This is a genomic window from Telluria sp. B2 (assembly GCF_051789535.1).
Lineage (GTDB): Bacteria > Pseudomonadota > Gammaproteobacteria > Burkholderiales > Burkholderiaceae_D > Telluria.
Genome location: NZ_CP196525.1, coordinates 3,629,995 through 3,744,502 on the forward strand (window position 1 = coordinate 3,629,995; position 114,508 = coordinate 3,744,502).

A 114,508-nucleotide genomic window follows, 5' to 3' on the forward strand; every position below is an offset into this window, starting at 1 on the left:
CGCGGCGCCTGCGCGCCAACCCGGAGACGCGCGCGATGCGCCTGATCGCCCTGACCGGCTACGGCCTGGCGGACGACCAGCGCCGCGTGCTCGAAGCCGGCTTCGACATGCACCTGGTGAAACCGGTCGATATCGCCCAATTGCTGGGCGCGCTAGGGGAACCGGCGCCGCTGCCGGCGGCGGCAGGCTGAGCGTTTCACGTAGCACTTCCGTGTAGGGTGGACGGCTCCACCCGGCGGTATGCGTCCCGCCGCCAGGTGCGCCGTCCACGCGTTCAACAAGAGGGGGCACAGCCGAAGCGTGGTTTCAACCGTGATTTGAACGCGTGGGCGGCGCCATCGCCGCGTGATTGCATGTCACCGGGTGTAGCCGACCACCCTACATCGACGCCTCGATCTCTTCCTGGCGCGCCTTCATCTCCTGCCCCAGCGCCTGCATGTCCAGCTTCAGCTTGCGCGTTTTCGGGAACATTTCCTTCTCTTCTTCCTCGACGTGGTGCTCGATCATTTCCGACAGCACCTTGACCTTCGCATCGTACAGTTCGTCGTCCGGGTCCATCTCCTGGATCTGGGCGATCAGGTCCTTGGCCGACGCGTGCTCGACGACGGCTTCGTCGACCATGTCCCCGGTCTCCTCCTCGCCCTGGCTCGCCTCGCGCGTGGCCGGGTAGAAGATTTCTTCCTCGATCGTGGTGTGCATGATGAGCGCGTTGCAGATCTGGTCGGCGATCTTCTTCTTGCTCACTTTGGCGCGGTCGGTCAGTTTTTCGAACTGCTCGAACAGTTCTTCGACCTCGCGGTGTTGCTTCGTCAGCAGTTCGACGGCGTCGACGGTGGCAGTCGTGTTAGTAGGCATGTGCGCTCCTGGAATGGTTTATGAATTTAATAAGATTCCTGAGCCTCCAGCGTGATCCGAAACGCGCGCGCTTACTGTTCGGCAGCGCACGCTGGCTGCCAGTGCGCGCTTCCGGTGCGAAGCTGTTGTATGATTTGGGAAACATTTAACCGAGCCTACGATGACCGCACCGGACCCGCACCACCCCGACCCGGAACTGGATCGGCAGGTTGCCGAACGCACCGCCGAGCTGACCGAACTGGTCGGCCACCTGATGAGCTGCTGGGACGAGGAGCGCCGGCTGCTCGCGCGCAAGCTGCACGACAGCCTGGGCTCGTCGATGACGGCCCTGACCATGCACCTGGGCCTGCTGTCCAAGAACCTGACCGACGACAAGGCCATCGAGCGCGCCGGCCAGATGAAGACCCTGCTCAACAACATCATCGAGACCAACCGCAAGGTGCAGCTGTCGCTGTGGAACGACAAGCTCGAATTCCTGGGAATCAAGGCCGCGCTCACCGAACTGGTGGCCGAGTTCGGACGCGAGCACGGCATAGCCGCCCGCGCCAGCCTGCCCGACGACGACGACGCCTATGCGCGCGCCCAGGGCGTGGCCCTGCTGCGCTGCGCCGAGGAAGGCCTGCGCAACGTGGCCAGGCACGCCCGCGCCGGCAGCGTCGAGGTGATCCTGGACGACGACGGCGACCAGTTGATGCTGACCGTGCGCGACGACGGCGTCGGCCTGGTGGAGGGAACGGCGCCCTCGGAGTCGCGCAACTGCCACGGCCTGCGCCTGCTGCGCGAACGCGCGCGCGCGCTCGGCGGCACGCTGACGCTGGCGCCGGCGCTGGGCGGCGGCACGGCCTTGACGATGGTGTTGCCGCGGTAGGGTGGGCCCCGTGCCCACGCGTGACGCATGCATGGCGCTAGCGCACCAGAAGCACGCTGACAATGCGCATGGTTCACGCGTGGGCACGGCATTGAGGCCGCTGGCCTCAATGACCCCACCCTACTACGATTTGTTTCGTTAGTGCAGCTTGACCAGCGGCGTCGTGCGGCGGATCAGGAAGCGCGCCAGCGCCAGCAGGCCGGTGCGCATCGAGCCCAGCACCGCCTGGTGGTGCATCAGGTGCAGGCTGGTGTACATCAGGCGCGCCATCATGCCCTCGACGAACCAGCTGGTCCCACGTAGCGAACCCATCAGGTTGCCGACGCTGGTCGTCTTCCCGACCGAGACCAGGGAACCGTAGTCGCGGTAACGGTAAGGCTTCTCGTCGAAAGCCTTGCCGGCCGCCATGCGCACGAACTGCTTGAGCAGGTAGTCGGCCTGCTGGTGGGCGGCCTGGGCGCGCGGCGGCACCGGTTTGCCGTTGGCGTCGATGCAGGCGGCGCAATCGCCCAGGGCGAACACGCCGGGCACGCCCTTCACCCGCAGGTTGCCGTCGACCTCGATCTGCCCGCCCTTGTTGACCGGCAGGCCGAGCGTGCCGAGGAATTCGGGAGCGCGAATGCCGGCCGCCCACACCACCAGGCTGGCCGGATACACGTTGCCGTCGTTGTCGAGCACCTTGTCCGGCTCGATCTTCGTGACGCGGCAGTCGGTCACGACCGTGATGCCGCGCTCGCCCAGCAGTTTCAGGGCCGCCGCCGAGACCCGCTCCGGCAACGGCGCCAGGATGCGCGGCGCGCCTTCGAGCAGGGTGATGCGCACGTCGCGCTTGACCTGCAGGCGCGAGAAGCCATAGGTCGCGTACACGCCGGAGGCCTCGCGCAGCTCGGCCGCCAGCTCGACGCCTGTCGCGCCGCCGCCGATGATGACCACGTCCAGCGCGGCCACGGCGTCGGCGCGCTCCTCGCGCGCCTGCTCGACCACCGCCATCAGGCGCAGCAGGCGCAGGCGGAAGCGCTCGGCGTCCTCGGTCACGTTCAGGGAAATGGTGTGCTCGCGCGCACCCGGCACGCCAAAGTAGTTCGCGGTGCTGCCGACCGCCATCACCAGCGAGCCATAGCCGATGTGGCGTTCGTGCAGGACGTCTTCGCCATCGGAAGCGCGCACGGCGCCGACGGTGATGCGGCGCTGGGCGGCATCGAGCCCGGTCATCGGACCGTAGACGAAGGTGAACCCGTTATCGTGGGCCAGCATCTGGTAGGACAGGCCTTCCTGGTGGATGTCGAGGGTGCCCGCAGCCACCTCGTGCAGGGAGGGCTTCCAGATATGGTAGAGCCGGCAGTCGACCAGCATCACCTTCGAGGGCCCGAGTTTGCGCCCCAGTTTGCAGGCCAATTCCAGCCCGCCCGCCCCACCACCGACGATCACGATTTCACTTTGCAAAGCCACCTCCCATACGTTGTGCCACTTGGCACAGCGCAAGTCTACACCGGGAGGAGAATCCGCGTGGCGCGCGACCCCAAAAACGGTCGCGGCCGGTTTGGGAACCTATCTCAGTGACCGCGGCCGTGTCCGTGTCCGTGGCCGTGGCCGTGGCCGTGGCCGTGGCCATTGCCGTGACCGTTGCCATGTCCATGACCGTGGTCGTCGTGCCGGTCATGGCGCTCATGGCGTTCGACACGGTGGTGACGCTCGCGGTAGCGCGGCGCGTAGGTGTTGGTGTACCACTCGTCACGCACGAACATCACCGGACGGCCGCAGGCGTCGTAGCGCCCGCAGTAATTCTTCCACTTCTTGCGGTGGCCCGGCGGCACGCGCAGGTAGATCGGCTGGGCGCGCACGTGGCGCACTTCGCGCACGATCACCGGACGCTCGTAGATGACCGGCGGCGGGCCTAAATCGCCGATGTCGAGGCGGCCGTAGAAACCGGGCTGGCCGACGCTGATGCTGACATTGGTCTGGGCCATGGCCGGGAGCGCGCAGGCGGCCAGGGCGACGCCGGCGAAGAGCAGCTTGAAGGGGGATTTCATCTGGAGGTCCTCTCGTTATCTCGTGTGATTCGAACTTTATCAGGCGAAACGTTACTTTTCAGTACGTTGCAACACACATTTACAACTTGTCGCGCGGAATAGGCGCTGTGGCGTCGATCAGACGCTCGTATCGCTAGAATCGGCCCCAACGAAAGGCTACAAGGAGAATTCCAATGTTTTGCCATCCTTACCAGCGCGTTTCCCTCGCGCTTGCGGGCCTGCTGGCCGCCGGCGCGGTCCAGGCCCAGGTCCAGGTCGGCGCCGGTGCCGATCTCGGCACCACCGGCGCCGGCGCCCACCTCGTGTTCGGCCTCACCCCCAGCCTGAATGCCCGTCTTGGCCTGAATTACTTCAAGCACGACTTCAGCAGGAGCACCGACAACGTCGATTACGACCTCGACGGCAAGCTGCGGACCGTCAATGCCCTGCTCGACTGGTATCCGCGCGCGGGCAGCAATTTCCGCCTCAGCGGCGGCGTGTTCTACAACGACACCCGCTTCGACGCCGTCGGCCGGCCGAGCCAGGGCGGGAGCTTCCGCCTGAACGGGACCACCTACAACGCCGCCGACGTCGGCGTGCTGGTGGGCAAGGTCGACTTCCGCAAGGCCGCGCCCTACCTCGGCATCGGCTGGGGCAATGTTTTCACCGCCCAGCGCGGCTGGAGCTTCGGCGCCGACCTCGGCGTGTTCTACCAGGACGAGGCGCGCGTGCACCTGCGCAGCGTCAACTGTACCGTGCAGACCGTGCTGTGCGGCCGACTCGCGGACGACGTCGCTGCCGAGGAGCTGCGCCTGGCCGACGAAGCCTCGGACTACAAGGTCTATCCGGTGTTGCGGGCCAGCCTGTCTTACCGCTTCTGAGGCCGCTGCTGGAACGTGTGCGGAGCGCGGCCGGCGCGGGATTTTGGCTATCATCGGCGCCAAGGAGGTTCGCCATGAAACTGCACCTGCTGCGCCTGTCCGCCCTCGCCCTGGCCTGCGTCCTGGCCAGCGGCTGCAAGGACCGCCACGAGCCGGTCAAGCCGACCGCGCCGGCATCGTCCGAGCGCTTCCTCGACCTGTGAGCTGCGCGGGTCGCTTGCCATTTGCGCTTGCCGGCGCGCGGCAAGGTAAACTATTGGCTGTTCATTTTTGCCCAAGGTTTCCATGTCGTTTGCCTCCCTCGGCCTGATCGACCAGATCGTCCACACCCTAGAGACCCTCAATTACAAGGACCCGACCGCGGTCCAGGCGCAGGCGATTCCTGCTGTCCTCGCCGGCAAGGACGTCATGGCCGCGGCCCAGACCGGCACCGGCAAGACCGCCGGCTTCGCCCTGCCCCTGCTGCAGCGCCTGTTCAAGAAAACGGCGAAAGCCAGCCCGAATTCGGCGCGCGCGCTGGTGCTGGTGCCGACCCGCGAGCTGGCCGAGCAGGTGCACGAGAGCTTCCGCGTCTACGGCGCCGGCCTCGAACTGCGCACCATGGTGGCCTACGGCGGCGTCAGCATCAATCCGCAGATGATGAACCTGCGCAAGGGGGTCGATGTGCTGGTGGCCACGCCCGGCCGCCTGCTCGACCTGCACCGCCAGAACGCGGTCAAGTTCAACGAAGTGCAGACCCTGGTGCTGGACGAGGCCGACCGCATGCTCGACCTCGGCTTTTCCAAGGAACTCGACCAGGTGTTCGCGGCCCTGCCGAAGAAGCGCCAGACCCTGCTGTTCTCGGCCACCTTCTCCGACCAGATCCGCGCCATGGCCAACCGCCTGCTGCGCGAAGCGGTGCGCATCGAGGCGACGCCGCGCAACACCACGGCCAGCGCCATCAAGCAGTGGCTGGTCCCGGTCGACAAGAAGCGCAAGCCCGCCCTGTTCCTGCACCTGCTGAAGAAGCACGGCTGGGACCAGGTGCTGGCCTTCGTGAAGACGCGCAAGGGCGCCGACGAACTCGTCGAGCTGCTGGCGGCCAAACGCATCGCCGCCGACGCGATCCACGGCGACAAGCCGCAGCCGGCGCGCCTGCGCGCACTCGAGCGCTTCAAGGCCGGCGAGGTCAAGGTGCTGGTGGCGACCGACGTCGCCGCGCGCGGCCTGGACATCGACGACCTGCCGGTGGTGGTCAACGTCGACCTGCCGATCGTGGCCGAAGACTATGTGCACCGCAGCGGCCGCACCGGCCGCGCCGGCGCCTCGGGCGAGGCGGTGTCGCTGGTCTGCGCCGACGAAGTGCAGCAGCTGGCCGCGATCGAGCAATTGACGAAGCAGACCCTGAAACGGATCGAGGAAGACGGCTTCGAGCCCGACCACCGCGTGCCCGAGACCGATGCCAGCGGGCAGATCGTCAAGAAACCGAAGAAGCCCAAGAAGCCGAAGGGCGAGGCGAAGGTGGTGCAGGAAGACGTGCGCTTCCGGCGCTGAGCCGGAGCCAGAGGCCCGTGTGAACCTGAATTATTATTTCAAGATTGATCCGTATCTGAAAGAATATTTCACAACCAAGCTTACTGCAGCACCAGCCGCAGCTTGCGCACACCCTCCTCGCCCGCGGTGACCTCGAAGCCCAGTTTTTTGACCAGCCCGATCATGCGGCTGTTCTGCGGCAGCACTTCGCCGACGATCTCGCGCGTGCCGCGGCTGCGGCAGTAATCGATCAGTTTGCGCATCAGGATCCTGCCCAGGCCGTGACCCTTGAGGTCGGAGCGCACCGTCACCGCGAATTCGGCCGAGATGTTGTCCGGATCGGCCACCACCCGCCCCACCGCCAGCGTCTCGGCTTCCCCGTCCGGCCCGGGACGGGTGGCGATGAAGGCCATCTCGCGGTCGTAGTCGATCTGGGTGAAGCGCGCCAGCTGCGAGGGGTTCAGCTCGCGGATGCGCACGAACATGCGGTAGCGGATATCGTCGGGCGTGAGCGCGTCGAAGAACTTCAGGTGCGCCGGGCCGTCTTCCGGACGCACCGGCCGCAGCAGCAGCTTGCCGCCGTTCCATTCGATGGTTTCCTCCAGTTCGCGCGGATAGGGCCGGATCGCCAGCCGGTCGAGCGTCGAGCCCGAGCGGTCGGCCAGGGCCAGGCGCATGCGCGCGTCGAGCACCACGGCGCCGTCGGCGTCGGCCAGTAGCGGGTTGATGTCGAGCTCGACGATTTCCGGGATGTCGCAGACCAGGCGCGAGACCTGCACCAGGGTGGCGAGGATGGCGTCCATGTCGGCCGGCCGACGGTTGCGGTAGCCGGCCAGCAGGCGCGCCACGCGCGTGCGCTCGACCAGGTCGCGCGCCAGCACGGCGTTCAGCGGCGGCAACGCCACCGCGTGGTCGTCCGCCACCTGGACCGCCACGCCGCCCTGGCCGAACACGAGCACCGGGCCGAACACCGGATCGGTCGCCGCGCCCAGGATCAGTTCGCGCCCTTCGGGGCGGCGCGCCATCGCCTGCACCGAAAAGCCCTCGAAGCGGGCGTCGGGGCGCAGTTCGGCCAGGCGGCGCCGCACGCGCCCGGCCGCCGAGCGCACCGCCTGCTCGGAATCGAGGTCGAGCGCCACGCCGCCGACATCGGACTTGTGCATCACGTCCGGCGACAGGATCTTCACCGCCACCGGAAAGCCGATGCTCCTGGCGGCCGCCACCGCCTCCTCGACGTCGAGGGCGCGGCGCGTCTCGACCAGGGCCATGCCGTAGGCGCGCAGGATGGCCTTGGTCTCCGGGTCGGACAGCAGGTAGCGCCCGCTCTTCAGGGCCTCCTGCACCAGCGCGCGCGCCGTGGCCCGGCCGGACGCCAGCGTACTCGAAATCGAGGTCGGGACCTGCATCAGCAGGTTCTGGTTGCGGCGGTAGTGGACGATCTGCAGGAAGCCGGCCACCGCGTCCTCGGGCGTGTCGTAGGTCGGCATGCCGGCGGTCGAGGCGAGCTCGCGCGCCCTGGCCACCGAGTCGCCGCCCAGCCAGCATGAGAGCACGTTGCGCGAGGAGCCGCGCGCCAGCGGTGCGATGGCCTCGGCGATGTCCGCGCTGTCGACGGTGGCGGTGGGCGAATGGATCACCAGCACGGCGTCCGCCCCCTTGTCCTGCAACAGGATCTCGAGCGCCTGGCGGTAGCGCTCGGGTTCGGCGTCGCCGAGCAGGTTGACCGGGTTGGCGCGCGAGCCGCCGGGCGGCAGCAGGCCCCCCAGGCGTTCGCGCGTGTCGTCGGAGAGCACGGCCAGGCTGCCGGCGCCGCAGACCAGGGCGTCGGCAGCCAGCACGCCGGGACCGAAGCCGTTGGACAGGATCGCCAGGCGCTCGCCGTGCAGCGGCCGGGCGTGGGCCAGGGTCTCGGCCGCCGCGAACAGCTCCTCGGTGGTGAACACGCGCAGCATGCCGGCGCGCCGGATCGCCGCGTCGAACACGTCGTCCATGCCGGCCAGCGCCCCGCTCTCGCTGGCCGCCGCGCGCACGCCGCTGGCGACGCGGCCGGCTTTCAATATCAGCGTCGGCTTGCTGCGCGCCGCCGCGCGCGCGGCCGACATGAACTTGCGCGCATAGCGCAATTCGTCCACATAGAGCAGGATCGAGCCGGTGGCGCCGTCGCTGGCCAGGTAGTCGAGCACGTCGCCCAGGTCGACGTCGCTCGAGTCGCCCAATGCGATGAAGTGGGAAAAGCCGATGCCGCGCGAGCGCGCCCGGTCCAGCATGCCGGTCATCAGGGCGCCCGACTGCGACACGAAGGCGATCCGCCCCGGCAGCGCCCCGCTGTGCGCGACGCTCGCGTTCAGTCCCAGCGCAGGCGAGAGCAGCCCGGCGCTGTTCGGCCCGAGGATGCGCAGCAGGTAGGGATGGGCGGCGTCGAGCATGGCCTGCTTCAGCGAGCGCCCGCGTTCGTCGCGCGCCACGTGCAGCCCGGCGCTGAGCACGATCGCCGCGCGCGTGCCCTTCTCGCCGAGCTGGCGGATGAGCGAGGGGACGGTGGCGGGCGGCGTGCAGATGATGGCCAGGTCGGGCGTGGCCGGCAGGTCGGCGACGCCGGCGTAGACCGTTTGCCCGGCCAGTTCGGTGTACTTCGGGTTGACCGGATACACGGCGCCGCGAAAGCCGCCCGCGGCCAGGTTGGCCAGCAGCGTCGCGCCCAGGCTCCCGGGGCGCTCGGAAGCCCCGATCAGGGCCACCGAGCGCGGCGCGAACAGCGAGCGGAGATTGCGGGTGCTCATGCGCGGCGGGCCCCGGCTTTCCCGCCCTCACCCGTGCCTCGGCCCGGTAGCGATTTGGCTAGACTTGGCTTCACGACCCACCACTCCTTTCCTCATGAGCGACAACAAGAACACACCGCCCGCGGCCGACAGCCGCAAAGTCATCTACGCCGCCATCGTCGCCAACCTCGGCATCGCGGCGGCCAAGTTCGTCGTCGCCGCCCTGACCGGCAGCGCGGCCATGCTGGCCGAAGGCATCCACTCGGCGGTCGACACCGGCAACGAATTGCTGCTGCTGGTCGGCGAAAAGATCGCCGGCCGCAAGCCCGACGCCCGCCATCCCTTCGGCTACGGCAAGGCCGTCTACTTCTGGGCCCTGATCGTCGCGCTGTCGGTGTTCTGCCTGGGCGGCGGCCTGTCGATCTACCACGGCATCCACAGCCTGCGCGCACCCGAGCCCCTGAGCGACCCGTTCTGGAACTACGTCGTGCTGGGCGTGGCCTTCCTGTTCGAAGGATACAGCTGGAACGTTTCGCGGCGCGCACTGAACAGCAACCGGCGTCCCGGCGCCACGCTCTGGCAGACGGTCAAGGCCAGCAAGGACGCCTCGGTGTTTACCGTGTTCATCGAGGACAGCGCCGCCCTGCTCGGCATCCTGGTGGCCGCCGCCGGCATCTGGCTCGGCCACCTGCTGGACAACCCGTATATCGACCCGGCCGCCTCGATCCTCATCGGCCTGCTGCTGGTGGGCGCGGCCTTCACGCTGGCGCGCGAGACCGGCGGCCTGCTGGTCGGGGAAGGCGTGGGCGTGGAACGGACCGGCAGGCTCAGGCAGATCTTCGAAAACGACCCGGCGCTGGAAACGGTGGGACAGTTGATGACGATGCAGCTGGGACCGGACGACGTACTGCTGACGGCGGCGGTGCGCTTCCGGCGCGGCATGCGCATCGACGAGGTGGATACCGCGATCGCACGCCTGGAAGGCCTGGTGCGGGAGTTCGATCCGGCGATCCGGCGTGTCTATTTCGAGGCCGCGGCCCTGCGCTCGGCGATGCGGTAGCGGCGCTCGGGCAAGGCGCGCAGCAGCGCGGACTGCGCCAGCAGCGCGGCCATCAGCTCCTCGACCAGCAGGGCCAGGACCGCTTGCGGCAGCCCGGCCAGGAGCGGCAACTGCGCCGCGTTGGCGCCCAGGGCGCGGGCGCGGGGCAAGGCCGCCACCGGCACCGCCGCCAGGGCGCCGCCGCCGGGCTCGTTGCCGCTGAAAAAACGGACACGGTAGCGGCGGTCGACCAGCAAGGTGCCGTTCAGGAAGCGGTCGACGCCGACGTCGAACAGCACATGCCGGATCACCTCGGCGGCGCGCTCGGCAAGCTCGCTCCGGTTCTTGCGGCGGCGTGGAACGAAGAGCTGGACGATCCAGGCCATCGGTGGGTCCTTGGGTTAGCGAAAGGACAATATGTTACCAGCAGGCATTTATTCTTGCAATTGCTGCCAATGCCTGTTGCGCCGCGCCCCGCGCCGCCCGCAGCCGGCCTGCCCGCTACGCTGCCGAGCGCGCCGTCACCGGGTAGCCGGCCTCGTCGATCGCGGCGGCGATGCGTTCGAGGTCGGCGCCGCTGTCGATGCGCACCTTCTTGGTCGGCAGGTCGATCTCGACCTTCGCCGCGGCGTCGATGCCCTGCACCGACTTGGTCACGCGGCCAACGCAATGGCCGCAGCTCATGCCTTCGACGGTCAATTCATACATGGTGTTTTCTCCTTTCGATGGGGACGGGAGCGCCCCCGGGGTTGATGTCACGGTTGCCGCTGCCTGCCAGCGGCGCAGCAGCAGCGCATTGCTGACCACGCTCACCGAGCTGAGCGCCATCGCGGCGCCGGCCAGCATCGGATTGAGCAGCCCGAAGGCGGCCAGCGGAATGCCGACCACGTTGTAGACGAAGGCCCAGGCGAGGTTCTGGCGGATCTTCCGGTAAGTGCGGTGCGACACCTCGATGGCGTCGGCCACCAGGCCCGGCTCGCCGCGCATGAGGGTGATGCCGGCGGTATGCATGGCGACATCGGTGCCGCCCGCCATTGCGATGCCGACGCTGGCCGCGGCCAGGGCCGGGGCGTCGTTGATGCCGTCGCCGACCATCGCCACGGTGCGGCCGGCATCAAGTTCGCGCCGCACGTGTCCGGCCTTTTCGCCGGGCAGCACCTGGGCGGCGTAGCGCTCGATGCCGACCGCCGCGGCGACGGCGCGCGCGGCCCCGGGATTATCGCCGGTCAGCATGACCGGCGTCACACCCATGGCCCGCAGGCGCGCCACCGCGCTTGATGCGCCGGCACGCACGCGGTCGCCGAACGCCAGCAGGCCCAGCACCTCGACCCGGCCGGCGGCGCCGCGCGCCAGCCACGAGACCGTCCGGCCGTCGCGCTCGTGGCGGGCGGCGGCGTCCTGCAGCGCGCCGCCGGCGGCGCCGAGTTCCTCCATCAGGCGCGCATTGCCGAGGTAAACCGTGATTCCGCCGACCTCGGCCTGGACCCCGCGCCCCGGCAGCGCGCGTGCGGCGCCGGCCGCCTGCAGCGCGACCTTGCACTCGCGCGCATGGTCGAGCACTGCACGCGCCAGCGGATGTTCGCTGGCCTGCTGCACGGCCGCCGCCAGCGCCAGCACCAGGCCGGGGTCGGCGCCTTCGACCGCGACCACGGTGGGGCGGCCCTCGGTCAGGGTGCCGGTCTTGTCGAACATGACGGTATCGAGCGCATGCGCGGTCTCGAGCGCTTCGGCGTCGCGGATCAGGATGCCGTGGCGCGCCGCCACGCCGGTGCCGACCATGATCGCGGTGGGCGTGGCCAGCCCGAGCGCGCAGGGACAGGCGATCACCTGCACCGCCACCGCGTTGAGCAGCGCCGCCTGCCAGTCGCCGGTGGCCAGCACCCAGCCGACGAAGGTCAGCAGGGAGACCAGCAGCACCACCGGCACGAACACGGCGCTGACGCGGTCGACCAGGCGCTGGATCGGCGCCTTGACCGCCTGCGCGTCCTCGACCTGGCCGATGATCTGCGACAGCAGCGTGGCCGCGCCCACCGCCGTCACCCGCACCAGCAGCAGGCCGTCGGCGTTCACCGCGCCGCCGGTGACGCGGTCGCCCGGCTCCTTGGCCACCGGCAGGCTCTCGCCTGTCAGGAGCGATTCGTCCTGGTGGCTGCGGCCCTCCTCCACCTTGCCGTCGGCGGCGACGCGCTCGCCCGGACGCACCACCAGCAGGTCGCCGACCCGCAGCTCGTCGACGCCGACCGGCAGGTCGACGCCCGCGCGCCGCACCAGCGCTTCGGTGGGGCGCAACGACTCGAGCGCGCCGATGGCCTCGACGGTCTGGCGCTTGGCGCGCGCTTCCAGCCACTTGCCCAGCAGGACCAGGGTGATGACCACCGCCGAGGACTCGAAGTACAGGTGGGCGTTGCCGTGCGCGGGACCGAACAGCAGCAGCCAGACCGACAGGCCGTAGGCGGCGCTGGTGCCGATGGCGACCAGCAGGTCCATGTTGCCGGCCCCGGCGCGCAGCGCCTTCCAGCCGGCGCGGTAGAAACGCGCGCCCAGCCAGAACTGGACCGGCGTGGCCAGCAGCCACTGCAGCCAGCCGGGCAGCGTCCATTCGGCGCCGAACAGGCCGCCCAGCATCGGCAGCATCAGGGGTGCGCTCAGGAGCGCGGCCGCCGCGACCGGCCACCAGGCAGGCAGGCGCGGCGCTGGCGCGGCTGCCTGCCGCTTGTGTTCTTGCGTCACGGCGGCTTCGTAGCCGGCCTTGCGCACGGCTGCGAGGATGGCGTCGCTGGCTGCGCTGCCGCGCACGCTGGCGCGCTCGGTGGCCAGATTGACGCTGGCGTCCTGCACGCCGGGCACGGCGCGCAGCGCCTTTTCGACCCGGGCGACACAGGAGGCGCAGGTCATGCCGGCGATGTCGAAGCTGGTTTCGCCGGCCCTGGCGTGTTGTTCGCGTCTGTTATCCATGCTTGTTCTCCTTCCGATACCCACAGCATATGCCTTCCCATCGTGGGAAGGTCAAGTGTACTGGCTCCGGGACCCGTTTCAGGAAGAATGAGCCGTTCGGCAGCGCCGCCGCGCCAGAACTTTCGTCCGGCGCGGCCATCGAAGTTAGGACTCGTCAGTATCCAGCTCCCCGGAGGATGCATGAAGACCGCACGACGCAGTTTCCTGGCAGTACAGCTTTGCCTGCTGCTTGCGGCCTGCGGCAGTTCGGACGAGGAGCCCCGGAACCAGGCCGAGGCGGCGCGCGCCAGCGTGGCCGGCCAGGCGCCGGGCGCGACGCCTTTCGTGGCGCACCTCAGCCTGTCGCTCGAGGAATTCACGCACCTCGCGAGCGTCTCCTACACCATTGCGCCCAGGCCCGGGACCTACTCGCGGCCAATGACCGCGACCTACACCCGCGCCTGGCTCGAGCGCAGCGGGGCCTGGCGCGCGGCCGAGAAACGCCTGGCGGTCCCGGTCTTCGGTCTGTATGCCGGTTACGGCAACCAGTTGAGCGTCACCGTCGCCTTCGCGGACCAGTCGAGCACTGAAGACAAGGTCACCGTGGCCGCGCCTGCCTATACCGGCCCGGCCGCGGTCTACGAGACGCCCCAGGTCAGGACGCCGCGCAGCGCCGCTGCCGATCCGGGCTTCGACTACATGCTCATCAAGAACAACATCAGCGGACCGGTAGTGCTCGACACCGACGGCAAGCTGCGCTGGGTCGGCCCCGACATTTCCTACTCGAGCTCGACCTGGTTCAGCGGCGACGCCTTCTATTCCGGCAACCCGGCGGCGCCGGAACTGGTGCGCTTCGATCTCGCCGGGGCCTACACCACCACCCGGCTGGCCTCGGCCCGCTACACCAACTTCCACCACGACCTGGGCGCCGGCAAGCAGGGCCTGCTCGCCGAACTCGACGCACTGGACGCCGGCGTGCGCAAGATCGAATCGATCCTGACCGAGATCGGGCCGAACGGCGAAGTGCTCAAGGAATGGGACCTGGCCGGGATCTTCCGCGCCGCCATGCAGGCCGGGGGCGACGATCCGTCGAACTTCGTGCGCGACGGCAGCGACTGGTTCCACGTGAATTCCGCCATCTACGTGCCGGCAGACGATTCGCTGCTGGTCTCGAGCCGCGAGAACTTCGTCGTCAAGCTCGACTACGCTACCGGGCGCATCAGGTGGCTGCTCGGCGACACCAACAAGCACTGGTATGACTACCCTTCGCTGCGCGCGCTGGCGCTCAGGCTCACCAGGGGCAACACGCCGATCGGCCAGCACAGCCTGTCCATCGCCTCGAATGGCGACCTGCTGCTCTTCAATAACGGTCTCGGCAGCCTCGAAGCCCCGCCGCGCACCTCGCCCGGCCTGACGCGCAGCTTCAGCGCGCCGTCGCGCTATACCATCGACGAGGGAGCGCGCACCGCGACCGAAGTCTGGACCTACGTGACCGAGCCGCCGGTCTATTCCGACATCTGCTCCAGTACCTATGAGACGACGCCCGGGAATTACCTGGTCGCCTACTCCGCCGCGGCGGCGCGCAACCGCAGCCGCCTGCTGGGCGTGAACAGCGACGGACAGGTGGCCTTCGACTATGAGTACCCGAGCGTGAACTGCGCGCTGGTCTTCATTGCCCAGCCCATTGCGTTCAGCAACCTGGTCCTGAGGTAAGCGGAAGACCGGTCAGGGCCCGCCCGTGCGCCGCCGGGCGGCAGGCAGCGGCGCCATCGGCGTGATGAGGTAGCGCATGTCGGCACGGTCGGTGGCGACTGCAGCGGTGACAAGGAAGCTGTCGCGTCCCAGCCGCGCGCCTGCCGCGGGCGCGGCGGCGAGCTGGCTCGGCCCGACCTCGTCCGCACGCAGGATCAATTGCACCTCAAAATCCACGCCCGGCGCCGCAAACCAGGCCAAGGTGCGGCGCAGGGCCGCCGCCATGTCGCCGCTGGGCAGGAAGCGCTCGAACACGTCGCGGCGCAAGGGCCCGATGCGCAGGCGCGCGCGCAGGTCCGGCCGCCAGCTCCGTTCGCCGAGCAGGGTGTTTTCTCCGAGACAGGCGCCGGCGCCGAGCGCGCTCTGCTCGTGCGGCGCCATCCTGCTCCAATGCCCCACCGCCTGCTCGAGCGCGACGGGCAGGCCGAAATAACCCGCCAGCAGGCGCTCGAGCAGCGCCGCCGAACGGGGCCGCTGTTGCAGCATCCCGGCAAAATGGGCGATCACGTCGTCCGGCACGCCGGGACCGGGGCCGCCCCGGCTTTCCTCCCCGTCGGCGACCCCGGCCAGGGCCAGGAGCCGGGCCCGGAAGCAGTCGCCGCGGCCTGCGGCCGCGTGCTCGACCCGGTGCTTGCGCCAAGCCTCGTAGTACAGCGCCAGCATGCGGCCGGACAGCATGTCGAGGAAGGCGCGTGGCGCCTCGTCCCGGTTGGCATGCTGCCATTGCTGGATACGTTCGGTGTAATGGGCAGGCAGGGCGCCATGGGCTCCGAGCAGGCCCATGAAGGCGGGCGTCATCCGGAACTGCAGTCCCGCCAGATCCTGCTCGCCGCCGCCCTGCGACGGGCCCTGCGTTGCGGCATCCGCCCCGGTGGCGCCCGCGATCCGCAAGGCCTCGATCTGGCTGGGCGGGAACCCCAGGTGCAGGCTGTTCTCGAAGCGCAGGTGGTCGCGCAACGCGCGCTCCGGCGCCACCCCCTGTTCCTCGAGCCAGCGCAGCAGGATCGTGACGGCCTGGACGAATTCGAAGCCCTGCGGCGCCGCCAGCAGGCGCGCGATCACGCTCGTGCCTGTTCGGCGCTGCGAGGGGGGCATGCGTGGATCTCCTGTCCGGTACGGCTGGAGACGATCTCGAGCCGGGTGAAGCAGTTGAGCTGGCTGTTCAGGGCGAAGTAGCGGTCCATGACCTGGGCGAACACGAACAGGCTGGCGCCCGCGAACGCCTCCTCGTCGACCGTCATGCGGATGCCGACCCCGGGCATCAGGGTGGACACCGGACGGGTCCTGATCCAGGCGCGCATGCTGCCGTGCTCGAGGCCGACGATGCCGGCGATCTGGCGCCGCGCGCCGTTCGAGCGCGGCAGGTCGTACAGGGTCAGCATCTTCTGCAGGTCGGCCAGCCCGGCGTCGGTCAATCCGGCATGGTTGAGCGCCAGGTGGGAGATCAGGCGCCAGTGCGCACCCTTGCTGTCGAAGCGGTAGCTCGGCGTGGGTTTGCGCAGCAGGCGCCAGGGCGCACTGCTCGCCCCCATTTCGGCGATCAGGTCGCCCTCCGGGTTGCCGACCCTGAGCTGGGCCGGCAGGTCGCGGTTGGTGCAGGTCAGCTCGGTCGACACCGTCGCCTCCGCGATTTCGCTCGGCCGGAAGTCGGCGTCGACCAGGGCCAGCCGGATCTCGTGTCCGGGACTGACCTGGGCCAGCGTTTCGTCGCGCCGGGCGACCCAGAAATGGCGGCCGGGCGCCGCTTCCGCCTGCTCGTGGCGCACGGCGTACAGCGGGGCGAACTCGATCGCGCTGGTCGCGCCGCGTGCTTCGCGCAGCACGCGCACGCGGTCGATGCTGTGGATTTCGTAGGAAGCCGCGTGCGCCGAATCGGCCGCCAGCGGGTAGTCGGCGCGGGTGTGCGAGAGCTGGATCGGGTCGCCCGCCTTGCGGAACAGGTTGACCACCGGGGTGCAACCAAGCAGCAGGTTGCCGGCCGACAGCGGCGCCAGCAGGCGCGCTTCGAGCGAATCGGCGCCCGGCGCGCGCAGCGGCAGGTGCAGCGTGAAGCGCGCGCACCCCGGCGGCAGCAGGCGTACGGCCGGCGCCAGGTCGATCTCGACGAAGCCGAACTTCTCGGGATAGCTGAAGTACTCGGTGAGCAGGCGGAAGGCCGGATGCGAGCGCGGACTGTCGGGCAGCACCGCGTCGTCGCCGCCGAAGCCTGCCAGCCGCAGCGGCGAAGCGTCGAGCGCCTGCCAGGGCGCGCTGTCCGCCTGGACCCAGGCGCCGGCGCCGTGCATGAACAGCGCGTCGAGCAGCGCCGCACGCAGCGAGGCCTCACCGTCGACGAAGACGCGCACCCGGCTCATGCCGCGCGCCCACAACGCCGCAAAAGAACCGCGGGTCTCGAATTCGATGGCGACACCGGCGACCACCCCGCGCGGCAGGCGCGGCGTGCGGCTGGAAGCCAGCGGCGCCGAGAACGCGGCGCGCGCGATGCGCAGCGGTCCCGCGACCACCGGATAGACCGTGCGGAAATGGCAGATCGTGCCCTGCACGGCGGCGCTGCGCAGCGCCGTGCCGCGCGGCAGCAGCGCGAACTCGCCCGCGCCCGCGTCGAAGCGGTCCTGGGCCAGCTGGGCGATCGCATACGAAGGCAGGGGCCGCAGATAGTGCGGATACAGGCTTTCCAGCAGCGCTTCGGTGAAGGTCGGATAGTCGTCGTCGAGGCGCTTGTGGATGCGCGCGCTCATCAGGGCAATCGACTGGATCAGGCGGGCAACGCCCGGGTCCTCGATGCTGTCGCCGGCAATGTGCAGGGCCCCCGCCGGCTTCGGAAAGCGATTGCGGAACTCGCGCGCGAACTGTCCGAACAACCCCAGCTCTTCCTCGAAATACCGCAGAAGCTCATCCATACGTTCTCCGCAGATTTGCTGAAAACCAAGGGGTATGCTCCCATTGCATTCGCCGACAGATGTTGACAGCCGTTAAGGAGAGACGGGGGTATGTTCGAGCCTGCTGTCTGGAACGGTGTTACGTAATTCGCCTGCATGGCTGGAACCGCAGACTGTCGCCGAAAAGAAGAAGCTACCTTGCGGAAGCTTTACCAAAGATCGAGCAGGGATTCGCCCACGTTCCGCGGGCCGCGGTTGCGCGAGTACGCGCAACCCTTCTCATCCCACACGGAGAGCGTGCGTTGCAGGGCGCCCCACGCCCTGCAACCCCTCCTCGCCTCCGCCGAGTTACAAAAGAAAAAAGCCACCTTTCGGTGGCTTTCTCTTTTGTAACTTGGCGGAGGCGGTGGGATTCGAACCCACGATACAGGTTTAAGCCCGTATGCTTCCTTAGCAGGGAAGTGCCTTCGGCCACTCGGCCACGCCTCCAGTCAGCTCTTAACAGTGTTGCTCGTTGTCGCTGAGTGCACGCATATTAATGGCCACACCTCATTTGGTCAAGGAAGCGCGGCCAAATTTTTGAAAAAAGTTAAGCTTGCTCCAGATCAAAAGCTTTATGGAGGGCACGGACGGCCAGCTCCATGTATTTCTCGTCGATCAGGACGGAAATCTTGATCTCGGAAGTCGAGATCATCATGATGTTGATGCCCTCTTCCGCCAGAGTGCGGAACATCTGTGAGGCAACGCCGACGTGGCTGCGCATGCCCACGCCCACCGCCGACACCTTCGACACCTTGGCGTCGCCCAGGATGCGGGTGTAGCCCAGCTCTTCGCGCTGGCTTTCCAGCACGCTCAGCGCGCGCTGGTAGTCGTTGCGCGAGACCGTGAAGGTGAAGTCGGTCTTGCCGTCCACCGACTGGTTCTGGATGATCATGTCCACTTCGATGTTGGCGTCCGAGATCGGACCCAGGATGTGGAAAGCGACTCCGGGCTTGTCCTGGACACCCAGGACGGTGATCTTGGCTTCATCACGGTGGAAAGCGATACCGGAGATGACGGCTTGTTCCATGTTGGTTTCTTCCTCAAACGAAATCAGGGTGCCCGACTTGGCTTCCTCGGCCAGGGGCATCAGGGGATCGGTCAGCGACGACAGCACGCGCGTCGGGACCTGGTAGTTACCGGCGAACTCGACCGAGCGCGTCTGCAGCACCTTCGAGCCGAGGGAAGCCAGTTCCAGCATTTCTTCGAACGTGATCTTTTCCAGGCGGCGCGCCTCGTGCACCACGCGCGGGTCGGTGGTGTAGACGCCGTCGACGTCGGTGTAGATCAGGCACTCGTCGGCCTTCAGCGCGGCGGCGATCGCCACGGCCGAGGTGTCCGAGCCGCCGCGGCCCAGCGTCGAAATGTTGCCCTCTTCATCCACGCCCTGGAAGCCCGTGATGATCACGATCTTACCCGCGTCGAGGTCGGCGCGCACGCGCGAGTCGTCGATCGACTGGATGCGTGCCTTGGTGAAGGCGGAGTCGGTGCGGATGCCTACTTGCCAGCCGGTGTAGGACACGGCGTCCTTGCCGATTGCCAGCAGCGCCATGGCCAGCAGGCCAACCGATACCTGTTCGCCGGTCGAGGCGATCATGTCCAGTTCGCGCGGGTCCGGCTGCGGCATGATTTCCTTGGCAAGACCAATCAGGCGGTTTGTCTCGCCCGACATCGCCGACGGCACCACGACGATTTTGTGCCCGGCGTCGTGCCATTTGGCGACGCGGGCCGCAACGTTCTTGATACGGTCCGTCGAGCCCATCGACGTACCACCGTATTTGTGGACAATTAAAGCCATAACTGTAAGCTTTCCAGCTTGTAAAGGATCAAAGGGGAACACTTACTCTAGCATGTTGCAGCGCAAAATCACAAGAGAGTAAATCCGAAAAGCTATACGGAATGAAAATAAAGTAATACGGTTTTCGACTAGAAACTATTTGGCGCTGGACTCCCAGCGCAGTGCGACCAGACTGGCTGGTGGGTTGCCGAAATGCCGGCAATCCATGCCCAGGCCCGCAGCGTAGATGAGCTCGCCGTTGGCGCTGACGATGGGCAGGCGCGTGCGTTCCCAGGCCGGCACGTCGGCCGCCTGGTAATGCACCTTCAGGCTGCGCGTCGGGCGGTTCGGCGCCAGCTTCAGGCGCTCGCCTCCCTTGCGGAAATCGATGACCAGCGGCTGGGTGCGCAGCCAGGCGGCGTCGAAGCCCGTCTCGGCCGGCTCGAAGTGCAGCACCCCGCCATAGACCGGAAAAGCCAGCCGCCCTTCCCCGGCCCACAGGAAGCTTTCGCCGAACTTCTCGATCACGCCCTCGTCGTCGGGGTCGCGCATGCCGGCCAAGTCGGCCAGCTTCGGCGTGATGTGGAGGCGGTCGCGATGGCGCCGGATGTGGCAGGCCGGGTGCGTCACGAGCAGCTGGGCGTCGTGGCGCGCTTCCAGCAGTTGCGCCACCATCTCGACCAGCCAGGCGGTCGAGGGCATGGCCAGGCCGCGCACGCGGAACCAGTGGCGCAGCATGTTGTAGGCCCGGTCCAGGCTCATGGCGCGCAGGCGGGCCACATCCACGGCATCGTCGACCAGGCTGGCCGCCAGGTCCTGTTCGGCCAGCTCGTCCAGCAGGCGCTGGGCCGACTGGGCATGCGCGGCGCTGCGCGCGAAGCGCTGCTGGAAGCCGGGAAAGGCCTCGGCCAGGGCCGGCATCACCCGGTGGCGCAGGGCATTGCGCGCGTAACGCGGGTCCAGGTTCGATTCGTCCTCGACCCAGCTCAGCGCGTTGTCGCGGGCATGGGCTTCCAGCGCGGTGCGCGACAGCGGCAGCAGGGGCCGCGCCATCACGAGTTCCGGGTTGCCCAGCAGTTCGGGAGCGCTGTTTGCGGCATCCATGCCCGACAAACCGGCCGGCCCCGAGCCGCGCAGCAGTTGCAGCAGCACGGTTTCGGCCTGGTCGTCGAGGTGGTGGGCGGTCAGCAGCAGCGTGGCGCCGTGCTGGCCGCACATCTCGCCCAGGGCGCGGTAGCGCAGCTTGCGTGCCGCCGCTTCCGTACCCGAGCCACGCTTGTCGACGTTCACGCGGCGCGCCTCGAAACCAGCACCGAGCGCTCGCGCCGCGCTTTCCACGTGCCCAAGCCAGGCATCGGCATGCGGGCTGAGCCCGTGGTGGACGTGGAAGGCGGACAGTGTGACGCCGTGTTCGCGGCACCAGTTCGACGCCAGGTGCAGCAGGACCATCGAATCGAGGCCGCCGCTGCAGGCGATGGCAATGGAGGAAGGGGAAAACTGCGCGCGCAGCGCGTCGAGCGCGCGCGCGAAAGTGGCCGGGACGGACCCGGCGGATGAACTACTCACTCGGTACGGCTCACTCTTCGCTTGGCGTGGTTTCCTTGAACTTACCGTAGGCCATCAGCTTCTGGTGACGGGCTTCGAGCAGGTCCTTGGTCTTCATGCCCTGGAACTGGCGCAAGGTATCGGCCAGCGCGCGCTTGAGCATTTGCGCCATGCCTTTCGGGTCGCGGTGGGCGCCGCCCAGCGGCTCGTTGATGATCTTGTCGATCAGGCCCATCGCCTTCAGGCGGTGCGCGGTCAGTCCCAGTGCGTCGGCGGCGTCGGCCGCGCGCTCCGAGGTCTTCCACAGGATCGAGGCGCAGCCTTCCGGCGAGATCACCGAATAGGTCGCGTATTGCAGCATCAGGACCGCGTCGCCGACGGCGATCGCCAGCGCGCCGCCCGAACCGCCTTCGCCGATGATGGTGGCGATCAGCGGCACTTTCAGCTCGGCCATGACGTAGAGGTTGTGGCCGATCGCTTCGGACTGGCCGCGCTCTTCGGCGTCGATGCCGGGGAAGGCGCCCGGGGTGTCGACAAAAGTGAAGATCGGCAGGTTGAACTTTTCCGCCAGCTTCATCAGGCGCATGGCCTTGCGGTAGCCTTCGGGTTTCGGCATGCCGAAGTTGCGCATCGCGCGCTCCTTCGTGTCGCGGCCCTTCTGGTGGCCGATGACCATGCAGGCCTGGCCGTTGAAGCGCGCCAGGCCGCCGATGATCGACTGGTCGTCCGCGAAGGTACGGTCGCCGTGCAGCTCATGGAAATCGGTGAAGATCGCGTTCACGTAGTCCATGGTGTAGGGACGCTGCGGGTGACGCGCGATCTGGGAAACCTGCCATGGCGTGAGCTTGGCGTAGATATCCTTCGTCAGTTGCTGGCTCTTCTTGGCCAGGCGGTCGATCTCTTCCGAGATGTCGACGGCCGAATCGTCCTGGACGAAGCGGAGCTCTTCGATTTTCGAATCGAGCTCGGCGATCGGCTGCTCAAAACTGAGGAAAGTTGTTTTAGTCATTGTACCTCCGGGTTATTCTGTGGCCACGGCGCTGGGGCTGCCGGCGGCCTTGGGTGCTACTTTTCGGCGCTATTCTACCGTACCTTAAACCGTATCGGACGCGGCATCGGCCCCGCTGACGGGGTCGAGACTGCGCCACAGGTACCAGGTGGCAACCGTGCGCCACGGCTCCCAGTTCGCCGCGACTTCGCGCGCATCGCTGCGCGAAACCGGCTCGCCGGAGAAATAATTCTGGCTGATGCCCTGGATCAGGCCGGCGTCGTCCAGGGGCAGGACGTTCGGCCGGAGCAGATTAAATATCAAAAACATCTCGGCTGTCCAGCGGCTGATGCCGCGGATCCGCACCAGCTCGGCAATCACCGCCTCGTCGTCCATCTGCGACCACAGGTTGGTGTGGACACGCTTGGCCTTGAAGTGGTCGGCCAGGTCCAGGATGTATTCGGTTTTCCGCTTGGACAAGCCGCAGGCGCCGATCCCCTCGGCGCCCAGCTTGATGACCTGGCTCGGCGTCATCTTCGGACAGGCCTGGCTGAGCTTGGCCCAGGCCGCATCGGCGGCCTTGGGCGTGACCTGCTGGCCGACGATCGAGCGCGCCAGGGTGGTGAAAGGGTCGGGGTGACCCTTCAGGTGCATGTCGCCGAACTGCGGGATGAGGCGCTTCATGATGCGGTCGCGCCGCATCAGTTCCGCTTTTGCCTCTGCCCAATATGCCGGAACCTCGAGTTCCGGCGCGTCAAAGCCGCTCTTGTCCTGTTCCGCTGCCATTATGCGCGACGCCAGTTCGTCGTTCCGTCTGGCTTGTCTTCGAGAATGATCCCGGCAGCAGTCAGTTCGGTGCGAATACGGTCCGCCTCGGCAAAGTTGCGCGCCTTCTTGGCGGCGGCGCGCTCTTCGATCAGGCCGGCGATGCGGCCCTCGTCCAGACCGCCCTCGCCTGCGCCTGCCTGCAGGAAGTCCTGTGGCGCACGCTCGAGCAGGCCCAGCACGCCGGCCAGGGCCTTCAGCTGGCGCGCGGTCGCGCTCGATTTGGTCCGGTTCGCTTCGCTTGCCAGGTCGAACAGTTCGGCCACGGCCAGCGGCGTGTTGAAGTCGTCGTCCATCGCTTCGCGGAAGCGCACGGCGTGCTCCTCGTTCCAGTCGACTTCCACGGCTTCGCCGCCGAGATCGAAATCAGCCAGCGCCGTGTACAGGCGCGTCAGCGCGCCCTTGGCGTCGTCGATGTGCACGTCCGAGTAGTTCAGCGGGCTGCGGTAGTGGGCGCGCAGGATGAAGAAGCGCACCACTTCGGCGTCGTATTTCTTGAGCACGTCGCGGATGGTGAAGAAGTTGCCCAGCGATTTGGACATCTTCTCATTGTCGACACGCACGAAGCCGTTGTGGATCCAGTAGTTGACCATGGTGCCGCCGAAAGCGCCTTCGCTCTGGGCGATCTCGTTCTCGTGGTGGGGGAACTGCAGGTCCTGGCCGCCACCGTGGATGTCGAAGCGTTCGCCGAGCGTGGCGCAGGACATGGCCGAGCACTCGATGTGCCAGCCCGGGCGGCCGCGGCCCCATTTCGAGTCCCATTTGGCCTCGGCGGGTTCGGACTCCTTGGCGGCCTTCCACAGCACGAAGTCGAGCGGATCGCGCTTGCCGGTATTGACGTCGACGCGCTCGCCGGCGCGCAGGTCGTCGAGCGACTTGCCGGACAGCTTGCCGTAGCCTTCGAAGCCGCGCACCGCATAATTCACGTCTCCGTCCTCGCTCTTGTAGGCCAGGCCTTTTTCCTCGAGCTTCTCGATGATCGAGAGCATCTGCGGCACGTATTCGGTGGCGCGCGGGACGACGCCAGGGGGCAGGATGCCGAGCGCCTGCGTGTCCTCGTCCATGTATTTGGTGAAACGCGTGACCAGCGAGGACAGCGTTTCGCCGTTCTCGACCGCGCGCTTGATGATCTTGTCGTCGATGTCCGTGATGTTGCGTACGTACTTGACGTCGTAACCGGAAGCCATGAGCCAGCGATAGATGACGTCGAACGCCATCATCATGCGCGCGTGCCCGACGTGGCAGTAGTCGTAGACGGTCATGCCGCAGACATACATGCCGACCTTGCCGGCCTCCATCGGAACGAATACCTGTTTTTCGCGCGCCAGCGTGTTATAGATCTTTAATTGGCTCATTGGTGGTGATGATTCGAGAGGGGACGGGACGCCCGAGCAATGCAAATGCCGGGCACGGTTGCCAAGGAGGCGCGCGCCGGGAAGTGGTGCTTTGCGTCGAGACCGTCAAGACCCTCGTTGTTGTTCTTCTTGATAGAATGGGACGTTCTGCGCAGAGTATAGCATTGATAAAATCCCGACTGGCCGCCTACGGCTCAGGTTTATTTTTCTGTAAAAGACTTGACACGGCATTGCGCCACGTCCACCGAGGAGACGCCTCCATGACCCTATTCGCACGATTCCCTGCCCCATCGCTGGCGCGCCTGGCCGCCGTTGCCGTTACCACTGCCGCCCTGACGATTTCCGGCGCCGCGTTGGCTGCCGACAATCCGCAGGTCGCACTGAAGACCACGATGGGCGAGATCGTCCTCGAACTCGACCAGGAAAAGGCGCCGAAGAGCACGGCCAACTTCCTGCAATACGTAAAATCCGGCTTTTACAAGGGCACGGTATTCCACCGCGTGATCAGCGACTTCATGATCCAGGCCGGCGGCTACACCGAGAAGCTCGTCGACAAGCCGGGCGTGAGGAAGCCCATCCCGAGTGAATCAAGGAACGGCCTGTCGAACAAGCCCTACACGGTGGCGATGGCGCGCACCGACAACCCGAACTCGGCCACCTCGCAGTTCTTCATCAACACCAACGACAACGCCGGCCTCGACTATCCGGGCCAGGACGGCCACGGCTACACCGTGTTCGGGCGCGTCGTGAAGGGCTTCGAGACGGTCGACAAGATCAAGAACGTGGTCGTCGACGACATGCGCGGCATGCAGAACGTGCCCGTGGTCCCGGTCGTGATCCAGAACGCCACCATCCTCTCCGGCGATAAGCTTGTAAAATAGCGGTTGCACATTTCGCATCCCAACCGAATTCACAACAAGATAGGACATCACATGACCTCCGTACTCATGACCACCAACAAGGGCAACATCACCGTCGAGCTGGACGCTGAGAAGGCGCCGAAGACCGTTGCCAACTTCCTGGACTACGTGAACAAGGGTCACTTCACCAACACGATCTTCCACCGCGTGATCAAGGACTTCATGATCCAGGGCGGCGGCTTCGAACCGGGCATGAAACAGAAAGCCACCGACGCCACCGTCGAGAACGAAGCCAAGAACGGCCTGAAGAACGACAAGTACACCATCGCCATGGCCCGTACCTCGGCGCCGCACTCGGCATCGGCCCAGTTCTTCATCAACACCAAGAACAACGACTTCCTGAACTACCCGGGCCAGGACGGCTGGGGCTATGCCGTGTTCGGCAAGGTCACCTCGGGCACCGAGATCGTCGACGAAATCAACGGCGTGCGCACCTCGCGCTCGGGCATGCACTCGGACGTGCCTGTCGAGCCGGTGATCATCGAAAAAGTCGAAGTCATCCAGTAATCCGGTAGTTGAACAGAAAGGCGCGCGGGATCACAAAGCTCAGCACGACGATGGCCACTCCCGCGCGCACGCTCGCGCTTTTTATTTCCGACCTGCACCTGCAGGAATCCCACCCACGCACCGCCGAGGCTTTCTTCCGCTTCCTGGAAGCGCATGCCGCACGCACCCGCCAGCTCTACCTGCTCGGCGATATCTTCGAATACTGGGCCGGCGACGACGACCTCGACACCCCCTTCCACGTCCGCGTGGTGAACGCCCTGCGCGCGCTCAGCGATGACGGTGTCGAACTGTTCTGGATGGCCGGCAACCGCGACTTCCTGGTCGGCCAGGGGTTTGCCGAGGCCGCGGGGCTGACCCTGCTGGCCGAGCCGCATGTCGTCGACATCGGCGGGCGGCGCATCGCCCTCGTGCACGGCGACGCCGAATGCACGCTCGACACGAAGTACATGGAATTCCGGGCCATGGTGCGCTCCCAGGCCTGGCAACAGCAATTCCTCGCCATGCCCCTGGAGAAGCGCAAGGCGATCATCGCCGGCCTGCGCGAAGGCAGCCGCGAAGCCCACACCACCAAGTCCTACGAGACCATGGACGTCACGCCAGACGCCATCGAGGCGGTGTTCGACGCCACCGGCGCCGATATCCTGATCCACGGCCACACCCACCGCCCCGCCCTGCACCGGCACGGCGCGCGCCTGCGCTACGTACTGCCCGACTGGGAACTCGACCAGGAACCGCCGCGCGGCGGCTGGATCGCGCTCGCCGAGGACGGCGCCCTCCTGCGCTGCGATCTCGACGCCAACGCCGACGCCAGCGCCTGACTTCCTCTAAAAATATTGCACTGCGCAATATTTCGTTAGTTTTCCGCCAAGCAAAATCCTCTATCATGCGCCCTTGAACCGTGCGCGGCCTGACGCCGTGCAGGGTCCAGCCCGGCGCGCCGTTTTGACCGTCCAGGCCCGCTTTTTTGCAGCTCGTCGCATTCCCGTGGTTGCCAGGGATGCTGGTGTCATACTTCACTACAACACCAACGCATTCATTCAACAGGGGAGCCAGACATGCAGGATCATGTGCCAGGGCCGGAACGACAGGGAGGCCGAGCATGAATATCGGCTGGAACGACAATGCACCGATTTATCGCCAGCTCAAGGACCGCGTGATCGGCATGATGCTCGACGGCGTACTGAAGGCAGGGGATCCCCTGCCTTCGGTACGACAGGTAGCTTCCGAGTACCAACTGAACCCGATCACCGTTTCCAAGGCGTACCAGGAACTGGTCGACGAAAACCTAGTAGAAAAAAGAAGGGGAATTGGCATGTACGTCACTGAAGGAGCAAGCGAGAAGCTGCTTGCAAGCGAACGGGAACGCTTCCTGAGCGAGGAATGGCCGGCGATGGTGGAGCGCATCCGCCTGCTGGGCCTGGACGTCGAGCAACTGCTGCGCACCGCCGAGCCGGGAGGTGCAGCATGAGCGCCGTGATCTCGGCCCGCGGCCTGAGCAAGCGCTACGGCAAGCAGACGGCGATCGACGGCATCGACTTCGACATTCCGGCCGGACGCATCGTCGGCCTGATCGGCCCCAACGGTTCGGGCAAGACCACCACGCTGAAGGCGGCGCTCGGCCTGATCCCCTTCGAGGGCGAGCTCACCGTGATGGGCTTCGATCCGCGCACCCAGCGCGATGCCCTGATGCAGGACGTGTGCTTCATCGCCGACGTGGCGATCCTGCCGCGCTGGCTGCGGGTGCGCGACGCCGTCGACTTCGTGGCCGGCATCCACCCGCGCTTCGACCGCGCCCGCGCCGAGCGCTACATTGCCAATACCAAACTCAAGCCGGCGATGAAGGTCAAGGAGATGTCCAAGGGCATGATCGTGCAGCTGCACCTGGCCCTGGTCATGGCGATCGACGCCAAGCTGCTCGTGCTCGACGAGCCGACCCTGGGCCTGGACATCATCTACCGCAAGCAGTTCTACCAGAACCTGCTGGAAGACTATTTTGACGAGAACAAGACCATCGTCATCACCACCCACCAGGTCGAAGAAGTCGAGCACATCCTGACCGACCTGATGTTCATCCGCGACGGCCGCATCGTGCTGGCCGCCTCGATGGACGAAGTGGGCGAACGCTACATCGAAGTGATGGTGCCCGCCGAAAAGGTCAACGCCGCGAATGCGCTGCAGCCGATCGACCAGCGCACCGTGTTCGGCAAGTCCGTGATGCTGTTCGACGGCGTCTCGCGCGCCCAACTGTCCGCCCTCGGCGAAACGCGCAATCCGAGCGTGGCCGACCTGTTCGTGGCAACGATGAAAGGAACCTACGCATGAATACGATGAAATGGCTGCTGCGCCGCGAATTCTGGGAGCACAAGGGCGGCTTTGTCTGGGCGCCGCTGATCGCGGCCGTGATCATGGTGGTGCTGGTGGGGGGCATGATCGGCTACGGCATCTCGACCGGCAAGCTCGACGGCGACAGCGTCACCATCCGGGTCGGCGGCGAAGAGGTGCACCACGCCAGCAGCTCGAAGATCGCCACGCTGGCGGACCACCACACCCGCAGCGAGATCGCCAACGTGGCCGCCAATAACTACATCGCCACCGGCGCACCGATCTTCATCGTGCTGCCCATCGTCGCCTTCTTCTACTGCCTGGGCGCGCTCTACGATGACCGGCGCGACCGCAGCATCCTGTTCTGGAAGTCGCTGCCGATCTCCGACACCACGACCGTGCTGTCGAAACTGGTGACCGCCCTGGTGCTGGCGCCGGCGATCACGATCGGCATCGCCAGCGCCGCCGCCTTCCTGATCCTGATGCTGGGCGGCGTGGCCGCCAGCCACCAGGGACTCGACCTGTACGGGCCCCTGCTCAGCAACGTGAACCTGTACCTGTCGCCGGTCTACCTGTTGGCCATGATTCCGGTCTACATCCTGTGGGCGCTGCCGACCGCCGGCTGGCTGCTGCTGGTGTCGAGCTGGGCAAAATCGAAGGTCTTCCTGTGGGCCGTCGGCCTGCCGCTGATCGCCGCCGTGCTGCTGAAGTGGATGGACTACCTGCTGGCCCTGTACGGCGCCACCATCAACGCCGACTGGATCATCAACAACGTGCTCGAAACCCTGCTGCTCGGCCTGGTCCCCGGCGCCTGGTTCATGGACGGCGGCACCGCCCTGCCGCTGCGCGCCCAGCACGGCGTGGACATGCTGTCGGTGCTCGGCGCCTCCTGGGGCAGCCTGGCGCGGCCGGAACTGTGGGTCGGCGTCGCTGCCGGCGCCGCCATGATCGCCGTTGCGATCCGCCTGCGCCGCTGGCGCGACGAGGGCTGAACATGCGCCGCGCGCCGCTGTTCGCCCTCACCCTGGCCTGCGCCTTCGGCGCCCTGCTCGCCTGCGGCCCTGCCGCGGCGGTGCCGGGAGTCGACGAGCCGGACACCATCGAAGTGCACGGCATCCGCAAGCCGGAGGTGCACAAGTACAAGGCCATCCTCGCCGGTCTGGACAGCTTCGACAGGCACCATGCGCTGGCGCCGAACGTGCCCGAACTGCGCTTCCGGATCAGGGCGCTCGGTGGCGCCGGCCTGCCCCAGCAGCCGCGTGTGCGCATCGAGGGCGACGGCGACTTCGTCCTGCCGCTCGCCCTCGACGCCGCCAACCGCTTTACCGTGCCGCGCAGCGAGGCAGCGCTCGACGCCGATGGCGAGCTGGCGCTGAACCAGAAGCGCAAGCTCTACCGCATCGAGCCGGAGGTGCGCACCCCGGGACTGGCCGCCAACGTGCGGCGCCTTGGAGACTTGCGCCTGGAATGCCGGGTGATGGTGGGGATCGCGAAGGAAGAAATCTCGCTGGTCTGGGTATTGGCCATCAACGGCCTGCTGCGCACCCGCGACTGGTGCGGCTTCACGCTCGAGGAGCCGCCGAAGTGGGGTTTCGACGCCGAAGCGCCGCTCATCGCCGCAACCTTGCGCGAAGGCGAACGCAGCCAGAAGCTGGAGACGAAGAAGACCAGCTTCGAGGTCGTCCTGAGCGACGCTTCCTGGAGCGACGATGCGCTGGTGGAGCTGGAATTCGGCGCGCCGCCGGTCGCCGCGGCTGCCCCGACGCCCCCTGCCACCGCGCCCTGAGCCCGGCCACCCCGGGCTTGCAGGCCGACCTTGCAGGGCCGGCCACCACCCGCGTTTTTCACGCTATCGGAGCCATCATGAAACGCATCGTCCGCACGCTTCTTCCGGCGCTGGCCCTGGCCTGCTCCGCCGTCCAGGCGCAAAGTCCGGCGCCAGCCCCCGCTCCTGCCCCCATGGCGGCCGAACTGACCGCCATCGGCACCAAGCCCTGGCTGGTCGAGACGGCCAGCGCCGGCAGCGGGCGCTACACCATCATCTTCGAATCCGGCTTCGGCATGGGCCTGAGCGCCTGGCGCAAGGTGGCGCCCGAGCTGGCCGGAACGGCGCGCGTGGTCGCCTATTCGCGCGCCGGCCACGGCAGGTCCGAAGCGCGCCCGGAACCGCGCACCATCGCGCAAAACACGAACGAACTCGAGCAACTGGTCGCCGCGGGCAAGCTCGCCCCGCCCTTCATCCTGGTCGGCCACTCGTACGGCGCCCTGCTGGTGCGTTCCTTCGCCGCCCGGCACCCGGGCCAGGTCGCCGGCATGGTGCTGGTCGACCCGGGCGACGAGCGCTTCAATCCCGCGCTGCGCCAGCTCGACGCCGGGCGGGCGGCGGCGGACGAGCGCGCCTTCGCCGCCATCGTGCCGGCGAAATTCCAGCCCGAACTGGCACTGCTGCAGCCGGTGCTCGACAGCGGCAGGCTTCCATTCGCCGGCAAGCTGCCGGACGTGCCGACCGTCGTGCTGACCTCGATGCAAGGGGCGGAGAAACCGGAATTCTTCCTGGAGACGCCTGAAGCGGTCGCCATCAAACAGGGGCTGCATGCGGATTTCGTGCGCCAGTTCAGCGCCGGCTCGCAAGTGTTGACGGCAAGAGCGGCCACAACATCCAGCTCGAGGAACCCGAACTGGTGATTGCAGCCGTCAGGCAGGTGATTGCCGCGGCCGACAAGGCCGCGGCGCAGACGCGGCGCTGAGCCCAGCCAGGTTGAACCTGGTTGCGCTGCGCCTTACTGGAACTGCTGGCGGAAGGCCTCGAACTGCGCCCTGAGGTCGGCGACCTCGGCGCGCAGTGCGGCGACCTCGGCTTCCAGCTGGCCGATGCAGCTGCCCGGGGCGGCCGCCGGGCCTGCGGCGGCGCCGAAGGCGGAGTCCTCGCGCGACACGGAAATCTCACCGCCGAGCAGTTGGCCGTAGCGCGGCTCCTTGGTGCCGGGCGCGCGTTCGAGGCGGGCGACGATGGGCGGGTATTTGTCGATCAGGAACTGCAGCACCGCCTCGACCTCGGCCACGCTCTTGAACTCGTGCAGGCGGCCGGTGCGGGTGCGGATCTCGCCGGCGGTCTGCAGGCCGCGCAGCATCAGGACGGTGAGCACGGCCAGCTTGTCCTGCTCGAGCGTCCACTTGATGCGCATGCGGTGCTCGTACTTGGTGACGCGCGCGCCGGCCTGGGTGATGCCGTTGACCAGGCGCCGCTCGATCAGGCGCTGCAGGGTGTCGTGGACGGTGTCGTCGGACAGTTGCATCACCGGATCGCGGCTGGAGAGCTGGTTGCAGCCGGTGACGATCGCATTCAGCGACATCGGGTAGTTATCGGGCGTGAGCGCTTCTTTTTCGGCGAGCACCGCGAGGACGCGGAGCTCGAATGGGTCCAGTACGGGATCGGTCCCGTCCTTTGCTTCATCAGTCATGGTTTCCTCAGTCGACCAGCCGGTTCAGTTCGGCCTGGTCGAGTTTATCACCCTCGCGCACGTTCGGACAGGCAATGCCTGCCGCCTTGATGGTCGCGGTCAGGCATTCGATCTGCTCGTCCTGGCGCGCGACGTGGTCGATCAGGCCGCGCAGGGCTTTCGAGAGCGGGTCGTCGCCGTTCGGCGTGACGCCATAGGCGGCGAACATGCGCGCGCTGCGCGACTGGTCCTCCTTGCGCATGATGTGGGCCGGGTTGCCGACCGCGGTGGCGCCGGCGGGAACCGGCTTGACCACGACCGCGTTCGACCCGACCTTGGCGAACTCGCCGACCGTGAAGGCGCCCAGCACCTGGGCGCCGGCGCCGACGATCACGCCGCGCTCGAGTGTCGGGTGGCGCTTGGTGCCGGCCACGAGGGTCGTGCCGCCCAGGGTCACGCCCTGGTAGATGGTGCAGTCGTCGCCGATCACGGCGGTCTCGCCGATCACGACGCCGAAGCCGTGGTCGATGAAGACCCGGCGGCCGATGGTGGCGCCGGGGTGGATCTCGATGCCGGTGAGGATGCGCGCGATGTGGGAAATGAAGCGGCCGAGCCACTTCAGGTTCATGCGCCAGCAGGCATGCGCCCAGCGGTGGAGGACGATGGCATGCAGGCCGGGATAGCACGTGAGCACTTCCCAGCCGTTACGGGCGGCCGGGTCGCGTTCGATGATGCTCTTGATATCTTCGCGCAACGAGGAAAACATAATCAGTACAGAAGCGAAACAGCGGCAATGGTAGCTTATCCGGCGGCCGGCTGCTTGGGAGGGGGTCAATTTTGGAGGGTGTTGCGGAGCGTGCGCGCGGTGCGCAAGTGCACGTGGGGCTGTTGCCTGCGCTGCTACTGGTGCGTTGAATCCGCGTGGGCACGGGTGCCCACCCTACGGATGAGGCCTCGGACTAGCGGTAGGGAAGATCCGGTAATGCGCCGGGGTTCGGTGCTTGCGACCGGCAGTCCGTAACGCATCCTGTAGGGTGGGCACCCTGTGCCCACGCGGATCAAACACACCGTTAACCCGGCAGGCAACAGCCCCGGGAACGCTTGCAAGCGCTCCTGAAACTTCTTTAACCCTGCACCCCGCGCTGGCGGCGCGCTTCGTACAGGCAGACGCCCGAGGCAACCGAGACGTTCAGGCTCTCGACCGAGCCGAACATGGGGATGGACACCAGCAGGTCGCAGGTTTCACGGGTCAGGCGGCGCATGCCCTCGCCTTCGGAACCCATCACCAGCGCGACCGGGCCGGTGAAGTCGGCTTCGTACAGGCCCTTGTCGGCGTCGTCCGAGGTGCCGATCAGCCAGATGCCGCGTTCCTTCAGCTCGCGCATGGTGCGCGCCAGGTTGGTGACGGTGATGTAAGGCACGGTCTCGGCCGCGCCGCTGGCGACCTTGGCGGCGGTGGCGTTCAGGCCGACCGCCCGGTCCTTCGGCACGATGACCGCATGCGCGCCGACGCCGTCGGCCACGCGCAGGCAGGCGCCCAGGTTGTGCGGGTCGGTGATGCCGTCGAGGATGAGCAGCAGCGGCGCACCTTCGATGGCGTCGAGCAGTTCGTCCAGGTTGCGCGCCAGCGCCAGCTGGCTGGCGAAGGCGATCACGCCCTGGTGGCGGCGGGTGCCGACGATCTTGTCAAGACGGCTTGCTTCGACCGGCATGACGCGCACGCCAGCGTCCTTGGCGCTGGCGATCAGGGCCTTCATGCGGGCGTCGTTGCGCTCGGCGTCGACAAAGATCTCTTCCACCGATTGGGCCTCGTGGCGCAGCCGCGAGGTCACCGCGTGGAAACCGAAAATCATTTTGTTCTTCATTCTTTACTTCTTTTCCTGGAACTCGTTTTGGATGCGGTACTGCCGGCCTTGGCGGCCGGCTTCTCGGCGCCGCTCTGGGCGGCGGCGCTCTCTGGTTCCGCCACCGCGGCTTTCGCGGCGCGGGTGCGGCGTGGCTTGGCCGGCGCCTCGGCGGCCGCCGGTGCTTCGGCTGCTGCCGGTGCTTCGGCTGTTGCCGGCTCGGCCGCCTTGCTGCGGCGTGCGCGCTTGGCTGCGGGAGCCGCAGCCGGCGCCGCTTCGGCGGCGGTCTCGGTTTGCGCGGCCGGCGCTTGCGCTTGCACGGACTTGGCTGCACGCTTGCGCTTCGGCGTTTCGGCCACGGGCGCCTCGGCCGGCGTTTCCACCGGCTGCGGCGCTGCTGGCGCGGCAGCTTCGACCGCTTCGGCCGGCGCCTGGACGGCGGACTTGCGCTTGCGTGCCGGCTTGGCAGGGGCCGGCGCCTCGGCTTGCACCGGCGGCGCGGCCGGAGCGGCAATCTCGCGCTCGGCTTGGACCGGCTCGACCGGCGCCTGGGCAGCGGCCTTGCGCTTGCGCGCCGGCTTGCCTGGTGCAGGAGCCTCGGCTTGCACCGGTGCCGGCTGCTGCGCCTGGAGCACCTCGGCCTGGCCGGCCTGCGCTTCCTCGTCGGCCTGCTTGCGCGCAGCCTGGCGCGCCAGTTCGGCGGCCGCCTTCCTGCGGGCGTTGCGCGAGCGCTTCGGCTTGGCGCCGGCGCCCGGCGTCACGGCCTCGCTTTCCGGCTCGCCGGCCTGCTCCGCTTGCGGCGCCTCGGCACGCAGCAGCTTGGCCTGCTGGCGCGCCAGCTCGGCCGCTTCCTTGCGGGCGCGGCGCGAACGCTTGGATTTGCCGGACGGCTTGGCTTCCAGGATGTCGTCGAACTGCAGGCGCGAAGCCTGGCCGTTCGCCTGGCCCGGCACGGCGTCGCGCTTGCGTCCACCCTTGCCTTCTTCGCCGCCCTTGCCTTCGTTCTGCGCGGGCGTCTCGACCGCGTCCTGGCCCTCGGCCAGCACCAGGTCGATCTTGCGCGACTCGAGGTCGACCTTGGCCACCTGCACGACCACGCGGTCGGTCAGGCCGAAGGTCTTGCCGGTGCGTTCGCCGCGCAGCTGGTGGCGCGCTTCGTCGTACTGGAAGTAATCCTGGCCCAGTTCGGTGACGTGGACCAGGCCCTCGACATACAGCTCGTCGAGTTGCACAAAAATGCCGAAGGTGGTCACGCCGGCCACGGTGCCGGTGAAGGCCTCGCCCAGCTTGTCCTGCATGTAGTAGCACTTGAGCCAGGCTTCGACGTCGCGCGAGGCTTCGTCGGCGCGGCGCTCGTTGGCCGAGCAGTGGACACCCAGGGCGTCCCAGATCGTCAGGTCCTTTTCGTCCTTGGCCTTGCCTTCCGCCTTGTCCTTGGCGGCCTGCTTGCGCGCGGCGTTCGAGACCGTCGTGTTCAGCTTCGACACGTCGATGCCCTTCGGTTCGTAGCGCTTGCCCTGCAGGATGGCCTTGATGGCGCGATGGGTCAGCAGGTCGGGATAGCGGCGGATCGGGCTGGTGAAGTGGGCATACGCCTCGTAGGCCAGGCCGAAGTGGCCGACGTTGTCCGGGCTGTAGACGGCCTGCTGCATCGAGCGCAGCAGCATGGTCTGCAGCAGGGACGCGTCCGGGCGATCCTTGATCTCGCGCATCAGGGCTGCATAGTCGGCCGCGGTCGGCTTGTTGCCGCCGCCCAGGTTCAGGCCGGTCTGCTTGAGGAAGGTGCGCAGCTGGTTCAGCTTTTCCTCGGTCGGCACGGCGTGGATGCGGAAGGTGCCCGGGTGCTTGTGGCGGATCAGGAGGTCGGCGGCGCACACGTTCGCGGCCAGCATGCATTCCTCGATCAGGCGGTGCGCATCGTTGCGGGTGCGCGGGATGATCTTCTCGATCTTGCCCATCGCGTTGCAGACGATGTAGGTCTCGGTGGTCTCGAAGTCGATCGCACCGCGTTCCTGGCGCGCGCCCAGCAGCGCATGGAATACCGCGTTCAGGTTCAGCAGGTGCGGCACGACGGCCGGACGGCGCGCGGCTTCCTCGCCTTGCGGGTCGGCCAGCACTTCGGCTACCTGGTTATAGGTCAGGCGTGCGGCCGAATGCATCACGGCCGGGTAGAACTGGTAGGCGGTGACTTCGCCCTTGCTTGTTACGACCATGTCGCACACCAGGCAGAGGCGGTCCACGGCCGGGTTCAGCGAGCACAGGCCGTTCGAGAGCTTCTCGGGCAGCATGGGGATCACACGGCGCGGGAAATACACCGAGGTGCTGCGTTCGATGGCGTCGGCGTCGAGCGCATCGTTGGGTTTCACGTAATGGCTGACGTCGGCGATCGCCACCAGCAGGCGGAAGCCCCTGGTGCGGCCGATCTTTACCGGTTCGCAGTAAACCGCGTCGTCGAAGTCGCGCGCATCTTCGCCGTCGATCGTTACCAGCGGCACGTCGCGCAGGTCGACGCGGTTGGCCAGGTCGGCATCGACCACTTCGTTGGGAAGCCTGTTGGCCTGCTTCAGCGCCGCGGCGGAGAACACGTGCGGCACGCCGAACTTGCGTACCGCGATCTCGATTTCCATGCCCGGGTCGTCCAGTTCGCCGAGCACCTCGACGATGCGGCCGGTCGGCTGCTGGAAACGCGCGGGCTGCTCGATCAGTTCGACGCTGACGACCTGCCCCGCACGCGCCTTGCCTGGCGAGCCGGCCACCAGGATGTCCTGGCTGATGCGCTTGTCCTCGGGCGAGACGATCCAGACGCCGCCTTCATTCAGCAGGCGGCCGATGACGTGGGTATTGGCGCGCTCGACGACTTCGACGATCGTGCCTTCCGGACGACCGCGGCGATCGAGGCCGGTAACGCGGGCGCGTACGCGGTCGCCATGCAGCACCTTCTGCATTTCCTTATCGTTCAGGAACAGGTCCGGGCCTGGCTCCTCGGGAATCACGAAACCGTAGCCGTCGCGGTGGGCGCTGATACGGCCGGCCACGAAGCCGGATTCATCCGCCAGGGAATAGGCACCGTCGCGACCGGCGCGGATCTGGCCGTCGCGTTCCATTGCGTTCAGGCGGCGGCCCAGGACTTCCTGGGCGGCGGGCTTCACTTTGAGAGAGCGCGCCAGGGCGGCTGCGTCGAGCGGCGTGCCGGCGTCGCGGAAAACACCGAGAATTTCTTCGCGGCTGGGAATGGTATGAGTAGGTTGCTTCAAATCGTTTTCTTGAATTTCTTCTATATATGCGCCGGACCGGCCGGCACCGTGGTTGGATTGACACCTTGACAGGCGTAGTGTAACGGAGGACCGCAGGATTCGCCTAACGAAGCGTGCTCCATGAAACGCGGTCCGGCGGTCGGGTGGCGGGGGGCGAAAAAGCCCGGTTGCAGTCCCTGCAGGAGGTTTTTGACTTTTGCCATCCTTCCGCTATAATCTCGGCTCTTTCGCAACGACAGCATGTGAAGCGGAGGAAAAGCGGGTGCAGTACAGGCAGCTTCGCCGCGTGAACAACGAAAGTTGATCTAGCGAAAAACGACAAAGCCTGATATTGTATCAGCTTCAGCAGCAAACGCAGTAACAGTGCCCACGTGGCGGAATTGGTAGACGCGCATGGTTCAGGTCCATGTGCCGCGAGGTGTGGGGGTTCGAGTCCCTCCGTGGGCACCACTCTACCGGAAGTGATCCGCAAGAGTAAGCAGTACCATTGATCGTAGGGTGGGCGCCCCGTGCCCACGCTGGAAGCATGATTAATGTTTGCAGTAAAAGCAGCATCAGTGCCCACGTGGCGGAATTGGTAGACGCGCATGGTTCAGGTCCATGTGCCGCGAGGTGTGGGGGTTCGAGTCCCTCCGTGGGCACCACTCTACCGGCAGTGATCCGCAAGAGTAAGCAGTACCATTGATCGTAGGGTGGGCGCCCCGTGCCCACGCTGGAAGCATGATTAATGTTTGCAGTAAAAGCAGTAAAAGCAGCATCAGTGCCCACGTGGCGGAATTGGTAGACGCGCATGGTTCAGGTCCATGTGCCGCGAGGTGTGGGGGTTCGAGTCCCTCCGTGGGCACCACTCTACCGGAAGTGTTATCCGCAGTAGTACCGTAGCGTTTGCTCCCGAGCGAACGACTCATTGCCAGCAATTTGTTGGCAAGTGCAGTACCGTAGTATCAGCAGCACTAGCAGTGCCCACGTGGCGGAATTGGTAGACGCGCATGGTTCAGGTCCATGTGCCGCGAGGTGTGGGGGTTCGAGTCCCTCCGTGGGCACCAAAGGTTTTCTGGCGACAGCCGGCGCAAAACGCCGCAATCCTTGAAAAAGGTTTGCGGCGTTTTGCGTTGTCGCTCGCCCTTTCGCTTTTATTGCGCCGCCAGGTCGTCCAGGATCGGGCAATCCGAGCGGCTGTCGCCATGACAGGATGCGGCAAGCCGCTCCAGGGTGCGCCGCATCGCTTCCATCTCCGCGATCTTGCGGTTCAGGTCCTCGATATGGGAGCGCGCGAGCGCACGCACGTCGGCGCTGGCGCGGCCCTTGTCCTGCCACAGCGCCAGCAGTTCGCGGATCTGGTCGAGCGAAAACCCGAGCGCGCGGGCGCGGTGGATGAATTGCAGCACCTGCACGTCCTGGCGCGCATAGACGCGGTAGCCGGCTTCGGTACGGCGCGCCGCGCCAATCAGGCCGATGGATTCGTAATGGCGGATCATCTTGGCCGATACGCCCGAGGCGCTGGCGGCCTCGCCGATGTTCATTGCGGTGGTATCGCGTGCGTGGCAGTCCATGTCGTCCTTTCCTTTCCCAAGAACGCAGGATACACCTTCCCATCGTGGGAAGCACAAGCGGAAATGCTTGACTGTGCCACGGAAGCGGTTATGCTCGGGCTAGCATGAAAGTCTCCACCATCATTACCAGCTGCCTGCTTGCGGCAAGCTGCGCCGCCATCGCCAAGCCCGCTCCCTGGTACCAGTGGCGCAGCAAGGCCGACGGCGCGCTGGCCTGCTCGCAGACCCCACTTGGGCCAGGCTGGGAACGCGCCGCCGGGCCCTATCAGGACGCACGTTGCGAAAAGCGCATCGTTGCTAAATAATAGGCCCGGTAGTTCAGCAGGTCGTCCGTCGTTTTCTACAAATACCGAGGAGACATTGATGTTCACGAGTCCCGAGCAGTTCGCCAACGCCACCAAAACCCTGTTTGACCTGCAAATGCAGACCTTCGAGGCGCTCACCAACAAGACCGTCAAAGGCCTGGAACAAGTCGTCGCCCTGAACATGGCGACCGCACGCAGCACCATGGACCAGACGCTTGCCGCCAGCCGCGACCTGACCCAGGCGCGCGACGCCCGCGCCGCTTTCGACGCCCTGTCCGCGCGCATGGCGCCCAATGCGACCGACAGCGCCGAATACCGCGCCCAGCTGAAAACCATCATCGACGACATGCAGAGCGAATTCCAGCGTGCCGCCGACGTGCACGTCGCCGAGGCCAAGAGCACGCTGTCGGCCCTGATCTACGACGTCACCCAGAACGTCAAGCCGGGCTCGGAAAACGCGGTCGAGATCATCAAGGCCGCCATCGACAACGCCTTCAAGGGCTACGAGCAGGTGACGCAGGCCACCCGCCAGGCCGTGCAGACCGTCGAGGCGCAGATCGCGAAAGCCTCCTCGCTTGTCAATCCGGGCATGGACAAGGCCGCGTCCTCGGGTGAGAAACCGGCTGAGTAAGCGGCCGAATCAGCAAAAACAGGGCGGCCGCCTGGTCGCCCTGTAATATTCTTTCACGGCACCGCTTTCGGTGAAAGAATATTTCATCCCTGTTCTTTCCTTGCTTACCCTTCGCGCTGTATTCCCAGCAGTTCGTCGACGTGGGCCAGCGCACCCGCATCCTTGACCACCGTCTTGAGCCACACGTGCAGCGGCTGCTCGCCCCAGCTGGCCGCCTTGTCGGCCAGGTAGGCGACCGGACTGTGCGGTTCGGTTCGGCGGAAGAACTCGGCCACCGCGCGCAACTGCGCGAGGGCCTGGGCGCGCGTCTGCAGCGGGCCGGCGGCAAGCGCCGGCTGCGCACCGCCCGGCTGCGGCGCGGCCGCATGCCGTTCCGCTTGCTCCGACGGCTGCGCGGTGACGGACGCACCCGCGCCCGCCGCGGGCATCACGAAGTGCACCAGGTTCTGCAGCGCAGTCCTGGCGCCGCTGAAGCTCGGCCCGTCCGCGCCCAGGCGCGCGTCGACCGCCTTTTCCAGCGCGTCCAGCGCCGACACGCAGTATTCGCCGTCGGCCAGCAGCCCGGCATAAAAGGCCTTCGAGGTGCGGCTGCGCGCCGCCTCGACATCGGCGATCGCATCCGCGCCGTGGCTGCGCGCCACTTCGATGTCGCGCATCGAGAAGGCCGCGCCTTCCGTCACCGGACATTCGGCGGCCAGCTGCGGCACGCGCGCCGCGATCCAGCCCAGGTTGCCGATGCGCCGCTCGAAGCCGTCTTCGTCCGGCAGCGGATACAGGCCGTCCCAGTAGCGTTCGCACAATGCACCGATCAGTTCCAGGGCCTCGCCCAGGGCGCGCAGGCCGGCTGTCTTCGCGTTCGCCTCGGCCAGCCAGACCGCCAGTTGCAGGTCCTTGCTGCGCGATTCGATCAAGGTGGCGCAGCGCTTGGCGACGAACTTCCAGTCCGCTTCCTTTAATGTCGTGACCCAGGCGCCCTGCTCCAGCGAGGGGTCGTCGGCCTTCCTCGCCTGGGCGATGGCGTCGAGTTCGGGCGAGAACGCCATGTCCTCGCCGCAGGGCGCGGCTTCGCTGACCGGCTTCAGGAGTTGTTCGAGCGTGCTCATTGGCGCCTCCTCAGGCCGGCTCTATCGTGTACTTGAAGCGCCCGGCCCTGGTCGCGCCGACCTTGATGCGGGCGATCGCGCCGCCCTCGGCCATGCGTGCCAGCACGGTGTCGGCAATCTCGGGCAGCAGCGTGCCGTTCAGGATGGTGTCGACATTGCGCGCGCCGGAGTCGACCTCGGTGCAGCGCGCCAGCACCGCGTTCACCAGGGCGTCGTCGTACTCGAAGCTGGCCTGGTGGTTGTCCTGCACCCGCCTGGAGATGCGATTGAGCTTGAGGCGGATGATATTCGCCAGCACCTCGTCGTTGATCGGGTAGAAGGGCACGACCGCCAGGCGGCCGAGGAAGGCGGGCTTGAACTGCTTCATGAGCTGAGGGCGGATCAGTTCGGCCAGCTGCTCGGGTTTCGGCATCTCGGCCGCCGGCTTGTTCAAACACGCCTGCATCATCGTGCTCGAGGCGGTATTCGAGGTCAGGATGATGATCGTGTTGCGGAAGTCGATTTGGCGGCCTTCGGCGTCGTCCAGCACGCCCTTGTCGAAGACCTGGAAGAACAGCTCCAGTACGTCCGGGTGCGCCTTCTCGACTTCGTCGAGCAGCACCACGCTATAGGGATTGCGCCGCACGGCCTCGGTCAGCACCCCGCCTTCGCCATAGCCGACATAGCCCGGCGGGGAACCCTTCAGGCCCGAGACGCTGTGCGCCTCCTGGTACTCGCTCATGTTGATCGTCACCAGCTTGCGTTCGCCGCCGTACAGCAGGTCGGCCAGGGCCAGCGCGGTCTCGGTCTTGCCCACGCCCGAGGTGCCGACGAACAGGAACACGCCCTTCGGCTTGTTCGGGTCGTCGAGGTTCGCGCGCGCCGTGCGCACCCGCTGCGCCACCGCGGCGGTGGCATGCGACTGGCCGAGGATGCGTTCGTCGAGCAAGGACTGCAGCTGCAGCACGGTCTTGATCTCGTCCTTCACCATGCGCCCGAGCGGAATACCGGTCCAGCTGGCGACGATGGCGGCCACGGTGTGGCCATCGACCTGCACCGGCACCAGCGGCGCCTCGCCCTGCAGCATGCGCAGTTCCTCCATCAGCGCACGCATCGGCGCGCTGTCGCCGCGCCCTGCTTCCAGCTCTGCGCGCATCGCAGCGATCTCGCCGGTCAGCGCGTGTTCGCGCTGCCAGCGCGCCTGCAGGCGTTCCTGCTCGGCGATCTGCACGGCGCGCTCGTCGCGCAACTGCGCCAGCTTCGCGCCATGGTCCATCCCGGCGCTCTGCTCGCGCGTGAGGGCGGCGGCCCGGGCGTCGAGCTGCTCGATGGCGCGGGTGCAGGTTTCCAGCAGGGCCGGCGTGGCGCTCTGTCCCAGCGCCACCTTGGCGCAGGCGGTATCGAGCACGCTGATCGCCTTGTCCGGCAGCTGGCGGCCGCTGATGTAGCGGTGCGACAGGCGCACCGCCTCGGTAATGGCCTCGTCGTACACCCGCACCCCGAAGTGCTTTTCCATCAGCGGCGCCATCGCGCGCAGCATCGCGCAGGCGGTTTCCTCGTCGGGCTCCTCGACCTTGATGACCTGGAAGCGCCGCGCCAGCGCCGCGTCCTTCTCGAAGTACTTCTTGTACTCGCCCCAGGTGGTGGCAGCGATGGTGCGCAGTTCGCCGCGCGCCAGCGCCGGTTTCAGGAGGTTGGCGGCGTCATTCTGGCCGGCCGTGCCGCCGGCGCCGATCATCGTGTGCGCCTCGTCGATGAAGAGAATGATCGCGTGCGGGCTCTTCTTCACCTCGTCGATCACGTTCTTCAGGCGGTTCTCGAATTCGCCCTTCACGCTGGCGCCGGCCTGCAGCAGGCCCATGTCCAGCGTGTGGATCTCGACCCCGCGCAGCACCTCGGGCACGTCGCCCTTGGCGATGCGCAGCGCCAGGCCCTCGACCACGGCAGTCTTGCCGACGCCGGCCTCGCCGGTGAGGATGGGATTGTTCTGGCGCCGCCGCATCAGGATGTCGATGGCCTGGCGGATTTCCGGGTCGCGTCCGATCACCGGATCGACCTTGCCCTGGCGCGCGCGCTCCGTCAGGCAGGTGGTGAACTGGTCCAGCGCCGGCGTCTTGCCGGGCGCCTGGGCTTCGAGTTCACTGACCGGATCACCGACGCCCTGGGCCGGCACGGCAGCCGCCGGGGCAACGGCTTCTTTCGAACCGCGCGTGAGCCTGTCGAAGTCGTGCTTCAGGCGCTCGAGCGGAAACTGGGTGAACAGGCGCGAGCCGCGCTGGGCCAGCTGGGCCAGGCCGGGCTCGGTGAGCAGCGCCAGCAGCAGATGGCCGCTGCGGATCATGTTCGGCTGGCCGTTGCCGAGCGAGGCGATCAGCCAGGCGTGCTCGAACAGCAGCGGCAGGTGCTTCGAGAACACCGGGGTGCGCGCGCTGCCCGTGGCGAAACGGGCGACCTCGCGCCGCAGGTCGTTCTCCAACGCGCTCAGGCTGATGTCGCAGGCGCGTGCGGCGACCACGACATCGCAGTCGGGCTGCTCGAGCAGTGCCAGGAACACGTGCTCGATGTCGACTTCGTACTGGCCCAGCCCGACGCAGATGTTGGCGGCGCGCGTGGCCGCGGTGCGCGAAGCGTCGTTCAGTTTGCCGATCAGGGTCTTGAGGTTGATGTCCATTCGTGTCGCATCCTTTGTGTCGGTAGAGGAATGACGCTAGCGCTTGCCGTCAGGCCCGCGCGGGCGCGCCGGGCGCCGCACCGCGTAGTGCAGCGACGAGGGCTGGAGCACGGCGCTGAAATTGACCGCGTCGCCCGTATCAGCCAGGGCCAGGCGGGCGTTGATGACGAAGTCGAGCCGGTTGGCGCTGCCGGGTACCGGCACCAGGGCGGCGCTGACGTCCTTCAGGCGCGGCTCGTGGGTCTCGATGGCGGTCTTGATGCTGGCGCAGATCGCGGCGCGGTCTTCCGCGCTGGTCAGGCAGAAGGCGGCAAAGTCGGCCAGGCCGTAGTTGAGGATGGAAGCGCGCGCCTGGGGGAACTCGTCGAAGATGCCGGGTGCGAGCGCGACGCGGGTGTTGAGCAGCGCCTCGAGGTCGCGCGCCACCAGGTCCTTGATCTGTTCGATCGTCAGGCGCGGGCTGGCGGCGCCCGCTTCCCGGCGCTCGTCCATCAGGCGGTCGAGCACCCCGGGTGTGAAGCCGTTCATGCGTTTGTCCTGGAAGGAGAAAAAGCAAGGAAGCGTAAGGCGTACCGTGCGCGGCACGGTACGCCGGTTCGTCCATATGGCGGGACTCGAGCTGCTCCCCGGCGCAGCAGGCAGCGCGCCGGGGGCGGCCCTTATACGATCTTGTTGGCGGCCAAGTCCCAGCCGCCCGAGGTATTGCCGCCGGCGCCGCCGGTCACCTTCTGCTGGGTGTACTTCCATTTGATCTTCGAGAACTTCAGGCCGACCTTCTCCTGGATGATCGCGCCTTCCTCGACCTTGGGCTTGATGGCGCCGATCAGGACGTTCTCCAGCTCGATCTCGAAGTACTTGATGCGGTCGCCCTGCCCGTCGGCGCGCATGAATTCCAGCTTGGCCTTCGGGATAGTCTTGCCGGCCGAGCAGGTCTGCAGCAGGACCGGCGAGGACAGGTCGGCCAGCTTGTCGATCACGACTTCCTCGTGTTCGCAGCGCTCGGCGGTGTGGCCGCCGCCGGTCGAGGCGGTGGCCGAGCGCGGTTGCTTCACGCCCCAGGTCACGGAGGTGCACTCGATCCAGTCCTTGTGCTTGTCGTCCATCGATTCGCCCTTGATGCCGTCGATCTGCAGGTACACGTCAATTGCCATTTTTGTTTACTCCAGTTTTCAGGTTAATGGTGGATCAGCTTTTGGTCGACTGCGGCAACTCCGCGACCAGTCGGAGCGAAACGGACAATTCATCAAGCTGGAAGTGCGGGCGCAGGAAGGACACGGCGCGGTAGCAGCCCGGGCGGCCCGGCACTTCCGACACCTGCACGCTCGCTTCGCGCAGCGGGAACTGCGCCTTCTGTTCCTGGCTCGCGTTGTCGTCCAGGAGCACGTACTGTGTCAGCCAGCGGTTCAGGTAATCCTCGACGTTCGAGGCGGCGGCGAAGCTGCCGATCTTGTCGCGCATCATGGACTTCATGTAGTGGGCGATGCGCGAGACCGCGAAGATGTACTGCAGCTGCGAGGACAGCATGGCGTTGGCGTTGGCGGCCTCGTTGTTGTACTTCTTCGCCTTCTGCGCCGACTGCGCGCCGAAGAAGGCCGCGTACGACGTGTTCTTGCAGTGGACCAGGGAGATGAAGCCCAGGTCCGACAGCTCCTTTTCGCGGCGGTCGGTGATCGCGACCTCGGTCGGGCACTTCAGCGCGACCTCGCCCTCGTCGGTCTTGAAGGTGTGGGTCGGCAGGTTTTCGACCAGGCCGCCGCCCTCGACGCCGCGGATCGCCGCGCACCAGCCGTAGTCCTCGAAGGCGCGGGTCAGCTTGGATGCGAAGGCATAGGCCGCGTTGCACCACAGGTACTTGTTGTGGTCGGTGCCGTCCACGTCCTCGACATAATTGAAGCCTTCGGTGGTCTGGCCATCGACCGGGTTGAAAGGCAGGCGGCCGAGGAAGCGCGGCAGGGTCAGACCGACGTAGCGCGAATCCTCGGACTCGCGGAACGCCTTCCACTTGGCGTATTCGACGGTGTCGAAGACCTTCGCCAGGTCGCGCGGCTTGCCGAGGTCGCCGAAGCTGTCGATGCCGAACAGTTCCGGCGCGGCCGAGGTGATGAAGGGCGCATGGCTGGCGGCGGCCACGTGCGACATCTGTTCGAGGAAGTACATGTCCTCGGGCTGGCGGCTCATCTCGAAGTCGCCGATCAAAGCGCCGTAGGGCGCGCCGCCGAAGGTGCCGAATTCCTCTTCGTAGATTTTCTTGAAGAGCGAGCTCTGATCGAATTCGAGGGCGGCCTGGAAGTCCTTCACCAGTTCGCGCTTGCTGGCGTTGAGCATGCGGATCTGCAGGCCGGCGCTGGTCGAGGAGTTCTTCACCAGGTACTGCAGGCCGGTCCAGCTGCGCTCGAGCTTCTGGAACTCGGGCGCGTGCATGATCGCGGACAGCTGGGTCGAGATCATGCGGTCCAGCTCGGCCAGGCGCGCATCGATCATCGCCGACAGGTTGTTCGAGACCACCATGGTGCCCGACATCACCTGGGTCACGAGTTCCGAGATCAGGTCGCGTGCGCGGGCATGCTCGCTGTCGGAGCTGGCGACCCGGCTTTGCTCGACGATCTGGTCGAGCAGGGAATTGTCCAGTTCCAGCGCGGGCTTGGCCGCCTGTTCGAGGATCGCCGCCATTTATTTCTCCTCCGTCTTGCGCAGGCTTTCGAGCTTTTCGGTATTGCCCAGGACTTCGCTCAGGATGTCGTCGAGCTTGTCGTTCCCCGCCAGCTTGTTGCGCAGGTCGGCCAGCTTGGTGCGCGCATCGAGCAGGCCTTTCAGGGGGGCGACCTGCTGCACCACCGCCTCGGGCCGGAAGTCGGCCATTTCGCGGAACTGCAGCTGCACGGCGAACTGCCCGCCCTCTTCCGTCAGGTGATTCTCGACGCGAAACTGGGTGGCCGGTGCGATCCCGCCCAGCACCTCGTCGAAGTTGGAGGCGTCGACATTGACGAACTTGCGGTCCTTGATGCGCTTTTTCTCGGCCTCCGGGTCGGCGCCAAAGTCGCCGATCACGCCGACCACGAAGGGCAGCTCCTTGTTTTCGATGGCGTCGCCGATCTCGACGTCATAGGTCATCTGCACGCGCGGCGCACGCACTTTCTGCAGGCGTTTCTGCACGCTTTCACTTTTTGCCATGTCGACTCCAGGGTGGGGAAGACGGACCGGCCTGCGCCGGTCCACGGGGGTTTATTTAAGCGCGCCGAACGGGTCGCTCGACGAGGATGCGGTGGTCTTGGCCGGGGTCTGGGACGTGGACGTGCGCGTCGTCCGCTTCACCGGGTTCTTGGGCTTGACGGCGCCCGGCACCAGCACTTCCTCGCCCAGGCTGGCGCGCAGCAGCTTGGCCAGGTCCTGGGCTTCAGACTTCACGTCGCTGTTGATCTTGTTCATGCGGGTCAGGTCGGCCAGGGCCTCGCTCGATACCCGCAGGCCGCTGACGGCGGCGATGCTGTGGGCCAGGGTGTCGTCGGGGTCGCGTTCGAGCGCTTCCTGCGCATTGACGATCGCTTCCCCGTAGTCGTTGGCGTCGAAGCGCATTTGCGCCATGCGTAGCCAGGGTGTCTTGTCGGTCGGGAAGGCCTGGGCGGCGCCCTTGAGCACGGCAAAAGCCTTGTCGGCCTGGCCCGCGGCCACCGCCGCATCGGCCTCGGCCACTGCGGCGGCGACGGTCGTCGCCTTCGCAGCGCCGCCGGCCCCTTCACCGGTGCTGGCGCAGGCCGCGAGCAGTGCGGCGCAGGCGACGGCCGGTATCAGACGTTTCAACATCATGTCGGTCTCCAGTGCGTTGAACCAGACGCCATTATTCGGCAAGCGTTCCGACAAGAATTGCGCACAGTCAACATTTACACGCTTGGAGGATGCGCCGCATGAAACCTGCAGAGCTTGCGGAGCCTCAGTCGCAGAACACGCCAGTGCTGTTAAATGAGCATTGGCATAATTTACGAAAGGCAAGAATCCAATGAGAGCCCTTCCCTGCCTGAGCATCCTTGTCGTCGCCGCGGCGCTTGCCGGATGCGGCGGCAGCCTGCAGGCCATCGCCGGCAAGGCGCCCGAACTTCCCGAATCGCAAAAGCCGCCACGCGCCGTCCCGGTCCGCCTGCACGCCGCGGCCAGGCTCAACGTCGACGCCCAGGGCCGTCCGCTGGCCCTGGTGGCGCGCGTCTACAAGCTGCGCCAGAACGCCGCCTTCGAGCAGGCGCCGTATGCCGCCTTTCTTACCCCGGCCGCCGAGAAAGAGGCGTTCGGAGCCGACGTGGTCGAGGTCAAGGACGTCACCCTGGTGCCGGGCCAGCGCTACGAGTCGGTCGAGAAAGTCACGCGCGAGGCAGGCTACATCGGCGTCGTCGCCCTTTTTCATTCGCCGGCGCCGCAGCGCTGGCGCCTGGCCTTTGCCGCGCCCGAGGCCGAAAAGGCGGGGCTGACCGTCGGCCTGCACGCCTGTGCGCTGTCGGCCGGGGCGGGCGCCAAACCGACAGTTGTCGAAGTCAAGACGCCCGGCTCTGCGCGCTGTCAATGAGCCTGCGCGGCTTTCGATCAAGCTCAACATTTTCCGAGAACAATTTCTTTGTGAGGTGTTCGTGAACATGCCATCGAAATTGCTGTGGGGCGAAGGGTTGTTTTTACGCCCCCAACATTTCCAGCAGCAGGACCGCTACCACGAGGCGCGCCTGAACCAGACCGCACGCGCGCTGCATCCGTATTGCTGGGGCGTGCGGCGCCTGGAACTGGACCATGAGGCGCTCAAGTCCGACACGCTGCGCATCGACGCGCTGTCGCTGGTCTTCCCGGACGGCGAGCTGTACCGCGCGCCCGAACTCGATGCCCTGCCGCTGCAGGTGCGCCTGGGCGACCTGCCCCCGACAACCCAGACCATCACCTTCCACGCCGCCCTGCCCGCGCTGAAACCCTACGGCGACAACTGCGCCGAGCCGGACGAGGACCACAGCGACGCCCGCTTCGTCCAGCACGAGCGCGAGACCCAGGACCTGTTCACGCGCGCGGCCGACGCCCCCGTGGTCTACTTGAGGAAAACCGTGCGCCTGGTGTCGGACCTGGATGCGCTGGAGGCGTTCGACAGCTTCCCGCTGGTGCGGCTGCGCCGGGTCGCCACCGGCGGCTTTGAAGTCGACCCCGGCTTCACCCCGCCGAGCGTCTCGATCGAGGGCGCGCCCGGCCTGCACAATGCGGTGGCGCGGCTGATGGAAAAGCTGCTTGCCAAGGTCAACACCCTCTACGGCCACATGCGCGAACCGAGCAGGAACGTGGTCGAGATCCGCGGCGGGGACATGTCCTCGTTCTGGCTGCTGCACACCGCGAGCACCGGCTACGCGGCGCTGTCGCACTACCTGAACCATCCCGAGCTGCACCCGGAGCGCCTGTTCGGCGACCTCCTGATGCTGGCCGGCGGCCTGATGGCCTATTCGCGCAGCTACAAGCTGGAGGACCTGCCGGCCTATTCGCATCTCGATCCGGGTCCCGCATTCGCGCGCCTGATCGACATCCTGCGCGACCTGCTCGACACCGTCGTGTCCTCGAAATACTTCTCGATCCCGCTGTCGAACGACCGTCCGTCCTACCACCTGGGCGCGCTCGATTCCGGCAAGATCAACGCCCAGGCCACGCTCTACCTGGCGGTATCGGCCGACATGCCGGCGCTGCAGCTGGTCGAGATCGTGCCGCTGCGCTTCAAGCTCGGCGCGCCCCAGGACGTCGACAAGTTCGTGCTCTCGGCCATGCCCGGGGTGCGCCTGGTGCACGCACCGCAGGTGCCGGCGGCGCTGCCGGTACGGCCCGACACCTATTATTTCGTGCTCGAAAACAAGGGCACGCTGTACGAGAACATGCTCAAGGCCCAGGCGATCTCGATCTACGTGCCGAACGGGATCCGCGACCTGCAGCTCGACCTGATCGCGGTGGTCGCATGAGCGCCCACGTCGAACGGCGCGCAGCGCCCCAGTCCGGCCGCGGCGCGACCGGCACCAGCCCGCAGAACCTGGTCGACCTGATGTACGAAGGTTTCTACGCCCTGTTCCTGCTGAAGAACGGCTGCGGTCCGCACGACAAGACCGCCTTCGCCGACCACATGACCGCCTTCCTGGGCGACGTCGACCGCAACGCCAAGGCCCTCGGCGTCGCGGCCGAGGACGTCACCGCCGCCAAGTACGCCTTCTGCTCGGCGGTCGACGAGATCATCCTGCGCTCGAACTACGATGTGCGCGAAGCCTGGGAGACGCGCCCGCTGCAGCTGCGCGTGTTCGGCGACCAGCTCGCCGGCGAACACTTCTTCCACCGGCTCGAGGACCTGCGCGCGAAGGGCAGCGTGCACCTGCAGGCGCTCGAGGTCTTCCACATGTGCCTGCTGCTCGGCTTCCAGGGCCGCTACGCGCTCGACGGCCAGGACAAGCTGAACTACCTGGTGGCGCGCCTGGGCGACGAGATCGCCCGCATGCGCGGCAAGAACCGCGGCTTCGCGCCGCACGCCGAGCGGCCCGACCAGATCACCAACACGCTGCGCAGCGATTTGTCGCTGTGGGTGCTGTCGGCGGTCTTCGCGCTGGCCGGGCTGGCGGCCTATGTGGGCTTTCGCGCCAAGCTCTCGCACGACACCGAGACCACCCTGGCCAGCTACAACGACCTGGTGAAGCTGCCGCCGCGCGCGGCGAACGTGACGATCACCCTGCCCTAGCCTGCACCCCGCCCGGCTTGCACGGCAGGGCGAAGTCGACGTGGTAGTGTTCGTCGTGCCGGATCCACGGCCTGCCCTTCATGAAGGGCAGGCCGTGCAGCTTCTGCGCCTGGCTGGTCTTCATGAGTTCCGCCATGAGCGGCGGATCGAAGATCACCAGCGCGATCCCCACGTCGTTGCGCCGCGCGGCTTCCCGCAGCTCCACCAGGTGGGCGGCCAGCGCCTCGAAGTCGATGCGCAGCTCGCCCGCGCGTCCGCGCGCGTCGAACTCCAGTCCATAGCCGAACTTGTTCAGGGGCGAGGACGGCAGCGGCACCGATGTTCCTTTTCCGTCCACCACCGGCACCATGAAGTCGACCGACAGGCCGTTCTGGTGGGTCCTGTGCGGCCGTATGCGGCCCCCGTTTTCCAGCCCGGTCTCGCCATAGACGAAGCGCTTGCCTGGCACGCCGCGCGCCAGCGCCGCATAAGCGTCGAGCAGGACGTCGCGCACCCGCGCGTGCACATGGGTGCGCCCCAGTTGCACGCCGAGACGGCTGTAGGCTTCGAAGTTGGGCCCGGCGGCGGGCAGCGCGACCGCGCCGTCGATGCTGCCGGCGCCGACGCGGCCGTAACAAGTGCTGGCCTGCGCCGGCGCGAGGGCAAGAAGAAGTGGAAGCAGGAGGAAATGAACGTGTCGTCTGGCTGGGTATGCGGTCACTGGACAACCTTGAACTCGATGCGGCGATTGCGCGCGCGGCCCTCGATTGTACGATTATCCGCCACCGGCCGGTCGGGACCCTCGCCGGACACCGCGATCGAGTCCGGGTGGATGCCGCGCGCGGTCACATAGGTCTTTACGGCCTCGGCGCGCGCCTGGCTCAGCGACAGGTTGCCGGCGCGCGAGCCGGCGTTGTCGGTGTGGCCGATGACCTCGACCTTGATGCCGTTCAGCTTCTTCATCGCCTCGCTCATCTGGTCAAGGATCGCCATGCCCGAGGGCGTCAGCGCCGCCTTGCCCGACTCGAATTCGATGATGCGGTTGGCCAGCGCCGCGTCGAGCACGCCCTGTTCCGAGACCGCCACGCGCAGGCCGTTGTTGACGGTGTAGGTCGGATTCAGGCTGGCGGCGATGTCGCCGGCGATCTGCTGGCGCTGCGCTTCGCTGGCGACGTCGCCGCGCAGGCTGACGTTGCTGCCATCGACCTTCAGCTGGCCGCGGCTGATCAGCTTCAGGTTGGGGCCGATCAGGCGTCCCACGTAGTCGTTCCAGTTGGCCGGCGTGGCGACACGGCCGACCGAAAGCTGGTCGACCACGCGCTCGGCGCCGTAGACCTCGCGCAGGCGCGCCAGCAGGCTGGCCTTGCTGGCTTCGTCGGCGACCGTGCCGGCGACGACGATCGGCGCCCCCGGCGCCGGGGCGGCCTGCGCCGCGCCAGCCGGTGCCGGAGCGGGTGCCTGCGCATGGACGGCGCCGGCGAGCAGCAGGGCTGCGATTCCGGAAAGTGGTTTGTTCACGGTGCGCCTCCGATGAAGGTCTTGAGGAACAGCTCGCGCGCGAGCTTCAGGGGCAGCTGCGGCTGGTCGAGGTAGCTGGCCAGCGCGCGCACGTCCACATCGAGGCCGAGCTGCTCGTCGATCCACGCGGTGTCGTTGAAGCGCACCTGCTGCTCCAGGCCGACCAGCGGGTCGATAATGCCGCGCAGGGTCTGGACGGCGGCGCCGGAAAAGCCGATCACCAGCACCGGATTGCCGTCCTGGCGTGTAAAGAAGAGCGCCAGGTCGAAATCGATGCGCCGCACGAAAGGGGCCACCAGCTCCAGCCAGAACGCCGCCACCGGCGCGCGCAACGACTCGTCCTCGGGCAGCGGCAGCACCAGGCTCTTGTCGACCTGGGCCGGCTTGCTGTGCATCACCGGCTGCAGCAGCAGGCCGAGCGCGAGAATGAGGCGGCTCGCCTCGCTGTCGCCGAGCAGGCGCGAGAGCGAACTGACGGTGCCGGTGGCCAGGAAGCCCGCCAGCGCGCTGTCGCATTCGCCGAGCGGCACCACCGCTTCGCTGATGTGCTGCAGATGAGGACCAGGATCAGGCGCCGCCACCACCTGCGGCGCCGTCGCTTCCAGGAAGGACCAGAGGGGCGCGAAGGCCAGCGGGCAGCGCGAGACGAAGGCCGGCGGATCGGCCACGTCCAGGGTGCGCATCATCAGGAAGGGAAAGCGGCGCCCGGGCGCGTCGTGGCTGGCGACCAGGTGGCCGGCCACCGCGTGCTTGCGCGCCGGGCCGGCAAAGACGAAGCTCACCGGCGCCATGGCGTCGTAGTCGATCTTCCAGCGTGCGCTCGACGGCAGGCGCTGCATCACCGCCGCCAGCCAGTCGTCGAGCATGCCCATGGCCGGGGCATCGTGCGCGACCTTGACGAAGTCGCTGCGCGCCGGGATCTTGCCGAAGTAGCCGATCCGGTCCAGCAGGGCCGCACGGGTCATTGCGCACCTCCGGCCACGGCCATGGCGGGGGTTTCGGCCGGCCGGCCAACGATGGTCACCGGCAGGCGCAGGCCGCGGAAGCCCTGGCTGGCCGGAGCGCCGCTGGCCGCGCCGGCTTCGGCGCTGCTGGTGATCTTCAGGTCGACCGCCACCGTCACGCTGCCGGCGCTCCAGCGCAGTTCGTGGACGCCGCCGTCCTTTTTCTTCTTCGCCGCCGCTTCGATCATGCGCTTCAGGCCGAACTGCCCGGGCTCATTGAACAGCTCCACGCTTCGCCCGTCGAAGGTGACCGCGGTAATGCGTGCGCCCGAGGTACCCTGCGGCCCCGGATGGACCATGTTGGTCCAGACCGGCGGCGTGTTCCGGTAGCGCAGCTGCTGGCCATCGATCTCGATCGTGTATTCGGTCGTACCTGGCGCCGGGGCGGCCATCAACTGGAACACCGTCTGCGGTCCCGACGAGGCAGACGAGGCCACGCCATTGCTCGACAGGGGCGCGACCCAGCCTGGGAAGGCCTGCACCGCCTGCGGCGCCAGCGTGATGCCGATATCGGCCCAGGTACGCGGCGAGAGCACGTCGCCGCGCCGCACCACCAGCGGCCCCATGGAGGTATTGACGAACTTGGCGACCGCCCCTTCCGGACCGAAGACCTGGCCGATCTCGGCGCCGGTCGCCTCGATCTTGCTGCCGGGCGCGAACGGGTACTTGTCAGCCAGGGTCTTCTGGAAGGGCTCGACCACCTGGGCCTGCCAGGTCTTGTTGATCTCGGACTCGGACGGCTGCACGACCATCGCGAAGGTCTGGACCAGCGGACGCACCAGCAGGGGCCGCAACGCCGCCTTCTGCGGTTCGGTCATCCCGGTCAGCATCTGCTCGTCGACGTACTTGAGCGCGTCGGCCAGCTCCGAGCCGCTGCCCTCCAGCGTCTGCTGCATGAACTGCTTGGCGCCGGGGCCCGGGTCACCCTGGTTCTTCAGCTGGTTCAGGCGGGTGCGCAGGCGCGACAGCGCGTCCAGGTACCCGCTCATCAGCGAGGCCTCTTTCTCCTTCGCGCCGACCAGCCGCGCCACGCCCGCAAACTCGCGTCCGATCGGTCCCATCGCGCCCGCAGCGCCAGCTCCAGCTCCCAGCGGCCCGACCGCGTCGGCCAGCGTGCGCGCGTCCGAAGGCGCGCGGCGCAGCACCACTTCCTTGAACCAGGCCAGCAGGCCGCGTTCGGTCTTGCCCAGGTTCGCGCGCACCGCGCTGGGATTGTCCCAGGAAGTCTCGTCGTAGATGGTTTTCAGCAGGCGCGCCAGCGGGGAGTTCTGCGGGTCGCCCAGGCGGTTCATCGCCTGCACGCTGGCCTCGAATCCCTTCAGGTCTGCCACCGTCACGCCCTGCACGAACTTGCCCCACTCCTTCGCATACTCGGCCTTGTACATGTCGACCAGGGTCTTCTGGATCTGCTCCGGGCTGCCCTCCAGCGTCAGGTCGTCCTTGGCGGCGGTCTTCAGGACCCAGTCGGTGCTTTGGGTCTCGCGGTTCGACGCTTCGCGGATTGCGCCTTGCACGTACTTGTCCCAGGCGTCGCGGGTGAAGGCGCCGCTGACAGCATGGCTGCCGGCCAGCAGGCCCTGGTCGTGGTCGCCGACGATGCGCGCCACCGTCACCGCCGGGAAGCGGGTGGCGGCGCGGGTCTTGATGTCGGAATAGACGCGCTCGCGCGCCGGGGTGCCGCGCACCACGCGGCGCAGGTTCTCGCGCACGCCGTCGAGCAGGCCGAGCTTCAGGGTGACCTGGGGCCAGGCCTGGTCGCCGATCTGCCCGAGGTGGAAACTCAGGAGGCGTTCGGCGCTGCGGATCATCTGCTCGCGCGGCATCGCGCCACGGTTGGCTTCCAGCCAGGTGCGCCAGTAACGGGTCAGCTGGTCGTTCAGGTGACCGGGCTCGGCGTGGCTTTTATCGCCCAGCATCAGGTAGGTCTTCAAGGCGTTGTAGGCGTCGGCGACGTTGGTCGGCGAGACATCCTGGTAGGGCTGGCCCGGCCGCGCGGTCGGTGCCGCAGGAGCGTTCGGATCGAGTGCGGCGGCGTTGGCGTTCACCTCGGCCAGCATGGTTTCCAGCGCGGCGGCGACCGGCTCGACCATCACCGCACGTACGCCGGCGAAGTATTCGTCGCGCAGCTTGCGCTCCAGTTTTTCGCCCTGGTAGAGGCCGAAGGACAGCGCCAGGGGCTGGTCCTGCTTGTATTTGTCGAGCTGCTCGATCCGGTCCTGCAGGATATCGAGCGCTTCCAGGCGCGACTGCAGGTCGATGCGTTTGTCCTGCATGCGCATCACCTTGTCGAGGTCGGCCTGGACATTGGCGACCAGCTGCTGGTTGCCCATGTAGGACCAGCTCCAGCCGCCCAGCGCGGCGCCCAGCGCGATCGTGGCGGCGAAGAAGGCCGCGTACTTCAGGCGTGCGCTGGCCGGGTTGGTGTAGCGCTTGACCAGCTCGCGGTCGGCGAAGATGACCTTCCTGAACAGGTCGAGCAGGAAGTAGCCGCCGCCCTCCCCGGCCTGGTCGTTTTCGCCAACGCGCTGTTCGTGCAGCTCGAGGTCGAAGCGGCTGGCCACGCGCTTCGAGGCCAGGTCCTGTACCGCCCCTTCCTGCAGGGCGCTGGTGAAGTAGAAGCCGCGGAACACCGGCTTGAACTGGTAGGTGTTTTCCTCGAACAGGGTCGAGAGGAAGGCGCGCAGCGGGGTCTTGATCGACGCGAATTCGAGCGGGAAGGTGAAGACGCCGGGGCGCATCTGGGCGCTGCGGTTGCCGGCCATGTTGGCCAGGCTCAGCTCCTTCAGGCCATCGTGCAGCTCATCGAAGTGCGTATCGAAGAAGGCCAGCACATCCTGCGGCGTGCTGCGCCGGTTGTAGCGCAGTGTCGCGCCCCAGATGCGATCGCGCTCGGTGCGCTCGCTGTCGTGGAAGAAGTCGGTGAAGCCGGCGATCAGATCGGCCTTGGTGAAGATCACGTACACCGGCGCATACACGCCCAGGCGCTCGGTCAGCTCCTGGACCCGGGCGCGCAGGCTCTTGGCCAGCTCCATCGTGCTGCTGGCCGGGCCGGCGGTCAGCTCGGCCACGCTGACGGCAATGATGATGCCGTTGATCGGCGCGCGCCGGCGGTGCTTTTTCAGGAGGTCGAGGAAGCTGAACCACTCGGCGCGGTCGCCATCGAGGACCGAGTAGCGGCCGGCGGTATCGAGCAGGATGCCGTCGGTAGTGAAGAACCAGTCGCAGTTGCGGGTGCCGCCCACGCCCTGCACGGCCTTGCTGCCCGGGATCGGGAAGGTCAGGCCGGAGTGGGCGATGGCGCTGCTCTTGCCCGCGGCCGGATTACCGATGATCATGTACCAAGGCAACTCGTACAAGGCCTCGGCGCCGCGGGTCAGGCCAAGCTTCGAGGTCTTGATCGTGTTGATCGCCTCGAGCATGTTCTTGCGCAGCACCGCGACCTCGCTCTTCGGTCCGTCCCCCTGTCCGCTCTTCTCGCTGCCGGCCGCGAGGCTGGCCGTCAGGCGTTGGGCGACGCGCCTGCGCCACAGGCGCCGCAGGCCCCAGTACATGCCCCACAGAGCCAGCAGCGCCAGCGCCGCGATCAGCGACCAGATCAGGCCAAGTTCGATGGTCTCGGCGCCAAGCAGGAGGAAACCAAGCAGTGCGGTAATGCCGATCACGACGAGCACGCGGCTGTCGATGAGGAACTTCCAGAGACGGGCCATGGCGGGAGCGTGTTTAGGTTGGGAAATAAGTTCAGACAGGCAATGCTCGCACCATTCCCCGGGCCAAAAGTTGACCCGCCTCAAACTCAAGGAGCCGCTGTGCTAGCGGCGCATCACTCCGCGCAGGCGCAGTTCCGTGTGCCCCAGGTCCATCATCTTCCAGCGGCCGCCCCAGGTCAGGCCGAGCTGTTCCGCCACTTCGCCGTAGAGCTGGTAGCCGCGCATGGCCCAGGGATCCTTCTCCGATATCACCAGCTTGCCGTCGCGCCAGAAGGCGCAATCGGCCGCCAGGCCATACTGGTGCCAGCTCTGGAAGGCGCGCGCATTGGTGACGGCGCCGCCCATCTGCGCCAGCTGGTCCTGGCGCGCCGGGCTGCGGTAACCCTCGAGCAGGGCCATCTCGTAGCCGTGCTTTTCCTTCATGATCTTGAATGCCAACAGCAGCCTCTGGCTGAAGTCCGGATGCATCAGGCCCCAGTTGCGGCTGGCGTTAACCAGCATCGGCCGCACCAGCACCACTTCCTGGGTCGTGAAGGCCAGCGGCGGCGGCGCCACCGGCGGCACCAGCTGCTCGCCCTGCAGCAGGGCGGCGATCTGGGCGTCCGGCAGCGCCTCGACCGGCTGGTAATCGGGCAGCATGTCGGGGGAACGCATCACCAGCGCCAGCAACGAGGGAATCGCCACCACCGGCACGCCGATCGCCAGCACGATCCAGTTGCGCCGCGCCAGCTTGAGGGCCTTGTTGCCGAAAGTGGCAAGATCGCGCCGCAGCGCGGCCGGCCGGGGCAGGCGCTCGCCGCTCCAGCCTGGAGGGCGGCGCGCCAGGCGCAGGCGGCTGCGCAGGTTGAACACGAGCTGGCCCACCATCGCACGTCCGGCCGGGAACAGGGCCAGCCAGATCACGGTGCAGGTGACACAAAAGTACAGAAGTGCGAGAAAGATCAGCATGGCTTTCCCCCAGATTGTTTCTAATCGGATTGAAAACGCAATCTTAGGAGTAATGCCGTGCGCCCTACAGACGAAAATCAAGCAGCCTCGACACGACCGAACCTGATGTCGTCGCGCCGTACCGCCGGCGAGGAAAACATCCTTGCCATGCTCGAGCGCGACTCGGCCCGGCGCGTGGGCGGACGCATCTCGAGCCCACGCCTGGCCTGGTATTGCACCGCGGCCGCGTTCGCCGGCATCCTGGTCGGTGTCGTCGCCTGGCTGGCCTACGACAACCACACCACCGCCACGGCCATGCAGGTCGAAGCCGAGCGCGTCGTCGAAAATCCGGCGCCGCCGTCCCCGCCCGCACTGTCTCCCGAGGCGGCCCCGCCCGAGCCTGTACCTGTGCAGCTTGCCGAAGCGCCGGCCGCCGCCCTCATCGTCGACCAGCCGCAGGACCGGCCTGCCGGCCCACCGCCGCTGGTCATGCTGCCGCCGGAAGAGACCAGCGCCGCGAAACCCGCGGTCCAGGTCAAGCAGGCGCCGCCCGTGCCGAAGGCCGAAGCGGCAAGCTTGCCGAAGCCGGCGCCGGCACCGAAAACCGCCAGCGTGGAGAGCGCGAAGAAGACGGAGAAACCGGCGAAGGTCGAGAAGGCCGACAGGACGCCGAAGCCTGCCAGGGCCGTCAAGGCGGAGAAAGCCGGGAGAACCGACAAAGCCGAGAAAGCCGGGAGAACCGACAAAGCCGAGAAAGCCCAGCGCCCCGCGGCGCGCGCCGCCAAGCCGCCGGCCCGCACCGCCGTTGCCGACAAGACATCGGCGCGCAACCGCAAGAACGCGCAGGCAAGCAGCGCCGACACCGCGGTCGACAACGACGTTGCCCTGATCTCGGCCATCATCCAGCACTCGGAGCGCCATCGTGGCGAGCGTGCGCCGGCGGCAGCGTGCACAGGCGCGAAATGCCCGGCGCCACCGCCCAAGCCCTGATGTGGCAAAAAACCACGGCCCAAGGGTTTCGTCGCTGAAACTGCTGGGCCGATGACACGGCGTGGCGCTATACTGGATAGAAGCACAGTGTCGCGTCTCGCAATGAACAGGGTTCTGGAAAACGAGTTTTATTACCTGGACAATTTCCAGGGCGTCCTGGACTGGATCGGACAGCGCTACGACGACCTGCTGACCGACGAGGAACGGGCTTTTATCGCAGCATTTACCGCGCTGCCGCAGCCGGCGCGCGCCCTGTTCGTGCGCATGGTCATGCGCAAGGGCACGCTGTTTCGCGCCAGTAAGCTGCGCTACGCCGAGATCGGCTGCCCGGTCGAGGCGGCCCAGCACCTGCTCGCCACCGGCTGGGTCGAACGCGATCCCGTCATCTCCCTCGACGAATTGTTCGACCTGCTGGCGAAACCCGAGATCGCCGCCGCCTTCGGCCCCCATCTGCATCAGAAGACCGCAAGAAAGGCCGAGCAGCTCGAAGCGCTGCGCGCCGCATTCGCCGACGACCGCGCCTTCTCCGCCTGGCACCCGGACTGCGACGACCTGGCCCTGCGCATCCACGTCAAGCCGCTATGCGACCGCCTGCGCCTGGTCTTCTTCGGCAACCTCCACCAGGACTGGACCGAGTTCGTGCTGTCCGACCTGGGCCTGTTCCGCTACGAACAGGTCGAGTTTTCGACAGCCTCGCGCGGCTTTCGCGACCGCCGCGACATCGACCACTACCTCCAGATGCACGCCTGCAAGGAGCGCTTCGCCGAGGGCCTGGAGCCACTGGACGACATCGCGCGCGACCTGCCCAGCCACGCCTTCCACAACGACTGGCTGGAAAGCCGGCGCGAAAAGCTGCTGTTCCAGATCGGCCAGCACTACGAAAAGCAGAAGGACTGGGAGAATGCCCACGCGCTGTTTGCGCGCTGCCGCTTTCCCGGCGCCCGGGGACGGGCGATCCGGGTACTGGAAAAGGCCGAACGCTACAACGAAGCCTGGGAACTCCTGAGCGCGGCCCAGAGCGCGCCGGAGAGCGACGCCGAGCGCCAGCACCTGCTGCGCATCGGGCCGCGCCTGGCGCGCCGCCTCGGCCACCCGAAGACCATCGCGCGGCGCATCGAGCCCGTCCGCCTCGACGTCTGCCTGCCGATGCCGGCGGGCGACTGGTGGGTCGAGGGCGTGGTGCGCGAGCACCTGGCCTGCGAGGAGGCGCCGGTGTTCTACGTCGAGAACGTGCTGGCCAATGCGCTGTTCGGGCTCCTGTGCTGGCGCGCCATCTTCGCGGCCATCCCGGGCGCTTTTTTCCACCCCTTCCACCGCGGGCCGGCCGATTTGTACAGCCCCGACTTCGCCCAGCGCCGCGCCGCCGAATTCGCCGATTGCCTGGCCCAGCTGGACGACGGCCGCTACCGGACGACGATCATGGCGTACTTTGTCGAGAAGGCCGGCATCGCCTCGCCTTTCGTCGCTTGGGACTATCTCGACGGCGCGCTGCTCGAACTGGCGCTGGACTGCATTCCGGCCTCGCACCTGAAGAAGTGGTGCGAACGCATCCTCGCCGACGTCAAGGAAAACCGTACCGGCTTTCCCGACCTGATCCAGTTCTGGCCGCACGAAAAACGCTACAACATGATCGAGGTGAAGGGCCCGGGCGACCGCCTGCAGGACAACCAGCTGCGCTGGATCGAGTACTGCGCCGCCCACGCCATGCCGGTCTCGGTGTGCTACCTGCAGTGGGAGCAGGCGGCTTGAGCGAGGCCGCGAGCAACGACGCGAACTGCAGCACGCGCTACACCGTCGCCGTGCGTGCGCTCTGCGAATTCACCGCCAAGCAGGGCGACCTCGACCTGCGCTTCACGCCCTCGCCCACCGCCCAGGAAGGCATCGCCGGCCATGCGGTCGTGACGGCCCGCCGCGGCGCAGGCTACCGCACCGAGGTCTCGCTGTCCGGCGACTACGGCCCGCTGCATGTGCGCGGCCGTGCCGACGGCTACGATCCGGACGAAAACCTGCTCGAGGAGATCAAGACCTACCGCGGCCAGCTGTCGTCGATGCCGGAGAATCACCGCCACCTGCACTGGGCCCAGTTGCGCGTCTACGGCCACCTGCTGTGCGTGGAACTCGGGATGGACCAGGTCAACCTGGCCCTGGTCTACTACGAGATCGGCAGCGGCCTGGAGACCGCGCTGCGCGAAACCCGCAGCGCCGCCGAGCTGCGGGCGATGTTCGAAAAGCAGTGCCGCCGTTTTGTCGCCTGGGCCGAGCAGGAGCTGCGCCACCGCGAGGCGCGCGACGCCGCCCTGGCCGCATTGCGTTTTCCCCATCCCGCTTTCCGCCCGGGCCAGCGCCAGCTCGCCGAGACCGTCTTCAAGGCCAACAGCGCGGGCCGCTGCCTGCTGGCCCAGGCGCCGACCGGCATCGGCAAGACGGTCGGCAGCCTGTTCCCGGTGCTCAAGGCCGCACCTGGCCAGCGCATCGACAAGGTCTTCTTCCTCGCTGCGAAGACTCCGGGCCGCCAGCTCGCGCTCGACGCAGCGGCCACCATCCGCGCCGCCAGTCCTGCCCTGCCGCTGCGGGTGCTGGAACTGGCCGCGCGCGACAAGGCCTGTGAGCATCCGGACAAGGCCTGCCAGGGCGAGTCCTGCCCGCTGGCCAAAGGCTTCTACGACCGCCTGCCGGCGGCACGCGCCGCGGCGCTGGACGTGCCGGTGCTGGACCGCGCGGCGCTGCGCGAAGTCGGCCTGGCGCACGATGTCTGCCCCTACTACCTCGGCAGCGAGATGGCGCGCTGGAGCGACGTCGTCGTCGGCGACTACAACTATTATTTCGACGGCAGCGCCATGCTGTACGCCCTGGCCCAGGCCAATGGCTGGCGCGCCAGCGTGCTGGCCGACGAGGCGCACAACATGGTCTCGCGCGCCCGCGCGATGTACTCGAGCCAGCTCGACCGCGCAGCCCTGCGTCTGGCCCGTGCCGCCGCGCCCGCCCCCGTCAAGAAGACCCTGACCAAGGTCGCGCGCGCCTGGGGCGAGATGGATGTGGACGCGCCCGCCGCCTACCAGGTCCTGGCCGCCCTGCCGGAAAAGCTTCTCTCCGCCCTGCAGGGCGCCACCAGCGCCATCAACGACCACCTCGCCGAGCAGGCCGTGCCGCTCGACCCGGCGCTGCAGGACTTCCATTTCGACGCCCTGGCGTTCCAGCGCCTGGCCGAATCCTTTGGCGAGCATTCGCTGTGCGACGTGTCCCGCGCGGGCAAGGACACATCGATCAGCATCCGCAACGTGGTGCCGGCGCCCTTCCTCAAGCCGCGTTTCGAGGCCGCGCATTCGGTGACGCTGTTCTCGGCCACGCTCAGCCCCTGGCATTATTTTGCGGACCTGCTCGGGCTGCCCGAGAACACCGGCTGGATCGACGTCGAATCGCCCTTCTCGGCCGGCCAGCTGAAGGTAGGAATCGCGGCGCACATCTCGACCCGCTACCAGCACCGCACCGCGTCGCTGGCGCCGATCGCGCAGCTGATGGCGCGCCAGTACGCGCAACAGCCCGGCAACTACCTGGCCTTCTTCAGCAGCTTCGACTACCTCGAGCAGGCCGCCGAGCAGTTCGCCCGGGAGTACCCGGAGGTGCCGATCTGGCGCCAGGAGCGCCGCATGAGCGAGCCTGAGCGCGCAGCCTTTCTCGAGCGCTTCGAGCCGGATGGCCGCGGCATCGGTTTCGCGGTGCTGGGCGGCTCCTTCGGCGAGGGCATCGATCTGCCGGGCGCCCGCCTGATCGGCGCCTTCGTCGCTACCCTCGGCCTGCCGCAACTGAATCCGGTCAACGAGCAGCTGCGCGCACGCATGCAGGCCATGTTCGGGGCCGGCTACGACTACACCTACCTGTATCCCGGCCTGCAGAAGGTCGTGCAGGCGGCGGGACGGGTCATTCGCACCGAGCAGGACCGGGGCGTGGTCTACCTGATCGACGACCGTTTCGACCAGCCCGCGGTGCGCGCCCTGCTGCCGCGCTGGTGGCAGGTCGAGCGCCTCGCTACATCAGGTTCCTGAGTTTCTGGTAGCCGCTGCGGGACACCGGAATCCGCTTGCCGTCCTTGAGCACCGCGCACCAGCTGTCCTTGGTTGGTGCCTCGATACGCGCGATTGCGCTCACGTTCACGATATAGGAACGGTGCACGCGCAGGAACAGCCCGGGATCGAGACCCTGTTCGAGTTCGGCCATGCGCCCGTTCTTCAGGTGCGCCTTGCCGGCGGCATGGATCTCGACATAGTCGTCCTGGGCCTCGATCCACTCTATGTTCTCGGCAGGCACCACGTGTACGCGCGCGCCGTCGCGCACCAGGACCCGCGCCAGGGGCCCGTTGCGGCGCGCCGCTTCGGCCGCCACCGCCTCGACCGCTTCCCGGGGCGTGGCGCGGCCGCGCGCACTGTCCAGGGCCTGGGCCAGGCGCTCGCGGCTGAAGGGCTTGAGGAGGTAGTCGATCGCCCGCACCTCGAAGGCCTTCAGCGCGAACTGGTCGTAGGCGGTGACGAACACGTAGCGGGTGCGCGCGCCGGCCAGCTCCACCACCTCGAAGCCGTCGAGTTTCGGCATCTGGATGTCGAGGAAGACCAGGTCCGGATCCAGCTCGCCGATCGCCTTCACCGCTTCGAAGCCGTTCGCGCATTCGGCGACGATCTCGATATCCGGGTGCGGCGCCAGGTACTCGCGCAACAGCGCGCGCGCCAGGTGTTCGTCGTCCACGATGATGACACGCATGTTCCCTTCTCCGTTAGGTGGTGGCTGCCGTTGCCGGCTCGTCGATCGCCGGCAGCGTGAGGTCGACGCGAAAGTGCTGCGCTTCGCGCGTCCAATGGATGCTGGCCTCGTGGGCGTAGGTCGCCGCCAGGCGCTCGCGCACGTTGGCCAGGCCAATGCCGCAGCCGGCCGCGGGGCTCGCGGTCTCGCCCCTGTCGGTATCGTCCTCGTCGGCGTCGTTCTCGACACGGATGCGCAGCATCGAGCCGGCCCGTTCGGCCGCGATACGCACCGCACCGCCGTCGAGACGCCTGCCGATGCCGTGCTTCACCGCATTTTCGACTAGCGGCTGCAGGATCATCGGCGGCACCAGGCAGCCGCACGCATCCGCCCCCACCTCGTCCTCGAAACGCAGGCGCGGGCCGAAGCGCACCTGCTCGACCGCGAGGAAGGCGCGCACCAGCGCGATCTCCTGGGCCAGCGGCACCTTGCGCTGGGCATCCATGCCCAGGCTGCGGCGGAAGAAGTCGGACAGCTGCAGAGTCATGCCGCGCGCCGCCGCCGGGTCGATCGTGGTCAGCGCGCTGATCGAATTGAGGCTGTTGAACAGGAAGTGTGGATCGATCTGGGTGCGCAGCATGCGCAGCTGGGCTTCCTGGGCCGCCAGCTTCATCTCCAGCTCGCGCCGCTCGAGGTGGCGGGCGCGCTCGAACTCCAGCGCCAGGTACTGGCCAACCGCCGTCAGCCCGTACAGGATCACGCCCAGGCCGAACATCAGGGCGGCAAACGGACGCGTCACCGCCAGCGGACCTGGCGCCGACTCGCGCAGCAGGTCGCTCCAGCCGCTGCCTGCCGCGGTCCACAGCGCGCTGGCGCACACCGCCGTGCAGGCGAACACCGGCAGCACCGCGTACCAGGGCTTGCCCGCCAGCGGATAGGCGCGGCACAGGTAGTAGGAAGAAAAGCCGCTGGCGCAGCCATAGACCAGTGCCAGCGGCAAGGCGAACAGCAGGCCCTCGCCCCAACGGCTGCCCGTGGCGGCCACGATCAGGCCCGCCAGCATCAGGCCAAGCAGCAGCCAGGCCGCCAGGTAGAGCGCGATGCTGCGGCGCGCGAACATCAGTTACGCACCTCGACCCCGCCCATGATCGCGTAGCCGCGGATCACCAGGCGCTTGCTGTTATCGGGCGGCGCCGTGGTCTTTTCGTCGAAGCCGCCCATGATCGGAGTGCCCTGCAGGACCACGGTCCAGTCGGGCGGGCACTTGATCGTTACGCCGCCCCAGAACGCGAAGACGTTGATCACCGCTTCGCCGGATGCGATCGAGGCGCCGCGCATGTCGAGCGTGCAGCCGCCCATCACCGCGGTCACTTCGCCGCCGCGGAAGTCCTGGCTGTGCACGCGGCGCTCGAAGCCGCCGAGGATGGCCGTCACATCCAGCATCTGCGTGTCGTTGACCGGCGTGCCCGTGCCCAGCTTGTCGTCGACCACGCCGTGGGTTGCCACGCGCTGCCCGCTCATCGCCCGGTACACCACCATGGCGCCGGCCACGATCAGGACCAGCGGCCAGGCCATGCGCCAGCTGACGTCGATGATGCCGAGCCGGTTCAGGATCATCGCGGTACCGATGCCGATGCCGGCAAGGCCGACCAGGTAGCCGTTCGGCGTCGAGGTATCGAGCAGCTTGGCGAAGCCGGCAAAGATGAAGACCAGCGGCCAGAAGGAGAGCGCGTGGTGGATCTCGATGATGTCGAGGTTATCGAGCAGGAACAGCAGGCCGACGGCGATCACGAGCAGGCCCATCAGCACCTGGCTGGTCATGCCGCGTTGCGCGCGGCGCGCGCGCCGGGCGGAACGCCGGGACTCTTTTCCACCGCTTTCTTCGATACTGTCCTTAAACATGGTCCTTCTCCTTCGCGGACGGGAAGCGGCGCGCGATCACGGGCCCGAGCACCAGCTGCAGTCCCCACATCAGGATGAAGAGTGGCCAGCTGTTACGAAAGCTCAGGCCCAGGAAACCCTCGGACACCGCGAACAGCCACAGGCCGATGAAGACCAGCCACAAGCCGTTGGTGAATTCCCTGGCGCTCGGGTAGCCGATGGTCTGGTTGATGCCGGCCACTACCAGCAGCAACGGCCAATAATGCCATAGCTCGTCGGCATCGGCGATGTCCATGCGGTCGAGCAAGAAAACCAGGCCGACCACGATCAGGACCAGCCCCCACATCATTTGCTTGCGTTGCCTGTAGCTGCTTTCGGTACCCATTGCTTCCTCCGTGTTGTGATGTAAACACGATAACGGGACCGGCGGCAGGAGGAAAGCCTCTTTCGGCGAACGACGGTATGGAAGCGGTGAATGGCGAAGACTTCGGCGAACGGCGGAGGCAATCGTTCGGCAACGCCCCGGGACGAGAGCCCCGGGGACCGGCGATGCAGGCGAGCATGGCCTCTGTGGGCCGCAAAGCCGGTGGATCGGGAAGGCAAAAAAAGCCCGCCTCGAAGGGCGGGCGGGATGCGTTCGCTGGCGCTGCTCAGAAGGCGGCGGACAGGTTCATCGGTGGCTGGTTCTTGACCTGGTTGCGGTATTTGGCGCGGGCCGCAGCCTGCTTGACGGCTTCGCGCGCGATGTTGGTGCGGCGAATTTCGAGGCGTTCCTGCTTGCCGCGGTGCTGGGCTTCGTGTTTGTTCCCGATTTTCTTGGTCATGACCTTCTCCTCTGTTGAAACGATTGCTCGCGCATTCAGGAGCGGTTGGTCGCCATCTTGATATCCGCCGGCATCAGCATTCCCCACCCGAGCTGGCGCCGGATTTCTTCCGGCGTGGGTGGCGGCTTCGGATCGCGCGAACGCCGTTCGAGGTATTCGCGTACCAGGTGCTTCGGTGGATTCTTCGTCATGACAGACATGGCGCCTCCGTTTGCGCTCACCGCCGCCCCATGGCGACGACGTGGAATCTGGTGCCGATCCTCGAGGCGACCGGCTAACCTGTTGAGATATTTGACGTCCGCCGGATGAATCGCAGGCGTCTCACTCACACGGTTTCATGATAGCGGCGCCTGTGCGCCGCTACCGTTAAGTGCCGCACACTGTGCGCCACAACCCAGCCGTTTCCGGTGCCGTAAACGAAAAAAGGGGAGCCGAAGCTCCCCTCCTCATGCTGCGCGAGGCGTCATCAGAACTTGTACTTCAGGTTCAGGTAGAACTGGCGGCCGCTCACGTCCAGCTTCTGCTGCTCTTCTTCGCTATAGCGATAGTAGGCGCGCTTGACGTTGGTCAGGTTGGTCGCGTCGAAGGACAGCACCAGCTGCGGGGTGATGTTGTAGCTGGCGTTGAATGCCAGCGTGGTCACCGGTGCGGCCATGGTCGGCGCGGTCGGCATCAGGACACCGTTGATGGTCGACATGCCCTGGCTGTTGGCGGTCGGCGACGGCGCGGTAGTGCTGTTCACGTACTCGCCGCGGTAGTTCGCCACCAGGCGCGCCGACAGCTTGTCGTTCTCGAAGTACAGGCCCAGGTTGCCGGCCCACTCGGACGCGCCCACCATCGGACGGCCGTCGTCGACCTTGGTCTTGGCGCGGCTGACGTTCGAGGTGAAGCCCCATGGCGAGCTGCCGAACGGCTGCTCGTAGGCCAGCTCGATGCCGGTGATCTTCGCGCCCTGCTGCGACGAAGTGTTGATGAAGAAGGTCTTCACCACCTGGTCGCGCGGGTCGGTCAGTTCGATCGTCGAGGTGCCGACGGTGCCGGTCTTCACGTAGCCGTCGATCTTCGAGTGGAACACACTGGCCGTCACGGCCGAACGGAGCGCGAAGAACCAGGACCAGGACAGGTCGACGTTATCGGAGGTCAGCGGACGCAGGTCCGGATTCGGACCCGTGACCTTGCAGCCGCTGGCGTCGCAGCCCGGGGTGCCGAAGCCGCTGCCCAGCACGTTGTAGTTCTGGCGGCCGATGGTGCGGCTCGCGCCGAAGCGGGCGATCATGTCCGGCGTGATCTCGTAGCGCAGGTTCAGGCTCGGCAGGAAGTTCTTGAACACCTTGTGGGTCGGCGTCTTGTAGTACATCGTGCCGGCCAGCGGGTTGAACGGCACGCCGTCGTAGTAGGCAGTGGCGTCGCCGGCGGTGGTGATGGCGCCCGGATAGGCCGCGCAGACGGTGGCCGGCTGGCCCGGCTCGGTACGCAGGCAGGTGCGCGGGTTCGGGATCGGGGTGGCGATCTGGGCGTCGACTACGGTACGCACGTAGCGCACGCCGACGTTACCCGACCACGGTCCGTTTTCCAGGTTCGCCATCAGGTAGCCCGAGCTCTGGCGCTCGCGCATGTCGATTTCCGAGCTGACGCGACGCTCCCATTCCGGGCTGGTTTCCTTCGTGTTGGCCGCGATGTAGGCCTTCAGCGCTTCCGGCGTGTAAGTGAAGCCGGTATTGTCCCACCAGCCGCCACCCAGGCCATTGCCGAAGTTGCCCGGATAAGGCTGCCAGCCTTCGGTCGGGGTCGCGGTCGGCTGGATGATCTTGCCGTTGGCGTCGAAGGTATAGGTCAGCGGCGTGCGGAAGGCCGGGCCCCAGCGGCCGCTCTTGCGCTTGTGGTCGGCGTGGCGCAGGCCCATCTCCAGGGACTGGACCCAGGCATTGTTCAGCTTGTACTCGGCATCGACCTGGCCGCTCATTTCCTTGTCGGTGGTGCGGATGCCCGAGGCGGTGCGGCCGACGATCATGTAACCGCTGCCGTCCGGGTTGATGCCGGGCTGGTTCAGGCCGGCGCCATGGTACTTGACGTAAGGCGCCTCGTGCAGGCCGCCCATGGCATATGAGACGCCGGTGCCGTAGCGAGCGAAGGTGGTGCCCTGGTCGAGGTCGGTCTTGCCGACGCCGCGGGTGGTCGAGAACAGGCCCTTCAGGGTCAGGTCCGGGGTCACGCGGTACTTCGCGTCCAGGTCCAGGAAGGAGCTGGTCGCCTGTGCGCCGTCGCGGTAGAAACCTTCCGAGTTGCCGACGTATTGGGGCGTGGTGCCGTCCGGGAACACGATGTCGGCCGCCTTCAGTACCTTCAGCTCGTGGCCGTACATGGTGCGCTCCGTGACGATCACCGGGTTGCGGATCTGGGCATAGACGCGCTGGCCATTCGAATAGGTGTTCGGCGACGAGGCCGCGGTGCCACCCAGCGGCTCGTTCTTCCCGAGCAGCATCGAGTACATGGCGCCCGAGGTCAGGCGGCCATTGTTGTTGGCGTTCATCGACGAGTGGAAGCCGGTCATGGTCACGTCGAAGTCGGCGTTCGGCTTGAACTGCATCGAGATCATGCCGCCCTTGCGGTCGCGCACGGACTCGACGAATTCCGAACTCATCGAACCCGGCAGGCGCACGCCGTTCAGGTCGGCCGCCGTGTAGCCGGTGCCGGCCAGCGAGGCGTCGGTGATGCCGAGCATGGTCGCGGTGTTGATCACGTCCCAGCCGCTGCTGGTGCCGTAGGCGAAACGCGAGACCGAATCGCGGCGCACGTAGCGCTTCTCGGCGAAGCCCTGGGCGATGATGCCAAAGGTGCCGGCCTCGTTCTTCCAGTTGACCGAGGCGTTCAGGTCCGGCGCCGCCTTGTCGGGCAGTTGCGCATAGCTGGCGCCCAGGCTGACCACGCCCGACAGGCGCTCCTTCTGCGACAGCGGCTTGCGGGTGGTGACGTTGATGGTACCGGCCAGGCCGCCGTCGACGATGTTGGCCTGCGAAGTCTTGTATACCAGCGCCTGGTTCAGCACCGATGACGGCATCAGCGACAGGCTGGTCGAGCGCGAGCTCGAACCCTGGTCGCCGACGTACCAGTCGCCGCCGGAGACGGTATGGCCGTTGAACAGGATCAGTGACATGTCCGGGTTGGTGCCGCGCATCGACACCTTCTCGGCTTCATCGTAGTCGGTACGCACTGCCACGCCGGCCAGACGCTGCAGCGAATCAGCCAGGTTCTTGTCGGGCATCTTGCCCACGTCTTCCGCCGTGATCACCTCGACGTTGGCGGTAGCGTTCTTCTTGACGCTGAGCGATTTGGCCATCGAGGCACGGATACCCGTGACCTCGACGGTCTGCATCGGGGCTTGGGCCTCGGCGGTCTGCGCCATGGCCGGCAAGGCGGTCAGGCTGAACATCGCCATCGAAACGGCGGCCGCCAGCGGCTTCTGCTTGAACATGATCTCTCTCCTGGTATAGATATTGGTGTGATGCACGGCAGTCGGTTCGCTGCCATATTATAAGTATTATCTATAAGCAAATATTTTGGACAATCACTTGTCGTCTCACAACTATAACTTGAAGGAATGTACACAGCGAGCAACAGACGGTTATAGCCGCATCACGAATTTTCATTATCAAAATGGCTCGGACCGCGTTAGCGTCCTGATTTTCGCCACCCAAGGACCCCACCCATGCGTTTCGCCTGCCTGCTCCTCGCCGGCGCCGCCCTCGCCGGCTGCGCCACCCCGCCTTCCCCGACCGTGCAGCCGGCGCCAGCGCCGCTCGCGACCATCCTGCAAAAGCAGATCTACCAGATGAGCCCGAGCGAGGCCGGCCGTTACGTGGCCTGGCAGCACGAGGCCGAGCCGGACTTGCGCAAGCGCATCGCCGCCATCGGCCGCAAGAACATCGGTCAGCCCTACATCCTGAATCTGCTGGGCGAGTTCCCGTTTGAGGTACACGACAACCTGCCGCTGTTCAGCCTGGATCACAGCGACTGCGTCGTGTTTGCGGAACACACTTACGCAATGGCGCTCTCGCGTTCATGGGAAGAGTTCTTCTGGATGCTGCAGCGCATCCGCTACAAGGACGGGGTGATCGGCGTGGCCACGCGCAACCACTACACGGAACTGGACTGGAACGTGTCGAACCGCTGGCTCGTCACCGACATCAGCGCCGAACTGGCCGGCGCCAATGGACCTGTCTACGACATGCGGGTGGACCGTGCGCGCTTCCTCAGGACGCGCCACAACACGGTGCGCGACATTCCGGTCGAGACCAGCCGCCAGGCCTTCGTGCCGAAGGAGCAGGTCGCCGGCATCGCCAGCCAGCTACAGGAAGGCGACTTCGTGAACGTGATCTCGACCAGAAACGGCGAGCACTGGGCCTCGCACGTGGGCCTGGTGGTGCTGGGGCCGAACGGGGAACGCCACTTCCTGCACTCGGCGGAACCGAAGGTGCGTGAAGAAACCTTCGAATCCTTCATGGCGCGCGCGGCCGAGCGCGAAGCGAAGAACGCGCGCGAAGGCCGGCAGGGCCAACGCCTGGCCGGCTTCAAGTTCCTGCGCCTGAACGACAACATCGTGGTGCCGCCAATGGCGCCGCAACCGCGTCCGGGGACCTGACGCATTTTCAGGGGGCGCTGCCGCGCGCTCCGCCATATCGCCAGCGCATCTCCACCCATCGCCGCTGCACAGTCCGCCCGCCCTACGGGCGGATCCTTCCTCCTGCCGTATCCGCCGCGACATCTGCCGCCCCTTCTTCCCGACTCCGTCGCGGATGCGCCACGCCCCTGCCGGATGCCCTTCTTTAGCAGCAATCCAAGGCGCAGGCTCATGCGCATTTAATTTCCTTTAATAAATTAATTGCTTGTCGAACGGAAATCTATTGCCGAGTAAAAGCCGATTTATTTCCTAATTACATTTCTTTAATTAAATGAATCTTGAATTCCGTTTTAATTCGGAATTCCCGGTTGAGCGGGGTCAAACTCATCATTCCGAGGGACCGCGATAATAAACTTACTCAGCAACGGTTAGTCTAATCGTCGCCCAGATTCCACTTATAGCCTGACTATTTCCAACGAAATTCAATTTCAGTCCTTGCCCATTTAGTTTGTTTGCGCATCGTCTTTATCGCTCCTTCTGCAACCCATCTGACGAGTTACGCGATCCCATGCCCACTTTATCCGCCCGAGTATTAAGCCAGTTTTGCGCAGGAATGGTATCGCTGCATCGCACTGCCAAAATAGCGCTGATGATTGCCATCGATCTGGTGGCATTGCCTTTGTGTTTTCTCGTCGCCATGTTATTGCGAGGTGGCGATATGAAACTTGCCTCGAATTACGCCCCCGCCTCCTATATTATTGTGGCGCTGGTGACGATTGCCGCCTTTTCGATGTCCGACCTGTATCGCGCCGTCATTCGCTTTATCGACGGACGCCTGTTAAGCACCACCGGATTTGCGCTCGGCATTGCAGTGTTATGCGCTTATGTCGTGTCGTTCGCCATGAATGACACGATGTTCCCGCGCAGTGCGCTCGCGATCTACTGGTTCATCGCTTTCTCGTATGTTGTCGCTTCCCGTATCGGCATGCGCAATTTCCTGCGCAGCCACAGCACGCGCCGCCCCGCCTCCGACGCCGTCGCGATTTACGGAGCCGGCGAAGCTGGCGCACAGTTGGCGCAAACGATGCGCAACAGCGACGAATACCGCCCGGTCTGCTTCTTCGACGACAAGCGCGCCCTGATCGACCGCACCATTGCCGGCCTTCGCGTCTTCCATACCGACCGCCTGGCCGACCTGGTCACGGCCCACGGCATCCGCACCGTCGTCATCGCCGTGCCGGCCATGCCCGCCGAACGTCTGCGCGACATCATGCAGCGCCTGGCCGGCGCCGGCGTTACCACCAAGATCCTGAGCCGGCTGGTCGACCTGGCCGACGACCGGACACGCCCGCGCGACTCGATCCGCGAGCTGAAGTTCGAGGACCTGCTCGGCCGGCCGCCGGTACCGCCCCGCCTCGACCTGTTTGCCCGCTGCGTACGGGGCAAGACCGTGCTCGTGACCGGCGCCGGCGGCTCCATTGGTAGCGAACTGTGCCGCCAGATCGTCACGCTCGGTCCGACCCGGCTGCACCTGCTCGACCACTCCGAGTACGCGCTCTACACGATCCGCCAGGAGCTCGTCACCCGCTTTCCCGACCTGCGCATCGACGCCCATCTCGGCTCGGTCTGCAATGCCGAGCTGCTCGAGCGCATCCTGTCCGACGGCCACGTCGATACCGTCTACCACGCCGCCGCCTACAAGCACGTGCCGTTGGTCGAGTCGAACATCGTCGAAGGCCTGCGTAACAACGTGCTCGGCGCCCAGGTCGTGGCGACGGCCTGCGCCGCCCACCAGGTCGAGACCTGCGTGCTCATCTCCAGCGACAAGGCCGTGCGTCCGACCAACATCATGGGCGCCAGCAAACGCATCGCCGAGCTCATCTTCCAGGCTGCGGCGGCCCGGCAAGGCACCAAGACCACCTTCTGCATGGTCCGCTTCGGCAACGTGCTGGGGTCGTCCGGCTCGGTCATTCCATTGTTCCAGCGCCAGATCGCCCGCGGCGGCCCGCTGACGATCACACATCCGGAAGTGTCGCGTTATTTCATGCTCATTCCGGAGGCCGCGCAGCTTGTGATCCAGGCCGGCGCCATGGCCAAGGGCGGCGACGTCTTCGTGCTCGACATGGGAGAGCCGGTACGGATCGTCGAGCTGGCGCGCACGCTGCTGGCCATGTCGGGCCTGACCGAGAAGACACCGCAGAACCCCGATGGCGACATCGAAGTGAAGTTCGTCGGCCTGTTCCCGGGCGAAAAGCTGCACGAGGAATTGCTGACCGACGGCACGGTCTTCCCCAGCGAGCATCCGCGCATCATGCGCATGAAGGAGAACGCACTGCGCCCGAGCGTGCTGGAAACCTGCATTACCTGCCTAATGATGGCCTGCGAAACCCATGAGCGCGGCATGATCGAGTCGATGGTCAAGGCCATCGTCAGCGAATACACGCCCCAGCTTCCCAACATCGCACCGGCCCAGGTGCCCGAGCCCGAGCCCGAACCTGCGCGGCTCAGCCTGATCAACAAATTCGTGCCGTTCCGGATCTAGACGGCCCCCGTAGCACCCACCCCACCTTACCCCACTGTTGGCGAGGATATACATGCGCGACGAACACCAATCGGCCCACCTGCAGCAGCTCATGGCCAAACTGCGCGACCGCACTGCGGTCATCGGCATCATCGGACTCGGCTATGTCGGTCTGCCCCTTACCCTGCGCTACGCGGCCGTCGGTTTCCGCGTGCTCGGGATCGACATCGATGCGACCAAGGTCGACAAACTCAACCGCGGCCAGAGCTATATCGAGCACATCCCGGCTGCCGAAATCGCGTCGGCGCGTGCGGCCGGCTTCGAGGCGACCACCGATTTCACCCGCGCCGGCGAGCCCGATGCGCTGATCATCTGCGTGCCCACCCCGCTGAACGCCTATCGCGAGCCCGACCTGTCCTTCGTGCTCGACACGACCGATGCCCTGCTGCCCTTCGTGCGCCCCGGCCAGCTCGTCTCGCTCGAAAGCACCACCTATCCCGGCACCACCGAAGAAGAACTGCGTCCGCGCCTCGAGTCGCGCGGGCTGGTCGTCGGGCGCGACATCTTCCTCGTGTTCTCGCCGGAACGCGAAGACCCGGGCAATCCGCATTTCGAAACGCGCACCATCCCAAAGGTCTGCGGCGGCAGCACCGCCGCCTGCCTGGAGGCCGGCGTCGCCCTGTACGGAACCGCGATCGACCGCATCGTGCCGGTCAGCTCGACGCGCGCGGCGGAACTCACCAAGCTGCTCGAGAATATCCACCGGGCGGTCAACATCGGCCTGGTCAACGAAATGAAGATCATCGCCGACAAGATGGAAATCGATATCCACGAGGTGATCCGCGCCGCCGCCACCAAGCCCTTTGGCTTCACGCCCTACTATCCGGGCCCGGGCCTGGGCGGGCACTGCATCCCGATCGACCCCTTCTATCTCACCTGGAAGGCGCGCCAGTATGGCCTACACACCCGCTTCATCGAACTGGCCGGCGAGATCAACAGCGACATGCCGCACTGGGTGATCGGCAAGGTGACCGATGCGCTCAACCAGCGTGGCCGTTCGGTGATGGGCAGCCGCGTGCTGGTGCTGGGCATCGCCTACAAGAAGGACGTCGAGGACATGCGCGAGTCGCCTTCGGTCGAGCTGATGGAAATCCTGCGCGACAAGGGCGCCCATGTCGACTACTCGGATCCGCACGTGCCGGTCTTCCCCCGCATGCGCGAGCACCGCTTCGACCTGTCCAGCGTGGCGCTGACCCCGGATTCGCTGGCTTCCTACGACCTGGTGCTGCTGGCCACCAGCCACAGCGCTTTCGACTACGACATGATCCGCCGCTACGCCAACCTGATCGTCGATACCCGCGGCGTCTACCTCGAACGCCTGCCCCACGTCGTCAAGGCCTGAGCCGCTACCGGAGAAGATCATGCGCAACTATCCCCCTGCCATCCTCGACCGCAAGATCCGCTTTGCCCTGGTGGGCTGCGGCCGCATTGCCAACAACCACTTCGGCGCCATTCGTGAGCACCGCGACCGCTGCGAACTGGTCGGCGTGTGCGACATCGACCCGCGCGCCCTTGCCCAGGCCGCCGACAAGACCGGCGCCGAGGCCTACACCAGCCTCGACGCCATGCTCGACCGCTGCGACGCCGACGCCTTCATCGTCACTACCCCGTCCGGCCTGCATCCCGAACAGGCGGTCCGGATCGCGAACGCCGGACGCCACGTGATCACCGAGAAACCGATGGCCACCCGCTGGGAGGACGGCAAACGCATGGTCACCGCGGCCGACGCCGCCGGCGTGCGCCTGTTCGTGGTCAAGCAGAACCGGCGCAACGCCACCCTCCAGCTGCTCAAGAACGCCGTCGAGAAAAAGCGCTTCGGCCGCATCTACATGGTGAACCTGAACGTGTTCTGGACCCGGCCCGACGAGTACTACAACAGCGCCAAATGGCGCGGCACCTGGGAATTCGACGGCGGCGCCTTCATGAACCAGGCCAGCCACTATGTCGACCTGATCGACTGGATCGTCGGTCCTGTCGAAAGCCTGCAGGCCTATACTGCCACGCTGGCGCGTAACATCGAGGTCGAGGACACCGGCGTCATCAGCCTGCGCTGGCGCAATGGTGCGCTCGGCTCCATGAATGTCACCATGCTTACCTATCCGCGCAACCTGGAAGGCTCGATCACCATCCTCGGCGAGCACGGCACGGTGCGCATCGGCGGGGTGGCCGTGAACGAAGTGCAGCAATGGGAATTCGCCCACCCCGACCCGGACGACGACAAGGTGCACGAAGCCAGCTACCAGACCACCTCGGTCTACGGCTTCGGCCACCCGCTCTACTACGACAACGTCATCAAGGTGCTGCGCGGCGAGGCCGAGCCCGAAACCGACGGGCGCGAAGGGCTCAAGTCGCTCGAGGTGCTGGTGGCCGCCTATATGTCGGCGCGCGACGGCAAGCGTGTCGCGCTGCCGCTGGAGTACTGATCATGGACCGGCACAGCCTCGAAGGGCAGATCCACGCCAGCGCCATCGTCGACGCCGGCGCCACCCTGGGACCCGGCACCCGCGTCTGGCATTTCGCCCACGTCTGCGGCGGCGCGCGCATCGGCGCCGCCTGCTCGCTCGGCCAGAATGTCTTCATCGGCAACGACGTACAGATCGGCAACCGGGTCAAGATCCAGAACAACGTCTCCGTCTACGACGCGGTTACGCTGGAGGACGACGTGTTCTGCGGCCCCAGCATGGTGTTTACCAACGTCCACAATCCGCGCGCGGCGGTGGAGCGCAAGAGCGAGTACCGCCGCACCCTGGTCAGGCGTGGGGCGACGATCGGCGCCAACGCCACCATCGTCTGCGGCGTGACGGTCGGCGAATATGCCTTCGTCGGCGCCGGCGCGGTCGTCACCCGCGACGTGCCGGCCTTTGCCCTCATGGCCGGCGTGCCGGCGCGCCAAATCGGCTGGATGAGCCGCCACGGCGAGCGCCTGCCCCTGAGGATCGGCGGCAACGGTGAGGCGCGCTGCCCGCACACGGGCGACCTCTACCTGTTGCAGGACGGCGTCTGCATGCTGGTGCCGCGCACGGAAAACGGCGCACCCCAACCCTGAACTCACGGATTCGACATGGAATTTATCGACCTCAAAGCACAATACGAAGCCTCACGCGAACTGATCAACGAGCGGATCCAGACCGTGCTCGACCACGGTCAGTACATCATGGGACCCGAGGTGGCCGAACTCGAGACGCGCCTGGCCCAGTACACCGGAGCGCGCCATTGCATTACCGTCGCGTCGGGCACCGAAGCCCTCGTGATCTCGTTGATGGCGCTCGGCGTCAAGCCGGGCGACGAAGTCATCACCACCCCGTTCTCCTTCATCGCCACCGCCGAAGCCATCGTCCTGCTCGGCGCCACCCCGGTCTTCGTCGACATCGACCGGGCGAGCTGCAACCTGTCGCCCAGCCTGATCGAAGCAAAAATAACGCCGCGCACGCGTGCGATCATGCCGGTGTCGCTGTTCGGTCAACCGGCCGACATGGAGGAGATCAATGCGATCGCCGCACGCCATGGGCTCGCCGTCGTCGAGGACGCGGCCCAAAGCTTTGGCGCGACCTATCGCGGCAAGAAAAGCTGCAACCTGTCGACCGTCGGCTGCACCAGCTTCTTCCCCAGCAAGCCGCTCGGCTGCTATGGCGACGGCGGCGCGATCTTCACCAGCGACGATGGCCTCGCCAGCGCGATGCGCGAAATCCGTGTCCACGGCCAGTCGCGCCGCTACGTCCATACCCGTATCGGCGTCGGCGGCCGCATGGATACGCTGCAATGCGCGATCGTGCTGGCCAAGCTGGAACGTTTCGAATGGGAGCTGGAACAACGCGCCAGGGTGGCCGCCCGCTACGACGCCCTGCTGTCGGGCCGGATCGGCCTGGTCGGCCGCATGCCCGAGCGTACCAGCGTGTACGCCCAATATACGGCGGTGGTCGAGGAACGCGACCGTATCCAGGCAGCCCTTCATGCGGTCGGCATCCCCACCGCGGTGCACTACCCGGTTCCAATCCACATGCAGCCGGCGTATGCCCACCTGTCTTCGCCCGATGCCTGTCCGGTCGCACGCGAGATGGCGGCCAAGGTGATCAGCCTGCCCATGGGTCCCTACCTGGCAGCCGAGTCGGCCCACATGGTCGCAGCCACGCTGCTGAGCGCGGCCGGGGTGGCGCTGCCTGGCGGAGACCGCGCTGACGAGGAAGCGGAGGCGCCGAGCGTGGCCGCCGCAGCCCCCCTGCTGCCCTGACCCTGGCGCTGTCGATCAATCGGGCTCGCCCGTTGCCGGTGGCAGCGGGCCGGATACGTTTATTGATTTTTTTATCAGGAAGCACACCATGTGCAGGATCGTTCATCTCACTTCTGCCCATCCGCGCAACGATCCGAGGATCTTCATCAAGCAATGCCGCACGCTGGCGGCAAACGGGTACGACGTGACGTTGGTGGTGGCCGACGGCAAAGGCGACGCCCGCCTGGATGGGGTCACCATCGCGGACGTGGGCCGCCTGCCCGGCCGGCTGCAGCGGATCTTCAAGACCACCGGGAGGGTGTTCGACAAGGCCGTCGCCCTGGATGCGGATATTTATCACTTCCACGATCCCGAATTGATTCCCGCCGGGCTCAAGCTCAAACGCCGGGGCAAGACGGTCATCTTCGACTCGCACGAGGATGTTCCTCGCCAACTGCAGGGCAAGCCTTATCTGGGCCCCGTGTCGCGGCGCGTGCTGCCGGCGCTGTTCTCCGCCTATGAACGCTTTGCCTGCCCCCGCTTCGACGGGATCATCACGGCCACGCCTTTCATCCGCGACTCGTTCCTGAAGATCAATCCTGCCACGGTGGATATCAACAATTTCCCCATCATTGACGAGTTGGCTGACAGCCTGTCCTGGACCAGGAAGCGCAACGAGGTGTGCTATGTCGGTGCAATCAGCGGCATCCGCGGCATTCGCCAGCTTGTAGAGGCAGGCACGATGCTGCGGTCGGGAGCGCGGCTGAACCTGGCCGGACGCTTTTGCGACCCGGCAGCGGAAGCGGAAGTCAGGGCACATCCGGGCTGGCAGCATGTCAGCGACCTGGGATTCCTTGACCGCGCCGGCGTACGCGAGGTCATGTCGCGCTCGGTGGCGGGGATGGTCACCCTTCTTCCCCTGCCGAACCATATTGATTCCCTGCCAACCAAGATGTTCGAGTACATGTCATCCGGCATTCCGGTGATCGCCTCGAACTTTCCGCTGTGGCGCGACATCATCGAAGGCAACCAGTGCGGCATCTGCGTCGACCCGCTTGATCCTCGAGCAATCGCTAACGCAATCGACCATCTCGTCACCAACCCCGACATTGCGAAGTCGATGGGCGAACGCGGCCGCAAGGCCGTACTGGAGAAATACAACTGGAGCATAGAGGCAGCAAGATTGACCGATTTCTACGGAGCACGCACACATGTTAACCAAGCTATCGCAACTGTTTGACCAGGTCACCACGATTGCCCGGCTGCCGGTCGTGCGGCTGCAATTCCATATGGATCTGAATCCGGAAAACGTCGAAAGAAACTACAGGTATTACACAAAACCGCATCCGAAGTACAAGATTTTCCCGAACAAGTCGGTCGGAGCCGCCCTGGTCGATTTGACGAAATTCCGTACGCGCGAAGAGTATATGCAGCACATCAAGGGCCGCAATTCGGCGGACCGCCACGCCAGGAAAGCCAAAGGCAAGGGCTACACTGTGGTCGAAATAGACAGGAATGATTTTATTGACGATATCTACGAAATCAACAATTCGGTCGAGATCCGCCAAGGGCGGCCGATGGATGAGGCTTACCTGGAAAAAAAGACCAGCTACCAGTCCGAAATCAATTTCAAGTATTACGGCGTGCTGAATTCTGCAGGCAAATTGATGGCATATGGAGAACTCGGCTTCTACGGTAATTTCGCCTCGTTCACGCGGGTCATCGGCGTACGCAACAACGACGGCATCATGCATTTGATGGTGACGGAAATCATTTGTCAGCTGATCGAAGCAGGTAGCTATCAATACCTCATGTATGACACCTACTTCGGTGCCAGTCCGGGCCTCAGGACGTTCAAGAAAATGCTCGGTTTCCAACCTTATCGCGCGAAATATTCCCTGCAATGACTACGATGCTCAGCCGTTTGTATTGCGATTACCTGATGCCCTCCCAGCTGCCAGGCTACGAAGAGGTAGTGCGTTCGGCGCAGGAGGCCGGATACATGCAGACCTCGGTGCGCGGCTACTTCGACCTGGTGCGCGAAGGCCGGTGTCTTCCGGAAAAAGTTCTCGTCCATCGCCACGACATCGACACCGACCTGCGCACCACGCGCAAGCTGTTCGACATCGAGAAAAAGTACGGCATTCAGTCCAGTTTCTATTTCAGGTTATCGACCCTGGACTTCAGCCTGATGCGCGAAATAGAAGAATACGGAAGCGAAGCCAGCTACCATTATGAAGAGCTGGCGACTTACGCCAAAAAGAACAAGATCAGGTGCCCGATCGCCCTACGCAGCAGGATGTCGGAGATCCGTTCCAATTTCATCGCCAACTTTTCGCGCGTTGAACAACAGCTCGGCAGGAAAATGCGGACCGTGGCCAGTCATGGCGATTTTGCAAACCGGCGCTTAAAGGTGAACAACACCGAGATTCTCGCCGACGCGCAGCTGCGCCAGGACTGCGGTATCGAATGTGAAGCGTACGACCGCGCCCTGCTCGATCATATCGACATCTACATCGCCGATCGCCCGGCCCCGCAATACTTCTACCCAACTTCGCCGGCGGATGCCTTGCGCGCATATCGCAGAATCTGTCTGGTGACCCATCCACGGCAGGTCGAAACAAACTGGAAAGAAAACACCAAGGACAATTTATTCCGGTTTTATGAAGGCCTGGTCTGGTAAGGCGACGCCCACGCCCGCTGACAACCACGGAGCAGTCACGAATTTTCCCATGAACCTTAAGAAGATTCTTAACGTAATACGAGGCCGCCCTGCGCACATCAAAGCCAGCGTGGCCTCCGCCATTCACGCTGCAGCCGGCGCGCGCCACACCTTCGCTGCCCGCACTGGCAGGCAGGCCGGCATGGCCGGCCGCCGGGTTGCCGGGCTTCGATCCCCCGCCCCTGGCGTGTTATGCGCCAGCCTGTGTATCCTGCTCGCCTCGTGCAACAGCACCAAGCATCTCTACGTCGCGACTACGGGCTCCGACGCCAACCCGGGAACGCGGGACGAGCCCCTGAAGACCATTGCCCGTGCAGACGCGCTAGCCCGCCCCGGCTGTACGATCCACGTGGGTCCCGGCACCTACGAAGTCAACGCTCCCTCGGCGCGCAGTGCCGGGATCCGCACCACGAAGAGCGGCACGGCCTCCGCTCGCATCAAATTCGTCTCCGACGTGAAATGGGGGGCGAAAATTGTCTTTTCGGGTACCGGGATCGCCTGGAACTCGAAAGGCGCTTATGTGGACATCGATGGCTTTGATATCTCCGGCACCGGCCGTATCGGTATCCTGGCCGAGGGCGGCAGGGAGAACATCACCAACAATTTCATCCATGACCTTACGGTCAGTGGCGGCTGCAACGGCAGTGGCGGCGCCGCCATCAATATCTGGGGCGCAGTTGGTGGCGCCGTCATCGATTCCAATGTCATCAGGAATATCGGCGGCCAATGGCTCGCGTCACGCAACTGCAATACCGTGCAGGGCATTTATGTCGCCAACCACAACAACCGCATCTCGAACAACATCATTTCGGGCGTTGCATCGGTCGGCATCAACAGCTGGCACGGCGCGACGGATTCGACAATCGTCAACAACACCATTTTCAATTCCAAGATGGGCATCGTCATCGGGCAGGGCGACAGTGGCGCGACGGCAGTCGGCACCCAGAATAATTACGTTGCCAACAATATCGTTTATCGCAATGCCTACGGCATCAGCGAAATGGGCAAGGTAGGTGGCAACAACCGCTATGTCGATAACCTGGTGCATTCCAACGGAAATAACTGGCGCGTCAAGGGTACGGTTAGTGGAACCATTTCTGCCGATCCCTTATTTATGAACTATCAGCCAAACGGCTCCGGAGACTATCGCTTGCAAAGCAAGTCTCCCGCAGTCGGCCGTGGCGCCAGCAGCCATCTGCTTCCGCCACCTTCCACGAAAAAAGCGACGGAGCCGGTGCTCGAAATAAGTGAGGTCGACCATTAGGCAAGCGTGCGTGAAAGCGTGAGACCGTCTACCGGCACCTTTGAGCGCCTGGCAAATCTCCATTGCTGGATTGCATCGTTTCTCCGTACAGACCTGCTGTCTTCGCCGCTGCACCTTGCCCCGAAGGCCTTATTAGACGCTCTCATGCCCAGGGCATAAGGGCGCGACGCTCGGCGAAACCAGGAGGAACGTGCAGCGAGACGATATAACACTGCCATGCAGCTTTACCAGGCGCGCCAAACATGATCGATCCGGAACGACTGCGAGGCCCCCACTACGTCATAAGGGGAAATAATCCCTGCGCATCTCGTCAACATCAAAAGGCCGACCCCATGTTTATGCGACTATTTATTATGCGCGTTGGCCCGTGGAGCAGATATAAAAAGCCCTCGAGGTAAGGTGTATTGAAAACAGGCTGGCATGGCCGACATGCAAGACAAGTATATTTTATGCGCCTGCCTTTCTGCAGACCATTTCCCTTTTTTCGCAACGCTTGCCGTCCACCCTTTCCTGCCTTGTGGAGGGTGCTGAGCATGCAGGCGGATCAAAAGAGTATGAAGGGGCGTCTTATGCTTAAGGTCGTTACCTCTGTATTTTATGAAAGCAAATGCAGGCGCTGCCTGTTCACACTGGCCAGCCGAAGGTTCCTGGTTCAGATAACACCGCCCACCATGGCGCATATCCAGGCAGCTTTATATTCACTTCATCGATCGAGCGTGCTCGCGTTTCCCATCACGATGGTTGCGGGCCTGTCATTGGCAATGGCAAGACGGTATGAAGCGACGATCACCCTTTTCCCTGAAGGCGAGGATGCGGCCAGCGATTTGTTTTGGCATAGCCTGTGCGCATTCGCGCCAGGTGTGAGTCTTTTTCCCAAGTATCTGGAGCGAGTCGAATGAATATCCTGTTGATCAATCATTACGCCGGCTCGCCACGCCACGGCATGGCATACCGCCCTTACTATCTGGCTCGCGAATGGGTGCGCGCCGGACACCGTGTTCGCATCCTTGCTGCGGACCGCTCGCACATTCGGGCCCGGCAGCCCGACCTGGCAGGCAAGGCGCGCCTCGACGAAACCATCGACGGCGTGGAATACAGCTGGTATCGCACGCCGCCGTATAACGGGAATGGCATCGGGCGGGTCAGGAATATGAGCGCCTTCGTAACCGCCCTGTACCTCGAGAGCAAAGATATAGCGCGGGCGTACAAACCGGACGTGGTAATCGCGTCGAGCACCTATCCGATGGATATCTGGCCGGCCCACCGCATTGCACGGCTGGCCAAAGCAAAACTACTGTTCGAGGTGCACGACCTGTGGCCACTCTCCCCGATGGAACTCGGAGGGATGTCAAAATGGCATCCTTTTATCATGTTGGTCCAGCAAGCCGAGGACTATGCATACCGCCATGCCGACCGGGTAGTGTCGATGCTCCCCAAGGTACGCGAATACATGATGTCGCGCGGCCTGGCGCCTGAGAAATTGCATTTCGTACCCAACGGAATCGATCCGGGCGAATGGCTGACAGACCGTCCCGACTTACCGGACGAAGTTGGCGCCACGCTCGGCCGCCTGCGCGCGCAGGGCAGCGCCATCGTCGGCTATGCGGGCACCCACGGGGTGTCGAATGCACTCGACAATATGCTTGACGCGGCCAGGCTGATGCAGGGCGAGAAGGTCGCCTTTGTGCTGGTCGGCGGTGGCCCGAGCAAGGCGAGCCTGCAGGAGCGCGCATCCCGCGAAAATCTGGACAACATCTATTTTCTCGATCCCGTCGAGAAAAGCCGTGTCCCTTCCTTGCTGACTCACTTCGACATTGCCTACATCGGCTGGCACCGGCATCCGCTGTATCGCTTTGGAATCGCTCCAAACAAACTGATGGACTACATGATGGCGGCATGTCCCGTCTTGCATGCGGTAGAGGCAGGGAATGATCCGGTGCGCGAAGCCGGTTGCGGCTTGACCATCGAGCCTGACAACCCCAGGGCGGTGGTCGAGGGAATCCGGACCCTGCTGGCGCTCCCTGCCGACGAGCGTCGCGCGATGGGAGAACGGGGCAAGGCCTTCGTGCTCGAGAACCTCACCTATCCGGTGCTGGGTCGACGCTTCCTTGCTGCCTGTTCCTGATAACAGGCCGAGCCAGTCATGGAGTCGGCACCTATGCCTGTACCAAAGTCCCGGACGATGACATTCGACTGCCGGCGTACAGCCTGTGCACAACAAATGGTTGTCCTTTGAAACTCAGATCGAAAGGATGAAGAATGGTAAAGCGCTTCTTCGACTTGTTTCTCGGGTTGCTTGCTTCGATTATTTTTATTGTCCCGTTGATCATCGTCGCCCTGTTGGTAAAGCTGACCTCGGAAGGACCGGCACTGTATTGGTCGAACCGGGTCGGCCGGCATAACGTCATTTTTTCGATGCCAAAGCTGCGCACGATGCGGGTGGGTACCCAGGTGGTCGCGACCCACCTCCTCCAGAATCCCGACCAATGCCTGACACCGATCGGCGGCTTCCTGCGCAAGTCCAGCCTGGATGAATTACCGCAGTTGTGGTGCATCCTGCGTGGCGAAATGAGTGTCGTCGGTCCGCGGCCGGCCTTGTTCAACCAGGACAACCTGATTCAGATGCGCACCGAGAAAGGCGTCCATGTGATCCGCCCGGGCCTGACCGGCTGGGCACAGATCAACGGCAGGGACGAATTGCCGATACCGGAAAAAGTGGAACTGGACGTGTATTACCTGCGCCGCCAATCCCTGGCCTTCGACTTAAAAATCATCCTTCTGACCATCCTGAAGGTGGTGCGCCGCGACGGCATTACCCATTGAGCCGGGCCGCCCGGCAAAGGGCTTATCACGGCAGTTCGTTCTCATCCATGCGCGACGGTCCGGTCCTGGTGCCGTCGATGCCCGGGTCTGAAATCACGCACTGACATTTCCCGCCAACGCAGGTCTTCGACAGCGCCCATCGGTCAGCCGAATCCCTCGATCGCGCGCGTGGCGCGCCGCTCATCATCTCCCTGAGCGCGCGGGAATGCGTCAAACGAAAGGTTTGGAACACCGGCAGCTGCATGGTTTCTCCTGCTACCGATACGCGGCACGGAATCAGGAACAGATCGTTGCGCCGATGCTGTCAATGACTTCCGCTGCACTGCAGATCCGCTCCATTATCGGAAACGACGTGCTGCCGTGGGCGCGCTTGAACCTCGTCGTTCGTACCATGAAGCCGGCCTCACTTTACTGTGCCTCTTCGATGTGCTTGTCGCCCCTCCACCTGTCCACAGGGTTGGCCGGGTTATGGACCTTGCATACCAATTTCTCGGACCATTTATAAGGATGGTCCCGACCCGAAAAGTAAAGCGCAACGTCATCCAGTTTGTGATTGACCGCGGATGGCTTGATGCCAAACATCAGGGCAAAGGCAAGTAAGCTCATCGGAACCGTCCACCGATGAAGGTTTGGTGCGGGCAAAGTTCTTGCAATGCGTATATATCCCAGGCTGATAGAGAAGCCCAACAGAGAGCTTGCCAACACCTCCGACGCCGTATGAAACCCGAAATGGACCAGAAGCACGCAGAGGGCAACGCTGACACAGATGCTGAAAACCACTCCGCCGGTACGCCAGGGCCGTGACGCTTCTTGCAGGGTGACGAAGAATAAAACAGGGAGGACGGCCGTTGCACACAAGGCATGGCCACTCAATGCCTTGAAGTCGAGTGAGCGGATGCCTGTATCCCAGCCGAGGAAGGCTATTTTTGACGATGCGACCAGACTCAAGCCCGCAGCGAACATCAGACACCAGCAAAGCGCCAGCTTCCATGCCCGTCCGGTGATCAACCATACCGCGATCGCGGCGGCCAGAGGAAGCGCGATTGCAGTGTGGCCTATATCGATCATCAGTTTCCAAGGCATCATGTAGAGCACCAACCTTTCTAGTGGACCATCTGCTGCGAACGATGCACCGCCAAGTCAACATGCATGGCTTCAAAGCACCTGGAAAACCCCACGGGGACCGTGCATCGTGACGGCCTCCGGCGTACTGCCTTCGCTAATGCGCCGCACCGCCGCACCCGTGGCTTCGGGCTTCTACCAAGTGTTCTTGAATGCGTTTCGCGTCTTCGTCAGGCAAGCCTGTAAACCGCGGGGACCTGCGTCTGGCCCTCCCCTGTTCGTATCGATACCTGGCAAATGCGCCGAGCGCGGCGCCAACACTCATATCGGGAACGCTCTTCGCCGTCAGCGCCCACAGGATCGTGATGCAGGCGAGCGCAAAGGCCAGCATGAATTCACTCGATTTCGACCTCGAGAAATACCCATCGGCAAGCATGTGCAATGCGGGCCAGAGCAATAGAGCCGATAGAAAGAGCAGGCCCAGCAACCCGAAGTCGACCCATGCACACAGGATGTTGTGCGCATAGTGACCGTCGGCGTAACTCCCAAAATCGCCGAAAAACGGGTTCTGAGTAATCGTATGCCATGCTTCTCTTGACAGCTGCTCTCGAGCCACACCCGAACTGGAATGCGACAAATCGAATAACTGTAGTATCCGGTTATCCGGCAAGCTGCCGACGATAGCCTCGGCGTTCAAGCCAATCCATGCCAGGAGAAAAAAAACAAGGACGACGGAATAGAATTTATTTTTCGCGTAATACAGTTCGATGATCGGAACCACGAACAGCACGGCAGAGAATTCGCTACGGGCGCCATTAAGAAACAAGGTAGCAATTGCCAGTCCGTAGAGCAGGATTCGCACACCAATGAATTTAACGACCGCAATCACGATCAAAAATGTATAGATGTAGGAGCGCGCAAACCCCTGATAGGTGGCAAGGCTTTCCGGGTTGGTCGCCTCGTCCAGTGAGCGCAAATAGAAGAAGCCGTCGATTGAAAAATAAAACGTAATTGCCGACATCAGGATCAACGATACCGCAGCAAAGACGATGAAAATCTTGTCTTTAAAATCGATCATCCTGAAGATGATATAGGTATCTACACAAAAAATCAGGGCCGCCACGTATCTTACCAGGATCCCCTTGTTGGCCCCGCTTGCAAAATTCGCGGCAAGCACGAGAGAGCAATAGGCCAAATACAGGATGAAATAAAAGTCCAGATCGAGGAAATACTTGTTATCTCTTTTTACCGCAATAAGATAAATCCACACAAAAGGCAATGTAAACAAGAAAGCGACCGGGGAGAAGTAGCCACCCAGAACGGCACCAATTATCCCAAGCCCAAGCAAAGTATGGTAGAAAAAAAATCCTGGGAACAACAACAGGAACGCCAGATGAATGATGAACTTCACCTTCGGTGACGCCATCGCTCGGTTCGGATGAAGATCTATGGCATGCATGATTTATTGGCCACGGCGTACCGGTGCGTTACCTGATGAACTGTGGTCACTCAGTAGTGGAGTGCTGCACCTGATCACGTACTCCCTCGCGATTCTGCGCGAACCGATGGGACATATACAGATAGACCACGTAGAGCAGCGAATAACTGATCGTATAGTTCCAGAGAACTTGCGTCAGCGAAAGCGGAGCGAGGAAGACGGAGATCGTGGTAATGAACAAGGCAATTTGCCAGACAAATTCTATTTTTTGCTTGCCTGCAACGAAGAACACATAACTCAGAGGACTGGCAACAAAATTAAAGTAATACAGCGGCGCAAGGATTCGCGCGAACTCCCCCGCGCCGCGCCACGGTTCGCCAAATACCCATGCGCAAAGGTCTGGTGCAAACAGGAAGATAAACAAGGCAGGGCCGAAACCAAGGAGGACGAGCGCCTTGAAGGTGCTTCGGTATGCTTTCTTGCAATTTCCAAGCGTCTGGAATTCATGCACTGCCTGGCGCTTGAAGACTTCCAGCACAGAGGCCGCAAGCAGCGAGATGGGGGCCGTCAATATTCGTTCGGTCAAGGCAAACCAGCCTGCCGCCACAAATCCGTATTTCGCACCAATCAAAAACAATGGAAATTTTCCGGCTGCCATGTTGAGCAAACCAGCTGGCAGCGAGAAACGCCAGAAGGACTGATGCTTTGCGAGGTACTTGCGTTGTGCATTGCTGAGCTTGATGCCAATACTGGCGCGCGGCGGTGCAAGCAGGATAATTGCTGCGGCCATACCGGCTACGAGCCCGATCAATTGTCCAGCCAATAGAGCCGTTCCGCCTACACCGATCAACAGCAGGATCAGTTGACCCAGAGCGATCGCTCCCGCACCGAATACCTTGACGAGGGCTGCCTTTCCAAAGGCACGGTAGGAGGTTGCATACGCGCTCGCCATATGGCTGTAGGCAGTCAGCCAGGTGCCGATCCCAATGGTCAGCAAGCCAAACCACGACATGTTTTGCGCCTGCGGAATGCCCCCTATGCGTGCCAGAACCGCACAGAGCGTAATCACAATCGCAAGCAGAGTCGAGAAATAGGCCACAACACTGAAACAGGTCTGCTGGGCGCTTGGGTCATGGTCGAGGATCATCGCGGCTTCCAGCCGCAGGCTTGCAACGGTGGAGGCGATGGCAATGACGCCCAACCAGATACTGAACGCCCCCATATCTGCCGGCGTCGCCAGTCGTGTAATGAGTGGTGCAATCAACAGGGGCAAGGCTTGCGCTACGACGGTGCCGGTGAGAACAGTAGCAGCATGTTTCCAAAACACAGGTACAGTCGCAAGCATATTCACTCTCTGTAGAAATTTATGCCAAGGAAACTTTCGCAAGCAGTTCTTTGAAATATGCTCCGCTGCATTCTTGAGAAATTGAACGCCTGCCAACCGCCGTTAGATTGTCTTGTTTTTAAGGATCCTTGGATTGATGAGCATCAATGCTCACTCTGCTGCCTCTTTAGCGAGCTTTCCATATTGCATTTAGCGCGCCTGAAATAAGCGCCTGGGCAGGCGCTGTGTTGCGGACGGCGCAACGCTGCAGCAGAACGAAGTATTGCCGCCCTGAAAGCGGCCTCTGCGACTAGGAAGCCGAACGAATTTGCGCTGGCTAACGCTGGACGGCCACAAATAGATCGTGGCACCCATATCGCTTCATTTGGCTGATGCAATAGAAGCGATTATAAATTTCCCAGCCTCACTATTTTCCAACATAAATATTCACCATTTGAAGAGCGTGGAGTGCCCTTGGCTACCAAGCGATCCGAACCATTATCAAAAATCGTTTGCGTAATTTCAATGTATAGCCTCGGCTAATTGATATCGTCGAGTGAACACGGGGATATTTCCAACATGGCTATCCGTAGCATGGATATTCCCGATTAGTCTTTCCTGGCTCGCTGCAGCAAATCGAATTCCCTCGGTGCTCATTACGCTCCGACTGCGCCAACTCAACCAATATGTCCGCCGCTGCAGTATTGCTCTGCCTAGGAAACTCCAAAATACAATGCATGAGACCTGATTAGCTCTAGATCGTTTCCGCTTGCTTGGACTGAGTTCCCTGTTGACAGCAAGTACATGATTTCTCTTCTGTAATCAATCGCGGCTCCGGGAAGTGTCAGCGGCTGAACGCGACTAACCTTTGCGAGGACGTAACATGCGCAGTATCAAAATGCCCAAAGTGACGTTTCAGGTTCATGGCCAGCTCGGCGATGATTACTGGCATTCCATCGTGATTTCACTAATGCGCGGTCTTGCCGCATTCGTGGTCGCCGCCGCGCACCTGCGCGCCGAAATGTATCCGGGACTGCGTACGCTTGCGGATCCTTCTCTCTGGTTCCAGGGTTTTGCTTTCGCCACCGGCTTCGCGCACCAGGCGGTGCTCGTGTTTTTCATTATCAGCGGGTGGCTGGTGGGCGGCAGTCTTCTCAACAAGATGGGGCAGCCCGGGGCCATGACGAACTATGCAATTGACCGCGCAACGCGCCTGTGGACAGTGTTGATCCCGACTTTCGGGCTGACCCTGCTGTTTGGCGTGGGCACCGGTGTCCTCCTCCCGAACACCATCGACTTCTCATCCACCAACGAGTTTTCGGCGCTATCGTTCATCGGCAATCTGCTCGGCCTGCAGCGCGTGATCCTGTCCGATTTCGGCGGCAACTATGCACTGTGGAGCCTGGCCAACGAGACTTGGTATTACGTGCTGTTCCCTTTGCTGGTCCTGCTGTTCACCACGCGTCGCACCGGCACGCGTCTTGCCAGCGGTGCCGCGCTCGTTCTGGCGGCGGTCGTGCTGCCGGTCGAAATCATCTTGTACTTCGCGATCTGGCTGCTCGGCGTCGCATTTTCGCGCGTGCGGATCGAGTGCGGTACCGGCATGCGTTACCTCTGGCTGCTACCGCTTGCCGTGGCATCCGCGTACTTCCGGCTGACCGGAGACAATGACAAATTCGATCAAACCACCCTGGGAATGGACCTCTTCCTCAGCGTGATGTTTCTGATGCTGTTATGCAGTCTGCAGTTCAAGGCCGCACCGACATCGAAACTGGCGCGGCCGTTGGCCCGGGTCGGCAAGTTTTTTGCTGAATTCTCGTTCAGCCTGTATGTCCTGCACCTGCCGCTGATCTTCCTGCTCAAGCATGTGGCGTCGACCCAGTTCGGGTTGCGCCAGTTGTCGCCCAGCGAGCCGCTGCACTTTGCCGTGTACCTGGGCATGCTGGCGACCTTGCTGCTCGGTGCTTATTTGTCCTATCTGCTGTTTGAAATGCATACCTACCGTATCCGCCGCTTCGTGAAGGAGCTGGTTGCACGGCCTGTCGTGGTGCCGGGTGCTCCGCGCGCTGCCGCGTCTGCCAAACGCTAGCATAAGCGCGCGTGGCGCATTGCGCCGGTGGGCAGCAGAGCAAGGCGATATCGAACCACAGGAGAGTTCATGACGACAATCGCAGTCATCGGAGCGACAGGGGAAGTTGGATTCAGGCTGATACCTGCGCTGTATTCCTCATATCGGATAGTCGCCATCGTCCGCAACCAGGGTAAGCGAAATTTCGGGCCCTATTCCGACGTGGACGTGCGCCAGGTGGACGACATATCGAATGTCGACAGAGTGGCGCAATCGCTCGAAGGCTGCGAAGCCATTGTGAATACAGGCTATATCTGGTTTGCGGAACACATACACCAGGCCGTCCTGCGAAGCCAGGCCTCGATTCGCCACATTGTCTTTACTGGGTCGACTGGAATCTTTACGCGCCTGCCCTCAGAAAGCGCCGAACGCAAGCGCCTGGCTGAGACGTATATCCAAGAACACTACCGCTGCCCCTGGACCATCATCCGTCCAACCATGATCTACGGTCACAAGGATGACCGTAACATCTCGCGGCTCGTCCGGGCCGTGGCGCGTTATCCGGTCATGCCCTTGATCGGAAAGGGGGAAAGCCTGATTCAACCGGTACTGATCCACGACCTCGTCAAAGCCTACGAAACGGCATTGCTTAACCCCAAGTATTACAACAAGTCGTACAACATCGGCGGCAGCAAGGCCTATTCGAATCGCGAGCTCATAGTGTGTGCAGCGTCCAGCCTGGGCCGGCAGGCAAGATTGGTCCCCCTTCCCGCAGGACTCGTTCACCGCGGAGTAGCGCTGCTGTCGAAAATGGGGATCAGCCCAATCTCTACTGAGCAGGTGCAGCGTTTTCAGGAAAACAAGAATATCGATCTGAGTGCGTTCATTACGGACTTCGACTACGTTCCGCGTGATTTTGAACAGGGAGTCCAGCTACTGATCCACGATTTGAAAGAGCACGGCTTGTTGCGCTGAGATCCAGGAAAAGCCGTTGTGACAGGTAACAAAGGTGACGTGACGTCCTTAGCCACGGCGTCCGTTCCTTATTTTCATACCAGCCGCTGTTTTCTCCGAACAGACCTTCAGTGCCCTCCCAGTCTATAGATGCCGAGCTCACCGGCTTTTCGTGATCCTGTCGACTACGTTTTCGCACGAGGCCGCCGAGGTATCCGCTAGCGACATTCCCAGGTAATGCTCCGGAGCCCGGCGATCGGCTTTGACGCTGTGCCCTGCCCGAGCGTCTTATCAGGCGCTTCAAATCCTCCCCCTTTTCACCCTGCCCGTTACGCGGCCATGCTTGTACGCCCGAGGCCGGATCAGCGCCACACCATGTGGTCAATCACCGTATTCCGTTGCCAACTCAGAGCAACTTCTTTTACCTCAAAGAAATTAACCTAGCGCATTTGATAAAGCGCGGAAATTTTTCTTCAAAAACATTGAACTTAGGAAGTTTCCTGCCCTCAAAGCTTACTCTTTCACGATGTTTAGGTAGGGTAAGTTCAATGAAGAAATTCGTTTCCGCTGTAGCTAATGTCCGTCTCAACCAACTGCTGTGCGCCAGCGCCACTGTCCTTTTGGCCGGAAGCGCCGCTGCCGCGACGCTCCCGGCCGGCGCTGAAGTAGGCGCCACTGTTGAACCAGCTTACGACTCGCCCGCTCCGACGGCGGTCCTGTCGAACGTCACAACCGGCACGGGCACGGCCAAATCGGATCGCACCATGATGACTCCGAGCGCGACCAATGTTACCGGTCACCTGTACGTCTCGCCGACCGGTTCGGACTCGAACCCGGGCACGCAAGCCAAGCCGGTGAAAACCATCGCCCGCGCCGACGCCCTGGCCCGCGCCGGCTACGTCATCCACGTCGCTCCCGGCACCTATAAGGTGGCGGCCCCCTCGGCTTCCAGTGCCGGCATCCGCACTACCCGCAGCGGCACCGCGACCGCCCGCATCCGCTTCCAGTCGGACGTGAAATGGGGCGCGAAGATCGTCTTCTCGGGCACCGGCCTGGCCTGGAACTCGAAGGGCGCTTACGTCGACATCGTCGGCTTCGACATCAGCGGCACCGGCCGTATCGGCATCCTGGCTGAAGGCGGCCACGAGATCATCTCGAACAACTTCGTGCATGACCTGAAGGTCACTGGCGGCTGCAACGGCAGCGGCGGCGCGGCGATCGACGCCTGGGGTCCGGGCGGCGGCGCGGTCATCGATTCGAACGTGGTGCGCAACGTCGGCGCCCAGTGGGTCGCTGCCCAGAGCTGTAACACCGTGCAGGGTATTTACGTAACCAACCAGAACAACACCGTCTCGAACAACATCATCTCGGGCGTGGCGTCGGTCGGTATCAACAGCTGGCACGGCGCGACGTCGAACACCTTCGTCAACAACACCATCTTCGGCAACAAGATGGGCATCGTGATCGGTCATGGCGACAGCGGCGCCACCGCTGCCGGCACCAGCAACAACTACGTGGCCAACAACATCGTCTACCGTAACGGCTACGGCATCACCGAGATGGGCAAGGTCGGCACCAACAACCGCTACGCCAACAACCTGGTGTTCAACACCGGCCGCGCATTCCTGGCCAAGGGCACTGTTACCGGCACCGTCTCGGCCGAACCGCAGTTCGTCAACTACCAGGTGAACGGTACCGGCGACTACCGCCTGAAGAGCACCTCGCCTGCCATCAACAAGGGCACCGCGACCCGTGCACCGAAGGTCGACTTCGCCGGCGTGGCCCGTCCGCGCGGCGGCGCACACGACATCGGCGCTTACGAGTACTAAGACGCCCCTTTCCTGGCGCCGCCCGACGCCAGGATTGGAATGAAGGACAAAGCCCCGGCACGCTGGAAGATCCCAGCTTGCAGGGGCTTTTTCGTGTCGATCGCCATTTCCTTGAACTGGACTTCGCTACAGCGCTGTAAGCCGCTGCCGCCGGGATGGCATTCCTACAAGTCCATAGGAACTCCACTAATCTGCATTTCAACAATGGTAACGCCACTGGCGACTCATCAGCGCATTAGCTGATGAGAAACTGTATGCACGTCTTCATAACGCGCGGAAATTTTTTCCTCAAAACATTGAACTTAGGAAGTTTCCCTCCCTCAAAGCTTACTCTTTCACGCTATTTAGCTAGGGTAAGTTCTGATGAAATTCGCTCCTCTCGTTGCAAACGTCCGTATCAACCAACTCCTGTGCGCCAGCGCCATGGTCCTGCTGGCCGGTACCGCCTCCGCCCAGACCGCCAAGGAAATGCTCGTCGAGCCGGCCTACGATTCGGCTGCTCCGAGCGCCGCCGCCGCCGAACCGGTCGTCGCCACCGCTCCCGTGCTCTCGAGCGCGACCACCGTCACCGGCCACCTGTACGTCTCGCCGACCGGTTCGGACTCGAACCCGGGCACGCAAGCCAAGCCGGTGAAAACCATCGCCCGCGCCGACGCCCTGGCCCGCGCCGGCTACGTCATCCACGTCGCTCCCGGCACCTACACCGTCGCCGCGCCTTCGCTGTCGAGCGCCGGCATCCGCACCACCAAGAGCGGCACGGCCTCGGCCCGCATCCGCTTCCAGTCGGACGTGAAATGGGGCGCCAAGATCGTCTTCTCGGGCACTGGCCTCGGCTGGAACTCGAAAGGCGCCTACGTCGACATCGTCGGCTTCGACATCACCGGCACCGGCCGTATCGGCATCCTGGCCGAAGGCGGCCACGAGATCATCTCGAACAACTTCGTGCACGACCTGAAGGTCACCGGCGGCTGCAACGGCAGCGGCGGCGCGGCGATCGACGCCTGGGGCGCCGGCGGCGGCGCGGTCATCGACTCGAACGTGGTGCGCAACGTCGGCGCCCAGTGGGTCGCTGCCCAGAGCTGCAACACCGTGCAGGGCATCTACCTGACCAACCAGAACAACACCGTCTCGAACAACATCATCTCGGGCGTGGCGTCGGTCGGTATCAACAGCTGGCACGGCGCGACGTCGAACACCTTCGTCAACAACACCATCTTCGGCAACAAGATGGGCATCGTGATCGGTCATGGCGACAGCGGCGCCACCGCTGCCGGCACCAGCAACAACTACGTGGCCAACAACATCGTCTACCGTAACGGCTACGGCATCACCGAGATGGGCAAGGTCGGCACCAACAACCGCTACGCCAACAACCTGGTGTTCAACACCGGCCGCGCCTTCCTCGCCAAGGGCACTGTTACCGGCACCGTCTCGGCCGAACCGCAGTTCGTCAACTACCAGGTGAACGGCACCGGCGACTACCGCCTGAAGAGCACTTCGCCTGCCATCAACAAGGGCACCGCGACCCGCGCCCCGAAGCTCGACTTCGCTGGCGTGGCCCGTCCGCGCGGTGGCGCACACGACATCGGCGCTTACGAGTACTAATCTGTTCCTGCACTGGCGCCGCCCGGCGCCAGGACTGGAATGAAGGACAAGCCCCGACAAGCTGGAATCGTCCAGCTTGTCGGGGCTTTTTCATGCACGAATGCAGGTGTCGGGAAGCGCTGTCGCGTCATCGGCTTTTCGATGCCCGAGCGTCAACAAGACCTGACGTTCTGCTGATTGCAGCGGTGGCGCCACCGCGAGACTGTCAGGTGACATACCCGATCTGCGCGGTGGTCGTCCCGTAATGTGTCGAGCTTGCGCCGAGCCGCAGCGCCATATCGTTGAACAGCACGCCCTGCGGCGAGATGCCCGCATGATGGAGGCGTTTCACCGACTCGTTGATTTGCGCTTCAGTGGTCACCCCGGCACGCGCCACGATGAAAACAGCGCCGGCGTGGGCGCCGATGATAAGCGAATCGGCCACGGACAGGATAGGCGGCGGGTCGATCAGAACCAGGTCGTAGCGGCTGCTGACCGACTCGAGGAGTGCGCCGAAATTCAGGTGCAGCAGGAAGTCCGAGCGGTTCGGCGGCAATTCACCCGTCGGGATGAAGTCGAGGTTGTCCATGACGTCATGGTGGATGATGTCTTCGATCGGCATCGAACCAATGATCGAGCGCGACAGTCCGCGCTCGCGCCCGATCCCGAAATAACGGTGCAGGTGACCATTGCGCAGGTCGGCGTCGATCAGCAGCACGCGCTTGCCGCTCGAGGCCATGACGGCGGCAAAGTTGGCCGAAATGAAGGACTTGCCGATCGAGCGCGTCGGACCAGCGAACATGACGATGTTGTTCTTGAAGTGGGGCATGGAGAACTGCAGCGCGGCGCGGAAACTGCGCAGGCTTTCGACCGCCGCATCCTCGGGCATGATCTGAGCCAGCAAGGGCAAGGGCGCCGTCTCGCCGCGCGACTTGCGCAGCAGCTTGTCCTGGTTGGTGCTGTGAGGGATCGACGCATACACGACGCGGGCGTTCAACAGACGTTCGATCTTTTGCGGGTCGTCGATGCCGCCTCTCAGGGCCTTGCGCGCTAGCGCGAGCAGCGTACCGATGAGCAGGCCGGTGATCACCGCCAGCGCCACGATCAGTGGCCGGTTGGGCTTGAGTGGCTTTTCGGGCGGGATCGGTGCGTCGACAAGCCGAACGTTGCTGACGCGGCCGACCGAGATCAAGCGCAGTTGCTGGGCCGTGTTCGACAGGGCCGTATAGAGGTCGGTGTTGACCTTGATGTCCCGCGTCAGCCGGGCTTCGTCCTGTTCGAGGACGGGAAGGGTTTTGATGCGCGCCGATATTTCCTCGATCTCGGCATCGACTTCCTTGCGCTGGCGGTTGATCGCGGCGACGATCGGGTGATCCTCGGTAAAGCGGGCCAGCAATTCGGTCTTTTTCTGCAGCAATTCGATGCGGCGCGCCCGCGCGGCAGTGGCCTGCGCCAGGCTGACGCGCGCTTCTTCGCGCAGGTCGACCGTGCCATGCAGGTTGCGGAACTGGTTATAGCGGTCCTCGGACTGCTCCAGCTGGCGCTTCAGAATCGGCAGCTGCTTGTTCAGGAAGGCCAGGGACTTCTCGGCTTCCTCGGTCTTGCGGGCGAGGTTCTGGCGCATGTATTCGCGTCCGATCTCGCTCAGCAAGGCATTGATGCGCTTAGCGTTTTCACCCTGCAGTTTGACCTGGATGACGCCGGACTGCTTGCCCTGTTCGGTGATCACCATCGCGGTCTGGATGGCCTGGATGGTGCCCAGGCGCGATTTGCGTTTCAGGCGAAAGCGCGCGCCCGGATTCGCATACAGGCCGTCGACCTTGATCTCGACCGTGCCATCCGGGGTCTGCACGCGGTAGCGCTGGCCGACCGTCCCCTCGAAGGCCAGGCGCTGGCCGCCACCGGAGAAGTGGTAGCGGTTGAAGCCGCGGGCGGTCAGCGTGAACTCTCGGTTGAGCCATGATTCTGGCACGTCGAACACCGTCACCTCGGCCTTTTCACCGCCCCATACATAGCCTCCATAGCCGAACAGGCCCGGCGTGGACAGCTCGCCATTGTTCTGGTTCGCGAACCAGAAGCCCACGACCGGGAAATACTTCGGCTGCACCTCGATGTAGAGCTGCAGGTTGTCGACCGCCTGCGACACGACCATGCGCGAGCGCAGCAGCTCCATCTCGGCGATGGCAGCCTTCTTGGTCTCGAACAGCGACGACGCTTCGCTCAGGATGTTCTTCGAGGCGTTCGGGCTTTCCTCCTCGACGTGGATCATGAGGTTGGCCTCGTACACGGGCTTGGCCACCAGCGCGTACAGCACGGCGATCAGGGTGATGAGGGCCGTGATGCCACCGATCAGCCAGCGGTTGTCGTACAGCGTATTGAAGTGCCCCTTCAGGTCGACTGCCGGCTCGTCCGTCGTGTTGAGCGGCGGACGCGGGTCGAACGGCACGCTCAGGATCGGCGGGCTGTGCGTGACGTGCGCCAGGGAATGGTTGTCGGCGGGCTTGGTCATGATCGTTTCTGTTCGTGACGGACGGTGTGGTCGGGACGCAAGGTCAAGGACGGGTGGTGACGCCGACCGCAGAGGTCAGCGCGCCGGGGAACAGCAGGCTCAGGTGGCGGTTCCAGTTGGCCAGGGGCGAGGCCGCGACGTACACCACGTCTTTCGGACGCAGCTCGAACGATTCGGCCATGGCCAGCGAGCCGGTGAGCCGGGCGTCGAGCTGGAACACGCGGGTGCGCTCGGGGGTCTTGCGCACCACGTAGATCTGGCGCGCATCACCGCTCAGGGGACTGATGCCGCCAGTCTCGCCCAAGGCCTCGTTCAAGGTCAGGCGCCCGTTGTGCATGGTCAGCGCGCGCGGCGTGACGACTTCGCCCGAGACGAAGACCTTGCTCTCGTCGCGCGAGTGGACGCGCACGACGTCACCCGGCGCCAGCATCACGTTGCCGGGGTTGATCCCTTTCTGGACCAGTTCGCGCAGGTTGATGCTGTAGCGGGCGTCGCCGCGCTCGAGCGCGATGCGGCTCTGGTCGGCCGAGGGCAGCAGGCCGCCGGCGCGGTTGAGCGCTTCGACCAGGGTCATCGGGATGTCGTTGATCGCCTGCAGGCCGGGTGACTTGACCTCGCCGTCGATGTACACGCGCTTGCTGCGGTAGGCCTGCACACGCAGCGTGATGTTCGGGTTGGCGATGTACTTGGCCAGCTTTTGCGTCAGCAGCGCGCGCGCCTGCTCCTCGGTCAGGCCCTCGACCGGCAGCAGGCCGGCGAAGGGAAACTGGATACGACCCTGGTGGTCGACTGCGAAGCCCGGCTGGGCAATGTTGGCAGTGGCGCCCGCCACGGCGACGACGGCATCGCTCGACGCGGCAGCGGCGGTCATGCCGCCGGCGGCCAGTTCCGGGTGGTCCCAGACCACGATGGAGAGGATGTCGCCGCGGCCGATCGTGTAGGGCGGTGGATGCGGCACCAGCAGTTGCGACAGGTCCTGGTCGCCGCGTTCGGCATTGGCCTGCTTCTCGGCGGCGATCAACTGCTCGGTGATCATTTCGGTCGGGGGTGGCGGGTCGGCCGCGGCGGCGCCATCACTGGAGCGGAACTGCGGGCCAGTGGCGCAGCCGGCAAGCGCGAGCGCACTTGCTACGACCACCAGGCGCAAATACGAAATTTCTTTTGGAAAATCCATGGGCTTGCCTATGATAAATGGGTGCCTTGTCAGGCTGACCAAGTCAGCGTAAGGCGTCCATCACCGGCAGCTTTGCTGCACATCAAACGGCAGGCTCAGGTAAGCCCGTGGACCCTGGGCAAGTACGCCATCCATTGCGCATGACGAAAAAGTGGACTCAGCGCACCTCTTCGAGCAGCTTCAGGGTCTCGGCGAAGGTCCAGATGCGGCGGATTTCGATCACGTCGAAACGCGCCGCCACGTTCGGCGGAAACGCGGCGTAGCGCGCGTTCAGGTGCACTATGCGCCGCACCGCGTCGTCGGTGTCGGCACGCCCGCTCGAGCGCAGGATCGTGACCTCGTCGATGCTGCCGTCGCTGCGCACGGCCACGCTGACGATCGGGTCCACGCGTGCGGGAATGGCCGACAGGCGCATCTGGATCTGGGCCGCGTTGCGTTCGATCTTCTGGCGGAAGCTGTCGACGTACATGCGCAAGGGGACATCGCGCTCGTTCGAGGCGACCATGGCGCGCCGTGGCCTGGCGGCCTGCTGGGCCGGCCGCAGGGCCGCCGGCGGGTCGGCCGGGATGTCGATCCCACGCATCAGTTCGCGGGCGCGCAGCGCCAGGTCGCTGCCGAGCATGCCGCGTGGAATGGCGCTGCCGCCTGCGCCCTTCCCCGGCCCCGGAGCCAGGCCGGCGTCGCCCGTGCGGTCCGCCCCGGCCAGGGCCGCCTGGCGGGCACGCTCGGCCTGCGCCGCCTGTTCGGCCTGCCGGCGCGCGACATCCGCCTCGCGCTGGCGCTCCTCGAGTGCCTGCTCGAGCTTGCGGCGCGCGATCTGCTCGGCACGGCGCGCCTCTTCCTCCAGTTCGCGCTGGCGCGCCGCCTGCTCGGCCAGCGCATGTGCGGCCGCTTCCTGTTCCCGCTGCAGCGCAAGCTGACGCTCACGCGCCAGCGCTTCTTCCCGCTGCCGGGCCAGTTCGCGCTGCGCGTCCACCTGACGCTGCGCGGCGGCGATCCGCTCACGCTCCCCGGCCTCGCGCAGTTCCGCCAGGCGCGCCTCCTCCGCGCGCCGGCGCCGCGCTTCCAGGGCGCGAGCACGCAGGCCTTCCTCATCGACTCGCTGCTGCTCGGCGGCCAGCCGAAGCCGCTCATCCTCACGTTGCCGCTCGCGCACAAGCCGCTCTTCCTCGGCGCGCACCGCGGCCAGCCTTTCCTGTTCCTCTTCCGCGCGCACGCGGCGCCGCTCTTCCTCGGCGGCCAGGCGCGCGCGTTCCCGCTCGTCTTCCTGCTCTCGCGCCAGCGCCTCGGCCTCGTCCTGCGCGGCGGTCTCCGGGGGCGTCGGTTCGACCGCCGGTTGGTCGGCTGCGGCAAGCTGAGGCTCGCTCTGAGGCTCCTCTTGGGACTCGACCGCCAGCCCGGGGAGCGGCAGCCTGAAAGCGGCATCGGGATTGTCCTGCTGTGCGATCACCGGCGTTTCCAGGGCCTCTCGAAGCGGCGGTGGCGCTGGGCGGCGCAGCAGGCGGCGGCGCTTGGCCAACTGGCGCGCCGGCGGCTTGGCCGGCGCTGGCGCCGGCGCCAACGGCACCGGATCGCGCAACTGGAAACCGGACGATGGCGCAGGTGGGAGCGGCGGCGCGGCGGCCATGCGCGGCGCCGGTGACGCCGACGCATCGGGAAGCGGCGGCGCTGCCGGCGATGGCGGAACCGGCCCGGAGGCTTGCGGCGGCAACGGCGCCAGGGTAACGGCGATCGGTCCCGTGGCTCCCGCCAGCATTCCCGGCACCCCGAACTGGATCGACAGGATCACGGCATGCACGAGGAGCGACAGCAGCAGGCCGGCCAGCATGCGGCGGTTGGCGACGTCGTTTGCGTGCGGCGAAGCGGAGGCGGCGTAGCTCATGCGCTGCGGGCTGTATGGTTGAGCACCTAGCTTAACGTTTACTTAAGGACGCTTGCGCACGCTAGCAATCGCCACATCCGTGGACAATACTGGAGGCAATGCCGACCAGGGGAGGCGCCGATGCATCCAGGTTTTATTTTCGCAACGGGTATCGAGAACAGCAATCCGACCATCGATGGTGGCCGCACCCGCATGGACGAGCTCGAGAAATGCGGTCATTACGCGCACTGGTCGCTCGACTTCGACCTGGTCCAGGAACTGGGCCTGCGTGTGCTGCGCTATGGCCCCCCCCTGCACCGGACCCACCTCGGACCCGAGCACTACGATTGGGAATTTGCCGACCTCGCTTTTACCGACCTGCGCCGCCGGAATATCGCACCGATCGTCGACCTCTGCCACTTCGGCGTACCCGACTGGATCGGCAATTTCCAGAATCCCGACTTCCCCGAACTCTTCGCCAGCTACGCCGGCGCCTTTGCGCGACGCTATCCCTGGGTGCAGATGTACACGCCGATCAACGAGATGTGGATCTGCGCCGTGTTCTCGACGCTCTACGGATGGTGGAACGAACAGTTGCGCACCGACGCCGCCTTCGTCACGGCGATCAAGCACCTGGTGAAAGCCAACATCCTGGCGATGCACGAGATACTCAAGGTCCGTCCCGACGCGCTGTTCGTGCAGAGCGAATCGACCGAGTATTTCCATGCCGAGTCGCCCGACGCCATTGGTCCGGCCGAGATCAAGAATGCGTTGCGCTTCCTCGCGCTCGACCTGAACTATGGACGGCGCGTCGATTCGGAGATGTACGAATACCTGCTGGACAACGGGATGCGGCGCGAGGAATACCACTTCTTCCTCCAGCATAACCTGAAGCACCACTGCATCATGGGGAACGACTATTACCAGACCAACGAGCACTATGTATCGGCCGACGGGATGACGCGTGCGGCCGGCGAGATCTTCGGCTATGCGGTCATCACGCACCAGTACTACAACCGCTACCGGCTGCCGGTGATGCACACGGAAACGAACCTGTGCCAGGGACCGCAGGGGGACGAGGCCGTGTACTGGCTCAAGAAGGAATGGGCGAACGTGCTGCGGGTGCGCAACAATGGCGTGCCGCTGATCGGCTTCACCTGGTATTCGCTCACCGACCAGGTCGACTGGGACAGTGCGCTCAGGGTCAACAACGGCAACGTGAATGCATTGGGCCTGTTCGACCTCGACCGCAAGATCCGGCCCGTGGGCGTGGCCTATCGCGAGCTGGTGCGTTCGTGGGAAACCGTGCTGCCGACCAAGAGCATCTGCCTGCAGGTGCCGGTGGTGATGCCGCAGGAATACGACAGCGAGCTCTCGACCATCGATCCCGCGTCGCCCGTGAGCGGCAGCCTGCTAGGCCAGTAGCGCGAGGCTTTCCCCGAACATCTAGCGCTTACGCGGCGTAAACGTATAGGTCTCGCCGTGCGCGAGGTAGACCACGCCCTCCTCCAGCCCGGCCGCCTTCACTTCGCGCGCGAAATCGGCGAGCGGCGACTTGAAGACGTCGTAATCGTTGTAGTGGATCGGGATCGCCTTCTTCGGCCGGATAATCTGCAGCATCTGCACTCCGTCCTTGCCGTCCATCGTCACCTTGAACACGCCCAGGATGCGGGTGCCGCCCAGGTGCAGGAGCGCCAGGTCGATGCCCGGGAAACGCTGCGGGATGGTATGGATATCGTCGTAGACCAGGGTGTCGCCACTGATGTACATCCGGTAGTCGGGCGTCTCGGGGCTGGCGCCGAAGTCGAGCACGCTGCCCATCACCTTCGGCAGCAGGACCGACACGCCTGCCGCCCCATGGCGTCCAGGCGTCGCAGTAATACGCAGGCGCGCCTCGCCCTTGCTCACTTCCAGGCGGTCCCATTCGCTCAGGGCGAAGCGCTGGGTGAAGCCCATCTTCTTGAGCGCTTCGCTCGCTTCCTTGTTGGTGACGATGGGGGTGTTGCGCGGCAGCTTTTCCTGCACCAGCTGGTCGAAATGGTCGCCGTGCATGTGCGACAGGACCACCAGGTCGATCGGCGGCAGCTGGTCGAAGTCGATTGCCGGGTTGGTCTGGCGCTGCGAGGTCAAGCCGTAGCCGAGGTGCACATGGTCGCCCTTGTGCAGGAAATTCGGATCGGTGAGGATGGTGAAGCCCTGGTAGCGGATGATGACGGTGGCCGTCCCGATGAACTGCACCGTGCCGCTTTCCGCACGGGCGGCGGCTGGATCGCCAGCCGGCAGTTTGAGGGTGAAGGTATCGACGTTGTCCGCCGGCGTCTGGGCGAACGCGGTGGCGGCAAACGTGCAGCTCAGCGCGACGGACAGGACCGCGCTTCCCAACAGGCGACTGACAGGCATAAAGGCTCCATGATGATCGGGCCCGCCAGGAGCCCGCGACCCGGCAACGCTACCATGAAGCCCTGCCATGCGGCGTCCGTTTGCAAACAAACAAGACGCATCGGCCATGGCCGAGCACTTGGCGCTCGCCTGCTTGCCTGCCCGGCGATATACTTGTCGGGTTTTGCCACTTCACCAACCTGAACGACACCGCAGACGCGGACAACCATATGCCAATGACCCGACGCCTCCTCTCACGCGCCGTGCTGCACGCAGCACTGGCGATCGCCGCGCCGCTCGCGGCTGCCGCCGGCCCTGCCGCGCCAGTCCTCGAGGCAGCGCCGGTCCTCGACCGCATCTCGGCCACGGCCATGCGCGGCAATCTCGCCTTCCTGGCATCGGACGCGCTGGAAGGACGCGGTACGCCCTCGCGCGGACTCGACATCGCCGCCGAGTTCATCGCTTCGCAATTCCGCGCGGCGGGCCTGGAGCCGCTGGGCGACGAGCCCTACTTCCAGACCGCCGACTGGAGCCGCATCAACCCGCGGCGCGACAAGAACGCGGCGCCGGGCGCCCCCGTCAAAGTGCGCAACGTGGTCGGGATCCTGCGCGGTTCCGACCCGGCGCTGAAGGACAGTTACATCCTGGTGACCGCCCACTACGACCACGTCGGCCTCAAACCCGGCGAAGGCGACGGCATCTTCAACGGCGCGAACGACGACGGCAGCGGCACGGTATCGGTGATCGAACTGGCCAAGGCGTTCGGCGCCCAGAAGCAGCGTCCGAAACGCAGCATCGTCTTCATGATGGTGTTCGGCGAGGAGCACGGCCTGGTCGGCTCGCGCTACTACGGCGCCAATCCGCTGGTGCCGATCGAAAAGACGGTGGCCGGCATCAACCTGGAACAGGTCGGCCGCACCGACGACAGCGAAGGCCCGCAGAAGCTGGCCTTTGCCGTGACCGGCTACGATTTCTCGGACGTCGGCGAAACCCTGAAGAAGGCCGGCGAACAGACCGGCATCAAGGTCTGGAAGCATCCGGTCAACAGCGACAAGTATTTTGCCCACAGCGACAACCAGGCGCTGGCCGACCAGGGCATTCCGGCGCACACCGTCAGCGTGGCCTATGCTTTTCCCGACTACCACGGCGCGGGCGACCACTGGGACAAGATCGACTACGAGAACATGGCGGCAGTAAACCGCGCGGTGGCGCTGGCGATCTGGAATATCGCCAACAGCACGGAAGCGCCGAAATGGAACAGGGGCAATCCGAAGGCGGCGAAGTACCTGGGCGTACAGGAGCAGCGCCGCTGATCGTGCGTGGTCCTGCCGCGGCGCCGGATGGCTGCGGCAGGGGCTGCGGATGTCGCAACAATGGTCGAGCCGATGCGCGCTGGCTCGCTGCAGCGTCTATGCTGACCGGTCGGGAAAGGTGGGGTGTCGATTGGCCTGCCCAGCTGGGTTCGAACCAGCGACCCTCAGCTTAGAAGGCTGATGCTCTATCCAACTGAGCTATGGGCAGTATGTGCCTGGCAAAAGAAAAGCCGGGCGGAATGAAAGCGGGCCGTCGGAAAGACGGCCCGCCTGTAAAGCCTGTGGTCGGAGTACAAGGATTCGAACCTTGGACCCCCTGGTCCCAAACCAGGTGCGCTACCGGGCTGCGCCACACTCCGATTGGGTTTGATCATACCCCGCCGGGAGTGGCGCGTCAATGTGAGGGCCGGCCCTTCAGGCGGCGAGCTTGTCGGCGATCCTGCGCGCCATGCGCTCGGCCATCTCGGCTTCCTTGGCTTCGACCATCACCCGGATCAGCGGCTCGGTGCCCGACGCGCGGATCAGGACGCGGCCGGCGTCGCCCAGCTCGCGCTCGACGGCTTCCTTCTCGCTCACCAGGCTTTCGTCCTTGGTCCAGTCGAAGCCAGCAGGCACTTTCTTGTTGATCAGGGTCTGCGGGTAGAGCTTCAGTTCGCCGCAGCATTCCTGCAGCGACTTGTTGCTGCGCTTGAGTGCCGACAGCACCTGCAAGGCCGAGACGATACCGTCGCCGGTGGTGTGCTTGTCGAGCGCCAGCAGGTGGCCCGAGCCTTCGCCGCCCAGGATCCAGCCGCGCTCCTGCATCACTTCCAGCACGTAGCGGTCGCCGACCTTGGCGCGCGCGAAGCCCACGCCCATTTCCTTGAGCGCCACTTCGAGCGCCATATTGGTCATCAGGGTGCCGACCGCGCCAGCCACTTCGCCGGTGGCCATGCGGTCGCGCACCATCAGGTAGAGCAGCTCGTCGCCGTTGTAGACGCGGCCGGTGGCGTCGACCATGATCAGGCGGTCGGCATCGCCGTCGAGCGCGATGCCGAGGTCGGCCTTGTGCTCGACCACGGCCTGGGACAAGGCCTTCGGCGAGGTGGCGCCGAAGCCGGCGTTGATGTTGAAGCCGTCGGGTGTCGCACCGATCGAGACCACTTCGGCGCCCAGTTCGTGGAAGACGTGCGGTGCGATGTTGTAGGCGGCGCCGTGGGCGCTGTCGACGACAATCTTCAGGCCGCGCAGGTCCAGTTCGTTCGGGAAGGTGCTCTTGCAGAATTCAATGTAACGGCCCTGGGCGTCGCGCAGGCGGGTCGCGCGGCCGAGCTTGTCCGACGACACGCAATCCATCGGCTGGTCGATCGCTTCCTCGATCGAGAGCTCGACGCTGTCCGGCAGCTTGGTGCCGTGTTCCGAAAAGAACTTGATGCCGTTGTCCTGGAAGGGATTGTGCGAGGCCGAGATGACCACGCCCGCCTGCAGGCGCAAGGCACGGGTCAGGTAGGCGATGGCCGGGGTCGGCATTGGGCCAGCCAGCATCACGTCGACGCCGGCGGCCGAGAAGCCCGCTTCGAGCGCCGCTTCCAGCATATAGCCGGAGATGCGGGTGTCCTTGCCGATCAGGACGGTCGGCCGGGTACCGGCGGCATTGTCCTTGGCCAGCACCTTGCCGGCTGCATAGCCGAGGCGCATCACGAAATCAGGCGTGATCGGCGCAACGCCGACTTCGCCACGAACGCCATCGGTACCAAAATATTTGCGTGCCATGCTTCTTCTCTTTCTTGTGGGGTCAATCAATGGTCGCCGCGCGCCATACCTTCAGCGCATCGACTGTTTCTGCAACATCATGCACTCGCACAATTTTAGCGCCATGAGCAAAAGCAGCCAACGCGCCTGCAACACTGCCGGCCAGGCGCTCTTCGACCGGGCGCCCGGTGACCGCGCCGATCATCGACTTGCGCGACAGCCCGATCAGCACCGGCAGGCCGAGCTCCTCGGCGATGCGGCCGGTATTGCGCAGCAGCGTGTAGTTGTGCTCGACGGTTTTGCCGAAGCCGAGGCCCGGATCGACGCAGATGCGCTCGCGGTCGACACCGGCTGCCAGCAGCGCGTCGACGCGCTCGCGCAGGAAATCGATCACCTCCCGCACGACATCCGTGTAAACGGGCTGGGCCTGCATGTCCTGGGGCGTGCCCTGCATGTGCATGACGCACAGGCCGCAATCGCTGTTCACCACGGCCTCGATCGCGCCAGGGGCGCGGAAACCGTTGATGTCGTTGATCATGTCGGCGCCGGCGATGATCGCCTCGCGCATGACCTCCGGCTTGCAGGTGTCGACCGACAGGGCCTTGCCTGCTTCCTGCAGTGCGTACAGGGCCGGCATCACGCGCGCCAGCTCTTCCGCAACCGGCACGCTGGGCGAGCCGGGGCGGGTCGACTCGCCGCCGATGTCGATCAGGTCGACGCCGCTGGCGACCATCTCCTCGGCCCGCGACACCGCGAACTCGAGCGAGGGATAGGAGCCGCCGTCGGAAAATGAATCGGGAGTGACGTTCAGGATCCCCATGACGAGGGGACGCCGCCCCAGCTCGAAGCGGAAGCGGCCACACTGCAGGAATTGACGCATATGAGAAAAGAAAGGTCGAAAATATAAGGGGCGTTAACGCGCAAAAGGCATCCAGGGGGGATGCCTTTTGCGCAGGTTGGTACTAGAAGCTCAAGCTGACGGGGCGATCAAGCCGGCGCGGTGGCGTTGGTGGCAACACCGCCCGAACCGCTGTCGCCCGGCGGCGTACGCTTGGTCAGGATGCCGGTCTTCGGCGGACGCGGCTCGCGGCCGGCCATGATGTCGTTGATCTGCTCGGCATCGATGGTTTCCCAGTCGAGCAGTGCCTTGGTCATCATTTCCACCTTGTCGCGGTTCTCTTCCAGCAGACGGCGCGACAGCGCGTACTGGGTGTCGAGGATGGCGCGGATCTCGGCGTCGACCTTCTGCTGCGTCGCTTCCGAGATGGTCTTGGTGGCGCCACCGAAGAAGCCTTCGTTCTCGCTGTCCTCGTAGACCATCACGCCCATGCTCTCGGACATGCCGAAGCGGGTCACCATCGAACGCGCCAGCTTGGTTGCGCGGGCAAAGTCGTTCGACGCGCCGGTCGACATCTGGCCGACGAAGATCTCCTCGGCGATACGGCCGCCGAACAGGATCGAGATTTCCTCCAGCATCTTGTCCTTGTAGCCGGACAGGTTGTCGTGCTCAGGCAGCTGCCAGGTCAGGCCCAGTGCATAGCCACGCGGCATGATCGTAACCTTGTGCACCGGGTCGGCCTTCGGCAGCAGCTTCGCCACCACCGCGTGGCCAGACTCGTGGTAAGCCGTATTGCGGCGTTCCTCTTCGCGCATGACCATCGACTTGCGCTCCGGACCCATGTAGATCTTGTCCTTCGCGTCCTCGAAGTCGCCCATCTCGACCAGGCGCTTGTTGCGGCGCGCAGCGAACAGCGCAGCTTCGTTGACCAGGTTGGCGAGGTCGGCGCCCGAGAAGCCCGGGGTGCCGCGCGCCAGGATGTCGGCCTTGACGTCGGCGCCGATCGGCACCTTGCGCATGTGCACGTTCAGGATCTGCTCGCGGCCGCGGATGTCCGGCAGGCCCACCATCACCTGGCGGTCGAAACGGCCCGGACGCAGCAGCGCCTTGTCGAGCACGTCGGCGCGGTTGGTCGCGGCGATCACGATGACGCCCGAGGTGGCTTCGAAGCCGTCCATCTCGACCAGCAGCTGGTTCAGGGTCTGTTCGCGTTCGTCGTTGCCGCCGCCCATGCCGGCGCCGCGGTGACGGCCGACCGCGTCGATCTCGTCGATGAAGATGATGCAGGGCGAGTGCTTCTTCGCGTTCTCGAACATGTCGCGCACGCGGGATGCGCCGACGCCGACGAACATCTCGACGAAGTCGGAACCCGAGATCGAGAAGAACGGCACTTTCGCTTCGCCGGCGATGGCGCGCGCCAGCAGGGTTTTACCGGTACCCGGAGGACCGACCATCAGCACGCCGCGCGGAATGCGGCCGCCGAGCTTCTGGAACTTGGTCGGGTCTTTCAGGAAGTCGACGATCTCGCTGACTTCTTCCTTCGCTTCGTCGCAGCCGGCGACGTCGGCGAAGGTGACGCTGTTGTTCGTTTCATCGAGCATGCGCGCCTTCGACTTGCCGAACGAGAAAGCCCCGCCCTTGCCGCCGCCCTGCATCTGGCGCATGAAGAAGACCCAGACGCCGATCAGGAGCAGCATCGGGAACCAGGAGATGAACACCTGCTGCAGGAAGGATGGCTCCTCGGGCGGCTTGACGTCGAAACGCACGCCGTTCTCGCGCAGGTCGCCGATCAGGCCGCGGTCGAGGATGGTCGCGGTGGCGCGCACCTTGGTGTCGTCCGAGCGCGTGGCCGTGATGTTCTGGCCTTCGATCACGACATCCTTGATGCGGCGTGCCTTCACATCGTCGAGCAGCTCGGAATAAGCGATGGTCTTGCTGCCGCCAGCAGGGCTGTGATTGTCGAACTGCTTGAACAGCATGAACAACAGCAGCGCGACCACCACCCAGATGGCAGATTTGGAAAACATATTATTCACGAAAACTCCTTCGATGCGAATCGCACCAATTCCAATGTGAGATTTGCCGATTTTACCTGCAATAAGCAGGCCGTGCTACGCACAGGCCCCCATGATGCCATATTGCCACTTTTTCCAGTTCCGTGCGGCACGTCTACGCGGTACGCGCGTGCCGAGCGGAGCATCACGGCGTGCATGTGCGGTTGCGATCTCAAATATCAAGGGCCGGATCGCCCGGCGCCGACGATTTATATTCCGCTGGATTCTTCAGACCACGCCCGAGCAGGAAGATTTCCGACGATTTGTCGCGACTTGCCTTCGGCTTGATCTGCTTGACTGTCTTGAATTCAGTGCGGAACTTCTCGACGATCTGGGTAAAACCCATATCCTTGAAACACTTCACCAACAATGCGCCGCCCGGCTTCAGATGCATTTGAGAAAACTCAATCGCGAGATCGATCAGGTGTTCCATCCGCGCAGCGTCGGCCGTGGGAATCCCGGAGAGATTCGGAGCCATGTCCGACAGCACCAGGTCGGCCCGGCGTCCCTCCAAAACAACAGCCAGCTGGTCCAGCACGAGGTCCTCGCGGAAGTCGCCCTGGATGTAGAGGACGTCGGCGATCGGCTCCATCGGCAGGATATCGAGGCCGATGATGGTGCCGTTGATGCCCCCGCCCTCCCTGCCGGCCAGCTTGCGCCGGGTGTACTGCGCCCAGCTGCCCGGGGTGCAGCCGAGGTCGACGATGACCTGGCCCGGCTTGATGAGTTTTTCGCTTTCGTCGATTTCCTTGAGCTTGAAGGCGGCGCGTGCACGATAGCCCTCTTTCTGCGCCAGCTTGACGTACGGGTCGTTAATATGGTCGTGCAACCAGTTTTTGTTTAATTTGTTCTTGGCCATTCGCGTAGAATACTGCTTTTATAGGTACATCCAAAAATTATTATGCTTAAACTCACTCCGGCCGAGCGCAGCGCGCTGCGCGCCGAAGCCCATGGGCTCAATCCTGTCGTCATGATCGGCGAAGCCGGCCTGACCGAGTCCGTCATGAAGGAAATCGCGACCAGCCTCGACGCCCATGGCCTGATCAAGGTCCGCGTGTTCGGCGACGACCGCGAAGCGCGCGTCGCCATGTACGAACAGATCTGCGAAGAGCTGGACGCGGCGCCGGTCCAGCACATCGGCAAGCTGCTGGTGCTCTACCGCCCGAAGAAGGAAGCGGTCAAGGAACGCAGCAGCAAGGCCGGCAAGGGCATGCGCGAAGTCACCATCGTCAAGGCCAGCGCCAGCGGGACCAAGAAGCCGAGCGTGACCAAGGTTATGCTCAAGGGTAACGAACGCGTGACCGCGGGCGGCAACATCAAGCGCGCCAAACCACGCCAGACCAGCACCAAGAAATCGGCGCTGAACAAGTAAAAAGAAACCGGGGCCTCCCCGGTTTCTTTTTACGTAGGGTGGGCGCCCTGTGCCCACCCTACGCATCCCCCGACCTTACCGGCTCTTCAGCAGCAACACCGCCGCCAGCCCGCTTTCGGTCAGGTGGAACAGCTGCGACACCCCATGCATGACCGCGAACTTCGTCCACAGCGGCGAAGCACGGATACCCTCGGGACCCGCGGCCTCGCGCATGGCCGCCATCGCCGGCTGCAGGCCCACATACATGACGAGCGCGCAGGCCAGCATCGCCAGCACCAGCAGGTTCAGGAAGCGGCGCCGCGCGCCATCGAGATCGGGCGATGCCTTTACCAGCACCAGCATCAGCGCCGCGCAGGCAAAACTGATCCAGGCGAGGCGATGCAGGAACAAGCCGACGATGTCACCGGCGGTCGTGCCCGAGGCGATCGAGAACACCGCCGGCGCGGCCACGTAGCCCAGCACCCAGAGCGCGCCGGCCCACAGGCTTGCGACCAGCAGGCGTGCGCCGGACAAGCGGGAAGAAGCGCGGGCCGAGAGGGACGCCATCAGACGTAGCGCACTTCCAGGATTTCGTATTCGCGCGGGCCGGACGGGGCCTGTACTTCGACCACGTCGCCGGCGTACTTGCCGATCAGGGCGCGCGCGATCGGCGAGGTGACCGAGATCTTGTTCAGCTTCAGGTCGGCTTCGTCGATGCCGACGATCTGGTAGCTGACCTTCTGGCCGTTTTCCAGGTCCTCCAGGTCGACGGTCGAGGCGAACACCACGCGGCCTTCGGCGTCCAGGGTCGCCGGGTCGATGATCTGGGCGGCACTCAGCTTGCCTTCGAGTTCGGCGATGCGGCCTTCGACGAAGGCCTGGCGCTCCTTGGCGGCGTCGTACTCGGCGTTCTCCGACAGGTCGCCGTGCGAGCGCGCTTCGGCGATCGCGTCGATGACGATGCGGCGTTCCTTGGTCTTGAGCTGATGCAGTTCCTCCTTCAGGAGTTCGGCGCCGTATTTGGTGAGCGGTACGGAAGTGTTCATATCAATTCGCTTCTGCTGACTGAAAACCTGGGTTTTCCGGTTATTTGTGGACGTACAAGTGAAAACCACAGAGGCGCGCGACGCAAGCCGCGCGAACTCTGTGGTTTGACGGGTACTACTTGATGCTTAGTTTAAGGTTTTATGCAGGCCTTGTAAATCGTAGACCTTCAGTTCGCTCAGGTGACGCATGCCCTGGATCGCCGCTTCCGCGCCGGCGATCGTGGTGTAGGTCACCGCGCGCGCCGCCAGCGCCGAGGTGCGGATGGTGCGCGAATCGGCAATCGCGCTGCGCTTTTCCTCGACCGTGTTGATCACCATCTCGATCTCGTGGTTCTTGATCATGTCGACCACGTGCGGACGGCCCTCGATCACCTTGTTCACGGCGGTGACCGGCAGGCCTGCCGCGGCGATCACGGCTGCGGTGCCCTTGGTCGCCACCAGCGAGAAGCCCAGCGAGACCAGGTCGCGCGCCACTTTCACGGCGCGCGGCTTGTCCGAGCTTTTCACCGACAGGAAGACCTTGCCCGACTCCGGCAGCTTGATGCCCGCGCCCAGCTGCGACTTCACGAAGGCTTCGCCAAAGGTCTCGCCCACGCCCATCACTTCGCCGGTCGACTTCATTTCCGGTCCCAGGATGGTGTCGACGCCCGGGAATTTCACGAACGGGAACACGGCTTCCTTGACGCTGTAGAACGGCGGCGTCACTTCCTTGGTGATGCCCTGCTCCGCCAGCTTCTGGCCGACCATGCAGCGTGCCGCGACTTTCGCCAACTGGATGCCGGTGGCTTTCGACACGAAGGGCACGGTACGCGAAGCGCGCGGATTCACTTCCAGCACGAACACCGTATCGACCGTCTTGCCGTCGACTTCCGATTGCTGGATCGCGAACTGCACGTTCATCAGGCCTACGACATTCAAGCCTTTCGCCATCAGCGCGGTCTGGCGCTTGAGTTCATCGATGGTCTCGGTAGAGAGCGAATAAGGCGGCAGCGAGCAGGCCGAATCGCCCGAGTGCACGCCGGCCTGTTCGATGTGCTCCATCACGCCGCCGATGAAGGTGGTTTCGCCGTCCGAGATGCAGTCGACGTCGACTTCGATGGCGTCGTTCAGGAAGCGGTCCAGCAGCACCGGCGAATCGTTCGAGACCTTGACCGCTTCGCGCATGTAGCGCTCGAGGTCGCGCTGCTCGTGGACGATCTCCATCGCGCGGCCGCCCAGCACGTAGGACGGACGCACCACCAGCGGATAACCGATTTCCTGGGCCAGGTTCAGCGCCTCGGCTTCGGTGCGCGCGGTGCGGTTCGGCGGCTGGCGCAGGCCCAGGTCCTGCAGCAGCTTCTGGAAGCGCTCGCGGTCTTCGGCCGCGTCGATCATGTCCGGCGAGGTGCCAACGATCGGCACGCCGTTCGCTTCGAGGTCCAGCGCCAGCTTCAGAGGCGTTTGACCACCGTACTGCACGATCACGCCGACCGGTTTTTCCAGGTCGACGATCTCGAGCACGTCTTCCAGGGTCAGCGATTCGAAGTACAGGCGGTCCGAAGTGTCGTAGTCGGTCGACACGGTCTCCGGGTTGCAGTTGACCATGATGGTCTCGTAGCCGTCTTCGCGCATCGCCAGCGCAGCATGGACGCAGCAGTAGTCGAACTCGATGCCCTGGCCGATGCGGTTCGGGCCACCGCCCAGCACCATGATCTTCTTCTTGTCGGTCGGGGCGGCCTCGCATTCCTCGTCATAGGTCGAGTACATGTAGGCGGTATTCGTCGAGAACTCGGCGGCGCAGGTGTCGACGCGCTTGTAGACCGGGCGGATGTCCAGCGCGTGACGGCGCTCGCGCACCGCGGCCTGCGTGGTGTGCATCAGGAAGGCCAGGCGCGCATCCGAGAAGCCCTTCTGCTTGAGCTTGTACAGGGTCGGCTTGTCCAGCGACTCCAGCTTCTGGTGGTCCAGCCACAGCTCGATGTCGACGATTTCCTTGATCTGGATGAGGAACCACGGATCGATCTTGGTCAGCTGGTGCACTTCTTCCAGCGTGAAGCCCTGGGCAAAGGCGTCGCCCACGTACCAGATGCGCTCCGGACCTGGCTCGCCCAGTTCTTCTTCGATGACTTCGCGGTCGCGCGTCTTCTCGTTCAGGCCGTCCACGCCCACTTCCAGGCCGCGCAGGGCCTTCTGGAAGGATTCCTGGAAGGTGCGGCCCATAGCCATGACTTCGCCGACCGACTTCATCTGGGTGGTCAGGTGCTTGTCGGCGGCCGGGAATTTTTCGAAGGCGAAGCGCGGGATCTTGGTCACGACGTAGTCGATCGACGGCTCGAACGAGGCCGGGGTCGCGCCGCCGGTGATCTCGTTGCGCAGTTCATCAAGGGTAAAACCAACAGCCAGTTTCGCCGCCACCTTCGCGATCGGGAAGCCGGTGGCCTTCGATGCCAGCGCCGAGGAACGCGAGACGCGCGGGTTCATCTCGATGACGATCATGCGGCCGTCCTGCGGGTTGATCGCGAACTGCACGTTCGAGCCGCCGGTGTCGACGCCGATCTCGCGCAGCACGTTGATCGACGCGTTGCGCATGATCTGGTATTCCTTGTCGGTCAGCGTCTGCGCCGGCGCGACGGTGATCGAGTCGCCGGTATGGACGCCCATCGGATCCAGGTTTTCGATCGAGCAGATGATGATGCAGTTGTCGGCCTTGTCGCGCACGACTTCCATCTCGTACTCTTTCCAGCCCAACAGCGACTCTTCGATCAGCAGCTCCGAGGTCGGCGAGGCTTCCAGGCCGCGCTTGCAGATCGCTTCGAATTCTTCCTCGTTGTAGGCGATGCCGCCGCCGGTGCCGCCCATGGTGAAGGACGGACGGATGATGACCGGGAAGCCCAGCTCGCGCTGCACGGCGCGCGATTCTTCCATGGTGTGCGCCACGCCCGAGCGTGCCGAACCCAGGCCGATCTTGGTCATCGCATCCTTGAACTTGGAGCGGTCCTCGGCCTTGTCGATCGCTTCCGGCGAGGCGCCGATCAGCTCGACATTGTATTTTTCCAGGATGCCGTTGCGGTGCAGGTCGAGCGCGCAGTTCAGCGCGGTCTGGCCGCCCATGGTCGGCAGGATCGCGTCCGGACGCTCCTTGGCGATGATGCGCTCGACCACCTTCCAGGTGATCGGCTCGATGTAGGTCACGTCGGCCATTTCCGGGTCGGTCATGATCGTCGCCGGATTGCTGTTCACCAGGATGACTTTGTAGCCCTCGTCGCGCAGGGCCTTGCACGCTTGCGCGCCGGAATAGTCGAACTCCGCGGCCTGGCCGATGACGATCGGACCGGCGCCGATGATCAGGATGCTTTTAATGTCACTACGCTTTGGCATTTATTTCTTCTCCTGGGCTTGCATCAGGCTGATGAAGCGGTCAAACAAGTAGGCTACGTCGGTCGGGCCGGGCGATGCTTCCGGGTGGCCCTGGAAGCAGAAGGCTGGCTTATCAAGGCGGGCAAAGCCCTGCAGCGAGCCGTCGAACAGCGAGACGTGGGTCACGCGGCAGTTCGCAGGCAGGGTTTCCGGATCGACCGCGAAGCCGTGGTTCTGCGAGGTGATCAGGACCTTCTTCGAATCGAGGTCCTGCACCGGGTGGTTGGCGCCGTGGTGGCCGAACTTCATCTTCATGGTCTTCGCGCCGGAAGCGAGCGCCATGATCTGGTGGCCCAGGCAGATGCCGAAGGTCGGAATGCCCTTCTCGATCAGCTCGGCGGTGGCCTTGATGGCGTAGTCGCAGGGTTCCGGATCGCCCGGACCGTTGGCCAGGAAGATGCCGTCAGGATTGAGCTTGAGTGCGTCCTCGGCGGTCGACTCGGCGGGCAGCACGGTGACCTTGCAGCCGCGCTCGGCCAGCATGCGCAGGATGTTGCGCTTGACGCCATAGTCGAAGGCGACGACGTGGTATTGCGGGTTGTCCTGCTTGCCGAAGCCCTGGCCGAGTTTCCACTCGGTTTCGGTGAAGACGTAAGGCTCTTTCACGGACACGACCTTGGCCAGGTCCATGCCGGCCAGGCCCGGGAAGGAGCGCGCCAGTTCCAGCGCTTGCGCTTCCGACGGCTGGTTGCCCTGGGTGCCGGTGAGGATGGCGCCGGCCTGGGCGCCCTTCTCGCGCAGCAGACGGGTCAGCTTGCGGGTATCGATGCCGGCGATTGCCACGACATTTTCGGCCTTCAGGTAATCCGACAGCGACTGGGTGGAACGGAAATTCGACGCCATCAGCGGCAGGTCGCGGATGATCAGGCCTGCTGCGTGGACTTTACCGGCTTCGACGTCGGCGCTGTTGACGCCGTAGTTGCCGATGTGCGGGTACGTCAGGGTGACGATCTGACGCGAGTAGCTGGGGTCGGTGAGGATTTCCTGGTAGCCCGTGATCGCGGTATTGAACACCACTTCACCGGTCGTGTGACCGGCGGCACCAATGGAATAACCTCGGAAAATCGTTCCGTCTGCGAGGGCCAGGATGGCTGGGACGGCTGGGCCAGAAAAAAATGGCGGCAAGGGTAACTCCCAATAAAGTTACCGTAGCTGCGCCACGTCAGACCGACATCCAAGGCCCACGGACGTGCGAAGCGTGTCCGAGTTTGGAGGTCGTTTGGAATGAGGAATGGGAGGTAGGCGCTACGGCAAGTAAGTGAATGGCTAAACCCCCAAATTATAGCGCGGATCGGGTGGGCCGGCAATGTACCGACGGATCGAAACGGGGCTAAATGGGTGTTTTTACTTACTGCTGAGCTGGGATTTTCCGTGCTTCAACGGACTTTGCTGCGGGGACTGGATTCGCTGGCTCAACCGTATCTATGGACTCCACCCGATTTGCAAGAAGAAGATTGAATTTCTGCCGTTAGGAAGAGTTTGCTTGTATCTATTCGGCCTGTATGTTGAGCGTTTCCAGTGCTCTGGCCCTGATGTGATACGCGCGTCAGGATC

95 protein-coding genes, 7 tRNA genes and 1 pseudogene (1 of these 103 cut by a window edge) are annotated in these 114,508 nt (G+C 64.8%); 47 read left to right on the forward strand and 56 right to left on the reverse strand.

Features of this window, described 5'->3' with window-relative positions:
* On the forward strand, nt 1–191 hold the 3' portion of the coding sequence (locus ACSUZJ_RS16105; RefSeq protein ID WP_499409835.1) for a response regulator. The gene continues 1,438 nt to the left of window position 1, outside the view; 191 of the gene's 1,629 nt are visible here — the last part of the coding sequence; its start codon lies off the left edge, out of view; its stop codon occupies nt 189–191.
* Nucleotides 192–378: 187 nt separating this feature from the next.
* Here the strand turns inward: ACSUZJ_RS16105 and ACSUZJ_RS16110 are convergent, their stop codons facing one another.
* The gene (locus ACSUZJ_RS16110) at nt 379–855 is read right to left on the reverse strand and encodes a hemerythrin domain-containing protein (RefSeq protein ID WP_499409837.1); all 477 of its coding nucleotides are present in this window, start codon (nt 853–855) and stop codon (nt 379–381) included.
* Between the two features lie 160 nt (nt 856–1,015).
* Here ACSUZJ_RS16110 and ACSUZJ_RS16115 point away from each other — a divergent pair, with 160 nt between their 5' ends.
* Complete coding sequence (locus tag ACSUZJ_RS16115) at nt 1,016–1,723, forward strand: sensor histidine kinase (protein ID WP_499409839.1); 708 nt, start codon at nt 1,016–1,018, stop codon at nt 1,721–1,723.
* 138 nt (nt 1,724–1,861) lie between these two features.
* Here ACSUZJ_RS16115 and ACSUZJ_RS16120 read toward each other — a convergent pair whose 3' ends face one another.
* Nucleotides 1,862–3,166, reverse strand: a complete 1,305-nt coding sequence (locus tag ACSUZJ_RS16120; protein ID WP_499409841.1) for an NAD(P)/FAD-dependent oxidoreductase — start codon at nt 3,164–3,166, stop codon at nt 1,862–1,864.
* Nucleotides 3,167–3,276: 110 nt separating this feature from the next.
* A complete protein-coding gene (locus ACSUZJ_RS16125; RefSeq protein ID WP_499409843.1) occupies nt 3,277–3,753 on the reverse strand; it encodes a hypothetical protein in 477 nt (158 codons plus the stop codon).
* A gap of 173 nt (nt 3,754–3,926) precedes the next feature.
* On the opposite strand from ACSUZJ_RS16125, the gene ACSUZJ_RS16130 reads away from it, so the two are divergent.
* The 3 genes from ACSUZJ_RS16130 to ACSUZJ_RS16140 all read left to right on the forward strand — a co-directional run bounded on the left by ACSUZJ_RS16130 (nt 3,927) and on the right by ACSUZJ_RS16140 (nt 6,146).
* Nucleotides 3,927–4,613, forward strand: a complete 687-nt coding sequence (locus ACSUZJ_RS16130; RefSeq protein WP_499409845.1) for a hypothetical protein — start codon at nt 3,927–3,929, stop codon at nt 4,611–4,613.
* A 74-nt stretch (nt 4,614–4,687) separates the two neighbouring features.
* On the forward strand, nt 4,688–4,816 hold the full coding sequence (locus ACSUZJ_RS16135; protein ID WP_499409847.1) for a hypothetical protein: 129 nt from the start codon (nt 4,688–4,690) through the stop codon (nt 4,814–4,816).
* 82 nt (nt 4,817–4,898) lie between these two features.
* Entirely contained in the window at nt 4,899–6,146 is a 1,248-nt protein-coding gene (locus ACSUZJ_RS16140; RefSeq protein WP_499409849.1) for a DEAD/DEAH box helicase, read from the forward strand.
* An 80-nt stretch (nt 6,147–6,226) separates the two neighbouring features.
* Here ACSUZJ_RS16140 and ACSUZJ_RS16145 read toward each other — a convergent pair whose 3' ends face one another.
* On the reverse strand, nt 6,227–8,905 hold the full coding sequence (locus ACSUZJ_RS16145) for a bifunctional acetate--CoA ligase family protein/GNAT family N-acetyltransferase (RefSeq protein ID WP_499409851.1): 2,679 nt from the start codon (nt 8,903–8,905) through the stop codon (nt 6,227–6,229).
* A gap of 94 nt (nt 8,906–8,999) precedes the next feature.
* Here ACSUZJ_RS16145 and ACSUZJ_RS16150 point away from each other — a divergent pair, with 94 nt between their 5' ends.
* Complete coding sequence (locus tag ACSUZJ_RS16150) at nt 9,000–9,944, forward strand: cation diffusion facilitator family transporter (protein WP_499409853.1); 945 nt, start codon at nt 9,000–9,002, stop codon at nt 9,942–9,944.
* Here ACSUZJ_RS16150 and ACSUZJ_RS16155 read toward each other — a convergent pair.
* On the reverse strand, nt 9,905–10,309 hold the full coding sequence (locus tag ACSUZJ_RS16155) for a hypothetical protein (RefSeq protein ID WP_499409855.1): 405 nt from the start codon (nt 10,307–10,309) through the stop codon (nt 9,905–9,907). The genes ACSUZJ_RS16150 and ACSUZJ_RS16155 overlap by 40 nt on opposite strands.
* A 115-nt stretch (nt 10,310–10,424) precedes the next feature.
* A complete protein-coding gene (locus ACSUZJ_RS16160) occupies nt 10,425–12,878 on the reverse strand; it encodes a heavy metal translocating P-type ATPase (protein WP_499409857.1) in 2,454 nt (817 codons plus the stop codon).
* Nucleotides 12,879–13,058: 180 nt separating this feature from the next.
* Here ACSUZJ_RS16160 and ACSUZJ_RS16165 point away from each other — a divergent pair, with 180 nt between their 5' ends.
* Nucleotides 13,059–14,570, forward strand: coding sequence for an aryl-sulfate sulfotransferase (locus ACSUZJ_RS16165; protein WP_499409859.1), 1,512 nt, complete (start codon nt 13,059–13,061; stop codon nt 14,568–14,570).
* A 12-nt stretch (nt 14,571–14,582) separates the two neighbouring features.
* Here the strand turns inward: ACSUZJ_RS16165 and tssG are convergent, their stop codons facing one another.
* The 8 genes from tssG to cysS form a co-directional block, all read right to left on the reverse strand.
* Nucleotides 14,583–15,671, reverse strand: a complete 1,089-nt coding sequence (gene tssG, locus ACSUZJ_RS16170; protein ID WP_499409861.1) for a type VI secretion system baseplate subunit TssG — start codon at nt 15,669–15,671, stop codon at nt 14,583–14,585.
* On the reverse strand, nt 15,668–17,509 hold the full coding sequence (gene tssF / locus ACSUZJ_RS16175; RefSeq protein WP_499409863.1) for a type VI secretion system baseplate subunit TssF: 1,842 nt from the start codon (nt 17,507–17,509) through the stop codon (nt 15,668–15,670). The genes tssG and tssF overlap by 4 nt, the downstream gene beginning before the upstream one ends.
* Nucleotides 17,510–17,883: 374 nt before the next feature.
* Nucleotides 17,884–17,977 (reverse strand) — tRNA-Ser (locus tag ACSUZJ_RS16180).
* Between the two features lie 100 nt (nt 17,978–18,077).
* The gene (locus tag ACSUZJ_RS16185) at nt 18,078–19,325 is read right to left on the reverse strand and encodes an aspartate kinase (RefSeq protein WP_499409865.1); all 1,248 of its coding nucleotides are present in this window, start codon (nt 19,323–19,325) and stop codon (nt 18,078–18,080) included.
* A 135-nt stretch (nt 19,326–19,460) separates the two neighbouring features.
* The gene (gene tilS, locus ACSUZJ_RS16190) at nt 19,461–20,870 is read right to left on the reverse strand and encodes a tRNA lysidine(34) synthetase TilS (RefSeq protein ID WP_499409867.1); all 1,410 of its coding nucleotides are present in this window, start codon (nt 20,868–20,870) and stop codon (nt 19,461–19,463) included.
* 10 nt (nt 20,871–20,880) lie between these two features.
* Nucleotides 20,881–21,858, reverse strand: a complete 978-nt coding sequence (locus ACSUZJ_RS16195) for an acetyl-CoA carboxylase carboxyltransferase subunit alpha (protein ID WP_499409869.1) — start codon at nt 21,856–21,858, stop codon at nt 20,881–20,883.
* 84 nt (nt 21,859–21,942) lie between these two features.
* Nucleotides 21,943–22,623 (reverse strand): DNA-3-methyladenine glycosylase family protein, encoded by a 681-nt coding sequence (locus ACSUZJ_RS16200; RefSeq protein WP_499409871.1) that lies wholly within the window; start codon nt 22,621–22,623, stop codon nt 21,943–21,945.
* Nucleotides 22,623–24,017, reverse strand: a complete 1,395-nt coding sequence (gene cysS / locus ACSUZJ_RS16205; RefSeq protein WP_499409873.1) for a cysteine--tRNA ligase — start codon at nt 24,015–24,017, stop codon at nt 22,623–22,625. Before cysS ends, ACSUZJ_RS16200 begins: the two co-directional genes overlap by 1 nt.
* A 260-nt stretch (nt 24,018–24,277) precedes the next feature.
* Between cysS and ACSUZJ_RS16210 the strand changes: the two genes are divergently transcribed.
* From ACSUZJ_RS16210 to ACSUZJ_RS16245, 8 genes are all read left to right on the forward strand, one after another.
* Nucleotides 24,278–24,898, forward strand: a complete 621-nt coding sequence (locus ACSUZJ_RS16210) for a peptidylprolyl isomerase (protein WP_499409875.1) — start codon at nt 24,278–24,280, stop codon at nt 24,896–24,898.
* Nucleotides 24,899–24,949: 51 nt separating this feature from the next.
* Nucleotides 24,950–25,444, forward strand: a complete 495-nt coding sequence (locus tag ACSUZJ_RS16215) for a peptidylprolyl isomerase (protein ID WP_499409877.1) — start codon at nt 24,950–24,952, stop codon at nt 25,442–25,444.
* A gap of 50 nt (nt 25,445–25,494) precedes the next feature.
* Nucleotides 25,495–26,262, forward strand: coding sequence for a UDP-2,3-diacylglucosamine diphosphatase (locus ACSUZJ_RS16220; protein ID WP_499409879.1), 768 nt, complete (start codon nt 25,495–25,497; stop codon nt 26,260–26,262).
* Between the two features lie 281 nt (nt 26,263–26,543).
* A complete protein-coding gene (locus tag ACSUZJ_RS16225) occupies nt 26,544–26,912 on the forward strand; it encodes a GntR family transcriptional regulator (protein WP_499409881.1) in 369 nt (122 codons plus the stop codon).
* Nucleotides 26,909–27,766, forward strand: a complete 858-nt coding sequence (locus ACSUZJ_RS16230) for an ABC transporter ATP-binding protein (protein ID WP_499409883.1) — start codon at nt 26,909–26,911, stop codon at nt 27,764–27,766. Before ACSUZJ_RS16225 ends, ACSUZJ_RS16230 begins: the two co-directional genes overlap by 4 nt.
* On the forward strand, nt 27,763–28,758 hold the full coding sequence (locus ACSUZJ_RS16235; RefSeq protein WP_499409885.1) for a hypothetical protein: 996 nt from the start codon (nt 27,763–27,765) through the stop codon (nt 28,756–28,758). Before ACSUZJ_RS16230 ends, ACSUZJ_RS16235 begins: the two co-directional genes overlap by 4 nt.
* 2 nt (nt 28,759–28,760) lie before the next feature.
* Nucleotides 28,761–29,552 (forward strand): hypothetical protein, encoded by a 792-nt coding sequence (locus tag ACSUZJ_RS16240; RefSeq protein ID WP_499409886.1) that lies wholly within the window; start codon nt 28,761–28,763, stop codon nt 29,550–29,552.
* 77 nt (nt 29,553–29,629) lie between these two features.
* Nucleotides 29,630–30,451, forward strand: a complete 822-nt coding sequence (locus ACSUZJ_RS16245) for an alpha/beta fold hydrolase (protein ID WP_499409887.1) — start codon at nt 29,630–29,632, stop codon at nt 30,449–30,451.
* A gap of 95 nt (nt 30,452–30,546) precedes the next feature.
* Here ACSUZJ_RS16245 and ACSUZJ_RS16250 read toward each other — a convergent pair whose 3' ends face one another.
* From ACSUZJ_RS16250 to rnr, 4 genes and pseudogenes are all read right to left on the reverse strand, one after another.
* The gene (locus ACSUZJ_RS16250) at nt 30,547–31,227 is read right to left on the reverse strand and encodes a YceH family protein (protein WP_499409888.1); all 681 of its coding nucleotides are present in this window, start codon (nt 31,225–31,227) and stop codon (nt 30,547–30,549) included.
* 7 nt (nt 31,228–31,234) lie between these two features.
* Entirely contained in the window at nt 31,235–31,972 is a 738-nt protein-coding gene (cysE, locus tag ACSUZJ_RS16255) for a serine O-acetyltransferase (RefSeq protein ID WP_499409890.1), read from the reverse strand.
* 358 nt (nt 31,973–32,330) lie between these two features.
* Complete coding sequence (rlmB, locus tag ACSUZJ_RS16260; RefSeq protein ID WP_499409891.1) at nt 32,331–33,071, reverse strand: 23S rRNA (guanosine(2251)-2'-O)-methyltransferase RlmB; 741 nt, start codon at nt 33,069–33,071, stop codon at nt 32,331–32,333.
* A 794-nt stretch (nt 33,072–33,865) separates the two neighbouring features.
* Nucleotides 33,866–36,403, reverse strand: a pseudogene (rnr, locus tag ACSUZJ_RS16265) (ribonuclease R); the annotation flags it as partial.
* 266 nt (nt 36,404–36,669) lie between these two features.
* Here rnr and ACSUZJ_RS16270 point away from each other — a divergent pair.
* From ACSUZJ_RS16270 to ACSUZJ_RS16285, 4 genes are all read left to right on the forward strand, one after another.
* Nucleotides 36,670–36,754: transfer RNA gene (locus ACSUZJ_RS16270), tRNA-Leu, on the forward strand.
* A gap of 109 nt (nt 36,755–36,863) precedes the next feature.
* Nucleotides 36,864–36,948: transfer RNA gene (locus ACSUZJ_RS16275), tRNA-Leu, on the forward strand.
* A gap of 118 nt (nt 36,949–37,066) precedes the next feature.
* Nucleotides 37,067–37,151: transfer RNA gene (locus ACSUZJ_RS16280), tRNA-Leu, on the forward strand.
* A 114-nt stretch (nt 37,152–37,265) separates the two neighbouring features.
* Nucleotides 37,266–37,350: transfer RNA gene (locus ACSUZJ_RS16285), tRNA-Leu, on the forward strand.
* Nucleotides 37,351–37,437: 87 nt separating this feature from the next.
* Here the strand turns inward: ACSUZJ_RS16285 and cueR are convergent.
* Nucleotides 37,438–37,827 carry a Cu(I)-responsive transcriptional regulator gene (gene cueR / locus ACSUZJ_RS16290; protein ID WP_499416574.1) on the reverse strand — a complete coding sequence of 130 codons (390 nt, stop codon included), beginning with the start codon at nt 37,825–37,827 and terminating at the stop codon, nt 37,438–37,440.
* A 134-nt stretch (nt 37,828–37,961) separates the two neighbouring features.
* On the opposite strand from cueR, the gene ACSUZJ_RS16295 reads away from it, so the two are divergent.
* Together ACSUZJ_RS16295 and phaP are read left to right on the forward strand one after the other, a co-directional pair.
* A complete protein-coding gene (locus ACSUZJ_RS16295; protein ID WP_499409892.1) occupies nt 37,962–38,162 on the forward strand; it encodes a hypothetical protein in 201 nt (66 codons plus the stop codon).
* Nucleotides 38,163–38,220: 58 nt separating this feature from the next.
* Complete coding sequence (phaP, locus tag ACSUZJ_RS16300; RefSeq protein WP_499409894.1) at nt 38,221–38,793, forward strand: TIGR01841 family phasin; 573 nt, start codon at nt 38,221–38,223, stop codon at nt 38,791–38,793.
* A gap of 104 nt (nt 38,794–38,897) precedes the next feature.
* On the opposite strand, the gene tssA is transcribed toward phaP, so the two are convergent.
* From tssA to ACSUZJ_RS16335, 7 genes are all read right to left on the reverse strand, one after another.
* Nucleotides 38,898–39,896: a type VI secretion system protein TssA gene (gene tssA, locus ACSUZJ_RS16305; protein ID WP_499409895.1), complete on the reverse strand. Its 999-nt coding sequence runs from the start codon at nt 39,894–39,896 to the stop codon at nt 38,898–38,900.
* Nucleotides 39,897–39,906: 10 nt separating this feature from the next.
* Nucleotides 39,907–42,546: a type VI secretion system ATPase TssH gene (gene tssH, locus ACSUZJ_RS16310; RefSeq protein ID WP_499409897.1), complete on the reverse strand. Its 2,640-nt coding sequence runs from the start codon at nt 42,544–42,546 to the stop codon at nt 39,907–39,909.
* 36 nt (nt 42,547–42,582) lie between these two features.
* Entirely contained in the window at nt 42,583–43,074 is a 492-nt protein-coding gene (tssE, locus tag ACSUZJ_RS16315) for a type VI secretion system baseplate subunit TssE (RefSeq protein WP_499409898.1), read from the reverse strand.
* 131 nt (nt 43,075–43,205) lie between these two features.
* On the reverse strand, nt 43,206–43,697 hold the full coding sequence (locus tag ACSUZJ_RS16320) for an Hcp family type VI secretion system effector (protein ID WP_499409899.1): 492 nt from the start codon (nt 43,695–43,697) through the stop codon (nt 43,206–43,208).
* 34 nt (nt 43,698–43,731) lie between these two features.
* Nucleotides 43,732–45,216: a type VI secretion system contractile sheath large subunit gene (gene tssC / locus ACSUZJ_RS16325; protein ID WP_499409900.1), complete on the reverse strand. Its 1,485-nt coding sequence runs from the start codon at nt 45,214–45,216 to the stop codon at nt 43,732–43,734.
* Nucleotides 45,217–45,717 (reverse strand): type VI secretion system contractile sheath small subunit, encoded by a 501-nt coding sequence (gene tssB / locus ACSUZJ_RS16330; RefSeq protein WP_499409902.1) that lies wholly within the window; start codon nt 45,715–45,717, stop codon nt 45,217–45,219.
* Nucleotides 45,718–45,768: 51 nt separating this feature from the next.
* Complete coding sequence (locus ACSUZJ_RS16335; RefSeq protein ID WP_499409903.1) at nt 45,769–46,350, reverse strand: tetratricopeptide repeat protein; 582 nt, start codon at nt 46,348–46,350, stop codon at nt 45,769–45,771.
* Between the two features lie 190 nt (nt 46,351–46,540).
* On the opposite strand from ACSUZJ_RS16335, the gene tssJ reads away from it, so the two are divergent.
* The 3 genes from tssJ (at nt 46,541) to icmH (ending at nt 49,267) form a co-directional block, all read left to right on the forward strand.
* Nucleotides 46,541–47,098 (forward strand): type VI secretion system lipoprotein TssJ, encoded by a 558-nt coding sequence (gene tssJ, locus ACSUZJ_RS16340; protein ID WP_499409905.1) that lies wholly within the window; start codon nt 46,541–46,543, stop codon nt 47,096–47,098.
* A 61-nt stretch (nt 47,099–47,159) separates the two neighbouring features.
* Complete coding sequence (gene tssK, locus ACSUZJ_RS16345; RefSeq protein WP_499409906.1) at nt 47,160–48,506, forward strand: type VI secretion system baseplate subunit TssK; 1,347 nt, start codon at nt 47,160–47,162, stop codon at nt 48,504–48,506.
* Nucleotides 48,503–49,267 carry a type IVB secretion system protein IcmH/DotU gene (gene icmH, locus ACSUZJ_RS16350; protein ID WP_499409907.1) on the forward strand — a complete coding sequence of 255 codons (765 nt, stop codon included), beginning with the start codon at nt 48,503–48,505 and terminating at the stop codon, nt 49,265–49,267. Before tssK ends, icmH begins: the two co-directional genes overlap by 4 nt.
* On the opposite strand, the gene ACSUZJ_RS16355 is transcribed toward icmH, so the two are convergent.
* The 5 genes from ACSUZJ_RS16355 to ACSUZJ_RS16375 all read right to left on the reverse strand — a co-directional run bounded on the left by ACSUZJ_RS16355 (nt 49,254) and on the right by ACSUZJ_RS16375 (nt 56,423).
* Nucleotides 49,254–49,967 (reverse strand): penicillin-insensitive murein endopeptidase, encoded by a 714-nt coding sequence (locus ACSUZJ_RS16355; protein WP_499409908.1) that lies wholly within the window; start codon nt 49,965–49,967, stop codon nt 49,254–49,256. The genes icmH and ACSUZJ_RS16355 overlap by 14 nt on opposite strands.
* Nucleotides 49,964–50,764, reverse strand: a complete 801-nt coding sequence (locus ACSUZJ_RS16360; protein WP_499409910.1) for an OmpA family protein — start codon at nt 50,762–50,764, stop codon at nt 49,964–49,966. Before ACSUZJ_RS16360 ends, ACSUZJ_RS16355 begins: the two co-directional genes overlap by 4 nt.
* On the reverse strand, nt 50,761–51,729 hold the full coding sequence (gene tagF, locus ACSUZJ_RS16365) for a type VI secretion system-associated protein TagF (protein ID WP_499409911.1): 969 nt from the start codon (nt 51,727–51,729) through the stop codon (nt 50,761–50,763). Before tagF ends, ACSUZJ_RS16360 begins: the two co-directional genes overlap by 4 nt.
* A complete protein-coding gene (tssM, locus tag ACSUZJ_RS16370; protein WP_499409912.1) occupies nt 51,726–55,475 on the reverse strand; it encodes a type VI secretion system membrane subunit TssM in 3,750 nt (1,249 codons plus the stop codon). The genes tagF and tssM overlap by 4 nt, the downstream gene beginning before the upstream one ends.
* Before the next feature lie 102 nt (nt 55,476–55,577).
* Nucleotides 55,578–56,423, reverse strand: coding sequence for a M15 family metallopeptidase (locus tag ACSUZJ_RS16375; protein WP_499409913.1), 846 nt, complete (start codon nt 56,421–56,423; stop codon nt 55,578–55,580).
* 105 nt (nt 56,424–56,528) lie between these two features.
* Here ACSUZJ_RS16375 and ACSUZJ_RS16380 point away from each other — a divergent pair, with 105 nt between their 5' ends.
* The 3 genes from ACSUZJ_RS16380 to ACSUZJ_RS16390 all read left to right on the forward strand — a co-directional run bounded on the left by ACSUZJ_RS16380 (nt 56,529) and on the right by ACSUZJ_RS16390 (nt 61,435).
* The gene (locus tag ACSUZJ_RS16380) at nt 56,529–57,392 is read left to right on the forward strand and encodes a hypothetical protein (RefSeq protein WP_499409914.1); all 864 of its coding nucleotides are present in this window, start codon (nt 56,529–56,531) and stop codon (nt 57,390–57,392) included.
* Between the two features lie 102 nt (nt 57,393–57,494).
* The gene (locus ACSUZJ_RS16385; protein ID WP_499409916.1) at nt 57,495–59,141 is read left to right on the forward strand and encodes a VRR-NUC domain-containing protein; all 1,647 of its coding nucleotides are present in this window, start codon (nt 57,495–57,497) and stop codon (nt 59,139–59,141) included.
* A complete protein-coding gene (locus ACSUZJ_RS16390; protein WP_499409917.1) occupies nt 59,138–61,435 on the forward strand; it encodes an ATP-dependent DNA helicase in 2,298 nt (765 codons plus the stop codon). Before ACSUZJ_RS16385 ends, ACSUZJ_RS16390 begins: the two co-directional genes overlap by 4 nt.
* On the opposite strand, the gene ACSUZJ_RS16395 is transcribed toward ACSUZJ_RS16390, so the two are convergent.
* The 7 genes from ACSUZJ_RS16395 to ACSUZJ_RS16425 all read right to left on the reverse strand — a co-directional run bounded on the left by ACSUZJ_RS16395 (nt 61,419) and on the right by ACSUZJ_RS16425 (nt 68,300).
* Nucleotides 61,419–62,144: a LytR/AlgR family response regulator transcription factor gene (locus ACSUZJ_RS16395; protein WP_499409918.1), complete on the reverse strand. Its 726-nt coding sequence runs from the start codon at nt 62,142–62,144 to the stop codon at nt 61,419–61,421. The genes ACSUZJ_RS16390 and ACSUZJ_RS16395 overlap by 17 nt on opposite strands.
* A gap of 13 nt (nt 62,145–62,157) precedes the next feature.
* Nucleotides 62,158–63,243 (reverse strand): sensor histidine kinase, encoded by a 1,086-nt coding sequence (locus ACSUZJ_RS16400; RefSeq protein ID WP_499409919.1) that lies wholly within the window; start codon nt 63,241–63,243, stop codon nt 62,158–62,160.
* Entirely contained in the window at nt 63,243–64,025 is a 783-nt protein-coding gene (locus tag ACSUZJ_RS16405) for a LiaI-LiaF-like domain-containing protein (protein ID WP_499409921.1), read from the reverse strand. The genes ACSUZJ_RS16400 and ACSUZJ_RS16405 overlap by 1 nt, the downstream gene beginning before the upstream one ends.
* Nucleotides 64,018–64,389: a LiaF transmembrane domain-containing protein gene (locus tag ACSUZJ_RS16410; RefSeq protein ID WP_499409922.1), complete on the reverse strand. Its 372-nt coding sequence runs from the start codon at nt 64,387–64,389 to the stop codon at nt 64,018–64,020. Before ACSUZJ_RS16410 ends, ACSUZJ_RS16405 begins: the two co-directional genes overlap by 8 nt.
* 265 nt (nt 64,390–64,654) lie before the next feature.
* Nucleotides 64,655–64,828 carry a hypothetical protein gene (locus tag ACSUZJ_RS16415; protein WP_499409923.1) on the reverse strand — a complete coding sequence of 58 codons (174 nt, stop codon included), beginning with the start codon at nt 64,826–64,828 and terminating at the stop codon, nt 64,655–64,657.
* 35 nt (nt 64,829–64,863) lie between these two features.
* Nucleotides 64,864–65,019, reverse strand: a complete 156-nt coding sequence (locus ACSUZJ_RS16420; RefSeq protein WP_499409924.1) for a hypothetical protein — start codon at nt 65,017–65,019, stop codon at nt 64,864–64,866.
* Nucleotides 65,020–65,294: 275 nt separating this feature from the next.
* Nucleotides 65,295–68,300: a TonB-dependent receptor gene (locus ACSUZJ_RS16425; RefSeq protein WP_499409926.1), complete on the reverse strand. Its 3,006-nt coding sequence runs from the start codon at nt 68,298–68,300 to the stop codon at nt 65,295–65,297.
* Nucleotides 68,301–68,534: 234 nt separating this feature from the next.
* Here ACSUZJ_RS16425 and ACSUZJ_RS16430 point away from each other — a divergent pair, with 234 nt between their 5' ends.
* The 13 genes from ACSUZJ_RS16430 (at nt 68,535) to ACSUZJ_RS16490 (ending at nt 83,043) form a co-directional block, all read left to right on the forward strand.
* Nucleotides 68,535–69,467, forward strand: a complete 933-nt coding sequence (locus ACSUZJ_RS16430) for an N-acetylmuramoyl-L-alanine amidase-like domain-containing protein (RefSeq protein ID WP_499409927.1) — start codon at nt 68,535–68,537, stop codon at nt 69,465–69,467.
* A 697-nt stretch (nt 69,468–70,164) separates the two neighbouring features.
* Nucleotides 70,165–71,988 (forward strand): polysaccharide biosynthesis protein, encoded by a 1,824-nt coding sequence (locus ACSUZJ_RS16435; protein ID WP_499409928.1) that lies wholly within the window; start codon nt 70,165–70,167, stop codon nt 71,986–71,988.
* Between the two features lie 52 nt (nt 71,989–72,040).
* On the forward strand, nt 72,041–73,369 hold the full coding sequence (locus tag ACSUZJ_RS16440; RefSeq protein ID WP_499409929.1) for a nucleotide sugar dehydrogenase: 1,329 nt from the start codon (nt 72,041–72,043) through the stop codon (nt 73,367–73,369).
* A 19-nt stretch (nt 73,370–73,388) separates the two neighbouring features.
* Entirely contained in the window at nt 73,389–74,450 is a 1,062-nt protein-coding gene (locus ACSUZJ_RS16445) for a Gfo/Idh/MocA family protein (RefSeq protein ID WP_499409931.1), read from the forward strand.
* Between the two features lie 2 nt (nt 74,451–74,452).
* Nucleotides 74,453–75,073, forward strand: a complete 621-nt coding sequence (locus ACSUZJ_RS16450) for an acyltransferase (protein ID WP_499409932.1) — start codon at nt 74,453–74,455, stop codon at nt 75,071–75,073.
* Between the two features lie 15 nt (nt 75,074–75,088).
* Nucleotides 75,089–76,255 carry a DegT/DnrJ/EryC1/StrS family aminotransferase gene (locus ACSUZJ_RS16455; RefSeq protein ID WP_499409933.1) on the forward strand — a complete coding sequence of 389 codons (1,167 nt, stop codon included), beginning with the start codon at nt 75,089–75,091 and terminating at the stop codon, nt 76,253–76,255.
* A gap of 88 nt (nt 76,256–76,343) precedes the next feature.
* Nucleotides 76,344–77,474 carry a glycosyltransferase family 4 protein gene (locus ACSUZJ_RS16460; RefSeq protein WP_499409934.1) on the forward strand — a complete coding sequence of 377 codons (1,131 nt, stop codon included), beginning with the start codon at nt 76,344–76,346 and terminating at the stop codon, nt 77,472–77,474.
* On the forward strand, nt 77,446–78,141 hold the full coding sequence (locus ACSUZJ_RS16465) for a hypothetical protein (RefSeq protein ID WP_499409936.1): 696 nt from the start codon (nt 77,446–77,448) through the stop codon (nt 78,139–78,141). Before ACSUZJ_RS16460 ends, ACSUZJ_RS16465 begins: the two co-directional genes overlap by 29 nt.
* Nucleotides 78,138–78,917 carry a hypothetical protein gene (locus ACSUZJ_RS16470; protein WP_499409937.1) on the forward strand — a complete coding sequence of 260 codons (780 nt, stop codon included), beginning with the start codon at nt 78,138–78,140 and terminating at the stop codon, nt 78,915–78,917. Before ACSUZJ_RS16465 ends, ACSUZJ_RS16470 begins: the two co-directional genes overlap by 4 nt.
* Before the next feature lie 49 nt (nt 78,918–78,966).
* Entirely contained in the window at nt 78,967–80,220 is a 1,254-nt protein-coding gene (locus ACSUZJ_RS16475; protein WP_499409938.1) for a right-handed parallel beta-helix repeat-containing protein, read from the forward strand.
* 569 nt (nt 80,221–80,789) lie between these two features.
* The gene (locus tag ACSUZJ_RS16480; RefSeq protein ID WP_499409939.1) at nt 80,790–81,119 is read left to right on the forward strand and encodes a hypothetical protein; all 330 of its coding nucleotides are present in this window, start codon (nt 80,790–80,792) and stop codon (nt 81,117–81,119) included.
* Nucleotides 81,116–82,345 carry a glycosyltransferase family 4 protein gene (locus tag ACSUZJ_RS16485; RefSeq protein ID WP_499409941.1) on the forward strand — a complete coding sequence of 410 codons (1,230 nt, stop codon included), beginning with the start codon at nt 81,116–81,118 and terminating at the stop codon, nt 82,343–82,345. Before ACSUZJ_RS16480 ends, ACSUZJ_RS16485 begins: the two co-directional genes overlap by 4 nt.
* Nucleotides 82,346–82,479: 134 nt before the next feature.
* On the forward strand, nt 82,480–83,043 hold the full coding sequence (locus ACSUZJ_RS16490) for a sugar transferase (protein ID WP_499409942.1): 564 nt from the start codon (nt 82,480–82,482) through the stop codon (nt 83,041–83,043).
* A gap of 25 nt (nt 83,044–83,068) precedes the next feature.
* On the opposite strand, the gene ACSUZJ_RS16495 is transcribed toward ACSUZJ_RS16490, so the two are convergent.
* From ACSUZJ_RS16495 to ACSUZJ_RS16510, 4 genes are all read right to left on the reverse strand, one after another.
* Nucleotides 83,069–83,287, reverse strand: coding sequence for a hypothetical protein (locus tag ACSUZJ_RS16495; RefSeq protein ID WP_499409944.1), 219 nt, complete (start codon nt 83,285–83,287; stop codon nt 83,069–83,071).
* Between the two features lie 164 nt (nt 83,288–83,451).
* Complete coding sequence (locus tag ACSUZJ_RS16500) at nt 83,452–84,111, reverse strand: phosphatase PAP2 family protein (RefSeq protein WP_499409945.1); 660 nt, start codon at nt 84,109–84,111, stop codon at nt 83,452–83,454.
* A gap of 151 nt (nt 84,112–84,262) precedes the next feature.
* Nucleotides 84,263–85,564 (reverse strand): hypothetical protein, encoded by a 1,302-nt coding sequence (locus ACSUZJ_RS16505; RefSeq protein WP_499409946.1) that lies wholly within the window; start codon nt 85,562–85,564, stop codon nt 84,263–84,265.
* 46 nt (nt 85,565–85,610) lie between these two features.
* Nucleotides 85,611–86,888 carry an oligosaccharide flippase family protein gene (locus ACSUZJ_RS16510; protein ID WP_499409947.1) on the reverse strand — a complete coding sequence of 426 codons (1,278 nt, stop codon included), beginning with the start codon at nt 86,886–86,888 and terminating at the stop codon, nt 85,611–85,613.
* An 862-nt stretch (nt 86,889–87,750) separates the two neighbouring features.
* Here ACSUZJ_RS16510 and ACSUZJ_RS16515 point away from each other — a divergent pair.
* The 4 genes from ACSUZJ_RS16515 (at nt 87,751) to ACSUZJ_RS16530 (ending at nt 93,323) form a co-directional block, all read left to right on the forward strand.
* Nucleotides 87,751–88,956, forward strand: coding sequence for an acyltransferase family protein (locus tag ACSUZJ_RS16515; RefSeq protein WP_499409948.1), 1,206 nt, complete (start codon nt 87,751–87,753; stop codon nt 88,954–88,956).
* 69 nt (nt 88,957–89,025) lie between these two features.
* Nucleotides 89,026–89,910 carry an SDR family oxidoreductase gene (locus ACSUZJ_RS16520; protein WP_499409950.1) on the forward strand — a complete coding sequence of 295 codons (885 nt, stop codon included), beginning with the start codon at nt 89,026–89,028 and terminating at the stop codon, nt 89,908–89,910.
* Between the two features lie 743 nt (nt 89,911–90,653).
* Entirely contained in the window at nt 90,654–91,718 is a 1,065-nt protein-coding gene (locus ACSUZJ_RS16525) for a right-handed parallel beta-helix repeat-containing protein (RefSeq protein ID WP_499409951.1), read from the forward strand.
* Between the two features lie 363 nt (nt 91,719–92,081).
* Entirely contained in the window at nt 92,082–93,323 is a 1,242-nt protein-coding gene (locus tag ACSUZJ_RS16530; protein WP_499409952.1) for a right-handed parallel beta-helix repeat-containing protein, read from the forward strand.
* 205 nt (nt 93,324–93,528) lie between these two features.
* Here ACSUZJ_RS16530 and ACSUZJ_RS16535 read toward each other — a convergent pair whose 3' ends face one another.
* The 3 genes from ACSUZJ_RS16535 to ACSUZJ_RS16545 form a co-directional block, all read right to left on the reverse strand.
* Entirely contained in the window at nt 93,529–95,811 is a 2,283-nt protein-coding gene (locus ACSUZJ_RS16535; protein ID WP_499409953.1) for a polysaccharide biosynthesis tyrosine autokinase, read from the reverse strand.
* Nucleotides 95,812–95,854: 43 nt separating this feature from the next.
* Nucleotides 95,855–96,985 carry a polysaccharide biosynthesis/export family protein gene (locus ACSUZJ_RS16540; protein WP_499409954.1) on the reverse strand — a complete coding sequence of 377 codons (1,131 nt, stop codon included), beginning with the start codon at nt 96,983–96,985 and terminating at the stop codon, nt 95,855–95,857.
* A 157-nt stretch (nt 96,986–97,142) separates the two neighbouring features.
* The gene (locus ACSUZJ_RS16545) at nt 97,143–98,867 is read right to left on the reverse strand and encodes an energy transducer TonB (RefSeq protein ID WP_499409956.1); all 1,725 of its coding nucleotides are present in this window, start codon (nt 98,865–98,867) and stop codon (nt 97,143–97,145) included.
* A gap of 120 nt (nt 98,868–98,987) precedes the next feature.
* Here ACSUZJ_RS16545 and ACSUZJ_RS16550 point away from each other — a divergent pair, with 120 nt between their 5' ends.
* Nucleotides 98,988–100,271: a family 1 glycosylhydrolase gene (locus tag ACSUZJ_RS16550; protein ID WP_499409957.1), complete on the forward strand. Its 1,284-nt coding sequence runs from the start codon at nt 98,988–98,990 to the stop codon at nt 100,269–100,271.
* 21 nt (nt 100,272–100,292) lie between these two features.
* On the opposite strand, the gene ACSUZJ_RS16555 is transcribed toward ACSUZJ_RS16550, so the two are convergent.
* On the reverse strand, nt 100,293–101,246 hold the full coding sequence (locus tag ACSUZJ_RS16555) for an MBL fold metallo-hydrolase (RefSeq protein WP_499409959.1): 954 nt from the start codon (nt 101,244–101,246) through the stop codon (nt 100,293–100,295).
* Nucleotides 101,247–101,461: 215 nt separating this feature from the next.
* Between ACSUZJ_RS16555 and ACSUZJ_RS16560 the strand changes: the two genes are divergently transcribed.
* The gene (locus ACSUZJ_RS16560; RefSeq protein ID WP_499409960.1) at nt 101,462–102,538 is read left to right on the forward strand and encodes a M28 family peptidase; all 1,077 of its coding nucleotides are present in this window, start codon (nt 101,462–101,464) and stop codon (nt 102,536–102,538) included.
* Between the two features lie 131 nt (nt 102,539–102,669).
* Here the strand turns inward: ACSUZJ_RS16560 and ACSUZJ_RS16565 are convergent.
* From ACSUZJ_RS16565 to ACSUZJ_RS16590, 6 genes are all read right to left on the reverse strand, one after another.
* A tRNA-Arg gene (locus ACSUZJ_RS16565) sits at nt 102,670–102,746 on the reverse strand.
* Nucleotides 102,747–102,820: 74 nt separating this feature from the next.
* Nucleotides 102,821–102,897 (reverse strand) — tRNA-Pro (locus ACSUZJ_RS16570).
* Between the two features lie 55 nt (nt 102,898–102,952).
* Complete coding sequence (glmM, locus tag ACSUZJ_RS16575; RefSeq protein WP_499409961.1) at nt 102,953–104,290, reverse strand: phosphoglucosamine mutase; 1,338 nt, start codon at nt 104,288–104,290, stop codon at nt 102,953–102,955.
* A 22-nt stretch (nt 104,291–104,312) separates the two neighbouring features.
* Nucleotides 104,313–105,149, reverse strand: coding sequence for a dihydropteroate synthase (gene folP / locus ACSUZJ_RS16580; protein WP_499409963.1), 837 nt, complete (start codon nt 105,147–105,149; stop codon nt 104,313–104,315).
* Between the two features lie 107 nt (nt 105,150–105,256).
* A complete protein-coding gene (gene ftsH / locus ACSUZJ_RS16585; protein ID WP_499409964.1) occupies nt 105,257–107,143 on the reverse strand; it encodes an ATP-dependent zinc metalloprotease FtsH in 1,887 nt (628 codons plus the stop codon).
* Between the two features lie 190 nt (nt 107,144–107,333).
* Complete coding sequence (locus ACSUZJ_RS16590) at nt 107,334–108,020, reverse strand: RlmE family RNA methyltransferase (RefSeq protein ID WP_499409965.1); 687 nt, start codon at nt 108,018–108,020, stop codon at nt 107,334–107,336.
* A gap of 42 nt (nt 108,021–108,062) precedes the next feature.
* Here ACSUZJ_RS16590 and yhbY point away from each other — a divergent pair, with 42 nt between their 5' ends.
* The gene (gene yhbY, locus ACSUZJ_RS16595) at nt 108,063–108,533 is read left to right on the forward strand and encodes a ribosome assembly RNA-binding protein YhbY (RefSeq protein WP_499409966.1); all 471 of its coding nucleotides are present in this window, start codon (nt 108,063–108,065) and stop codon (nt 108,531–108,533) included.
* A 75-nt stretch (nt 108,534–108,608) separates the two neighbouring features.
* Here yhbY and ACSUZJ_RS16600 read toward each other — a convergent pair whose 3' ends face one another.
* The 4 genes from ACSUZJ_RS16600 to carA form a co-directional block, all read right to left on the reverse strand.
* Nucleotides 108,609–109,079, reverse strand: coding sequence for a DUF4149 domain-containing protein (locus tag ACSUZJ_RS16600; RefSeq protein WP_499409967.1), 471 nt, complete (start codon nt 109,077–109,079; stop codon nt 108,609–108,611).
* Entirely contained in the window at nt 109,079–109,558 is a 480-nt protein-coding gene (gene greA, locus ACSUZJ_RS16605; RefSeq protein WP_313705681.1) for a transcription elongation factor GreA, read from the reverse strand. The genes ACSUZJ_RS16600 and greA overlap by 1 nt, the downstream gene beginning before the upstream one ends.
* Before the next feature lie 126 nt (nt 109,559–109,684).
* Nucleotides 109,685–112,915 (reverse strand): carbamoyl-phosphate synthase large subunit, encoded by a 3,231-nt coding sequence (gene carB, locus ACSUZJ_RS16610; protein WP_499409969.1) that lies wholly within the window; start codon nt 112,913–112,915, stop codon nt 109,685–109,687.
* On the reverse strand, nt 112,916–114,079 hold the full coding sequence (carA, locus tag ACSUZJ_RS16615; protein ID WP_499409971.1) for a glutamine-hydrolyzing carbamoyl-phosphate synthase small subunit: 1,164 nt from the start codon (nt 114,077–114,079) through the stop codon (nt 112,916–112,918).
* Between the last annotated feature and the right edge of the window lie 429 nt (nt 114,080–114,508).

Coding starts and splice junctions, on each gene's coding strand:
- ACSUZJ_RS16110 (WP_499409837.1), bottom strand. CDS start 855: ATGCCTACTAACACGACTGCCACCGTCGACGCCGTCGAACTGCTGACG.
- ACSUZJ_RS16115 (WP_499409839.1), top strand. CDS start 1,016: ATGACCGCACCGGACCCGCACCACCCCGACCCGGAACTGGATCGGCAG.
- ACSUZJ_RS16125 (WP_499409843.1), bottom strand. CDS start 3,753: ATGAAATCCCCCTTCAAGCTGCTCTTCGCCGGCGTCGCCCTGGCCGCC.
- ACSUZJ_RS16130 (WP_499409845.1), top strand. CDS start 3,927: ATGTTTTGCCATCCTTACCAGCGCGTTTCCCTCGCGCTTGCGGGCCTG.
- ACSUZJ_RS16135 (WP_499409847.1), top strand. CDS start 4,688: ATGAAACTGCACCTGCTGCGCCTGTCCGCCCTCGCCCTGGCCTGCGTC.
- ACSUZJ_RS16140 (WP_499409849.1), top strand. CDS start 4,899: ATGTCGTTTGCCTCCCTCGGCCTGATCGACCAGATCGTCCACACCCTA.
- ACSUZJ_RS16145 (WP_499409851.1), bottom strand. CDS start 8,905: ATGAGCACCCGCAATCTCCGCTCGCTGTTCGCGCCGCGCTCGGTGGCC.
- ACSUZJ_RS16150 (WP_499409853.1), top strand. CDS start 9,000: ATGAGCGACAACAAGAACACACCGCCCGCGGCCGACAGCCGCAAAGTC.
- ACSUZJ_RS16155 (WP_499409855.1), bottom strand. CDS start 10,309: ATGGCCTGGATCGTCCAGCTCTTCGTTCCACGCCGCCGCAAGAACCGG.
- ACSUZJ_RS16160 (WP_499409857.1), bottom strand. CDS start 12,878: ATGGATAACAGACGCGAACAACACGCCAGGGCCGGCGAAACCAGCTTC.
- ACSUZJ_RS16165 (WP_499409859.1), top strand. CDS start 13,059: ATGAAGACCGCACGACGCAGTTTCCTGGCAGTACAGCTTTGCCTGCTG.
- tssF (WP_499409863.1), bottom strand. CDS start 17,509: ATGGATGAGCTTCTGCGGTATTTCGAGGAAGAGCTGGGGTTGTTCGGA.
- ACSUZJ_RS16185 (WP_499409865.1), bottom strand. CDS start 19,325: ATGGCTTTAATTGTCCACAAATACGGTGGTACGTCGATGGGCTCGACG.
- ACSUZJ_RS16195 (WP_499409869.1), bottom strand. CDS start 21,858: ATGACTAAAACAACTTTCCTCAGTTTTGAGCAGCCGATCGCCGAGCTC.
- ACSUZJ_RS16200 (WP_499409871.1), bottom strand. CDS start 22,623: ATGGCAGCGGAACAGGACAAGAGCGGCTTTGACGCGCCGGAACTCGAG.
- cysS (WP_499409873.1), bottom strand. CDS start 24,017: ATGAGCCAATTAAAGATCTATAACACGCTGGCGCGCGAAAAACAGGTA.
- ACSUZJ_RS16210 (WP_499409875.1), top strand. CDS start 24,278: ATGACCCTATTCGCACGATTCCCTGCCCCATCGCTGGCGCGCCTGGCC.
- ACSUZJ_RS16215 (WP_499409877.1), top strand. CDS start 24,950: ATGACCTCCGTACTCATGACCACCAACAAGGGCAACATCACCGTCGAG.
- ACSUZJ_RS16220 (WP_499409879.1), top strand. CDS start 25,495: ATGGCCACTCCCGCGCGCACGCTCGCGCTTTTTATTTCCGACCTGCAC.
- ACSUZJ_RS16225 (WP_499409881.1), top strand. CDS start 26,544: ATGAATATCGGCTGGAACGACAATGCACCGATTTATCGCCAGCTCAAG.
- ACSUZJ_RS16230 (WP_499409883.1), top strand. CDS start 26,909: ATGAGCGCCGTGATCTCGGCCCGCGGCCTGAGCAAGCGCTACGGCAAG.
- ACSUZJ_RS16235 (WP_499409885.1), top strand. CDS start 27,763: ATGAATACGATGAAATGGCTGCTGCGCCGCGAATTCTGGGAGCACAAG.
- ACSUZJ_RS16240 (WP_499409886.1), top strand. CDS start 28,761: ATGCGCCGCGCGCCGCTGTTCGCCCTCACCCTGGCCTGCGCCTTCGGC.
- ACSUZJ_RS16245 (WP_499409887.1), top strand. CDS start 29,630: ATGAAACGCATCGTCCGCACGCTTCTTCCGGCGCTGGCCCTGGCCTGC.
- ACSUZJ_RS16250 (WP_499409888.1), bottom strand. CDS start 31,227: ATGACTGATGAAGCAAAGGACGGGACCGATCCCGTACTGGACCCATTC.
- cysE (WP_499409890.1), bottom strand. CDS start 31,972: ATGTTTTCCTCGTTGCGCGAAGATATCAAGAGCATCATCGAACGCGAC.
- rlmB (WP_499409891.1), bottom strand. CDS start 33,071: ATGAAGAACAAAATGATTTTCGGTTTCCACGCGGTGACCTCGCGGCTG.
- cueR (WP_499416574.1), bottom strand. CDS start 37,827: ATGAACATCGGCGAGGCCGCCAGCGCCTCGGGCGTATCGGCCAAGATG.
- ACSUZJ_RS16295 (WP_499409892.1), top strand. CDS start 37,962: ATGAAAGTCTCCACCATCATTACCAGCTGCCTGCTTGCGGCAAGCTGC.
- phaP (WP_499409894.1), top strand. CDS start 38,221: ATGTTCACGAGTCCCGAGCAGTTCGCCAACGCCACCAAAACCCTGTTT.
- tssA (WP_499409895.1), bottom strand. CDS start 39,896: ATGAGCACGCTCGAACAACTCCTGAAGCCGGTCAGCGAAGCCGCGCCC.
- tssH (WP_499409897.1), bottom strand. CDS start 42,546: ATGGACATCAACCTCAAGACCCTGATCGGCAAACTGAACGACGCTTCG.
- tssE (WP_499409898.1), bottom strand. CDS start 43,074: ATGAACGGCTTCACACCCGGGGTGCTCGACCGCCTGATGGACGAGCGC.
- ACSUZJ_RS16320 (WP_499409899.1), bottom strand. CDS start 43,697: ATGGCAATTGACGTGTACCTGCAGATCGACGGCATCAAGGGCGAATCG.
- tssC (WP_499409900.1), bottom strand. CDS start 45,216: ATGGCGGCGATCCTCGAACAGGCGGCCAAGCCCGCGCTGGAACTGGAC.
- tssB (WP_499409902.1), bottom strand. CDS start 45,717: ATGGCAAAAAGTGAAAGCGTGCAGAAACGCCTGCAGAAAGTGCGTGCG.
- ACSUZJ_RS16335 (WP_499409903.1), bottom strand. CDS start 46,350: ATGATGTTGAAACGTCTGATACCGGCCGTCGCCTGCGCCGCACTGCTC.
- tssJ (WP_499409905.1), top strand. CDS start 46,541: ATGAGAGCCCTTCCCTGCCTGAGCATCCTTGTCGTCGCCGCGGCGCTT.
- icmH (WP_499409907.1), top strand. CDS start 48,503: ATGAGCGCCCACGTCGAACGGCGCGCAGCGCCCCAGTCCGGCCGCGGC.
- tagF (WP_499409911.1), bottom strand. CDS start 51,729: ATGACCCGTGCGGCCCTGCTGGACCGGATCGGCTACTTCGGCAAGATC.
- tssM (WP_499409912.1), bottom strand. CDS start 55,475: ATGGCCCGTCTCTGGAAGTTCCTCATCGACAGCCGCGTGCTCGTCGTG.
- ACSUZJ_RS16375 (WP_499409913.1), bottom strand. CDS start 56,423: ATGCTGATCTTTCTCGCACTTCTGTACTTTTGTGTCACCTGCACCGTG.
- ACSUZJ_RS16380 (WP_499409914.1), top strand. CDS start 56,529: ATGTCGTCGCGCCGTACCGCCGGCGAGGAAAACATCCTTGCCATGCTC.
- ACSUZJ_RS16385 (WP_499409916.1), top strand. CDS start 57,495: ATGAACAGGGTTCTGGAAAACGAGTTTTATTACCTGGACAATTTCCAG.
- ACSUZJ_RS16395 (WP_499409918.1), bottom strand. CDS start 62,144: ATGCGTGTCATCATCGTGGACGACGAACACCTGGCGCGCGCGCTGTTG.
- ACSUZJ_RS16400 (WP_499409919.1), bottom strand. CDS start 63,243: ATGTTCGCGCGCCGCAGCATCGCGCTCTACCTGGCGGCCTGGCTGCTG.
- ACSUZJ_RS16405 (WP_499409921.1), bottom strand. CDS start 64,025: ATGTTTAAGGACAGTATCGAAGAAAGCGGTGGAAAAGAGTCCCGGCGT.
- ACSUZJ_RS16410 (WP_499409922.1), bottom strand. CDS start 64,389: ATGGGTACCGAAAGCAGCTACAGGCAACGCAAGCAAATGATGTGGGGG.
- ACSUZJ_RS16415 (WP_499409923.1), bottom strand. CDS start 64,828: ATGACCAAGAAAATCGGGAACAAACACGAAGCCCAGCACCGCGGCAAG.
- ACSUZJ_RS16420 (WP_499409924.1), bottom strand. CDS start 65,019: ATGACGAAGAATCCACCGAAGCACCTGGTACGCGAATACCTCGAACGG.
- ACSUZJ_RS16425 (WP_499409926.1), bottom strand. CDS start 68,300: ATGTTCAAGCAGAAGCCGCTGGCGGCCGCCGTTTCGATGGCGATGTTC.
- ACSUZJ_RS16430 (WP_499409927.1), top strand. CDS start 68,535: ATGCGTTTCGCCTGCCTGCTCCTCGCCGGCGCCGCCCTCGCCGGCTGC.
- ACSUZJ_RS16435 (WP_499409928.1), top strand. CDS start 70,165: ATGAAACTTGCCTCGAATTACGCCCCCGCCTCCTATATTATTGTGGCG.
- ACSUZJ_RS16440 (WP_499409929.1), top strand. CDS start 72,041: ATGCGCGACGAACACCAATCGGCCCACCTGCAGCAGCTCATGGCCAAA.
- ACSUZJ_RS16445 (WP_499409931.1), top strand. CDS start 73,389: ATGCGCAACTATCCCCCTGCCATCCTCGACCGCAAGATCCGCTTTGCC.
- ACSUZJ_RS16450 (WP_499409932.1), top strand. CDS start 74,453: ATGGACCGGCACAGCCTCGAAGGGCAGATCCACGCCAGCGCCATCGTC.
- ACSUZJ_RS16455 (WP_499409933.1), top strand. CDS start 75,089: ATGGAATTTATCGACCTCAAAGCACAATACGAAGCCTCACGCGAACTG.
- ACSUZJ_RS16460 (WP_499409934.1), top strand. CDS start 76,344: ATGTGCAGGATCGTTCATCTCACTTCTGCCCATCCGCGCAACGATCCG.
- ACSUZJ_RS16465 (WP_499409936.1), top strand. CDS start 77,446: ATGTTAACCAAGCTATCGCAACTGTTTGACCAGGTCACCACGATTGCC.
- ACSUZJ_RS16470 (WP_499409937.1), top strand. CDS start 78,138: ATGACTACGATGCTCAGCCGTTTGTATTGCGATTACCTGATGCCCTCC.
- ACSUZJ_RS16475 (WP_499409938.1), top strand. CDS start 78,967: ATGAACCTTAAGAAGATTCTTAACGTAATACGAGGCCGCCCTGCGCAC.
- ACSUZJ_RS16480 (WP_499409939.1), top strand. CDS start 80,790: ATGCTTAAGGTCGTTACCTCTGTATTTTATGAAAGCAAATGCAGGCGC.
- ACSUZJ_RS16485 (WP_499409941.1), top strand. CDS start 81,116: ATGAATATCCTGTTGATCAATCATTACGCCGGCTCGCCACGCCACGGC.
- ACSUZJ_RS16490 (WP_499409942.1), top strand. CDS start 82,480: ATGGTAAAGCGCTTCTTCGACTTGTTTCTCGGGTTGCTTGCTTCGATT.
- ACSUZJ_RS16495 (WP_499409944.1), bottom strand. CDS start 83,287: ATGCAGCTGCCGGTGTTCCAAACCTTTCGTTTGACGCATTCCCGCGCG.
- ACSUZJ_RS16500 (WP_499409945.1), bottom strand. CDS start 84,111: ATGATCGATATAGGCCACACTGCAATCGCGCTTCCTCTGGCCGCCGCG.
- ACSUZJ_RS16505 (WP_499409946.1), bottom strand. CDS start 85,564: ATGCATGCCATAGATCTTCATCCGAACCGAGCGATGGCGTCACCGAAG.
- ACSUZJ_RS16510 (WP_499409947.1), bottom strand. CDS start 86,888: ATGCTTGCGACTGTACCTGTGTTTTGGAAACATGCTGCTACTGTTCTC.
- ACSUZJ_RS16515 (WP_499409948.1), top strand. CDS start 87,751: ATGCGCAGTATCAAAATGCCCAAAGTGACGTTTCAGGTTCATGGCCAG.
- ACSUZJ_RS16520 (WP_499409950.1), top strand. CDS start 89,026: ATGACGACAATCGCAGTCATCGGAGCGACAGGGGAAGTTGGATTCAGG.
- ACSUZJ_RS16525 (WP_499409951.1), top strand. CDS start 90,654: ATGATGACTCCGAGCGCGACCAATGTTACCGGTCACCTGTACGTCTCG.
- ACSUZJ_RS16530 (WP_499409952.1), top strand. CDS start 92,082: ATGAAATTCGCTCCTCTCGTTGCAAACGTCCGTATCAACCAACTCCTG.
- ACSUZJ_RS16535 (WP_499409953.1), bottom strand. CDS start 95,811: ATGACCAAGCCCGCCGACAACCATTCCCTGGCGCACGTCACGCACAGC.
- ACSUZJ_RS16540 (WP_499409954.1), bottom strand. CDS start 96,985: ATGGATTTTCCAAAAGAAATTTCGTATTTGCGCCTGGTGGTCGTAGCA.
- ACSUZJ_RS16545 (WP_499409956.1), bottom strand. CDS start 98,867: ATGAGCTACGCCGCCTCCGCTTCGCCGCACGCAAACGACGTCGCCAAC.
- ACSUZJ_RS16550 (WP_499409957.1), top strand. CDS start 98,988: ATGCATCCAGGTTTTATTTTCGCAACGGGTATCGAGAACAGCAATCCG.
- ACSUZJ_RS16555 (WP_499409959.1), bottom strand. CDS start 101,246: ATGCCTGTCAGTCGCCTGTTGGGAAGCGCGGTCCTGTCCGTCGCGCTG.
- ACSUZJ_RS16560 (WP_499409960.1), top strand. CDS start 101,462: ATGACCCGACGCCTCCTCTCACGCGCCGTGCTGCACGCAGCACTGGCG.
- glmM (WP_499409961.1), bottom strand. CDS start 104,290: ATGGCACGCAAATATTTTGGTACCGATGGCGTTCGTGGCGAAGTCGGC.
- folP (WP_499409963.1), bottom strand. CDS start 105,149: ATGCGTCAATTCCTGCAGTGTGGCCGCTTCCGCTTCGAGCTGGGGCGG.
- ACSUZJ_RS16590 (WP_499409965.1), bottom strand. CDS start 108,020: ATGGCCAAGAACAAATTAAACAAAAACTGGTTGCACGACCATATTAAC.
- yhbY (WP_499409966.1), top strand. CDS start 108,063: ATGCTTAAACTCACTCCGGCCGAGCGCAGCGCGCTGCGCGCCGAAGCC.
- ACSUZJ_RS16600 (WP_499409967.1), bottom strand. CDS start 109,079: ATGGCGTCCCTCTCGGCCCGCGCTTCTTCCCGCTTGTCCGGCGCACGC.
- greA (WP_313705681.1), bottom strand. CDS start 109,558: ATGAACACTTCCGTACCGCTCACCAAATACGGCGCCGAACTCCTGAAG.
- carB (WP_499409969.1), bottom strand. CDS start 112,915: ATGCCAAAGCGTAGTGACATTAAAAGCATCCTGATCATCGGCGCCGGT.